Genomic DNA, 115,343 nt, shown 5'->3' on the forward strand with positions numbered 1-115,343 from the left:
TTTGACTTGCTCAAACTTGTTTTATCGCTTTTCCGTTATAAATAACGGGGCAGTTTCGCTCGTTGTTCAGTTTTCAAAGAACAATTTTTTCAACAACGCGGTATATCATATCACGTCATCGTTTTCAGTGTCAAGCTTTATTTTTCATCACTATTCGTTGATGACTTTCAGCTTTTCGTCCCAACCGCTTGTCTCTCTCGGCCGGAATTAGAATATACCATAGATCGAAATATGAATGCAAGCTTTTTTTTGCAAAATAAATAGATTGTTCCTGATACAAGAAAAACCACCTCGAAAGGTGGTTGCTTGCAATACTTGTTTTTTCGCTTATTGCACTCTGCGGTATGGTTTGCGGTATTCCTGCGGCGTCACGCCGTGAACCTTGCGGAACAGCCTGGCGAAATACGAGAAATTGCCGTAGCTTAGTCCGTCTGCGATTTCGCTAATGCTGCGGTCGGTTGTAGCCAACTGTTCCGCCGCTTTGTCCATCCGTTCCTTCAATATATAGTCGGTCAGCACCATGCCGGTCTCCTTGCGGAACAATCTGGAGAGATAAGCCGGATTAACAAAAGCAATTGCCGCCAGCTGTTCACGGGACAATTCTTCGTTCAAATGCTCGGCGATATAAGCCTTCACCCTCAGAACGATTGGACTTACCGCCATTGTTCTCGCAAAGAGACTGCCCGCCGCTTCGGAAATGCAGCGTACCCATGCTTTGAACTGACTGACGGAACGGGTAGCCGTCTCAACGCCCGAGCAGGCGTGATTCTCGTAGAGTTGCTGGGCTTGAAGGCCTTTGCGGTGCATCGCATAATAAATGACCTGAAGCAAAGCGTGGTAGAATGCGGTTAAGGTCTCAACGGTGGCTTTGCTTGAATCGATAGTATTGGTCCATTCCTCCAATCGGAGAGACAATTCCCGCATATCCCCTTGTTCCAGCAAATCCGCCCAGTCCAGCATAAACTCCGTGAAGCTAGCAGCGGGTTTCGCTATAGCGCTCAGCGGATCTTCGCTCCAAATGACGCTGCCAGCCATACTCACGTTGCGGTACTCCTTGTTGAGCAGCGCCAGATAGCTGTGCAGAACATTCGTTACAGCGGTTAACTCCCCAATATAGCAGGATAGACGGCAATAGAAATATCGACTGCAAGCTTCAACATAACTCCGGCATAAACTTTCTATCTGTTCTCTTGTCGCATCGGCTTCGCCGAGGTGCAGCACAACTAATATATTGCCCCTATGATCTTGAATCACGTTGCCCGGCAGCTTCTCGAGCAGCATCTCTTCGGCTGATTTGCGAAGCGCAAATTCCATAATAAGCTCATCGCGCTCGTTAAGCGGACGTTCCCAGCTCTCGACGCTAATGAGGATAAGCCTGACGCGTTCAACCAAACTCATGCTCATGTCATATAACGAGAGCGATTGGCGGATCGCCTCCCGATTGCTCGAAACCCGGCGTTCCAGCAGATCTTGCCAGAACCGTTCGACAAGCATCGGCTTGCGGCTGTTCCACACCTCTACGATTTTGTTATATTGATCATCCGTCTCGCTGATTCTCCGCTTCTCCTTCACCCGGGAGATTGCGGTTGTTAGCGTCTCCTCAAGCTCCGTATAAACAACGGGCTTCAGTAAATATTCAAAGCTGCCCAGGTGAATCGCCCGTTTGGCATATTCGAATTCCGAATGGCAGGTCAGGACGATAGTCTCCGGCTGCATGCCTTGCGACTTCACCCATTCCATCAGTTCTAGACCGCTGATCTCCGGCATTTCAATATCGCAAATGACAATATCAATAGGCTGTTCCCGCAGCACCTGCTGAGCCATCGGAGCATGATAAGCTTCATAAATCTCGTCTACGCCAATCAAATTCCAGCGCACGCCTGAACGGAGTCCTTTTACCGCATAGATCTCATCGTCTACAATAAGTACCCGTATCATAGTCCCGGCTCCCTTTCGCCCGTTTTGTATCTCGGCACCCGCAGTGTGACGACCGCGCCTTGCGGATCCGCGCTGCCAAATGCCATTCTGACTGATCCTTTATAGTAGAGCCTGCATCGCCGGACGACGTTCCACAGTCCCAAACTGCCGTCGCCCGGTTCAAGAGAATGTACTTTGTCTTGCAAATGCTCGATCTGCTCTTCCGTTAGACCTTTCCCGTTATCCTCCACCGTAATTACTAGCTCGGCGTCATCCCCTTCGCCCTCGGTTGTCACCTTCACCCGGATATGAAACGGCGTGCCCGTGCGGATGGAGAAGCCATGAACCATCGCATTTTCAACCATAGGCTGAATGGCCAAAGGCGGAAGACTTACTTTTTCCAGTGCCGGATCCACCTCGAAATTAAAATCAAGCGTCTCGGGAAACCTGTATTTCTGAATCGATAGGTAATGGTTGATATGTTCGATTTCTTCCTTCACGGAAACCGCCGACACCTGCGTCCTTGTTGTAAACCGGAAGTAACGGACTAGATGCAGCGACATGTTCTGAATGACCTCATAATCCTTGATCTGCGCAAGCTGATAGACAATATTAAGCGAGTTCATGAAAAAATGAGGGTGAATCTGCGCCTGCAAATGTTTCAGCTCCGCCTTCTGAGTTCGAAGCTGCTCCTCGTAAATATCGATCTTCAAATGCTCAATCTGCTGCGCCATGCCGTTAAACGTCTCTTTGAGCGTAATAAATTCTTGCAGCTTATAATCGTCCATGCGCACGCTCAGGTCGCCGGAACGGATCTTGCGCATCCCTTTAATGAAATGATGAATCGGCTTAACGATTGAGTTCTGCAGGAAGATGAGATATAAGCCAAGCATAATGGCAGCGAGCATCGGAATGAGATACGTCATCTTCCGGAAGATCGGAAGACCTTCAAGCAGCTTGCGCTCCGGCAAAAGGAAGATTAGATTCATATCCGCCATCCTGGAGCTTTTGGCTACTAGCAGATAAGGGGCTCCCAGCTTTACGATATTGTAAGCCGCGTTCCCGTTATCCATATAGGCGGTCAGGTCAAAAGCTTCCATCTCCTTGCGGATCGAGGAATCTGCTATCGATAATGGTTTGCCTTCACCGGATACGAGAAGCGCTTCCGCTTTGCCATCCTGGCCTAACAAGCGAATCGGCTCCATCAGACGGTTCAGGTCAATCCACGCTCCGATATAGGAATCGTAATTCGTATCGACTACCCGGACAAGCGCATATTCCCCTTTAAGTTCTACTACCTTCCAGCCCGTACGGAGAGCCGGATCATCCGTTCCTAGCAGCTCCTTCAGCTTCGCCTGAATTTCCTGCTTGCGGTTATACGTTACCGACTGCTGCTGGGCAACCAGCAGCTCCTTGTATTTGGAGCTGTACGCGAATAACACGTCTGCCGCGTCGTAGTAGTTAATGTTCAGATCCAGATCATTCGACGTTTGCGTTGTGGCCAAATAATATTCCCAGCTGTCCTTGTCGTATTGGCTGAGCGAAATTAAGCTTTGATCCTGCTCTGCGGCTTTATATAAGTAATTCTCGATCTCGCCAAGTACCTGGTCCATATCGTTCATATACATCGTGAGCATATTCCGGTTCGATTGCGCCACCTGGGAGTGGACAACCTTCGTCGCGTAAAGATTGTTCCACAGGAGCAGGATTACGAGAGGAATTGTCACGAGACCAAAGCCAAGAATCAGTCTGGACCGCATCGTTGCTTGTCTCATTGCTGTACTCATCCTCTCCTCGCATTAGGAAAATCTAGTGGTTGGCAAGCCATAGATCAAGCTGGCGCTGTTTTTCCTGTACAACCTTATCGGCGCCGGCCGCTTTCAGCTTGCTTAAGTACATCGGGATAATCTTCTCCGGGTCCTGCGCCCCGGTGTTAAACGCCGGCATAAATTCTTTCTCCACGAGAAGGGAAGCCGCGATCTCTGCCTTCACCCGCTCCGGGTTAAAGACGAACCCGAGCGCTTTCGATTTATCCGCCTGCTCGTTAAAACTGCGGTATTCCTCCCATAAATTCGGGTTCTCATTCTCCCACAGGTACGAGTTCAACTGATTGCCGAACATCCACGGCTGATTGAGGTTATAACCAACCGTCTTGGCATCTACGCCAGCCGGGTATTCAATAACGTTGTCGGATTTCTTGACATAATGAATGCCCTCCACGCCCCAATCCAGCAGGTTCAGCAAATAAGGGTCGGTATACAGTAAATTAAGCAGCATCATTGCCTTCTCCGGATGTTTGGCATTGCGGCTAATGGCAAACATCGCGCTGGTTGTATCTGCCGTCGTTGTGTAGGGCTTGGTCAGTTCGACGCTCACCATCGGATAGCCGGTATCCCGGGAAGCCTGAATCTCGAAGCCGGGCTTGAGCGACTCGGCGTAAGCGAAGGCATTGCCGGCTTTTACCGCGTCATATTCGTTATCCTTCGACGTGGTTGCGTCCGCGTTCAGATAGCCTTTCCGGTTCCATTCATACAGCAGCTTGGCATACGTCATAAACTCCGGCGTTTCCGCCATGTTAAGCACCTTTGTCGATTGCCCTTCTCTGCGCAAGACCCCCGGACCTTCGCCAAGCATGTCAAAAATACCGTATTGCATCATAAACGTAAGCGGGCTGCGGTCCGCGCGGGCTTGCAGCGGCGCAACTCCGGGCTCATCTTGCTTGATCATATCGAAAATCGGGCCAAAGTCGGCCAACGTCTTGATCTTGGACAAATCGATGTCGTATTTGTCGACCAAATCCTGACGGAGGACAAGTCCTTTGCTCGAGGCAAATTCCTTATTCGTGACGATGCCGTACAACTTGCCATTTACTTTGCTTGCTTCCAGAATGGACGGGTCCAATATTTTGCGGATGCCGGAACCGTATTTGTCGAGCAGCTCATCGAGCGGAAGGTAACGGCCCTTTGCAATCTCGTCGCCAAAACGCATCCAGCCCGCCGTAAAAAGAATATCCATCTGCTCGCCGGATGCGAACATGAGCCCCGTCTTATCCCACCAGGAGCCCATGTCGATCGTGCGTATATCCAGCGTGGCATTGATCTTCTTCATGAGATAATCATTCATTTTGTCTTCGACAAGGTTAAGATCCTTGGGCACATTCCCGGCGGGGAAAACCATGACCAGCTTGTCGGTATTATCATCGGCTGCCGGCTTGGCAGCTTTGTTCTCTGCGGAATCGGCCGTTGAACGGGCCGGCTTTGGCGTTTGACTGTACATCGTCGAAAATACGATTAGAGCAGCGACGACAAGTAGCGATCCGATTATTATTGGAAGCGCTTTCTTATTAGCTCTATTAAACATGTCACTCGTCTCCTCGGCACATGGTAGATACCTCATCATACAACGGCTTGGTTTCTTCCGACTACTCTAATTGTAACTTTTAATAATAAGATTGTGACTTCCGTTGGATGGCAAATAGCCGGCAGGGAAATCCCTGCCGGCTTGCCGTTTAAACGATGGAATTAGAGATTCATTAAGCCTGATGCCTGAAGCAGACGCTTCAGGGTAACCGCGGCTTCAGCGCGCGTGGCTTGGTCTAGCGGCGCGAACTTGCCTGCCGATTTGCCTTGCATTATGCCCGCGGCTACCAGCTCGTTGACGGCTTCATGTGCCCAAGCCGCGATTTGGCTGCCATCTTGAGCAAACGTTGCTTCCGGAGCTTGTGCGGACGAAGGTTGCCGCTTCGCCAATGCCAGCGCCCGTCCAAGCATAACCGCCATCTCTTGGCGGGTAATCTCCTGATTCGGACGGAAAGTTCCGTCGCTCATTCCTTTGACGATGCCGTATTGTACGGCTGTCTTCACATAGGAAGCATACCAAGAGGATGGTAATACATCCGAGAAAGAGCTTGTTGTTTCATTTGTTGTTGCAAAACCAAGCGCTTTCACGATTAGTGCGGCAAACTCCGCTCTTGTAATATCGCGGTTTGGCGCAAACAAGTCAGCCGATACGCCGTTTACGATTCGTTTGTTCGCGAGCAGCAGGATATCTTCTTTTGCCCAGTGGGAGGCAATATCCTTGAAGGTAACGTCCGTGATTGCAACGGCGTACAGACTATTCGTTGTGCTAAGAACCGTGACGGCCGTTTGGCCGCCTACGCTCTTGAACAAGGCGGGAACGGTTCTGAACTGGCCGGTTGCCGGATCATAAACAACGACGGAGCTATGTGGATTGTCCAGTTGGCTGTCCACCGTAAAACTTCTGGCAATGAATTGATTGCCGAATTGATGTACCGCGATCGACTTGCCGCCCGATTGAAGCGTCAACTCGAAGGAGACCGGATTGCCTGCAAGAGCAAACCCTGCGGACGAAGCCTTGCTCTTCATCTCGTCTGCTGCCGCACTGGATACAGGCGAAAGCGTTAGGGTCAGATTGGCATCTGCTCCTGCTAGTGCGTCTCCGTAACCCGCTTCCGCAAGAATGCTCCAAATGGTTGACGGGAGCGTATAGGTCATGCCGCCATAACGAATGACGATAGTCGCCTCCCGCGGTGAAGATAAAGCTGCTTTCAAAGCCGCTGCCGAGAACTGAACCGTCCCGGTCGCACCGCCCGCCGGGAGGTTGATCACGATCTCTTGTTGCCCGGACGACAAACCTGCCTTCAACTGCGCATCATAATTGGCCGTTGGCTCAATCGGCGCGGAACCGCCGCCCGTATCGCCGGAGCCAGACTGATCTTCATGGGTAACGTTACGAAGCTCAAAGCCAGTGCCTTTACCATTAAAGACAGGGCCAATCTTCGTATTTCTTACAATAACATTATCCAGATTAATCGAGCCGCTGACGTCATTATTCACTTGAATGCCCCATGTTCCGGCGCCGTCAATGACATAGTTCTCAATCGTAATGCTGCGGGTACCGTTTGTTATCGCATTTGGCCCGTTAACGTACAAGCCTTGGTACGTGCTGCCGAGAGCCGTGTTATTGCGAATGTGGATGTCGGCATCAATCGGCTTGTCGCCCGTGAACAGCCAGATCGCGCCGAAGTTTTGCCCCCAGCTAGGTTCACGGCCGCCTGTACGGATCAGCGTATTGCGTTCGATCAGCGTTGTGCCGTCAAAGGCAACCGGGTTAAAACGCGTCGATACCGCAATGCCCGCGCCAAATCCTACCGTATCCGAGAGAAGGTTATCCTGCACTTTATTATCTCGTCCGCCGAAGATTGCCACATTGTCCGCCAGCCATGGCAGCTGGACCGTATTGAAACGCACCGTATTGCCGCTTACCCGGCTGTCGTCATCGGATACGCCGTCCGGCTTTTGCGACCAAAGCGCAATGCTGTCGTCTCCGGAGTTGCGGATGTGCGTCTGCTCGATCATCGAATTTTTGGTGCCGGTCGTAAAGTTGATGCCGTCCGCGTAAGTATCGCGAATGCGCGCCCCGCCGACGTACAAGCCGTCCGTCGATACGCCTTCGTCGCTTCGCATCGACCAGATGCCTGCTTTGGCATGCTCAATCCAAACGTTCTGAATGATGGAGCCTTGACCAAACGTTCCGTCAAAGCCCGCTTCGCGCAGCTCGTCATGGCGGCCCGTTACGCCAAGATCCATATACAAGTCGTATACGCGAACCTTGCTGCCTTCAACGAGGAAACCTGCTCCATGCAGCTCGGTATGCCACATCCCCGCACCGCGGATGGTGACATTGTCGACATGAAGAGGTCCTTGAAGGAGCGTAAACACGCCAGCAGGGATCCAAACTCCTGCGTGTTGCTCTTTCGCAGCCGCAATCGCCGCTTCAAATGCAGCCGAGTCGTCAGAGTTGTCATCGGCCGTTGCGCCGTAATCCGTCACGGACAAGAAGCCTTCCGGTTTCGCATAAGCCTCAGGAGCCTGCTCGAGATCTACCAAGTCTACTACGTAATAGTCGGCTGTATCATCGGCTTCTTTCACGAGCTTGATCGTGGAACCGGCTGGTACATCTCCGATTAATAGACGGGATTCATCATAGAAACGGTGAGCATCGCCGTCCGCCGGATTATTCGTCCAAGGGTATTTGCCGTACACCCAGCTGTATTTGCTGGACAAGTTGAGCTTGCCTTGCTTCTGGCCATTGATATAAAGCGTCAGCGTGTGGTCTTCGCCGTCGCCATTAACGGAGTCAGGGATGATATACCGCATCGTAAGAGCATTCGCTTGTTCCGTTGTTGTGAACTCGACATATTGCCCCGTTTCGTCCAGCTGGACGGCTTCTCTTCCTGATGCTTCGGAAGCAAAGGTCTTAAACGTACGGTCCTCTTCAATAAGGGTACCGTTCGTTACGCCATGCTCCGCCTCATAGGTGATGAACGGAACCGTTGCTCCGCGATATTCCTTGCTCACCGCGTTGTGCACCAGGAGATAATCGATGTCGATACCGCCAGTGCTGCCGCTATCATACTGCAAGGAAACCGTGTTCATGCCGGCGCGAAGCGGAAGAGCAAGTTCCAAATCCGCCCAGTTGTTGCCGGTGCCCGCAAACTCTATTGGCGCTGTTTGCTTCAGGCCGTTGATATAAATATTCAAAGTCTTCGCATTGCTGTCTGTATTGCGGTAGCGAAGTTGTGCATCATAACTGCCTTCTCCGTCCGTGTTCACGGCGAAGAGCAACGCCGCAGCCTCTTTGGTAAATCCGGATACGGAAGTTCCGCTTGCCGTAACGCCGCCTGTCTTAAAAGCGTCTTCCGCTTCATAGCGCACATCGCTCTTCAACGGTTGCAACAACCAATGCGCCGAATCAGCCGACGTTTCTACCGCTTGAACGGAGACAGCTCCGCTACCGCCATGCGTCATGTATTGATCCGCAATAGAAGCGTTGCTGAACACTTGATAACCCGCATAAGCTTCCAGCTTCCATTGCGAAGCCAAACTTGCTCCGTCTGCTGTAATGGTTGCCATGCCGCTCGCCTTCACCGCCAGCTTATGGCCGGTTTCTTGATTCACATATTGCTTGTGACCATTGTAATCTTGCGGCAGCCATTCGGCCGCTTGGCCGTCTGAGGCAGCAGGGGTATCTACCACAATCGTTCCATTACGTTCTATGAGTGCCTTGCCTGTTGCCGCGTCAATTACTTGGACCGCATTAAGCTCTTTGATTACCGGCGTTACCGCATTGGAAGGGCCGTCAACCGGCGGTACCGTTACCGCTTCGGCCGGTGCCGTCTCGAATCTCCACTGAACGGCGCGGCTTTCAATCGACCGCAGCTCATATTGCGCATAACCTTGCAAATCTTCGGTATGGATGTAGTTGTCTTCGTAACCTGTCGCGGCACTGCGCAGCAGATATAGACCGGAGGACGGACCGTTCTCAACCACCCAATTCGCTTTGGAATCGTCCGCGGCCGGCGATGCTGCCGTCTCCAGGTAGCTTTGCAAATGTTCAATAGAAATCGCGTTGCCGGTAGCGCGGTTTACGATTTGGTCCACGCCATTGGTTGAAGTGATCTTCCAATGCGAAGCCGCATTGTTCGTTGCGGGCGTTCCGTACAACACCACGTTGTTGCCGTTCTCGTACAGGTATTGGCCGGATGCTTCATTCTTGATGCGGATGTAACCTGCCGGAAGTTGAGCCGGCGCCTCTGGCGCAGCTTCCAGTACCCATTGCGCGCTGCCCCAGTCGGCTGGAATCGGGCTCGCTTGGCCAAAGCCGGTCTGATCCTGAATGTGGATCCGTGCCGTAGCCGTCGTGTCGTCGCTGTTCTTCCAGTTCGCATTCCAGCTGTTGCTGAACACCTTCGTATTCGGGGAGCCCGCTACATCCGTTACCGTCCATTGCACGCTGCCCCAGGTTTTGTCGATAACAAGGCTTTCGAGCGGCTTCAGATGAGGGTCGGTTTCCCCTTGCTGCTTATTAATGTTCTCATTCGAGATCATATGTCCGGTTGCTTTGTTCACTATATAGACCCCTTGCGGTGAGGTCTCAATAGACCATTGGGAGGCCGGATCATCCGCAGTTGGCTGACCGTAAGCAACTTTGCCTTCTAGATCTTCATAAAGATACTCGCCAAAATAGCTGTTCTTCAGCCGCACATAAGCAGGAGCCGTCTCGAGGACTGTAATAAACTCCCATTTCGGGCTGCCCCAATCCTTCGGCACAACGCTGAACTGCGCATACTTCAGCTTGTTCTCCGCGTTAACGTATTTGCCGCTGTCGTCACCAGGCTTGCCAATCAGCTTGTAGCCTTGATAGGTTTCAATGGTCCAGTCGCCCGCCGTGGAACCATCGGCCAAAGCGGTGGATTTTATAGCATCGCGATCGCCCGTTACGCCATCATTGTTCAGATAATGGCCGGTGCCGCGGTTCTTGATCCGCTTCACGCCGTCATGATCCTCAACCAGCCACTCTGCGTTCTGGTTAGACGGAAGCACGTTGCCATATTGAACAATGCCGCTGGCATCTTCATACAAATACAACTGCAACCAGTTATTCTTGATCCGGATATATGGCTGAACTGGAGCCGTTGGCGGTGCCGGATCCTCCAGCGCCCATTGCGCGCTGCCCCAGGTTGCTTGCGCCCAGTTATTGCCCTGCGCAAAGCCGTCTTGATTCTGCACATTAATGTAACTGTTTACGCTTGTTGCGCTTCTCATCGTGACGAAGCCGTCCACTTCGTTGGCATTGGCGTCTTTGGCAGCCGCGATGAGCCAAGCAGAATCCGCAGTTGGCGTACTCTCGGCAGACAGCGGCGTTGCGCCGACATAGTCGACACTAGTTGCGTAATGGCCGGTTGCCACGTTCCGCAGCAAGGTGCCTTGCGCCGTATCAATCAGCGTCCACTGCGAGGTTGTGTCCGTATAGTCTGGCTCGCCGTATTTGATCTGGCCGTTGTCTTCATATAAATAGGTGCCTTTCCAATTGTTCTTAATCCGTTGCGGCGCCCGGACAGGTTCAATCGCTTGTGACTCAAATGTCCATGTCGCGCTTCCCCAGTCCTTTTGCGCCCAATTGTTCGATTGCACCGTACCGGCATCAATCTGGAAGTTCACAATCCAGGCCGAGTTGCGCGTGCTTATTATATTGAATTCGCCGGATTTGCCAGGAGCAGCCGCAATATCCCAAGTGTCGGATACCCAATTCTCCCCAATATCCGAGCTAGTAACGGGTTCGGTAATTTCGTTATCCGTTACATTTTGCGAGTTCATGTAATGGCCGGTCGCACGGTTCTTAATCCGTTTGTGTCCGCCCTGTTCTTCAATCGTCCACTCTGCATACGGGTCGTTGGCTTCCGGGAAGCCATAACGCACCTTGCCCTGCGCATCCTCATAAAGCGAATAACCTTTCCATGGATTATAAATTTGAATGAAAGCGCCTTCATCATTAACCCCGGAAACGCCGTCCGCACTAGCGGACAGCGGGGGGATCGCAACAAGGAGCGCCATGCAAAGAATCATTAGTTTCTTCATTAATGATGGCATGAATCCCATTCCTCCTGAAATGAAATACGTCTTGAACGTTAACCTTTGGTCGCCCCGTCGGCAAGACCGGAGATAAGGAACCGCTGCAGCAACAAGAAGACGATCGAGATTGGAATCGCAATCAGAATCGTGCCCGCGGCAAACATCGTAAAGTTATTAGCGAATTTATCGTTGATGAAATTGTATAAGCCTAGCGCCAGCGTAAACTTCTCCGGACTGCGGATAATGATCTGAGGCGTTAGAAAATCGAAAAACGGCGCCATAAAGGTGAACAAAGCAACAACCGCTATAATAGGGCTGGCAAGCGGCACGAGAATCTTGAAGAAAATCGTCAGGTAGCCGGCTCCGTCGATTTTGGCCGATTCGTCAAGGTCGCGCGGAATCGTATCGAGGTAACCTTTTACAAGGAATAGGTTCATCGGAAGCCCGCCAAACACATAGATCAGGATCAGTCCCGTAAACGTATCGAGCAGATTGACGGTATTAAGCAGCAAGTAGATGGCCACCATCCCCATTAACACCGGAAACATCTGGAGGAGCAGGAACGTGTAAATGCTGTTCTTGCGTCCGACAAACCGGAAACGGGAGAACACATAAGCAACGATCGATACGAGACATACGGATGCAAGGCCGTTCGCAAAGGCGATGATCAGCGTATTTTTGTACCATAACGTGTAGTTGCTGCTTGGATTGTTGAACAGCCACCGGTAATGCTCGAGCGACCAGTTGTCCGGAATCATCTTGAGCGAGAACAAGCTGGTGCCCGGGTTGAGCGACATGCTGAACGCCCAGAGCAGCGGGTATAAGATGACGGCAAACATAATTAGAACGACTAGATAAATGCCGGACACTTCCAGAGCGGATTTGAGCGAACGTTTCATCTTAGTACATATCCTCCTCTCTGAAGGAACGGGTTCTGCTGAATTGATAGAGAGCAAACGCGGCTACGACAATACCCATGATGATGGACACGGCTGCAGCCATTTTGTAGTTATTCTCCTTGAACGTCAGGCTGTACACCCATGAGATCAGAATGTCGGTTGCGCCCGAATTCTGGCCTGGCACCGGCGGACCGCCTTTGTTGAACAGGTAAATAATATTGAAGTTATTGAAATTGTACGAGTATTGCATGATGAGCAGCGGAGCCGTTGCGAACAGCACATGCGGCAACGTGATGAAGCGGAATTTCTTCCAACGGGAACCTCCGTCCACGTCGGCCGCTTCGTACCAGTCTTTCGAGATCCCTTGCAGCACACCCGTGATCAGAGTAAATACGTAAGGGAAGCCGAGCCAGATCTGAATCCCGATAATCGCTACGCGTGCCCAAACCGGATCCGACAGCCAAGGAATCGTCACGCCAAAGTGGGAGAAAATGTCCCGGTTGATCGCGCCAAACGTATCGTTGAACATCGCCGTAAACACGAGCACGGTCATAAACGATGGAACCGCCCAAGGCAGGATCATAACGGTTCGTATCAAACGCTTGAACCTGACGCGGCTGTCATTAATCATTACGGCCAGGAAAAAGGCCAGGACGATCTGAAGAGTGGTTGCGACCAGCGTCCATACCACCGTCCAGGAAAGAACGGTAAACAAGCTTTTGCTCCACACCGCTTCCGTGAACAGCGCTTTGAAGTTCGCAAAGCCGACCCAATCCAGTAAATGAGCAGGCGGAGAATTGTACAGGTTGTAGTTGGTAAAAGCGAGTGAGATCATAAACAGCAGCGGGAAAATGACGATCAATGCCATCATGATGAAGTTCGGCACGACAACGAAATAAGGGAAGCCATGCTCCCAGCTGTCCTGGAAAGCTTGGCGGACCGACGGCGTGCGGGCGCCCGCCTGCCGCTTCTTCGCATCCTTGCGGGCATCAAGCAAATTCAGCGCGTAAAGGCCAAGCAGGATGATGCCAATGATGGAGGATAACAAGCCTTGAACGAGTAGATTCCGGGAATCGTCAGTCTCCGGATTATCCCCAAGCGTAATCATTCCCGCGATGCTGCTAGCGATAGGCACGGACAACGCAATGATCAAGCTTAAGCCAATTACAAGAAATACAATTCCTTTGATCCACCGTCGGTTATACAGCTGACCTAGTCCCGGCACAATCGAGAGGAGTGTTGCCAGCTGCGGATTATGATTGGTTGGGATGGGACTGGCCTGCGGCGCCGGCCGCGTAGCGTTGATGTTCATGTTTGGTTCACCTTCCATATTTCCGAATGCAATTTAATGGAAAAGGGGCTGCAAGGAGCCCCTTTAGAAACGTTTTACTTCGCGCCTGCCATTTTCATCTTATCGTTAATGAGTTTAACCGCATCATCGAGCGAAGCTTGAACGTCTTTGCCTTCTGTGATGAATTTCAGAGCGTTCGCCATTGGATCCCATACATGGTCAAGTTCGGGAACGGTAGGGAACGGTTGGCCGTATTGGATTTGTTGCGAGAAGCCCGCTACAAGCGGATCTTGAGTAAGGATTGGATTGTTCAGCACGTTGATGACCGGCGGAACTTCGCCTGTTTTTTGGAAGTAATCAAGCGCATTCTCTTCGTTAGTCAGGAAGGCTGCGAAATCCGCTGCCCACTCTGGGCTTTTCGTGAACTTGGAGAGCATCCAGCCTTTTACGCCAATGAAGGAAGTAGGATGCGCGCCGCCGTCAAGCGTAGGGATTGGAGCAACGGCCAGATCGTCGCCGAGCGCTTTTTTGTAATCGTTGATTGCCCATGGTCCGTTTATAACCGCGCCAACTTTGCCTTGCGTGAACAAGCCGCCAACGATGTCGCCGTTTACGCCTTTAGGCAGGTAGCCGTTGTTGAACCAGCTTTGAATGAGGGAAGCGCCTTTGACCGTACCTTCTTTGTTCAGGCCGATGTCGTTGATATCGTATTTGCCCGCGTTGTCCTTGAAGATGTAGCCGCCTTCGCCGCCGAGGAAACCCCAAGCAAAGTAGAAGTTTGCCGCTTCAAAAAGGAAGCCGTAGTTTTGTTTCTTCGCGTCGGTCTGGTCTTTCATGATTTGCTCCAGGTCCGCAATCGTTGCCGGTGCCGTTGGAACAAGCTTCTTATTATAGAAGAGAGCATACGTTTCCGTTACAAGCGGCAGACCGTAAAGGACGCCGTCTTGGCTTAGAGCGGCAAGCGCTTCCGGCGTGTAAGTGCCTTTCACTTCATCGGAAGCTTTCACTTCTTGCACGAGACCTTTCACAACCAAGCTGCCGATGCCCGGCTGGTAGAACAAGTCCGGACCTTTGCCCGCGGGACCGTCGAGCGCCAGCACATCCGGCTGGTCGTTCATCGCTACCGGCTTGATGTTGATTTTGATCCCCGTTGCGGCGGTGTATTTATCTGCTGCCGCTTGGATTACGGCCAGTTTGTCTTCTGCCGTATCCGGCCAGATCGTAAGTTCCGCAGGCTTCGCTTCCGTAGGCCCGCTTACTTCCGCTGTTGCCGCTGCATCCGCGCTTGGCGATTCCGAAGCAGGCGCGTTAGCGTTGGTGCCAGTGTTCGTGCTTGCGGAGGCCTTTGCGTTGTTTGCGGTATTGCCGTTGTTGTTGCCGCCGCAAGCCGCGAGCGACATCGATACAGCCAGCAAACTAAGCGTAATCAGCATCTTTTTGCTCTTTAACATAGTTGAGAGCTCCCTTCCCTTTATCAACTCTTTGTCGTTTGTTAACCCCGGTTTGCCGTGGTTCATGAGTTAATTGTAGGATTTCGAGGGGCATCCCCACTACCAATCCGGTGACCTGAAAGGATAAGATTGTGACTTGTCGATGAGATGGGATGGATAGAGAGAAATAGCTGGTGCCATCGGGCAACAAAAAAAAGGCCGTCTACCAAGCTTACGGCATGCTTGGTAGACGGCCTTTCTATTATGCTTGCGGTGCGGACAGCACCGTGCGGAAGCCGCAATTGCCGGTGGAGCTGTCAGGGGTATTCTTGCTGCGCGCCGCTACCCTGTAGCGGTTGCAATAAGAGCTGTGACAAAGGTACGATCCGCCGCGCATGACGCGTCCTTCGCCGGTGCGCGGGCCTTGCGGGTTGTCGCTCTCCCCGCTCTGGTAATAGGCCGGGCTGAACCAGTCCGAGCACCACTCCCATACATTGCCCGCCATATTGTATAGGCCATAGCCATTCGGCCGGAAGCTCTTGGCCGGAGCGGTTCCTTCGTAACCGTCGCTGGCGTGATTTTTGACCGGGAATTTGCCTTGCCAGATATTGCAATTATGCTCGCCGCCTTGCTTCAGCTCATCGCCCCAAGGGTACCGCTTCTGCGCAAGCCCGCCGCGTCCCGCGTATTCCCATTCCGCTTCCGTCGGCAGACGCCGCCCCGCCCATTCGCAATAGGCCATCGCATCATGCCAGCTGACATGAATAACCGGATGATCCTCGCGACCTTCTATTGTGGAATCCGGGCCTTCCGGATGGCTCCAGTCGGCGCCTTCTACCGGGAACCATCAAGGGGCCGTCTGCGGCACCGTCTTCACCTTCGCCGCTTCGGCTTCCGAGACGAACAGATGAAATACGTAAGACCAGCCGAACTTCTGGGCTTCGGTGACGTAACCCGTTGCGGCAACAAAACGTCCAAACTGCCCATTCGTTACCGCCGTTTCATCCATATAGAAACGATCTACCGTTACGCTATGCACCGGGCCTTCCCCGTCAGCGGGAAACCCTTCCTTATCGTTGGTTCCCATTAAGAAAGTTCCGCCAGGAATAAGCACCATTCCCGTTGTATCGGGATCCAGTTCAGCGGCCGGCTTGGAGTCCGCCGGTTTGACCGCGGCTTTCAGCTTCAGGTTCTTAGGCGCAATAACAACCGATGAACGATCGGTTGAACAGCAGGATTTTACCGCGTTGTTCTCTGATTCTTGTGCCATCTTCAACTTCCTCTCCGTATAAGAAGTGTCTATGATCAATCTAGCTATTCTATAAAATGTCTTCCTTCAACACTACCATAATAAGAAATGGCAGTACAATGCTTTCCGCTCGTCATCTAACGGAAGGCTTTGTACTGCCATCGACTCTATTATTGTTCTATTAGTCCAAGCCGGACATACTGTTCTTCCGGTGCTCCCGCCTGCTTCATGCCCGCAACGAGCAGCTCTATCATCCGTGCCTCGGCGACCTCATCCTGAAGGTGATGCTCCTGATGCTCATCGACCGCCAGATCATATAACTTCGTCTCCATGACGAATTGATTCCTGGCATAGGTTACGCCTTGCGCGCTCTCCGGAATCCGGAACACCGGAAACTCCGTATAAGGCAGGAACCTCCCCGTTTCAATCCGCTCAGGAGCTGCACGCCCGATATAAGAACGGAAGGTGGTCGGCATAGCGGTATACGTGTAGCAAGGATAATTATCATCGGAGACCGGTGCCCGCATATACGTATAACGGCCATCCGTTACGTTGACGCACATCCCGTGGTAGCCGTACAAAGCCGCTTCCCTCACCTTCTCCTTCGTTCCTTCAAGCAAGCCGCGGAGCGAAGCCCCTTGCACCGTTTCCGGAATTAAAGCTCCCATATAGTCCAGGATCGTAGGCATAAGGTCGATATTTTGCGTAAGCGCCTGGATGCGAGTGCCTGCGGCCCGGCCTTCAGGCAGACGGATCATGAGCGGGATATGGGCCAGCTCGTTATAGACATGCATGACGTTTTTGCCGGTCTGTTCATGCTCGCCTAGCAATAAACCGTGGTCGGTTGTAAAAATAACAAGCGTATCGTCCAATATATCCAGCCGTTCCATCGTATCCAGCAGCTTGCCAAGCCAATGGTCGATCATCGTAAGCGTTGCCGCATAACGCTTCTGAATATGGGCAAGCGCCTCCGGCGGTACGTCAACAGTGCCGTATTTCGGCCAGCTGTAGGCCGGACCATCATAGCTGTCCTGGTACATTTGCAAATAATGATCGGGCGTATCAAACGGCTCATGCGGGTCAAAAGCTTCCACGGTGAGGAAATACCGGTCCTCGCGCCCGTTTCTCTCCAGCCAGTCGCATGCCGCTTGAATCGTCCTTGGCCCCGGATAATCCTCTTCGCGATGAAACCGCGTACGGTTCTTCTCGCATTGCGCGCGTACCTGTCCGTAATAACGCTCCGGGGCGGGCAACTCTTTAATAGAAGAAACCCATGGATCATCCTCCTGCCCCCGGTGGAAATCCCAAGTGGAGAAGGACTGGCAGTAGTTCTCGCCGCCCGTGGCAAAATAATGATAGTGGTCGGTCACGATATGGCTGAACACGCCGGACTCCCGCAGCGCCGCCGGCAATGTGCGGTCAAACGGTTCAATGCCGCCCCAGCCCTTCTCTAGAAAAGCAGCCCGTCCCGTCAGCATATCGCGCCGCGCCGGCATGCAAGGCAGCGAACCGGACCAATGCTGGTCGAAGACGACGGACTGCTCCGCTAACCGGTCGATATTAGGCGTCTGAACGCCCTCCCCGCCATAGGCCGATAAAGCTCTGCGGTTCAAGGTATCGAGCATAATCATAATCGTTCGCATGAAAGCACCCCTTATTTCAGACCTGTTGTTACAATCCCCTGCACGAAGTATTTCTGCGCTGCCAAGAATAATAATACAAGAGGCAATACGACTAGTGTAGTTGCCGCCATAAGCAAATTCCATTCTACGTTCGTCTCGCTGCGGAAAATGGTAAGGCCAAGCTGCACGGTCCGCATATGCTCCGTGTTAGTCATAATAAGCGGCCACATGTAATCGTTCCATGTTGCCGTCGTCTTAAAGATTGCCAGCGTTGCCAGAATCGGCTTGCTAAGCGGCAGATAAATCTGGAAGAATACGCGGAAGACGTTCGCTCCGTCAATCTGCGCCGCCTCGTCAAGCGCACGAGGGAAATTCAAGAAATATTGCCGGCACAGGAAGATGCCGAAGGAGCCCGCAATAAACGGCAGCACTAGACCCGTATAGCTGTTAATGAAACCAAAGCCGCCTTGCCCCTGCCAGTCATTGCCTCCAAAGAACGGGAACATCTTCATCATCAGGAAGGTTGGAATCATCGTCGCCTGCGGCGGCACCATAATGCCGATCAGCACGGAGAAGAAGAGTATATCCCGGCCCGGGAAACGAAGCCTTGCAAAAGCAAAGCCCGCCATGGAGTTAAACACCAGGCTGAATACAACGGTAACGCCGGTTACAATAAACGAGTTATAGAAATATCGAAGCCAATCGCCTCGTCCCATGGCGACCGAGTAATTGTCGAATAGCCAATGTTTCGGAATAAACGTAAACGTCGGGGATTGAATCTCGCCCATCGTTTTTAGCGAAGTAACTACCATCAATAAGAACGGGAACAGCATAAGCAAGGCAATAATAAACATAACAATTGAAAAAAGTACAGTAGGCCATTTTCTAGTCATTGCGGGTCCGCCTCCTAATCCACATCTGTGTCATTCCCTTTATTTCCGAGACGGAAGTTCAGCAAAGTAATAAGCAGCGTAATTACGAACAGGACCATCGCCATCGCCGATGCGTAGCCCATCTGGAAATCCTGGAAGCCGCGCAGGTAAATCTGATGTACGATGGTTGTCGTTTTGTTCAGCGGTCCGCCGTTAGTCAGAATGTTGACCTGCTCAAACACCATAAACGAGTTGATGCAGGACATAACCAGAATAAAGAACGTTGTTGGCTTAAGCATTGGAATCGTGATGGCAAAAAACTGCCGGACCTTTGTTGCGCCATCCATATGCGCGGCTTCATAAAGGCTTGTCGGGATAGACTGCAGACCGGACAAATATACGATCATCGTGTAGCCGATCGATTTCCAGATCCCCATCATAATAATTGCGGCCATCGCCGTGCTTGGATCGTACAGCCATTGCACCGGGGCAAGGCCAACCGTCTTCAGCACGCGGTTCAAAATCCCGAGGGACGGATCGTAAATCCACAGCCAGATCATCGATACCGCAACCATGGAGGTAACGTTCGGAACGTATACGCTGACACGGGCGAACAAGCGGCCTCTCAGCTTTCCGTTCAGCAGTACCGCGAGCAAGAGGCCCAGTGCCATCTGAGGGAAAATCGAAAACAAGGAATAAATAAACGTGTTGTACACCGCAGTGCCAAACAGCTTATCGTGGAAAAGCCTTACATAGTTATCAAATCCAACAAACGCCGGCGTCGAGTAAAAGTTGTAGTTCGTAAAGCTGTAATACAACCCCACCAGCAGCGGGATAAAAATAAATGCGAAATAAACGAGATAGCCCGGGGCAATAAACAGATAACCGGCCTTATCGATTGGGGCGCGCCGCCGGCTCTTCGAAGTTGTCGCCTTGCTTGCTGCAGCCGCCGAATTCACGGAATTCATAACGCCTCACCTCTCTTCCTTCAATGAGAAAAATCCTTTAAAAAAGGCGCCTGCCCTTCTTGCGGCAGCAGGCGCCTATCACAAGCTAAATGGATGCCAGTTAGTTGGTAATCAGGTTAGGAAGCTCTTTTTTCAGCTCCGCGGCCGCATCCTTCATCGCTTGCTCCGCCGACTTCGTATTGTAGAAGGCCGCTTCAAGATGCTGGCTGATAATTTCGTACATTTTGCTGGAGTAAGTCACTTTGGCTGCGCCTTCCCCGTAGGATACCGCGTCGAATACCGCCTGGTTCATTTCCGGCTTGTCCTTGATGTAATCGTCCTTAAGCGAGTTCAGGACAACCGGCGTGCCTAGCTCCTTGTATCGGTTCCAAGTCTCTTCCTTGGACATAACCGTCTGCATGAATTCAAACGCCAGATCCTTCTGTTTGCTTTGCGAGCTCATGAAGAGCAAGCGCATACCGGCGAACGTTGCTTTTGTTTTGCGCTCGATTGGACCGGATACGCCAATCTTGCCGGCCAGCTCCGGATGATCCTTTTGCGTATTCACGTAAGCAGCCGGGCTGTCGTACGCGATTGCGGCTTTGCCGTTCGGGAACAAGTTCTCGTTGGATTTCGCCGAGTCATTGGGAATCGTTACGCCTTTCTTCACCAAATCCACGATATACTGCGTGGCTTCGATCGATTCCGGAGAATCGAAGAGCGGCTCGTTCTTGTCCGCATCGATGATTTTGCCGCCGTTCTGGAGGACAAACGACTGCCAGAACGTCCAAGCGTTAGCCGTTGGAATAGCAAGACCCGCCATCACCGTTGTGTCGCCGTCTTTCTTCGTCAGAAGCTCCGCGTCCTTCGCAAGCTCTTCCCAGCTTGCCGGCGGCTTCTCGGGATCAAGTCCCGCTGCTTCGAACAGATCTTTGCGCCATAACAGTACGCGAGGGTCGGGAATAAAACCAAGGCCGTAAACCTTGCCTTTGTAGGTGCCGGTGTTCAGCACGCTTTCCATCATGTCGCTTTTGCCGTCCCACTTATCCGTATAAGAGTCTAGCGGTTCATATTGGCCAAGGTTTGCCCGCTGGGCAACCGATGCCAGCGTATAGGACAGCACATCCGGCGCGGTACCGCTGGCATAAGCGGCATTCAGCTTGGTCTCCATATCGTTGCCGAACGGAACCTCGCTGTAGTTCACCTTCACGCCCGGATGGCTGGCTTCGAATTCCTGAATAACGCGCGTCCAATACGCTTTCTCCGGGGCGTCCGTGCCAGCCCGCCAGAATGTCAGCGTCTTGCTGCCGCCGGAAGAACCGTTGTCCTTCGGGTTCAGCTGCTCGGTGGAGTTGCTGCCGCATGCGGTTAGCGCAACGCTGGCCAGTACGGTCACGCAAAGCGCCGTCATAATGCTTTTTCTTTTTTTCATATCTCCTATGACCTCCCTTTGTTGAATCTACTGTGAAGTATAAAGAATGGAAGCACCCGCCAGTGACGCCATATTCCGCTCTTTCAGCACAAAAGCACAGGAATAAAGAACAGTCCTGCTCGGCAAACGGAAGGGACTAGCAAAATATTCGGATTCCATACTCCGATATTCGGTTAATTGCTTCATTCGCAAAAAAACACCGCAATCGCGATGTTTAAGGTGGTACCGGTATAAAATTTAAATGTTCCGCTGACGCTCCATATATTCGGACGGGGACAAGCCCGTATAGTTCTTAAACAGCTTGATGAAATAGCTCGTATTCGAATAACCGACAAGCGCCGCGGCATCGGCAACCTTCAGCGTCTGCCGTTTCAGAAGCTCCTTCGCTTTCTCCATCCGCACCTGCATCAGGTACTCGTTATAATTCATGCCCGTTTCTTTCTTGAACAATTCGCTGATATACGTCCGGCTCAGATGAACATGGTCCGCGATATCCTGCAGCATCAAGTCCTCCGCATAGCGCTGCGCAATGTATTCGCATGCCCGCTCCACGGCTTCGACGTATTGCGGACGCTGAGCGCTGATCCGGTCCATGATCTGATGGAACGTGCTGCTTGCCCAGCCGGACAGTTCCTTAAACGTTGCATACCGCTGAACCTCTACATGGGCGTCAATATAGAGTGTCTCGAGCTGTTCCATTGGAACGCCTACCGCCCGCCCCCGGTTCACCGCAATATAAATTAGCTCCAGAACCAGCGATCTTGCTTGCTTGGCGGACAGCAGCTTGCCCGTCCCCAGCTCGTCCATGATTGTCGCAAGAAGCGAGCCGGCTTTGGCCGTCAGACCATTATCCATATAGCCTTGGAACATAGACGTCCAGCCGGAGCTGACGTTGTTGTAGGCTGAGCTGCCCGTGCTGCTCTTTTCTTCATACCAGGCGATTCCGGGATCCCCATAAAATAAATGACGGTCCGCAGCCGCAAGCGCCTCCGACAGCTGCTCCGGCAGATAAGACAGCTTGCTGTACATATGGCTAATGCCGATAACCGCGTCTGCGCAGACAAACCGCTTAAGGTGCTCGCTTGCCCGGCTTGCCAGCACAAGCAGCGACTCCCGCTGCGACTTCAATCCCGTATGAACCGAATTGCAAAGCATTATATACAGACCCGGCTTGTATAGAAAGGAGCAGCCGTTGCCCAGTTCATGCTGCATTGTCTCGTCCAGAATGTTAATGACGGCGTTTTGCAGAAGCCCTTCCTCTTGAATCCGGAGGGGCTTCTCGCCTTGTACAATTCCCACGGCAAGCAGGGTGAGATGTTTCTCGGACAACCCGATATGCAGACGCTCCATCTTGTCCGCGAAACCAATCGCCGCCTCTCGGCCGCCCTCCAAGAGTTCTCGGAAATAAGCATTGCGCAGCGTAACCTGGCTTTCGTTCAAGCTGTATCTCAGCGCGTTTATCTCGCTAGCCGCCCGTTGATCCAGCTCAATATCCTTCTTGATTTTCCGCAAAATCTCTTCCAGTCCGGACAGCGTAATTTCCGCCTTCAAAATATATTCGCTTGCTCCAAACTTCAGCGCTTCCGCCGCGAACTGGAACTCGCTATAAGAACTGAACACAACCGAGCGGATACGCGGCAATTCCTCTTTGAGCGCTTTAATCAGGTCAATCCCGTTCATTCCCGGCATCTTAATGTCCGTAACGACAAGGTCAACCGGATGGGTACGGCAAAAAGCTAAAGCGTCCTCGCCGTTTGAAGCTTCGCCCGCAATACGGTAGTCGCCGCCCGTCCGCTCCACCGTCATCTGGAACCATTCCCGGATCATCGGTTCGTCATCCACAATTAGAATATTCATCTTGTCCGCACCTCCTCCCATTTGTGTATAGCGGGTATCCTAATGAGGACCGTTGTTCCTACTCCCGCTTGCGATTGCACCGTGATTCCGTAATTCTCGCCAAAATTAAGCTGAAGCCGTTCGTGGACGTTCCGGTAACCGCCGCGGTGAACCAGCTTCCCGTCCTGATCCGCCGGTACTGAGGCGTCCATGATGTTGCGATCCATGCCGACCCCATTGTCTTCGATCTCAAAACATATATCGTTTCTTTCCATATATCCTCTCACGACCAGTTGCCGCATGCCCGATCCCTTGCGTTCCAGGCCATGGAAAATCGCATTTTCAATTAACGGCTGCAAAATAAGCTTGATGGTCTTGTATTCATAAAGCTCCTCTTCAAGCTCATAGCGAATCTCCATCCGGTCTCCTTGCCTTATTTGCTGGATGTATAAATAATTGCGGACCATCTCGAGCTCTTCCCCAATCGGAATAAGCTCGTCCTGCTTCGAAATCGATTGCTTCAGCAGCTTCACCAGCGCTACGATAACCGAATCAATCGTCTCCGGCTTATGCTTCACGAGCATAAACCGGATTGAAGCAAGCGTATTGTACAGAAAATGCGGATTGATCTGCGATTGCAGCGCCTGGAGCTCCGCATGTCTTTTGCGTTCCTGCTCGAGCCGGATATTTGCCAGCAGCTCCTGGATCCGTTCGATCATGCGATTGAACTTTCTCGTCAAATGCCCGATTTCATCTTCCGAGTTAACGGGAAGACGGACGGACAAATCGCCAAGCTCCACCCTTCCAAAATGGTTATACAATCTTTTGATCGGGACGGCAAGACGCCTTGCCATGAAATAGGAGGCTGCGTAGGCAAGCAGAACGACACCGGCAAACACTAGGATCACAATCTTCTGAAGCTGGTTGATACTAGACAATACCGTCGCGGTTGGCGTGTATGAAATAAGCTTCCAATTCGTCTTGCCAATCGTCTGGAACGAAATCAGCTGCTCCTTCCCGCCTTCCTCCGCCCGGAAATAACCGGAGTCGTAATCCCGAATTTTATAATAGTACGGCCGGTCCGCCAGTGACTGACGGATCTGGTCTTTATGGCCGGAGGAGATAATCCTTCCGCTGGCATCCACGATCTCAATCTCCTGCGCTTTATCAAGCGCGCTGCTGTATAAATCGTTAAGCGAGCCTTCATTTACGCTGACCGCCACAATGCCAGTGGGTGAACCGCTTTCAAACCGCTTGCTGATCCGCACGCCATAGAAGGCGGCCCCCCGGTCTACTCCCGTCAGCTCCGGCATCGGCTCGGTTACCCAAATGATCTTGCCTTCACCGTAGACGGCAGCACGGTACCATTCCTTGCCCGAATACGAGCTGACCGGCTGAGACAACGTCTCTTCCATGCCGTTGCCCGGAAATTCAAAGCCGTTAAGTCCTCTCAGCAGCACTTGAAAGCTGATCCGGTTAAACGAATAAATGGAATTAGACAGCATTTGGTCGAAGGAGGCGCGTTGCATGGCATATTCGTAGCTGCTTGGATCAAAGGTTTGCGTAAACGCGTGGTTTACCTCGGTACTGAGGAAGAATTGGTTCGACACCGCGATAATGTCATCCAGCATCCGGTCGGTTTTATCCGCAATCTGCCCCAACATCTTCAGATTCGACTGACTGACCTGCGAGGTGATGGAATCCTTCGATATTTGCAGCGAAATGGTTCCGAACAGTCCCAGCGGTATAATAATGAGCACCAGCGAAGCGATCAGAAACTTATTTTGCACGCTGCTTTTTCGAATAAACCAGTTCCATACCATGTGGAGCTCCCCCGTTACTTGGCGTATGACTTTTTAAATAACCATTACTATAACATAAAAAGTATGAAGAGCGGGGGGCGAAAAAAAACCGCCCCTAGTATTTAGAGGCGGTTTGGAAACTTATTATTATTTTGTTCCGCCGCTGACGGATTGGTACCACTCGTTTACTTCCTGAGTGATTTTGTCGCCGCCGGAGGATTTCCACTTGTCCACGAATTTGTCGAAGGAATCAACCGGCGCTTTGCCGTAGATGATTTGCGAGAAGGTATCCTTCTCCATCTTCGCGAGAATATCGTTGCTCGTCTGCATCGTTGCCGTCGGAGCACCCGTGAACATTTGAGGCAGAACCGAATCCTTCTGCTCCAATACGATCTTCGCCGCTTCAAGCAAAGGTTGACTCGAGCTCAGCTTGAGCTTTTTCTCGAATGGCGTTGTTGCTTCTTCTCCGCTTGCGAGCTTCGAGAGCACTTGCATGTTCAGGCTTGGAATACGCGCGCCGTCAAACGTAATCGTATACTTCTCCGGTGCGTAACCGCCGGTGCTTGCCGCGTCCGTCTTCACTTGGCCGTCTGCCATTACCCAGTCATAACCTTCGGCAAGTCCGTTCTCGAACTCTCCGCCAACTTGCGGATTCGCGTATTGCTCGAACAGGTAGTTCTGGTAAGCGAAGAACGCTTCCGGATGTTCCATCTCGGCATTGATCAAGACAACCCCGTTGGAGTTAGACGTTCCGTGACGGCCGACTTTGCCATCCGGTCCAGCAGGCAGAGGATATGCTTTGTATTGAGCGTCTTTATTGTTTTTCTTCACGTCTTCAAGCGGCCATGCCGGCATCCAGTGAGGACCAACCACGATGCCTGCTTTGCCGGCCGTGAAATCTTCTGCTGCTTTGGTCTCGTCGTACAGACCCGCTTCCGTTGGAAGATAACCTTTGCTCATCCAGCTTTGAAGAGTGGCAAGAGCCTGCTTGGAGCCTTCCGTAACGGAGCCGTATTCCAGCTTGCCGTCCGCGGTTTTGTTCCATTGGTTCGGCATCGTGCCGTATGCGCCAAAGATCCAGCCCGCATCCGACATCCAAGTGTTGATCCAGTTCTTGAAGCCAATCGCCAGACCGTAAGTATCTTTCTTGCCGTTGCCGTCCGGATCCTGGTTCGTGAAGGCATCCATCACTTTTTCAAGATCGTCCAGTGTTTTTGGAGCGGCTAATCCAAGCTTCTGCATCCAGTCTTCGCGAATCCACATCACCGGGTCGCCATTGTAAGCGTAATCGAGAATCGGAATGCCGACGCGTTTGCCGTCCTCCATGTACGGATACCATACCGTTGGATCTTCGTTCATTGCGTCCTTCCATACTTGGCTGGCATACTTATCGAATAGCTCGCCCGCATCAATAAATCTTCCGGAATCGATTAGCTCTCTTACAAGGTTAAAGTCGCCGCGGTAAGAGATAATGTCCGGCATCTTCTCGTTTGTTGCGAGAGACAACCGAAGCTTCGTTTCGAAAGCGTTGTTGGTGGAAGGCGCAATCCACTGGTTTTTGAGCTGAATGCCGAATTTATCAAGCGCCCATTTCGTATGGACGTTGTTGTCCTGATCTTCGCCCTCTTTGAACTTCACGTCCGGCCCCCAAGGACGCAAATAGCTAATCGTAATCGGAGGATCGAATTTCACGTCTTTTGCTTCCGCGCCCGCGTTTGCATTACCTTCGGCAGCGGTGTTGCTAGGCTCTTGGCTTGCGTTGGAATTGGCATTGCCTGCTGCATTGTTATTGTTGCCGCATGCGCTTGTAATCGCCGTGAGGGAGATCACTCCCGCAAGTACCATGGTAGGCAGCAACTTTCTTTTATGTTCTTTCAACTGCATTTCCCCCAGTGCAATGTAATAGCTTACAGGACTTATATTAAGGAACCCGCTAGCCCCGTTCTATACTAAGATTGCAACATCGATTGCACTTCTTTAGGATGTTCGAAATTGAATATGTATCTTAAAATTTTACTGTACCCGGCCGCTTGTGTCAGTTGGAATTTCCTGTACAAAAAAATAACGGTACAGGATCCCCCTGCACCGTTACCTCTATTAATTGCTCGTATATTTCGTCCAATCGTACTCCGCGTAGAGTGGATTGGCGCCGTTGTAGGCGCCGAGCCAGCCGTCTACGCCGGTGCCGTTCCAGATGTTCATCATGATTTTGCCCGGATTGCTTGGGATGTTGGAGGTCGCCGTATGCTTCAGCACACCGTCCACATACCATTGAATCGAGCCGGCTTGCCAGTTAAACGCGTAAGTATGGAAACCTTGCGAGGCATCAAAGCCAAGATCGACAACCTTCTCGTGGCCGCCAACGCCATTCGTGAAGTAGTTGAACTGCACCTTCGTTGTATCCTTGCCGAGGAACTCGATGTCGATCTCATCCCATGGCGTTCCGTCGGCCGGGCCGGTGTACGTGAAGAAGGAGGAGACGATACCGGTATTTTTCGCAGGTTTCATACTAACCTCGTAGAGGCCGTAACCGTATTTGTATACGGACCGGAATTCCGCGCAATCAAACACGTTGTACGCCGAGCTCGTTAATCCCAGCTTCAGATGGCCGTCGCTGGTAAAGCTTACGTTGTTCGCCCGCCAGGTACAGTTGAACATGCCGCCGTTCGAGTAGCCGTCCGCCTTCTGCCAGGTGACCGGATTGTAGTAAGTCAGCGGTTCCCAAAACTCCGTAGCCCCGTAAGAACTTGAGACGAATAACATGGACACGATTGCCGAACCCGCCATCAGAAGAGACGCTTTCTTTTTCATGGAACACCTCCGGTTATAGTCCAAACCTTAAAGCAATCGATCTATTAAATGGCGTTAAACCGGTCCAAGATTGACCAAGCTAACGTCCGAGATCGTGATCATGGCATTGCCGGCATTACCGCCTGGAATATTGCCCATATCGAAGGAAATGCGGGATGTATTATAACCCTCGTCGGTTACGTCAAACGTAAAGGTGAACGTCTGCTCTTCTTCCGTCAAATCTACCTGCTGGCCGTAATAGCCATGCCAGGCATACCCCGCAGGCACATCCACCCAGCCGATTCCAAGCCCAAGCTTTCTGGCCGTGCTTGCTTTTGCTTTGAAGCTAAACGAATATTTATAACCCTGCTGAATAGCGAAACCTTCCTGGATCACCTGGCGGTCCCATGGATTATCGCCAACGGCGCCAATTGAAGACTCGAGCTTACCGTTATTCGCCGCGATCGAGAGTTCGCCCGGGGCTGCGGTATAAGCGAACCATCCTTCAAGACCACTTGCGAAATTGCCGTTCTGCAGCAGATTCACATTGGTCGGTTGTCCGCCGCTTTCCGCCGAACCATTCACCTCGTACAGCCGTACATTGTCGATCCTTACCGTATGCGGGCCTGCGTTGTCTGCCGGGTCACCAAGCCCAAACACAAGTACGGAAGCCGGATCGGAGTTATTCTCCATTGTAAAAGAGTACGTATAATGTTCTTGGTCCTCGGTCAGCCGTGCCGTGTCTTCCAAATACTTGGCGAACTCCCCGCTGCTCTGCGAAACAACAACCTGCATCGATTTCGGGCTTGAAGCCGACGCCTCGAATTCCAGCCTGTAGGTTTTGCCTTTCTCGATAGGAAGCGGAGTCTGCTGCAGCGTATCGTCCCACCAGTTCGCGCTTGTTCCCGGAAGATCCGCTACAACTTCCCCTTCTTCCGCACGGCTAATGGTTGCCCCGGAACCCGCAATAAAACTCCATCCGTTAAGATCGGCATCAAATCCGCCGTTCTGCACGAGATTTGGCGATAGATCGACCCAAAGCGTGTTATAGCCGAAGCCTTGGAATTCCAAGTAATAATCATGACCGGCTTCCAACGCGGCAGGCTTCAAATAGATCGTCTTATACGTTTGCCAGCCTCCCGTATTGCCGAGATCATAACTCATCTGCGAGATGACGGCACCCGTCTCGTCTTTGATCCGCAGTCGGATTTGCGATTGATCCTGACCGCTGGCGACTCTTGCCGAGATTTGATAGTTCCCCTCGTGCGTTACGCCAATCTTGTATTTGAGCGTATCCCCTTCATCCATATAAGCGATATTTTTGCCGCCTTCGCTTGCATTCTCCAGCTGCAGCCCTTGCATCTCCCAGGCCCGGGCGGCCGGAATATGCGTATAGCCCGCAACGGCAAGCGGCTCGCCGCGTTTCACAAGCCGCACATTATCCACGTAAATCTTGCCCGTATCGCCGCCGAACAACAGCTTTAACTCCGCATTCGCTTGATCTGCGCCGTCCCCTACAATTGCTTCAAGCGAGTAGGTTTGCATCGTTGTTCCTAGCGTGACGTTGCTTCCTCCCGGGAACGCAACCGAATGATCGCTTGTCAGGTCAACCTTCATACTCCGTTGCATATCGGCTTTGGCATCGAAATAAATCGCGTATTCGCTGTTCTTCTCAAGCACCAGATCCGGCTGGGTAACCGAGACCGCTTCCGCTGCCGTACCGCCATTCTTCACATCAACAACCAGTTGCCGTTCATAGATCGGAAAAGCCAGGAAGTTATTGACGCTAACCGTAGCTTCAGCATCCGAAGCCACCGCCTTGGTCCAGAATGCCAACCGGTCTTTCCCTTGATCAAACGTGCCGTTATAGATCAAGTTGCCGTCAGCTAGCGCCGTCCGCTCCGCCGGTACCTCCGGCTGCAGAGACGCATCGCCAATCTCAACCAGCTTCGCATTGGCGAGATAAACAGCGGTGTCATCTTTGCCAAGATTGAATTCAAATCTCGCGTTATTATCCGTGCCTTCCAGCATGTCGAACGTATATTCATAAGACTTCCAATCGGTTGTCAGATTCGCGTATTGCTCGCCCGAATAGTTCTTCCAGCTCTTCTCGAACTGATTCACCTTGGACATAAGCGTACGCGTTCCGTCCGCCTTCGCGTCGTAAGTGACTTTATACTTCTTGCCCTTCTGCAAAAAGACCGGCATCTGCGTAAGCTGAACGGAATAAACTTCCGTGCCGCTGTTATCGATCGCGATTTTTGCCGCTTTCCCTTGTGCCGCGTCATCCAATACCGTCACTTCGCCGGTACCGCCCGCATTCAAGAGAAACTGCCAATCTTGCGGAACGCCATTTGCATCAGTAGGCTGCGTAAATTTCTCGTTATAGAGCAAATTCCCGTCTGCTTGCGGCTCGCGTTTGGGCGATGGCTCCGGCGGATTGCCCGTTACGTCTTCCCAGCTGGCGAGATTCTTGTATTCATACACGCGGACAAAATCCACATTCATCTGATCCGCCGCAAAATCGCTGTTAGGCGCTCCCGGCCAATCTCCGCCAACGGCCAAATTCAAGATGAGATAAAACGGCCGGTCAAACGGCGCGGGATACGTATAATATTCCGGCTGTCCCGGACCTTTTGTTTTCCAGTCTCTCACTTCATGGTAGAGTTCTCCGTCCACGTAGAACCGGATAACCCCCGGCAGCCATTCCAGTTGAAAATCATGATAATCATCGGCAAACGACTTGCCCTCAGGCAAAACATAGCTACTCTGATCGGAGCCATGCGAACCGTCAGGTTGAACGCTATCGTAATGAAGCGTGCCATAAGCGCGGTTCTTGTTCGCCCCGCCGATCAGCTCCATCAGGTCAATCTCGCCGGATGCGGGCCAGCCCCCGTAATGGGCTTCATCCGTTGGCAGCAGCCAAATCGCCGGCCACATGCCTTGCTGAACCGGAAGTTTCGCGCGAACCACCACTTTGCCGTAAGTCCAGTCGCCCTTTTCTTTGGTAATCAGCTTCGCGGACGTATACTGGCTGCCTTTATGTTCTTCTTTCTTCGCTTTGATGCTTAAGACGCTGCGGTCTCCGTCCTTCTCGATAACTGCATTATCCGGATTGTAATATTCCAGCTCGTTATTGTAGACGACGCCGGTATCCTGTACCGTCCATTTGCTGGAATCAAGCGAAGAAGCATTAAATTCGTCATTCCAGACCAACTTCCATTCATTATCCGCAATGGTTGTTGAAGGCACGGGCTTCTCGCCGGATGTTGCCGGCGGATTTGTTGTACCGCTTCCCGTTGAGCCAGAGCCTCCGGCTACTAGCGATGTTACTGTGCCAGCCGGTACCGATTTGTCATTGACCGTGACGCCGTCCGATTGAACTTGCAGCTTCCGCGCCGCGCTGTCTTCCGACCACTCGAAATCCGTCGGCTGCTGGATCAGCACTTCGCCGGCTGTCGTGCCGTTCGAGAAAACAACCCGTACCGGACTGCCTGGCTTGTTAATAAGCACTTCATTCAGCTGGGCATGATCAAATACAACGGAGTGGCTTCCGCCGCCTTTAATAACGGTCTTGCCTGTCACGGACACGTCCTTTAACGCAACGTCGCCTTCCTTAATTCCTTCGGCAAGCAGCAGGTTCCCGTGCACAGCCGTACCAGTGACCGTCACGCCGGTTGAGCGGATAATGAGGTTGCCTTCCACTTCAGCGGCATCATACGCGGCAGGCTGCGTAACCAAATCACCGATCATGCCGGACAATAGAACGGCTGATTCGGCGCGCGTAATCGGCGATTTCGGCTGAAGTTTGCCGTTGTAGCCTTTTATGTATTTTTCGTCTGCTAAATAGGTAAGCGCTTTCTTGGCATAGCCGGATACATCCGCGTAATCCTTATATTGCCGAAGCGCCGCATCCGATTCGGAGCCCGTCGACAGCTCGAACGCACGGTCGATCATAACTGCCGCGTCTTCTCTTGTAATGCTGGCGTTTGGCGCAAAATGCCGGGCATCCACGCCTTGCACAATTCCCGATCCGCTTGCTTTTGTTACCGCGTCATAATACCAGGCGTTCTGCGCTACATCTTGAAAGCCGTCCTTATTCGATCCGGCAAACCCGAATACCCGGTCCAGCATCGTAATGAACTCGGCTCGGCTGATGGTAGAACCGGGCTTAAACCCGCCATCTTCGTAACCGCTTACAACTCCAAACGAAGCCATGCGCTTCACTGCCGTTTCTGCCCAATGCCCTGTCATATCCAGAAACGACGTAGCACTAACCGGCTCCTCGGCGTGAACGCGATTCCCGCCGGCAAACGGACTTATGCACGAGAGAAGCATGCTCCCAATCATCAATTGCGATAGCCTTTTTTTCACGATTTCCATCCCCAAATAACCTCCTAAAATGAATGATCACCATAATGACCTTTTAAGAGGTCATCGTGATGATTCATACTTCGAAAGCGTAAGCCTAAAAAGAATAATCACACAAACGGCTTGGGAAAAAGCCGTTTGTGATGATTCTTACTTCGAAAGCATAAGCCTAAATTCGTTTATCCTGCTGAGTATGGCGAGGCCGCGCAGGCGGCCTCATCCCAGGTTGCAGTTACTCTTTTACCGCGCCAATAACCATGCCTTTTACGAAAAACCGCTGCAGAAACGGATAAACAAGCAGAATCGGAAGCGCGCCGATAAAGATCTGCGCAGCCCGTACCGTACGCTGCGAAATGTTCTCCAACTGCTTCGGATCGACGTTGATTTTGCTGAAATCCTGCTGGACGATAATCGTCTGGAGAAGCGATGCCAGCGGATAATCCTTGACGTCCCGCATATAGATCATCCCGTCGAACCAGGAGTTCCATTGGTACACCATCGTGAACAGCGACAACGTTGCGATCGAAGGCATCGACAGCGGGATGAACACAAGAACGAGCGTCTTGAGTTGGCCCGCGCCGTCCAGATAGGCCGCTTCTTCCAGCTCCTTCGGAAGACTCCGGAAGAAATTGAGCATCAGAATGATATTCCATACCGATACCGCGCCGGGCAAGATCAGCGCCCAGATCGAATCCATCAGTCCCAGCTTCTGCACCAGAATATAGCTTGGGATGAGGCCCCCGCTGAACAGAATCGTAAAGACAAAGATCCAGATGTACATCGTGCGGCCGCGGAAGTTAAGATCCTCCTTCGACAGCGGATAAGCCGTAATGAGACAAAGCGCCATGCCGATTGCCGTAGCAAGGATCGTTCGCATGACCGAAACGCCAAGCGAGTTCAGAAAGTTGGAGTTGCCGAACGTTTTCTCATAAGCGTCCGTTGTGAAGCCGATCGGCCAGAAGCCTACGAGATTCGACGAGGCAGGAGCCATGCTGCTGAACGAGACCGCGAGAATATGGATAATCGGCAAGATGCATAAGATCGACAGAAGGCCAAGAAACACATAATTGCTGATGCTGAAAATTTTGTAGCCAAACGTTTTGTGGTACAAAGTAGAACCCCCTTAGAAGACGCGGTAATTCGCAAATTTATAAGCCATACGGTACGAGGTCGCAATTAGAATGGTTGCTACGACGGATTTGAACAACCCGACCGTTGTTGCGAAGCTCATTTTCCCGTTCAAAATCCCTAGCCGGTACACGAACGTATCGATAATATCGCCTTTCTCCATGACAAGAGGGTTATACAAGTTAAAGACCTGATCAAAACCCGCGTTCAGAATGTTGCCGATCGATAACGTGCCAAGCACGATTGTAATCGGCATTAGAGCCGGCATCGTAATGTGAATGGTCTGCTTCAGCCTTGAAGCTCCGTCGACCTCCGCCGCTTCATACAGCGCGGGATTAATGCCGGCAAGCGCCGCCAGGAAGACGATGGTGCCAAAGCCAAATTCCTTCCACACGTCGCTGACGATCAAGGTAAACCGGAACCAGTTGTTGTCGCCAAGGAAGAAGATCTCCTTGAAGCCAAACGCCGTCACCGCTTTGTTCACCAGCCCTCCGTCGGGAGCCAGAATGTCGAGCAAGATCCCCCCGAGAATGACCCAGGACAGAAAATGCGGCAAATACACAAGCGTTTGCGTAATCCGTTTGAAGGCCATCAGCCTTATTTCGTTAAGCAGAATGGCGAAGAGGAACGGAACGATTAACCCCGCAGCCATTTTGAAAAAAGCAATGACAAGCGTATTCCAGATGACCTGGCCGATATCCGGATATTTCAGCAGAAACCGGAAGTTGTCGAAGCCTACCCATTCAGACCCCGTCAGTCCTTTAAAAGGCTTGAAATCCTGGAAGGCAATCACGATGCCCGCCATCGGAACGTATTGAAAAATAATGACCAGAATAAGCGCCGGCAGAAGCATCATGTGCAGGGGCCAGTTCCGTTTCATGTTCCAGCTTTTCCTTGCAGCACGGCGTTTTTCTTGTGGTGTGGATAGCTGTACAGCTGTTTCTTTCACCGCGGTAACCTCCATATTCAGACAAATTTTTATACTATGCGAGGTCGCCTTGACCTTGTATGATAACGATTATAGCAACGCCGATTTTGGATCTATATCCTAATATTGCAACAACGATATTGATATTTTAACTATCTTAAGGGGGCATCATCTTGCTGCTGCGCTTTAATGTTTTTACCAAAATTTCGCTTCTGGTGCTGCTCTTGCTCATCCCGGTCTTATCTCTGTACACCTATTCCAACCGGGAAAGCGTGCGCGTGATCGAGAACGAAATCCAAAGCGGCACAACGAATCGTCTATCCTCCTTCGCTGCCCAAGTGGAGTCCAATATTTATCAATTATCACTCTACGGCGTATCGATCGGACAAGACTCCAGCATCCAGGAATTCCAGCGGCCGGACTTCAAAGGGCAGCCTTACGAACGGGTAAAGCTAAGCGTCGCCATCCTGGAGAAAATGAATCTGTACAACGCGGCAAGCAAATGGCATTCTACGATTACGTTGTATTTCCCGCGTACGGGGGACGCCTTGTCCACGGAATATTACAACACGATCACTTATCAAGAAAGCGCTTTTACAAAGCCCTTCCTCAAATCTTGGGAGTATATGGGCGATAACTTTGTCTGGTATGCCACCGAACCTACGACGGCCATGTCCAATCCCCAAAGCGCGAGACTTATTACGAAAATCAGCTTCCCGATCACGCATTTGAAGACGATGCTGAACGAGAACAAGGTGAATAACAGCGGCGATCCTTTCCTGTTCAACGCCAGCCAAGGCACGATTCAGAACAGTTCGGCCCATGAATCAAAGATTGCTATGCTCTCGCAGAAGCTGAAAGATTCCAAGCTTGGCGACAGGGGCGGGTTCCGCACGAAGCTGGACAATACGGAATATTACGTCTCCTACATCAAGTCGAATAGTCTGGATTGGTATTATGTCGACTATGTTCCGATGCAGCAGATTCTAAGTCCGATTACAAGCAGCCGGAATTTGTTCTATACCTCGATTGCGGTTCTGCTCGTCATGAGTTTGGCGGTTATTTTCATCATTTACCGGGGTGTGCAAGTCCCCCTGCTGCAGCTCGTCCGGGGAACCAAACGGCTCTCGTCCGGCGATTTCTCGGTTCGGCTTAACCATTCGGGCAATAACGAATTCAGCCTTTTGTTCGGGCGGTTCAATATTATGGCGCAGCGGATTCAGGAACTTATCGAGAATGTGTACGAGGAGAGGTTGCGGCGGCGCGAAGCCACGCTGAAACATTTGCAGTCCCAGATCAACCCGCATTTTTTGTACAACTGCCTGTTCTATATTAAAAACATGGCGCGGATGAAAAATGAAAAAGCGGTCGTGGCGATGTCGCTTAATCTAGGCGAATATTTCCGTTACATAACGAGGTCCGAGAACGACGAAGCGACTATCCGCGAGGAGCTCAGCATGGTTACGAATTACTTGGAAATCCAGTCGCTTCGTCTCGAGCGGATGCGATTTACGATCGATGTAGCGGATGATATATTGGACAAGACTATTGCCCGGTTAACCCTGCAGCCCATTGTGGAAAATGCCATTGTTCACGGTCTGGAGCCGCAAGCGGAGAATGGCGAAATCCGTATTCGCGGGTACGCCGACGATAACGGCCAGTATCGTTTGATCGTTGAAGACAGCGGAGTTGGCATGTCCGATGAGGATATGCGGGAACTCCAGCTTAAGCTTACCAAACCGCTGGATGACCAAATGGGCTGCGGGACTTGGAATGTGCACCAAAGACTGATGTATCTGTTTGGAGAAGAAGCCGGCTTGTCTTATTCCGCTTCCGAATTAGGGGGAATCCAGACCATGATTGCCTGGAGCGATAAAACAAGCCATAAAACGATCGAGTAGGTGAAGCAGCATGTTACAGCTCTTGTTGGTAGATGATGAACGGTCCGTTGTTGAGACCTTGGCCGAGACGATTCCCTGGGAAACGTGCGGCATTACCGTTGTTCACGAAGCGTTATCCGGACCGATGGCTCTGCAGATTATGGAAGACCATCCGGTTGATATTGTCATAACCGATATCCGCATGCCGGGCATGTCGGGCATCGAACTTATTACGGCGATTAATAACAAGTGGCCGCATGTTAGAACGATTTTGCTGACGGGTTATGCGGATTTCGATTATGCCAAGCAGGCGATTGCCCAAGGCACCTTTGATTATTTGCTGAAACCGGTCAGCGACGAAGATCTAATAGATTCGGTGACTCGCGTCGTCAACCAAATCAAGGCCAAATGGGAGCAAGTCGCCTCTTACCAGAAAACGTTATATACGTTGAATGAACATCTCCCTCTGCTCCGTGCGAATACGCTCAATGAGCTGCTGCGGGGCAGCACTTCTTCTGCTCTGGCGGACAAGCTGAAGCTGCTGGAGCTTCCTTTTGCCGCTGGGGATGACATCTGCATGATGCTAATGCGGATGGAGGAACATTTTGCCGAAATGCCCGGACAGGATTCCGCGCTCATGGAATATGCGATCTGCAACATTACGAGTGAAATTATGCAAAAAGACTACGTCATCTGGCATGCCCGGGACGCCCATGATTACATTGTTCTGGTCGTAAAACCTAAAGACTCGTCTGTGGCCCGAGCCGAGGCCAAAGCTCTGCTAGAACGTTACGCCGCGCAAATTCAAACCAACGTACAGCTCTATCTCAAGGGAGCGATTTCGGTGCTTGTTGGAGGCTGGGGACCGTTCCCGGCGCAAATCAAGGACATTTACGAGAATGCCGTCACCTCCATGCGCCGGAAAATGGGTTACGGAAAAGGGCTGTTTGTAACTACACAGGAAGCAGCGGAGACCGGGTCGGTTAATACGTTATGGTCACTGTATGAGCCGCCTACTCTAATTAGCCTTTTGGATGCCGGCCGATTCGACGATGTGGAGGTTAAAATCCGACATATTTTCCGGGATATGCTGGAGGCTGGCAGCGAGCAGGATGTACCCGAACAGCTGATCGAAGCTTATCATGTGCTAGCCGGAGCTTTTTCGTATATCATCCACAAAAACGGCAAGCAGCTGTCGACGATTTTGTCGGCTGATGCCATGAAGTTCTTCCGTGCTCCGGCTTATACAACCGCGTCGCAGCTAATGGAATGGTCCATCCGCATTCTGCAGGCCATCCGCGAAGATGCGGATCAGGAGCTGAAAGATAATCACAGCATGATTGTCCGGTCGGTCCGGTCGTTTATTGATGCGAATCTGGCCAAGGACGTATCCTTGCCGGCTATAGCCGATCATGTTCATCTGCACCCGGTGTATCTGTCGAAGATTTATAAGGCAGAAACCGGTGAGCCTCTGACGGAATATGTATATCGGCTGCGGATGGAGAAAGCCGCTTTCCTGCTCCGCACGACTCCGGCCAAAGTATTCGAGATTTCCGAGACGGTTGGCTATAATAACACCGCTTATTTCATACGGGTGTTTAAGAAGTTTTTTGACGTGACTCCGCAAGAGTATAGGGGGGACGATGAGGGGAGGTAGTTGTGGCGTGGTATTGCGCTGTGGGGGCGGGCGCTGGGTCGCTGTGGCTGGCACTACGCAAGTAAATGTTCTTCCGATCGCTGTTGTTTTCAAAGTTTCCGATTCCAATTGGTTAAAGGTTAAACTTTGAAAACAAAGGCGAACGCTCCGCTTCTCCAGAACATTTACTTGCTCCGTGCCTGCCTGCTCCTTGCCTCGCGCTACACACCACAAAAACCTTGCTTCATCGTTGGGGATGAAGCCGAAGAGACCCGCGCTCGCTGGGTCTTTTTTGCTCGCGCGAGCGCGACAAATAAGCGGTCGTGGGCTTCGCCACTCCGCGCTGCTAGCGCTGCAACTCCCACAGCGCCTACTTCTGCAGCAGGCTTTTTGCCTGCTGCACCGTTACTCGCACCGTTACTCGCACCGTTCCGTCACCGCGCCTACCTCCTGCAGCAGGCTTTTTGCCTGCTACACTGCTACTCGCACCGTTCCGCCACCGCGCCTACCTCCTACAGCAGGCTTTTTGCCTGCTGCACCGCTACTCGCACCGTTCCGCCATCGCGCCTACCTCCTGCAGCAGGCTTTTTGCCTGCTACACCGCTACTCGCACCGTTCCGCCACAGCGCCTACCTCCTGCAGCAGGCTTTTTGCCTGCTGCACCGTTACTCGCACCGTTCCGCCGCACAACCGAGCAGTAACGCAAAAAAGACCCCGAAGGGTCTTTTTGGTTACTGCTCGGTTTCGGGCTTGGGCTTGAAACGGCCGATAATGTCCATCACGTACTTCACGATCAGGGATAAGCCGCCGATAAAGAACAACGTTATCAGCGTCCATTCCGTCGGGTCCAAGGACACAATGGATATAAGGAAATACATCGGATATACGTAGAATAGGATGTCCTTTAGATAAGGAAGAAATGATGTCTTGAAGCTTCCCTCCCAGAACGACTTGGAAAAGGCAATTACGAAATCGATAATCATGAATCCGAATACGCCCCAGAACGTGTACTTAATCCAGTCGATAAGTGTAAATGTCACTTCATCATCACCACCTTCCTACACCATATGCGATGAAAGGTGACATGTTGATAAAAGCGCCCAAAACTTTTCGACTGGCTTGTGTGATTTTTGACAATTTCCGAAACAAAACGCTTACAACGATTCTACAAATCGCCGTAAGCGTCGAATGGTCACTATTCGATCCAGAACCGCCGGATCACATTCCCGTCTTCCTCTACAAAATGATCATCTTCCACTCCGCCGTTGTTCAGAATGGTCTTGGCCGACCCGACATTCCAATCGTCGCAGCAAACCAAAACCCGCTGTACGCCAAGCTCTCTAATCTTCTCGAGCGATAAATCCAGCATCTGGGTCGCATAACCTTGCCGTCTCGCCGAAGGACGGATTCCGTAGCCGATATGCCCTCCCCGGTCCATCAGCCATGGCGTTAACGCATGCCTGATATTGACTGCGCCAACAACCCTGCCATCGTCAGCCGCAAGCCAATACGTCGAATGAGGCACCCGGTCATCCGCAATGCCGATTCCTCTCTCCTGATCCTCCAGCCACTGAATCATCGCGGCAAAATCCGACGGATCCTGCTCCACCACCCAAGGCACGATATCCTGCCCGCTGTCGATCCATTCCCGGTAGAAATCCAGATACGGCTCCTTCCACTCGAGAGACGGACGAACGAGATAGACATTCTCCATCCTACTTCTTCCCTTTCTCCCGATTCTCCGCAGCGCGGTATTCGGTAATCCGTCTAATCAGCTCGAACGGAATCGGCTTGTTCAGCGGGAACTGTACGGAGCCCTTCGCCCCTTTGTAAGCGGAAAGCTCCTCTTGGAAAGCGCTAATCCCGCCGGCCGTCGGGTAAAATCCGATATGCTTCTTGAACGCCGCATAATAAACCAGATTTCCGTTCAGCTCAAAAGCCGGCATCTGGTAGCTGATCTTTTCTTTCGCATCCGGCGCAGCTTCCTTAATGACTTCTCGGATCTTTTCCAATATAACCTGCAGGTCCGGGGGGAAATTTGCAATATACTCGTCTATGTTTGTAAATTCTGTTTTATTCGCTTCCATAACGGCTCCTTTCGCCCCTACACATCATCGCTTCCCGATATAGGGATACATGTCCGTATTATAAAATCCAACGCTATACACAATCAACTATCAGCAGCCGCCTTGTTCCTCCAGCCAGTGAGTGTGTGCAATGCCCGGCGCGGAGCAGCGTAGCCTTCGAGCGCATTCCGTTTACAATCCCGCCGCCGCTTTATTCAGCAATTCGCCGAGCAGGCTGTAATCCACGGCTTGTCCGTCTTTGAATTTAACGGTCTTCCGCTCGGGCGGCCCGTCGAAACCTTTCGGAAATTCGATGCCTTCGGCATTAAAAATAACAAAACTAACCGCGTCTTTCGCCGTTGAAATGACGGCAGCGTATTTGCCATTTTTCAAGAAATGGGGTTTCTTGTATTGAATCCGTTCTTCCACGCTTGGGACAGTCTCATGCACCAGATCTCGGAGGGCGCTAGACAGTTCCGCCTGCCATGGTTGCGCTAACGCACCGATAAAAGCCGTCACTTCTTCTTGTTTCATGCCCATCTCTCCTTGTTATCGATTCTAGTAACCACTATACCATTTTGACCAAATAATAGAAATCCAGACGGCGCGTACGCAAAAAAGCAGACCCTGCTTCTAAGCAAAGGTCTGCTGTCATCGTGCTTATTTCCATGTCTCGAACTTATAGGTCCAGAACCGTTCGGTGCCGAAGCGCTCCCGGATTTCTTTGTCGGTATGCTGCTTGCTGCCGATAATATCGGCCGCTTGGAATTGGGAACGGTGCGCCCGGAGCGCAGCCAATTTGTTCTTCAGGTAATCCCGCACGTCAAACGAAATATCCGGCTTGCCGATCGCCTGCTCGTGATCCCGGGAGAACGCCATGCAATATACCGGAGGGCGGTCCGCCTCGGGCAGCCTTCCCACCGTCCGGACAACCGCTTCGCCGGTTGCGTCATGATCGGGATGAACGCTGTAGCCCGGGTAAAACGTGAAGATGACGTCGGGTTTTACTTCCTCAATAAGAGCATGAATATGTTCATCGAGAAACACTTTGTCCTCGAACTCAATCGTCTTGTCATGGAAGCCAAGCATCCTCAAATCCTGAATGCCAATAGCGGCGCAAGATTCTTCAAGCTCTCCGCGGCGGATCTGCGGCAGCGTCACGCGGCTTGCGAATGGCGGAAACCCCATGTTGCGGCCCATCTCGCCTAACGTAAGGCAAGCATAAGTAACAATTGCGCCTTGATCGATCAGCTGTGCCAGCGTGCCAGACAACCCAAACACTTCATCATCCGGATGCGGCAATATAACTAGTACTCGTTCCATCTGTTTCTCTCCTTCCTTTAACTCAAGCTGTCCCAAAAGGTTAAAAAGGTTCTCTGCTCAGTTGCAGCGAAACGACAAGCTTGCCTTGCTGGTCATGTCCGGCAAGAATAAGCCGTTCCGGTTCGTTCTCCTCGTAGTGGGTCAACCCTTCCGAATAGATCCAGCCCTGCAGCATTTTCAGGCCGACACGGTAAGGTCCGTTCCCTGAAATCAAACTATGCGAATATTGAATAACGGCGTTGGTTATAAAAGTAGCGGCAGGATGCTTGGAGGCATCATGATGAGCCGCGTAAGCTCCTGTTGTCATCTCAAGATGAATATACACATCTTGATCTTTAAGGCTTTCCAGGCGTCGTTGAACTTCAGCCGGATGGATCGGTTGCATCATCTTGGATTCTCCTTTGACCTTATCGTCATAATGAATTGAGAAGATTGTATAGTAAGTTTATCGGAATAGCAAGAATAAGATTACTTTTCCAATACCTTTTTCTCATACAGATTAAAATCGGCGATCGGGTTTGTTGCCGTGCCTTTGAATTCGTAACCGCAAGTGCTTCCGTAGAAGCCGTTCAGCTTCGGATTGTTGGCAATGCAGTCAAGCCTGATCCGGTCTTTGCCCGGGAAATGAATGCCCTCGCTAGACCAACGGACGATAGCTTCGCCAAGGTTGGTTCCGGCAGCCGCCCGGTTAATATTAAGACGGTGCAGATAAACGGAGCTCTCATGCCCCTCTTCGCCCCATAACTCCCGGTCCCACGGACTGGCGTGCTGCATCAGCATAACCATGCCCATAAGCGTGTCTTCCTGCACGAAAATATATACTTCGCCGCGTTTGATGGCTTCCGGCGTCTGATGGGAATCTTCTCCCTGCAACAACCCGCTCCATTGCGAAGAACCTCTGCTTTTTAGCCAGGTTGCCGTATCCACGAGCAGTTGCAATACCGCTGGCGTATCCTCTTCGGTGGCTTGGAATACTTTTATATGATTCTGGATGATCCCGATTGGTTCTGCTTGCGTAAACATTAGATATCCTCCTGCTAATCCAAAGATATCTCCAGTATACTCCTTTCTGTCAAACCTCTACAAATCCCAGCCGGCGCATTGGTTTAAGATTGAAGCGGCGCACAGCGGACAAGGCAAAAAATCCGCTTCCGTTCTAGAACAATAAGATGTTCCAGAACGATGACGGATTTCAATCGTTGAATGTTATTTACCAATAAACTTCCGTTTCACCGAGCAGTCTTGCAACCGCCTCTGCGAAATAGTAATCCCCGTAAATGAGCGATACATTAATATTGGAATCAGCAGGCTTGTGGCCTGTCGCTTCCTTCAGAAGACCTTCTTGCTTCGGCTCGTCCTTCGTTGAATAGTTCTCATATAGACTCTCAACGATACGTTCGGCTAAGCGGCGGTAATAGGCGCCTTCCTCCTCGGGAAGAAGACTAGCCATCTCCAGGAAACTTGCTGCGGCTATAGCTCCAGCGGAAGTATCGCGAGGTTCTCCCTCTTGGCCGCCGGCAAATGCGAAATCCCACATCGGAACTAAATCATCCTCAAGACGGTCAATATAGACTTGCGCGAGTTCTTTGGCTAGCTGCATATATTCAGGCTTGCGGGTATAACGGTAAGCATGGGCGTAACCTCCGATCGCCCAAGTCTGTCCGCGCGACCAGCAGGAATCGTCCGCATAACCTTGATGCGTCTTGCCGCGAAGCGGTTCTCCGCTCTCCGGATCAAACAGATAGGTATGGAAGGTCGTGCGGTCTGGCCTGACGATGGTCTTGGCGCAAGTATCAGCCTGGGCAATGGCGATTTCGCGGTATTTGTCGTCCCCCGTCTCCTCGCTGGCCCAGAATAGTAGCGGCAGGTTGTACATGCAATCAATGATGATTCGTCCTCTGTTCTCTTCGCTGAACGGATCGCCAGGCGTCCAGACATTCCAGGCTTGAATGTAATTCCCCGGCGGATTAAAGCGCTCCGCCAATGCTTCAGCAGCATCTAGAGCATGCTGGCGTGCCGCTTGGTCTCCTGTCAGCCTATAATCGGCAACCGAGGACAAGCTGAACAAAAATCCAAGATCATGATCCGTTGTCTCGCGTTCTTCATACAGCCGTTTAGTGAATCGGTTACGGGAGCGGCGAGCCGCCTCCGCCCAAGCTGCATCTCCCGTCGCTTCAAAAGCAAGCCACAATAATCCCGTCCAGAAACCGCCAACCCAAAAGCCGTTATCCATAAAATCGTATTGGCCATTAACGGTGGCATGCGGCAGCTTGTCACCGAAACGGTTCGCGTTTTGTCTTGTTTTTTCTAATATAAAAGCTTGTATTTCTCTAAGGCGTTTCTGCTCCATGATCATTAATCCTCCATTATGAATGAATTAAGCAAGCGCATTGGAAGTCATTCGGTTGAATTGCTCAAGCGTCACATTCCCGTCAGGCTCTTCGCCTCTGATGCAGGCAATCAGCTGATCGATGATGTAATCGCCGAAAGCCCGTTTGCATTGCCCCGCAAACCCGCCGATATGCGGCGTGCATAACACATGCTCCATCTCGTGCAGTTCATGATTAACAGGTACTGGCTCTTGATGGAAAACATCCAATGCCGCACTAAATCTGCCTGTCCGCAGCTCGTTCATCAACGACTCTTCATCCACAATTCTGGCGCGGGCCGTATTCACGAATAATGCCCCGTCCTGAATTAGCGACAGCTCCCTGCGGCCAATCATGCCAACGGTAGAAGGCGTAAGCGAGCTGTGCAGGCTGATGATCTCGCTGGTCGTAAGCAATTCGTCCAGCGAACATAACTGGACGCCAAGTTCCCTCGCTTCTTCTTCGGAGCAATAACGCGAAGCCAGCTTGATTTGTACCGGGAAGCCGCGCAGGAGGCCGATCACATTCCGCGAAATTTCGCCGTAGCCGATCAGACCAATCGTACGGCCGGTTAATCCAAGCACCGTTTCCTTGCTGTTGTTTGCCCAGCCGCCCCGCTTCATTCTCATGCTGTACGGCTGCAGGCTCCAAGCCGCACTCATCATGAGAGCTACGGCGGATTCCGCAGTGGATCGGGCTAGTACGTTGTTGGCCGTCACCACGACCATGTCTTTCGCGAAAGCTTGTTCATTAACAATCGCAGTAGCTGAACCTGCGAGGTGACCGATAAACTTCAGCTTGCTAGCTTTCGCAAGCACTTCATCCGTAAAGAAAGGCGAACCCCACGAAGTAAGCACCGCATCGTAATCCTCCACGACAGCCGCCAGTCCTGCACTGCCGGAGAGAGGCGTCATTTCTTTTATCCAATGGTATTCCGACACCGTGCCGAGCTTCTTCAAGACAGCCGGATTCTGAAAAAACATCTGAATCAGGTCCGGATCCGAAATGGCCAATAAGGTTTTCATTCAAACATCGTCTCCCTTGTTAACGCTCTATTTGATTTACTCCGCAAGAATGCCGCTCATAAGCTGGACATAATCGGCAAATACCGAATCCAGTGCCAGGTCAAGCTCCTTCAGCTCCGGGCGCCACTTCGTCTCCCATTCCAGCGAATAATAACCGGCATAACCGCTATCCTTAAGCAATTCCACTATCGCGGCAAGAGGCAGCTGACCGTCTCCCGTCCGCGTATATTTCCACTCATGCATATCCGCCTCTTCGAACGGAACGCCGTCTTTCATATGCACATGGGCAATGAAGGGGCCAAGCAGCCGAATCGTGTCCGCCGGCGCTTCCCCGAATTCGTACGGATGGATAATATCGTAAATAATCCGGCAGTTGGAACGATGGATGGCCTCAAGCATCGGCTTTAATTGCATGCCCGTCGAGAACTCGTTATGCGTCTCGATCCAGATGCCCACTCCCGTTCCCCGCGCGAGCGCTTCATCGCAAGCTTCCTGAATATGACGGATTAATCGTTCCTTGTCATGAGCTTGATTCCGCTCGCTGATCTTTTTGAAGAACGTTCCGGTAAAAATCCGAATGCCTCCTGCCTCAAGCAGCTCGGCAATCCTGATATGGCGGGATAACGACCGCCGCGCTTCCCTTTCTTCACCAAGGCCGTTCAGCAAAATACCGGAGCCGATATTCGTTACCGTAATTCCTGCTTCCCGAAACCTCGCTGCGGCCGCCTTCACTTCTTCTTCCGTTGAATCCGGCGTAATCGCGTAGCCATAATCAATCTTCAATTCAATACCGGAATAACCGTGTTGCTTGCAGCCTTCAATTAATTGCTCCACGCTCCACCCTTCGCAGGGAAGCGTGCTGAAGCTGAGCATCATCTCATCCACTCCCTTTCCGTTCAACAACAACTTACCATGGAGAGCCTTGCTTATGAGGACACTTTCTTACGATGACATTGACGTCTTTAACGAAATGTATCTAGTACGTAAACAAAACAAAAAGACAAAGCCTTTAATCAACGGCTTTGTCTTCTTGTTTTAAGAAATAGAATGGGGCTGCTTACGATAAGCAAGCGGACTGACGCCTACCGACTTGCGGAACATCCGATTGAAATGGCTGGCATTGTTGAAGCCGGTCGCCACGCTAATCTCAATGACGCTAAGCTCGGTTGACCGCAGCAGATCAAGCGCTTTGCGGATCCGAATATCGTTCAGGTATTGCGTAAACGGCTGGCCGATCAGAACCTTGAACATGTAACTGAAGTAGGAAGGAGACATGGCCGCGCGCTGCGCCAGTTCCTCAAGCTTCAGACTATCCGCGTAATGGGCTTCCATGTAGCGGACGGTCTCATAGAATAGCGGGCGGCGATCCTCCAAAGACGTCTCTCCCGGTGGACTCAAGCTGTCGCTCTGCCGAAAAGCCGTTACGAGCAAACGGATAAGATCGGCACGGATTAAATGGCGGTAACCCGGCTCTTGTCTCAGATGCTCATCATTCATGCGGGACAATAACTGTTCCACCTGCACCTGGTAATCGCCTGATAGTCTGATTTTCGGAAAAAAGGGCGGTTCAGCCAGCATGTCTTCCGTATCGAGCACAATCGGCATAAAGTCGACTTGAACGAGGTTTACTTTCTCGCCTTTGTAGAAATCCAGACGGTGCGGAACATACGGCGGAATCGCCAGCAAATCCCCTTTGCTCATCAGATAAGCCTGATCCTCCACATAATGAAGACAAACGCCCCTCTGCAAATAACAAATTTGAAAATGCTCATGGGCATGGGGCACGCGGTTCAGCGTTTCCTCCGTCCGGTACTCCAGCTTGAACGGAAAGCCCGGGTCCATCACATCGCGACAGGCATATACCGCATAGGTACTCATGACGGATCATGCTCCTTCTTCTGTTGGCGCGCCAATTGCTGATAATCGCTTGGCAGCATGCCCGAATAACGGACGAATAAACGCGACAGCATGTCTGCATTGCAGCCGACCATTTCCGCGACTTCCCTTAGCTTCTTCTCCGGATGCCGCTCCAGAATGCCGCAAGCCATCTTATGGCGATATTCGCTTAAATAATCTTTGAAATTGCGGCCCGTCGAATTCTTAAACAACGTGGATACGTAATTCCGCGACAAATTCAAATAATCCGCCAAATCAAACAAGCTGATCTCGTTCTGATAATTCTCATGCACATATGCGAGCATCTTCTCGGACAAGCCGCTGTTTGACTTTTCCTGCTCCCGGGCAAACCAAGAAGCAAGCACTCCAAAGGTGTCCAGCGCTTTGCGTTCCAGCTCATCATAGGACCGGCTTGCCCGGAAGTGAAGCTCGGACACTTTGTCGGAGCCAAACAGCTGCGCCGCGTTAATGTTTGAACCGTCTACGATCCGGTTCACAGTTGCGTCCAGCATGACGGCTAGCTGAGAATGATTCGATCCGCGCTCGCTGTTGTTCGTCCGGATAATTTCCGTAATGGTGGACTGCCATACTGTCGTCTTGCAGTGAATGATTGCGTTAATAAGCGTCTGCTCCTCCTGCAGAGGGAAATACACCGTCCCTTTCCAGACGGGCTTCGCCTCGTCCGCCTCAACAACCTTCGCGTTATAGTTCAAATACTCCCTCGTATCGGCATACTTAACCGTCTGCCGGTAGGAGGCAAACAACTGCTCCATCCGATCGCAGGACGGGCCGATTATCGCATAAATTTCATGACCGTACGCCGGCTCCGCGTTAATGATCGTATTTCGCAGCCGTTCGGGCAGCAGTTCTCCTCCAGCCGATACGATTACAACCTGGGTCTCGGAATTCAGGTCGACGATTCGGTAAAACGGCTGTTGCGCAAACAGCTCATCAAGCGCAGCGTCAAGCCGCAGCTTAACATCATAGGTACCGCTGTTTGACATTGTCCCTTCAAAAGGATCCGTCTCCGCAAACTTCAGCAAAATAACGGTAAACGGCCCTTCCGTCTGCAGATTCGGATAATGGGTCAGCCCTTCGGCTATGGCTTCCGGCGGAATAAGTCCGATCAGCAGATCATGCACAAACTTGTTCTCCAGCGAAACATTATATTTCTCCAGCGATTGCGTCATCGTCTCTACATCGATGTGCAGCGTCTCTATCGTGCTCTTGATATGCGCAAACTCGTCTCCCGCGGTAAACGACTCGCCGGTCGTCTGCAGCACGTTCTCAATTGGCGTATACATACGCTTCGTAATTAGCGACATCAAGCCAATACCAAGCGCCATCGCTGCCAACCCGCTCCCAATCAGCATCATAAGCGCCGGCGTAAAGATCTGCTGGGGTTTCGTCAAATAAACGTAATGAACGCCAGCTACAGTGGACGGTTCTGTATGAAAGACGAGGCCGGAATCGCTGCGGTTTCCAACTGCCTCCAGCACCTGTGTCCGATCGAGCTGCCCAGAGGAAGCAACAAGCTCGTTCTGATAATAGACGGCAAGCGTCCCGTCCTGAAGCGCATCGGCATGAAACATCTGATTTGTATAATAAGAAGTGAAAATATAAATGGGCTTAGGATTGCCAATCCACTCGCATCGGGCGACAACGTACATCTCGTTCCCCTGCTCGTCTTGCACATTAATGACCTGCATGGGAATGCTTCGATTCTCGTTAAATTGTTTGATCACCCGGTCAAGCGTTTCGTCTCCGATATAGAACAGGTTCTGAAAGGCATCTATATTGCCCGTGCTGTTGTTCATAATGACGTAATCATCGTCGTATTTGGTAATCGCAATCGCATGCTTGGAGCCTGGCGTCAGGCCATAAATGCCGGTTATGAAGTTGTAATATTTCAATTTCTCATAGTTCGTCAAATAGCTTCCCAAATATTTTTTCGTATACTCGGATACGTTCAGCATAAGACCAATCTCCTGCAGCGACTGCAAGCGGAAGTCCGTATACTCGCTCACCTGGCTGGCCGTCGCCTCCGCTCTTGTCTCGTACTCGTGCCGGGACGGAATCCAATAGAAAAAAAGAAAAACGATCTCGATGAGCAACGTATAGATAACGGCGATTCCTGTAAAAGTGCGAAACATTTTGCGATAGTAGCGCAATCCAACCCCTCCTGACCGATTCCTCGAAAGCGCATTCATTTGGCTCACCCCATTATAAATAAAACCGCCAGAAAAGCGAACCTCTAAGGAACCCCCAAAATTTACGAAAACGTTTACCGTAATTAATAAGGGTTCGGAAACGGTATTTTTTCGGGTCAGGGAGAAAAAGAAAGGGTTTTCATAACGCTTTGGGCCATGTTACCTTGAGGGAGCAACAGGTTCGGCCGGCGAACCCGGGGTCATACAACCCACATTTAAGGCAAGGAGGGGCACAGCGATGAGAGACGTTCCCCATAAGGCAAGATCGGCAGCAATGCGAAAAGCGCGAGGCTCCGAACTGCTCGTCTCGATTGTAAGAGACAAATATTTGTACTTCATGCTCATCCCGTTTGTCCTGTATTACGCAATCTTCTATTATATGCCGTTTCAAGGGCTGCGGTTGGCTTTTATGGACTATAAACCGTTCCTCGGAATGGCCGGCAGCAAGTGGGTAGGGTTTGACAACTTCGCCGAATTTTTTAATGGACCCTACTTTACTAGAATTATCCGGAATACGCTGCTCATCAGCTTGTACAATATGATTTTCTCGTTTCCGGTACCGATTATTCTAGCCATTCTCTTCAATGAATTGAGGAACCGGAAGTTCCGGGTATTTGTCCAAACGATTTCTTATATGCCCCATTTTATTTCAACCGTCGTTATTGCGGGACTTGTCGTTAACTTCCTGTCCCCTTCCACCGGGATCGTAAACATCCTGCTCGAGAAAATGGGATTCGACAGCGTGTATTTCCTGACCAAACCCGAATACTTCCGTATCATCTTTGTCATCCAAGGCATTTGGGCAACGGCAGGCTTCTCTTCCATTATCTATTTCTCTTCGCTGATGTCGATCGACTCTTCGCAATACGAAGCGGCGATGATTGACGGCGCGGGCCGCTTTAAGCAAATCTTGCACGTGACTTTGCCGGGGCTGTTGCCGACCATCGGAATTATGCTGCTGCTCGGGATTGGAAATATTATGAACATTGGCTACGAAATGATTATTTTGCTCTATCAGCCTATTACTTACGAAACGGCCGACGTCGTCGGAAGTTTTGTATACCGGCTTGGCATTCAGAATGCGGACTACTCCATGTCCACGGCCGTTGGTCTGTTTAACGGGATTATCTCGCTTGTTCTCGTATTAACCGCTAACCGCATTTCCAAAAAAATCAGCGAAGTTTCCATCATGTAGGAAAGGAGGAACGACAATGAATCGGACGAAAGGCGAGAAAATTTTCGGCTGGTTTAATATCATTCTCATGTTGATGATCATGCTGGTTACCCTGTATCCTCTGTACTATGTTGTTATCGCGTCTTTTTCGGATCCGGTAGCGGTATCTACGGGGAAAGTGACCATCCTGCCGAGCGGATTCGCTCTTGATTCCTTCAACAAGGTTGTTCATATGGAGAACCTGTGGAAGTCCTATGGCAACACGGTATTCTATTCTGTCGCGGGTACAATCATCAGCCTTGCTCTCACCATTCTGGGAGCGTATCCGCTGTCCAAAAAACGGTTGAAGGGCCGCAAATTGATTACCTTTTTCGTCTTGGTGACGATGTGGTTCAGCGCCGGGATGATGCCTACGTACCAGAACTTTCAGAATTTAGGGTTGCTTGATACCCGCATTGGCGTATTGTTATGCTTTGCCATCGATTCGTTCAACGTCATCCTCCTTCGGACGTTCTTCGAGAACGTTCCGGATTCCATGGAGGAATCCGCGAAGGTGGACGGCGCCAACGACTGGACGATTCTAACCCGCATTTATTTGCCGCTGTCGGTACCCGCGCTTGCCACGATCACGATGTATTATTTCGTTGGCCGCTGGAATTCCTATTTCTGGTCCATGTTGCTTCTTAAGGATCAAGACCTGGTCCCGCTGCAGGTTCTTCTGAAGAAATTGATTGTCGAAGTTTCCTATAACGTTAACGAAGCGGTAGATATGAGCGCCTCGGTCATGACCGAGCAGACGATCGTATACGCGACCATTGTTATCGCCGTTCTTCCTATGCTTATCTTATATCCTTTTATCCAGAAGTTTTTTGTCAAAGGCATTATGGTTGGAGCGATTAAAGGTTAATTCTAATGCAGGCTACTATAAAGGGAGGTTATTATTCATGAAAAAGAAAACAACGGTACTCGCGTTATCCCTGGCCTTATCCTTAACACTCGTTGCAGGCTGCAGCGGCGGCAACAACAATAATCCAGCGTCCAACAACGCTAACGGCAAGACGGAAGCATCCGGCAATGAGCCGGCAGCTTCGGGCTATAACGGATCCGACAACCTGAAAATTTCGGATAAATCCGCAACGATTACGATGTTCTCCGCTTTTGGCGGCAACGGCGCTCCAAAAGGCGATATGCCCGCTTGGAAAAAAACCGCCGAGATCACAAACGTCTCCATGGAAAACGTAGCGAATGAATCTATTTCCGATGAGCTTCAATCTTTTAATACGATGCTTGCTTCCGGTAAATTGCCGGACCTTATCCATGCCCTTCGTTCCAGTATTAATCCCGTAATTACGCAAGGAGCGTTTATCCCGCTTGACGATTTGATCGAGCAGCATGCTCCTAATATTAAGAAGTTTCTGGAAGATTTCCCTGAAGCCCTCCGCGCAGGCACCGGACCTGACGGCAAGATCTACTCGATTACAGGCACTTTAGGCGGAGAACCGGGCAAAGCATTGCCTTCCATGGGTTTCTTCGTCCGCCAGGATTGGCTGGACAAACTGAGTCTGCAGGCTCCAACTACGCTCGAAGATTACAAAAAAGTACTATATGCATTCCGCGATCAGGATCCGAACGGCAATGGCAAGAAGGATGAAATTCCTTTCTTCTATCGTGACAAAGGCATTGGAAACCTTCTGCAATTATGGGATGCGCATATAGACTATTACATTGGAGCCGATGATAAAGTCCATTACGGCAGAGCCGAGACCGAATACCAAGCAGCTATGAAGGAACTGGCGCAATGGTACAAGGACGGCATCATCGATCCGGAAATATTCACCCGCGGCGCACAAGCGCGCCAATTCCTGCTCGGCAACAATACCGGCGGGGCAACCATTGACTGGTTCGCTTCGACCGCTGCCGTGAACGATGCCGTGAAAGAGCAAGTGCCGGGCATTAACTTTGCCGCTATCGCGCCGCCTGCCGACGTGAAAGGCGCCGTGAAGATGGACCAAAGCCGCGAACCGATTCACGCTTATGCTTGGGGCATCTCGAAGGACGCCAAAGATCCCGTTACCGTCATCGAGTATATGGACTTCTTCTTCAGCGAAGTGGGCAACCGCCTAATGTCTCTTGGCATCGAAGGGCAGGATTACGACTTGAAGGACGGCCAGCCGGTGATCCGCGACAGCGCGCTGAAAAATCCGACCGGCTTCCCGAACTATCTGAGATCGATCGGCTCGGGTTATGATATCGGCCGCCGCGGCAGCCTGGTTGGCGAAATCAATTCCATGAACGCGATTGGCAAAGCCGGCTTTGAATTGTACGAGAAGAGCAATTGGCTGACCAAACCATTCCCTGTTCTGACCTTTACGGAAGAAGAGAAAAAAGCGATTGACGACGCCACCGTTAATCTGAAACCGTACACCGACGAATATGAACAAAAAGTACTCATGGGCGCGCAAGCCATTGATTCTTCCTGGGACAGCCACTTGGATGAAATGAACAAAATGGGCTTCCAGCAAGCGCTTGACGCTTACAACTCTGCTTACGAACGCTTCAAATCGGAAGCGCAATAAATACAACAAGACGCGCAGAACCCCTAACGGTTCTGCGCGTCTTTATCCTATCTACAGCTACTCCACAACCAAAATATCTTCCAGCTTCCCGGCAATCCGCGACCAGTCCTCATGGCCGCTGCCGTATTGCTCAAGCAGCGCGGCCAACTTGCTGTTCATTGCTTCGTTAACAACCTGCTTCTCCTGCAGTTCCATGTCTAGCGCTACGAGCAGGATTTTTGCAAGATCCAGATCGCTGACCCGGAGTTCCTCTACGTCCGCCGGGAAAAACTTAGCCCACATCAATGAAGCGGTATGGCTGTCTTCCTTCGAATACAGGAGATCATATAAGATCTCAAAGTTTGTGGCATGCTCCTCATTCTCTATCGTTCTTAAGAAGATAGGCTGATCTGCCTGCTTGGAATGAGGCGTACCGATAAACAGCGTATTGCCTCCGACATCTGTCAGAACAAAGCGACGGTCATCGGTCAAATCCTTCAGCTTGGACAAGCGGGGAATTCCGCTGCGCGGGATTTTGTTTGTCTTTTCTTTGAGCGCTGTTGTGAAGCTGGCATACAGTTGGTCGACCTGATCCGTCTGTACGTAGCACATATTCGAATTCTCGGCAGGCACCGTCTTTTTGCTTCCGTAGAAATGCAGCTCGAGCTCGCCGTATTTCATCACCGCATACGGATTCGGACGGGTATACAATTGCACGGTTTGAAATCCAAGCATCTCATAAAACGCGACTTGCTCTTTAATGGACGGGCAAGGCAAGATCGGGATAATCCTCTCCAGCTGGTTCAACTCCCCAAGGTTATTAAATCGCAAGAGGTAATACCTTACTCCGCCGCCGAAGGTTTCACTCTGGGACCAAATCGCGTGAAATCAATATCTTGCCAGCCAAGCCGGTAAGCCGGTGATCCGGGCAGCAGCCGGTAATCACCGGCCTCCTCATCAATAAACTCTGCGGGAGCAAGGATAGTTTCTGCATCATATCTTCCTTCTAGGAAGGTTCGCCAGGATTCCCAAGCGTGCAGCTTCCCCCACACCTTGCTCACGCCTACTGCGGGGAACGGCAACTTCTCCCCCGTCACAAGCGGAGCTTCGCCGCTGCGCCAATACAAGTTGCGGTCAGCGTAGGCCAGCCGTTCCTCGCTCCAGTTCACATGGGCATACATATAGCCGGAGTTCGATACGATGTTCGACGATATCGTAATAGCCCGATTAACCTCTCCAACCATCTCCTGCGTGCCAAAGGCGCATTCCGATTCATTATTTGTGATTAAGTTGTTGATAATCCGGTTGCCGATCCCTTTCGAGAAAATCGCCATCCACAACTTGCCTTCCCCCGTCTGGTACAAATGGTCGAGCACATTGCCCGTAACTTCCACATCGTTGGAAGCATCGTCGAGATAGATGCCAAATCCGAAGGAGAAATGGATCCCGCTATGATGGAGCCGGTTGCCATGAATGGCATTTCCCCTGCCGATTCCCCAAGACTCGATCATTCCGCCGTCTTGACTGTCAGTCATGACGTTCGAGATATCGTTATGGCCAATGGAATTGTTGCGGGTGAACAGGAACGAAGAATGATTATCCCAAGTTACGGGAATTCCCCAAAGCTCCTCCGGCATCCGCTGATAACGGAGCCCTTTCATGGAAATCCCGTACCGGGGCATATTCGCGATGCGATTATGGATAATCTCGTTATCCCCGCTTTGGTACAGGACAATGCCGCTGCCATGTCCGACCAGTTGGCCTCCATCTGTAATTGCGTTATCGGAAATAAGATGTCCTTTGTTCCGGTAAGCGGCGGTTTGATTGGGGAAATCGCCTTCTCCCGGCGCATAACCGGAGGCGTAGATTCCTGTATGCCCCAATTGCTCGATCCGGTTGCGAAGCAGCCGAACGCCTTCCGCGCAGCGATCGAGATAGATGCCGCAAGTGCCCGAATTGCGAATAACGCAATCCGAAATCTCAATGCCGCTTACATTCCGCATGTAGATAACGCCGTTTCGGTTCTCGTCCGGTTCGGCGTTGTCCATGCCGGGCTCCTCCCTCATCATCCGGAAGTCCTCCGCAAAATCCGTGCAGGCGAACGTAATACCGGAGAAGGTCAAGCCGGATACCGGCCCATCGTCGTTGTCCCCTTGTATATCGATGATCCGGCCAACCCTTGGCGCAATTACCCGCTCCTCAAGCGGTGACCCGCTTTGAGGACGATAGTACAATACGCCCTCCGCTTCATCCAGATGGAACTGGCCTGGCTCACGCAGGAAGGCTAAAGAGCCTTGCAAATAATAGCGCGAATCTTCTCCGATCTCCCAGCAGCTAGGACGTTTGAATAGAATCCGGCGTTTATTCCCCTCTATCTCCGCGACCGGTATGGTCTCCGCAAACCAATTCGCTTCGCCGCCTCCCGGCCATACATAGATTTGCAGACCTGCCGCATCCTCTTGCAAGCCGTCCGGCAACTCTCCTTCTCTGTAGCGGATGCCGGCCCGCCCGTCTTCCTCCAGCGGCAGCGAGCGGTAATAGCCGGCGGCCGGCATTGCCGCTTTCCGAATTCGCCGTCCATCGGCATATAAGGTCTGGAATCGTACACCTTCCGGCACTTCGGCTTTCCATAACCCGTTACCCGTCTCTTCCCATTCCTTCAAGGCGATGCCACCGATCAGCTCCGGCGTTTCTCCTTCTGCATTGCGGTATAGGACCGGGCATCGCTCCGCATCCGCATCCCCGCGGCCAAAGCGCAAAGGCGCATCAAGCAAATATTCGCCCCCTTCGACTGTAACGGTAATTCCGCCTGTTGCCCCGTTCCGAAGCATGGAGCGAACCGCCTCTTGCGCTTCCTTTATGCTTCGGAAAGGCTTCTCCTTGCTGCCGTCCCCTAACGCCGGTCCCGTTGTGCTTACGTAAATTTCAATCATCCGTTCACCGCCCCCAACCTATCGTTTAGCTCCACACTGCCACAGCGCCGGCCAACCTGTAAACTGCACAAAATGCTAAAAAGCGTACGATATGCGCATCTCCGCTTCCTAAGGTGATTACAGCTAAAATAACCCTTGCGCAACTGTTTGATAGCGTTTACAACTATACATATAGAGATTACATGCAGGATAAAGGGGCGGGACACTTATGAAAGCCTATGGCTACTTTACCTCCAAAAAATATTTCAAACGCGTGTTGTTTTCGATCATGCTGACGATGGCGCTAATCCTCACCGGCCTGTCCGCAACAAATACCTACCTTCTCGAAAGGTCCGTCAAGCATGTCCAGGAAGACGCCAACCTGAAGGTGCTGACCCAGACCCAATATAATCTTTCTTATATGAATGAAATCATCGTTCACTTGTCCTCTTTCGCTTATCGGGACAATGCTTTAATCCCGCTTATGTTCAGCAACAATCTGCCGAAAATGGATTACATCCGCGGCTACCAGCAAATGTACAATATGCTCGAAAGCTCCTCCTTCCTGCATTCCATGGCGGTGTACAACGCCACAACCGGCGAGCTGTACGGCTCCTCAAGCGATTTCCTCGTCGATGGCGGCACGACAAAAAGCAGCATCCTGGAGTGGCTTTTGCATAGCTCCAGCGGTTCCTTGCCAACCTCGAGGCTGATCCCGTTCAGCTTGCATAACTCCAGCAATATTGATTCGTTTGCGTTTATCGTGACGGATACGTACAACTCTTTCACCCCCAGCCAATCTGCCGTTATCTTGTTTATTAAACCCGACTGGGTATTTGAGAGCCTTAACAAGTTGAACGGAGTCAGCAGCGGAAACAGCGGCGAGATCCTCATCCGGACCGCAGACGGCCAGCTGTTCAATAACGGACATTCGGAGCAAACCATGCCCCTCGATCAGGAGGCGATCGGCAGGCTGATCCAGGAGCCGGACGGGAAGACCGGAGGAACAAACGGTTCCGGATTTGTCATTGGCAATTCAGGCGGGAATAAGGTGATGATTACTTACCTGCACGGCATTGGCGACTGGACCATTCTGTACATGCAGCCTTACAAGGAGATCATGCAGGCGGTTTCGGATATGCGGACAAGGAATTATGCCTTAACCGGCGCTTTTATCCTTCTGTCCATCGGGATATCCATATGGCTAAGTTACAAGCTGTATGGCCCAATCGAAGCGATGCTAAAGCGGATTTTGCCGCATATGCGAAACAATGGACCGGACAGTCGTACCCGCAATGAGCTGGATGTGATGAGCGATGTATACGAGCAGCTCTCCGGGCAGCTGCAGGAGATTAGTTCAGAGCAAATCGTCCGCAAATATTACGTCCGCAAATTTCTGACCGATAACCGGAGCTTATCCGAGCTTGATATGCAGCAGCTGATCGGCAAGCATGAACTGAAGCTCATTCCGACTGGGCCTTTTACCGTCTGCACGCTTCGGATCGACCGCTATGACGACTACGACCGCAGAACCTCGCCTGCCATGAAGAAGCTGCATCGGTTCGCGGTTACGAATATCGCAATGGAAGTAATGGCACGGTCATTCCACTGTGAAATCATCGATATGCAGGAAGACCATTTCACTTTGATTTTATCCGGCTCCATGGAAGCGGATGCGATCAAGCGGGCGATTGCCGATGTCCAGCAAGTGCTGGAGCGTTACTATGATCTCTCTCTTACTTGCGGAATTGGCGAAGCCGCGCCTCAGCTAAGCCAGCTGTCCGCAAGCTACTACCAATCCTATCAGCTTAGCCAATACAGCATTCTGATGGGTTACAAAGCGATTATAGAAATGCAGGATATACGTACAAATCTGGAGAACAAACAGAAATCTCTGCCCGATGACGTGGAGAAAAAGCTGTCCGAAGCGCTTAAGAAGGGGAAGTTGACCGATTCGGGCAGCGAGCTGGAACGGGCTTTTGATCTGCTGTCCAAGATGCAGCTGGAGGATATGCAAAGAGCGATCGCAGACATGGCTTGGCTGATTAAGAATGCCGCGGCTGACATTACGAACAACCGCATTACCCATCTATCCGTCGACATCGAGCGAATCCCTCTCCTTCCGCGGGATTACTATACGCTTGACGAGCTGCATCTCGCTTTCCTGTCTCTCTGCACCGCCATCTGCGAAGAAGCGAAACCTTCCAGCATGGAACGAAACGAGATGATTATCGAGACGGTCAAGGAATTGATCTGGCAGAAGTACAGCGACTTCAATCTGAGCCAGCAATCCATCGCTTCAACCGTCAAGTTAAGCTCCGCTTATGTCGGCAAGCTGTTCAAAGACAGCTGCGGGCTCACGATTACGGAGTATTTGAACGATGTCCGTCTGCGCAAGGCGCAGGAGCTGCTGCTGAAGGAAGACAGCACGATTACGGAAATTATGGAGAAGGTCGGTTACGGCAACCAGAGCTACTTCTTCCGCTTATTCAAAAGCAAGTTCGGCAGCACGCCGAAGGAATTCCGCATTAAGAAATCGATCTCTTAACCATTAGCCGCCTGTTAACCCGCGAGGGAGCAGGCGGTTTTTTTTGCGGCAGCAAGCTGTATAAAACAGTAATTCGCAATAAGTACAGCACGCTTCTACAGTTATTCAAACAATGAACTCTATCCGGAAGAATCGCGGCCGTGGCATGCTGGACTCATCAAAGATTGGAGGAGATGCACTTGACGAACATCCCGCCTGCCGGTCTCCCGAGCAACCAGGAACAGCCCGCAGCACCTACATCTAAGAAACGCAAAAGCTGGCTGGCCAAAGAGCTTTGGCATATCCGGCGAAACCGCGAACTGATCCTGCTTGCCCTCCCCGGCGTCTTATTCAAACTGGTCATTGCCTATTTGCCTATGGTCGGGCTGATCCTGGCCTTCAAATATTTTCGGTATGATCAGGGGATATTCGGGAGCAAATGGGTTGGCCTCGACAATTTCGAGTTTCTGTTCAAAGCGCAAGACGCGTTCCGCATTATCCGCAACACGCTGCTCTACAACATCTCGTATATTCTGCTTACGATGGCCGTGTCGCTTCTGCTAGCGCTGCTACTTAACGAGCTGACGAGCAAGCTGATCAAGGTATACCAGACAACTTTGTTCCTTCCTTATTTCATATCAATGGTGCTGGTTGGCTACATCGGCAACGCTTTTCTCGATTTCCAGAACGGGTACCTGAATACGGTCCTTGAATTTTTCGGCGCCAAAGGCCACAACTGGTACCTCGAGACGACACCTTGGATATTTATTCTCCCGCTTGTGGCGTTATGGAAAGGCGTTGGATTCTCCACTCTCGTCTATTTCGCCGGTATTACGGGAATCAGTACGGATTATTATGAAGCCGCCCGTTTGGACGGAGCCTCTCGCGTGCAGATGATGACCCGGATTACGCTGCCGCTCCTGAAGCCGCTTGTCATTATTTTGTTCATCTTGGGTCTCGGCAATATATTCAGAGGGGATTTCGGGCTTCATTACTTCGTTCCGAATAACGTGGGACCTAACTTCCCGACAACGGACATTATCGATACCTACGTCTACCGTGCCCTCACGAAGCTTGGAGATATTAACTCTGCTGCCGCCGTCGGATTCCTGCAATCCGTCGTTGGACTCGTAACCGTCGTCACCGCTAACCTTATTGTCCGCCGAGTGGACAAAGACAGTGCGCTTTTCTGAACGAGGAGGCTTGCCTAATTATGAAAATCAAAGTTGCTGATACCTTTATTAATCTGTATTTCATTATCGTCTGTCTGCTCATTGCGATGCCTTTCGTTCTTGTGATCTCGATCTCGCTTAGTTCAGAGAACAGCCTCCATCAATTCGGCTATCAGTTTTTCCCGAAAGAATGGAGCCTGGAAGCCTACCGCATCGTGTTCGAGAAGCCGGAGCCGCTAATTAGAGGTTACGGGGTTACAATCGCCATTACCGTCATCGGCACCGTGTTATCGCTGTTTATGACCGCCCTTATGGCTTACCCGATTTCCCGGAGCGATTTCCGTTACCAACGTCCGCTGACGTTTTACGTATTTTTCACGATGCTGTTTAACGGCGGTCTCATTCCGTTCTATATTCTGATGACCCAATATCTGCATTTGAAAAACACGCTCGCCGCTCTCATCATTCCGGCCGTCATGAGTCCATTCAACATCATGATCATGAAAGGCTTTCTCGACAAGATTTCGAGGGAAATCATTGAATCCGCGAAGGTAGACGGAGCGAAGGAATACAGGATCTTCTTCACCATTATATTGCCGCTGTCCACGCCTGCCCTTGCAACGCTTGGCTTGTTCATCGCTTTTGGTTACTGGAATGAGTGGTTTAACGCGCTGCTCTTCATCGACAATGACAAATACGTGCCGCTGCAGCTTCTTCTCGTACGGATTCTATCGCAGGCCGAGTTTCTCGCAAACTCGCCGATGGCGGAAGTGGCGGATAAGCTCAAATTCGCGCAATTCCCAACGCTTACCGTGCGAATGGCGATGGCGATTGTCGCGAGCGGACCGATGCTGGTCATCTTCCCGTTCTTCCAGAAGTATTTCGTCAAAGGGTTAACGGTTGGTTCTTTGAAGGGCTGATCTACCATTTCGAAGCAAAAAGAATTCTTTTTAGGAGGTGATCTGCAGCTATTCTCCGGCTTAGCAGGTCTGCTTCACTGAAATGTAGTATTACTAAATCAGGAACAATAATAGGAGGGTTCACGGTGAATATCAAAAAGAACCGATTAATCGCCAAGCTGCTGACTGTCACCTGCGTGTTTGTTATTCTCGCTGCTTGTTCCAGCAATAACGGCAATAATGGCAATAATACATCTCCATCGCCTTCTGCGGATCCAACAACTGCGGCTAGCGAATCGCCTGCCGAATCTACGGAGCCGGCTTTGGATCCGGTGAAGCTTACGTTCCTTTATCCGGTTGCGGCCGATCCTGGTCCGGACCAAAAGCTTGTGAATGACGAGATCAACAAATACTTGCAGGAAAAGATCAACGCGACCGTTGAACTGAAGCCGCTTACTTTCGACGAATACGAGCCTAAGCTGAACGCGATGCTCGCCGCTAACGAGAACTTCGATATTGCCTGGAGCTCCAAAGGCTGGCTCGGCAACTATCAGCCGTATATCGACCGCGGGGCTTATCTAGAAATCACGGATGATATGCTCGCCAAATATGCTCCTGAAGCACGCGCGAACATTCCCGATAAATTCTGGCCGGATATGTTTGCCGCAGACGGCAAAGTATATGGCTTCCCCATCTATCAAGTAGCAGCTAAACAGAAGAGCTTGATTATTCAGAAGCGCTTCATTGATAAATACAATCTGGACGTCTCGACTATCCATTCCTACGCCGACATCGAGCCGTTCCTGCAAACTTTGAAAGAAAACGAACCGGATGTTGTACCGCTTGGTCTGGCGCAAAACTCCCGCGGGATGTATGTTGACAATGCGGTTGCAGGTACGGACGGCTCTCCTGTTTACTACAAGAAGGATGACCCGGCTTATACGCTTTGGACTTATCTGCAATCGGCCAATGACCGTCTGCCTTACTATCAAAAGCTTCATGATTGGTACGAAAAAGGCTATATCAATCAGGATGCTCCCGTCCTCCAGAACATTAACGATTTGAAAGCAAAAGGCAATGTTGCGGTATCGATCGAGTTCACTTCGAAACCGGGCGGCGAGATTGGCGAAAAAGCGATCAACGGCGGCAATGACGTCGTGTACGTTCCGATCTCCGACAGCTACTTCACAGGCATCGCCAGCGCTATGCATGTCATTAACAAAAACTCGAAAAATCCGGAACGCGCACTTATGCTGATCAACCTTCTGAACACGGACAAATACTTGTACAATCTGATCTGTAACGGCATTGAAGGCAAGCATTACGAGAAAGTCGACGACACCACAATCAAGCCAATCGAAGGTTCCGGTTATGCGCCTAACGGCGACTGGGTATTCGGCAACCAGTTTAACGCGTATCTGAAACCGGGCATGGCCGCCGATACATGGCAGAAGACGATTGAACTGAACGACAATGCCGTCGTTCTGGCGAGCAGCGGATTTGGCGTCAACGAAGAAAATATTAAAGCCGAGAATGCCAACATCAACGCAGTGAAAAACGAATACGAAACGGCGCTCGAGACCGGCGCGGTTGATCCAAACAAAGTGCTGCCGGAATACGTGGCGAAGCTGAAAGCGTCCGGCCAGGAGAAGGTAGACGCGGAAGTTCAGAAGCAATGGGACGCGTTCCTTGCGCAAAAAGGCTTGAAATAACAAATAAGCAGTCCCTCGGCTGATGCCGGGGGACTGCTTTTTGCGTAAGGGCTCTATTCCGCGTATCTTGCAATGGCCTGCTGATAAACATCTTTCGGACGGAGACCGATAAATTTATCCACCGGCTCGCCGTTATGGAACACAATGACGGTTGGCATCGACATAACGCCATATTCGGAAGCAAGCTCCGGCGACTCGTCGCAGTCTACCTGAAGGATCGTAACGCGCTCGCCTTCTTCCTGCTGCAGCTCATCCAGAATCGGCAACAGAACCTTGCATGGGGGACACCATTTCGCCCCGAATTCAACCAGAGTTGTTGCTCCTGCGCCAAGAGCGGCCTGACGGAACGATTGGCCGTCTATTGTGGTAACGCTCATCTTTATTCCTCCGTTTCCTTCTGCTCTTCTAGAATCGACTGGATGCGGTCCTCAAGATTGCGTTTAATGTTGCTGAGCAGCTGAATTTGCGTCTCGATCTCCCCCAGCTTCTCGCGGTAGATCGGGAGCACCTCCTTGCAGAACGCCTCTTTGTTCTTCAAGACGCAATGCAGGAAGCCGGCGATTTGGTCCGTCGTTAAGCCAAGCTGAAGATACAGCTGAATCGTTTGCACCTGCTCTTCGGCAAGCGGCGAATATTCCCGGTATCCGTTCTCCAGCCGGATTGGTGTAAGCAATCCCTGCTCCTCATAATAACGAAGCGACCTTAAACTGACTCCCGTACGGGCCGCAAGCTCTCCGATTTTCATCCGTATACGCCTCCTGCATGGTCGATTCGAACTGATTATATACCCTCACATTAATGTGAAGGTCAAGTAGACAAAAACCCTTCCTTAATCGGAAGGGTGGCATGCTATTATTGCTGGCGGTAGATTTGCGGGGTTACGCCGGTTATTTTCGAGAAGCTGCGATGGAACTGGCTGGCGCTAGAGAAACCCAGACTTTCGCTAATTTGCGCGATTGTCGCGTCCGAACGCTTCAGTCTGTTCATCGCTTCCGTGATCCGTAATTTCAGCAAATATTGATAAGGCGTCGTTCCGGTCGCTTCGCGGAAGGACCGGATGAAATGATACCGGCTTTGCAGCGCGATCCCGGCAAGCTCGTCGATATTTATCGTATCGGCATAGCAATCATGAAGATAGGCTAAAGCTCTTACCAGATGCGGATCGCAAATGCCCGGCGGCATGGATGACTTCCGGTCTTCAAGCTTCAGCATGCCGCCTAAATAAGCGACTACGTCCTGCTCCACTTCTTGCACCGCAAGCGGATCGGCCAACGCCTGGCCTTGAATAAGCGCCAGCATCCAACCGCGGAAACGGCCAACCATATCCTCCGCATGGAAATGCTGCCGGATATCGTGCTCCGATCCTGCCGTAAATTGCGGGTTAATAGACGCCATTCCTCCCGCTCCCTGCTCGCGGACTTTCATAATAATAACGGATGACTGCTCGCCTAGATAAAAATGATGCTCCGTCCCCGGCGGCTGCAAAAGTCCGTTTCCTTGCCGCAAGCCGTAGCTGCGATCTTCCTGCGTAAAATGAACGATGCCTTTGATCGGCAGCGTCACTTGCATCCAGTCATCATGCTTATGCGGGACATTCCTGAAACCATGGCTGCCTTGCCATAACTCGATCCAATCCGTCTCTACCTTCATCTCCATATGTTCTCACCTGCCATCATTATAGCAAAAGTTGCTCGTTTTGCAGCACTTTTCGCTGATGACCGCTCCCCGCTCCCCCCATTATACTGAAGCAAATGATAAAGGGGGCTTTCGTTCCATGAATTCTACCGCAGCTCTACAGGTTCAGCGCAATTCTGCGATTTGGATGCTGTTTGGCGTCAGCTTCGCGCATTTGCTTAATGATGCGATGCAGACTGCCGTACCGTCCGCTTTTCCGTTGTTTCAATCCGAAATGCATCTGAGCTTCACCAAAATCGGTTGGGTTGCCTTTATGCTCAACATTACCGCATCCCTGCTCCAGCCGTTTATCGGGTATGTCTCGGATAAAAAGCCCATGCCGTTCCTGCTTCCGCTTGGCATGGTCTTCTCGCTCGCCGGCGTATTCGGCTTTGCTTATGCGGACAACTTCTGGATGCTGCTTGTGTCGGCCGCTTTGATTGGGGTAGGCTCATCCGTCCTACATCCGGAATCTTCCCGGGTAGCGCGGATGGCCGCTTCCGGAAGCAAAGGCATGGCCCAATCTATCTTTCAGGTTGGCGGCAATACCGGACAGGCGCTGGCACCTCTGCTTGTTGCTTTTCTGCTGATGCCGCAAGGCCAGCGGGGCTTCTTGTGGTTTACGATTTTTGCCGTAATCGGAATCGCGTTGCAGCTCGTCATTAGCCGCTGGTATGCGGGTCAGCTCGTTACTGCCGCCTCAGTCAAAAAAGCCGCTAACCGGTTGCTGGACCAGCAATCAGCTCATTCCACCTGGTTTGTGGCAGGAACGATGGGACTGTTAATCATCCTATTGTTCTCCAAGTTTGTTTACATTGCAGGCATGACCGGTTACTACTCGTTCTATTTCATTGATCATTACGGGTTGTCGTTCTCTCGCGCCCAAATCTGCTTGTTCGCTTTGCAATTCGCCGGCATGGTAGGCACTTTGCTTGGAGGGCCGCTTGCAGACAAATTCGGCCGCAAGACGATGATCTGGATTTCCATCGCCGGAACCGCGCCGTTCTCGCTGCTGCTGCCATATGTGAATCCGGGCGTCGCCCTCGCCTTGTGTTGCGCGATTGGTCTCATTCTGATGTCCGGCTTCTCGGTCATCATCGTGTATGCCCAGGAGCTTATGCCACGGCATATCGGCACCGTATCCGGTTTGTTCTTCGGCCTCGCCTTTGGCATGGGCGGCCTTGGCTCCGTTCTGCTCGGCTGGCTGACCGACGTGAAGGACGTCGCATTTACGATCGAGCTTTGCTCCTTCCTCCCGCTGCTTGGTCTATGCGCATTCCTGCTGCCGAAGGATTCGAAGCTGATGGGGAAAGCGTAGGGCAAGCGTTAAGAGTTCCTCGGGGGGATTAAGGTCCCTGAGGGACCTTAATTCCCCGCACACAGCCGACTTCATGTTCCCCATAAGAAAAATGTGGAAAATTAATTCAAAAGGTTATCCGCCACCCTGTTACGAATTATTGATGAGCGAATCTCGTTACATCTGGAGGATACGACATCATGGGAACTAAATTCGGAAACCTGCACGTAAAAACAACTAATCAAGCTGAGGTCATTGCCGCTCTGAAAGGACTTTCCGGCGCGAACAAGCCAACTGCCTCAGCTGACGGAAAAGCCAAAGCAAATCTTCACTTGGAAGATTTACTACAAAATATTTTCCACGTTGGTAGTCTCCAATCCGATTGGGTCAGCGTTCTCAATGACTTGTTTGGCTGGGGCGTGGTAGAACAAGTTGGCGAAGCATTATCGCGCCATATCGCCTCGCCTGTCTTGACCTGTTCTTATTTCGATGAGGATTTATTCGAGATTAATCTCTATTACAATGGCGAATGCCTGACAGGGCATCTGTGGAGTTCGCCGGAGGTAATCGAAGATTATGAGCTGGAGCCTAAAAAAGCCGATATCGCGATCCTGTCAGCGCATTTGGGACTTAACCATACCGAGCAGCTTATGCAAGCCCTGGAACTGGAGAATCCGGAAGAAGCCGTTCAAGCTCTGGAATCCACCCTGCAGCTGCCTCTATGGATTCACTCCGAATGGTTCTATGATCTAGACGATGAAGATGACAAAGCGTTCATTAGCAACTACATCAAATATGACTTCAATCTTTAAAAAATAGGTTTGTTCAAATTGAATAACTGGAAGGGTTTTACCAAAAACTGCCGAATACTACATATTAAAAGCAGGAACCACTCGAGGAGGAGACTTAGATGGCCACCAGCACATCTCGCATATTTATTAATGCACCCGCGGAACGAGTGTGGGATACGGTGTCAAAACCAGAGCAAGTTAAGCAGTGGCAGTACGGCAGTGATCTTATTACCAATTGGCAGATCGGCAGTGAGATTCGGTTCCGCAGTGAGTGGGAGGGCAATATTTATGAACAGTGGGGAACGGTATTGGAATATTCACCCTGCCAGTCTCTCAGTTACTCTCTCTTCGCCCCGCGGCCAGGCCTAGAGGACAAGCCCGACAATTACTTCAAGATGAGTTATACCTTGGTTAATGAAAAGGAAGGCACTTTGCTCACCATCGAACAGAGCGACAATCGACCGGGTACTGACAATGATAACAGCGAAAGCTCGGAAGAAGGGGAGGACGGTCAATCCGTACTTTCGGTGCTTAAGCGATTAGCAGAATCCGCGAATTGATGAAGGAACTTTACTTCTAAAAGCTGCATCAGATCCTCCGAATCTGATGCAGCTTTTATTGTCGAGCTATTGTTCTGCTTTAGCTTAAGAACTTACCGAGACAAATACACTCTTCCCGGTTTATATATTTACCATAATTGTCTATACGGCTGTATCCTTTATTTTCATAAAACGAAACCGCTTTCTGATTCACTGCACGTGTTTCTAGCCATATTTGAGAGTAGCCGAAATTCATCGACTGTTCCTCTAGATAGGACAAAATAGCAGAGCCAACTCCATTAGCTTTCGATTTGGCATACATTCTTTTTAATTCTGCTATATTGGAGTCGATTGGACGAATCGCTCCGCAACCAATAGGCTCTCCTTGTTGATTGCGTGCAAGAACAAATAACGAACGGGGAACAGTAACATCCGATATGTCGAAAGAATTCTTTCCACTATCACCCGTTATGGACTGCAAGGTATCTGATAATAACTCTATTAGCTCTTTAGCATCGCGTGAATTCGGGTCCTCTGCCTGGACAATAACATCACTCTGCACCCTCTTCACTCCTTCTCTCCATTTGATTCTAATCTCCCGATTCAAAGTAATGGATCGGCCGAATCTCAATCCCCCATCCAAACTGCTCGCCCGATGCCACTTGTACAGTTGGATGCAAAGAAGCAATTCGGATTGCTTCTTCCATATCCCGTGCTTCTATTAGAAAAGCACTACCGATCATCTCCTTCGTTTCGATAAAAGGACCGTCCATAACTTTCACTTTCCCATTTGCCTGCCGCAAGCATTTCGTTTCGGATGAGAGACCGGCGTCGATTATCACTTGGCCGCTCTTGTAGAAATTGTCTAGGTGAGGCGTACATTCGCTCATAATAGCATCAATCTCATCTTTGGGGCGGGCATCCATTTTAGCTGACTCCAAATAACCCAAGCATAGAAATTTCATATCATTTCTCCTTTAACGTGAGTTTGAAGCATTCATTCCAGCCTCTATTTAATCGACGAACGGCAAACAAATTAATCGACATACCTTAGAAAATATTTAAGGTCCGGTACCGCTTGATTTAATATACCATCCGATGGCGTTTTTTTTGACCCATATAGACGATAGCTCGATTGATGGAACCGCATAATAGCCATACATGGGCCCCTTTTGGACAGGCGACAATAAGTGAGCGGGATTCGTGAAAAGCAAATGTCTTCTTATCGCTAGCTCTGGCGACACTGCAGGGCAAAATAAGAGGTATATGGCGGCAAGCGATAAAAAACCATATACAAGTATTTTCTGCGGTTTATTCAACTGCCATCTTATCATTATCAACCACCGACTCCTTTTACAAAATCACCCTAAAGATATTCGCCTAAATATTGTAAGTATCCTTCCTATCGCTTAATTGCAAAATCAACAACGAAGCATAACAAAGCCTAAAAACAATAAAGAGGAGCAGCCTAAGCCGCCCCTCTCCGTCACTCTTATTTATGGATCGTAACCTTTGTCCCCGTCGGTACCGTGCCGTACAGCCATTCTACATCCTCGTTCATCATTCGGATGCAGCCGGCGCTTGCTTTCGTTCCGATCGAGGAAGGAGCATTTGTGCCGTGAATGCCGTATTTGGTCCCTTGGGTGTTCGGAACGCTTAGGCCAAGCCAACGGCTGCCAAGCGGATTCTTCGGATCGCCGCCCGGAATGCCTTTGGCGGAATACCAGGGATTCTCGATTTTCGTAATAATCTCGAAGCTGCCGGTTGGCGTTAGTCCGGCTGTTTTGCCGCTTGCGATATTAAACGTCTTCTTGACCGTTGTACCGGACTTCACATACAGCTTGTTCTTCGTAATGTCGATATCGATAGACAGCTTGGCTGGCACCGCGGTTGCTGTTGTCGCTGTCGCCATCTTCACCATGTAATACGGGTTGGGGATTTGCAGCTCTTGCCCCGCCTGAATCCGGCTCAAGTCCGTGCCTAGTCCATTCGCCTCGGCAATTGCCTGTTGATAATCCTGCGATTTGTAATAACGGACGGACAAGCTGTATAAGGTATCCCCTTTAACTACCGTATGTTTGCCTTCACCCGAGCGAAGCGGAACGCGAAGCGCCATCCCAATCTTCAGCTCCGTATTCGGATCCTCGATCCCGTTGTAAGCCATCAAGGCATTCATATAATTATTGCGGTTAAAGTACTGTTTCGTAATGGAATAAAGCGTGTCCCCGGGCTCAACCGTATAGTATTCCAGAACGAGAGGATTTTTCAAAGACAGGACCACCCCCGCCTTTAAACCTGCTGTTGGATCAAGACCGTTTGCCTTAGCGACCTGCTCGTAATTGCCGGTCAAATAATATTTCTTCGAGATGCCAAACAACGTATCCCCCGGCTGGACGGTATAAGGAACGTTAATGGTAAAACCCGTGTTCGACTGTGCGTGAGATCCCCCCGGATAACTCACCAAAGCCATCATCACCATAATCATACAAAAGACCCACTTGGACTGCCTACTCAACGATGATCACACCTTCTGATGGAATAATAGCGGCTCATCAGATTCGCTGACCTTCGTCATAATTCCTTCTTATTCGGCACGAACAGACCATAAATGAATCTAACGTAGGAAATAGACGCAACAAGAACCCGCGCAAGCGGGTCCTACCAGAACTACTCTTACCCTAAATACCTAACCGCAACCGATCTAAAAGCCCTAAATAAACCACTGTGACAATTGTTACTCAAAACTCCATCCGATCATTCCCTGTAGCAATTGCCTCAACGGCTCGAGCCCAAAGTTAACAATCGTAACGCTCGTCCAGAAGGACGCAGCCGACCAATCTACCGCAAGCCCTACCGCGATAAATGTACTCCAAGTCAAAAGTCCGATGTATACGGCAAGATCCATCCGCCAACCTTTGCCAGCAAGCGGTTTCCCTCCTACAATCAGCAGGACAACGTAAGCCAGCAAAATAAGTATCACGATGTAGCGCATGCTTACTTCTCCTTCTTATCCAGCAGGTATTGGAACGATTTGTTGCTTAATCCCATCCGGGCCATGCGGAATTTGACTTTCGCCTCTAGCGGCGACTTCGCGAACACCTCGTCCCAACTGTTGCTCCACTCTTTCCACTGCTTCGGGTATTTGCGATGCGTTTTCTCCGCCGCTCCGAACAAATCGACTTGAAGCTCCTGCCCTTTCTTCCATGCTTCCTGCATCATGGCGATAATCTGTACTTCTCCCTCTTTCTCAAGCGACTGAATCACGCCGGGTTTAAATAAATCCTGCGCGCAATTCGACTCCATTAATGTACCGGTTACATCAACATCAGCCTTGAAGCTGAGCTGCCCGCCTTGAAGTTTGGGTATGATCTTAGTCTTCGACTTCAAAATCTGCACCGTATCGAAGCCCTTTTTCCCTTCCTGATCCTCGCATGGAACTACAACAAAGGATTGCTGCACGCTATCCCGCAAATAAGCGGCACCAAGAGATTCCTTCCTGCTCATCCAGCCAATCATTTGGTCATTCTTCAGAATAGCGAGGCGCCCTAGCTTCAGCTTCGACGGAATAGAAGTGCTACTAAACGAATCCAAAGAAGAGGTATCCTCTGATCCAGATACAAAAATTTCGGGCACCACCGCGCTTTTCGCGTCTCCCGTAATTTCCATCGCCAGCTGGTAGACCGGTACATTGGGCAAAATGGACGTATTTTTCATTTCGGATAAAATAATTTCTTTCATCCCCGCGCCGGAAATCGCCTGCAGCTGCATGAACTGCTCCAGCACCCGCCTTGAGGTTCCGGGAGTGGCCAGCACGCTTACGGTTTCACGGGACCCCGAATTGCGGAAGTACACGTCAATAAGCTCGTTTACCCCTTTCCGCATTGCTTTTTCCCCTATCACAACGACGCGGTTATGGGCAAAAAACAGCTTGCGCGGGCTTTCGGAAAAGCTGTGCATAATAGCATCGCGAATTGTCTTGCCCTTTGTGGAGTACACAATAATTGGCGACTTCGGACCGGTACCTCCCGATCCGCCCGTAACCGAGGAGATCGCGGCAGGTATAACGACTTGGTAGGACACAATCCAGTTCTCGCCATCCCAGTCGATACCCGTTGCGGACGTTATGGCTATCTCGTTCAACTCAATTCGGTTCCAGCATCCGGTTGTTACTAGCGCGGCAAACAGCAGTACTACCACGCTCAGAAAAGATTTTATTCGGATCCTCATGAGCTTTGCGAGCCTCCTTTATTCCGTTTGCCTCTCGTAATAAGGAGTCCCAAAGCAATCAATAAGGGCAACACGATATTTCCGATAAAGAGTAAAGGAATATTAACGACGGCAAAAATAAAACCTCCTCCCATGTTGCGGGGCCATTCGGTCAACGAGGTCACAATGGCCAGCACGCTTAAGCCGAAGACCATATGCCGTTCGCTCCGCAGACGAAGCGAATGAACGAGACAATGCACCGAAGCAAAGAGGAACACGGACATTTTGATATACATCGTCAGAAACCAGACCGAAACGGTAAAAACCTCAATTCGTTCAAGAAACTCTCCAACCTCAACAATGGCCATGATGTTAACGAACGTGTAAGACATCATCGGCACAAGCTGCTGGCCAAAAATAGTCAGTCCCAGCAATAACACGAGCAGCAGCTGCAAAGCTCCAAGCACCGTACCGACTAGGCCTGCCTGCAAGCCGGCTGCCGGCTTTTTCATATAGGGGGTGAGCAGAAGCAGGACCGACACTTCCGACAACAACGCCACCGGAGGAAGCGAAGCGATCATCATCCTTGCCGCGCTCTCGTCAAAGAGCGGAAGCAGCCTCTTGAAATCGATATCCGTATACAAAACGAAGACGGACAGCGGAACAACAACCAGAATAAGGATCAATACGACAAAAGCCGAACGGGCCAACGCTTCAATTCCCTGCATAACCGTAAACGCGGTTACCGCCACCATAATGCCCGCAAGCATGTACAGCGGCGTTTGATCCAGCACGATATCCGATACAAAGTTGGTGAAAGACCTCACGATGATGCAGAAGGAGTTGAAATAATAAATGCCAAGCAGCAGCCCAATCGCAATGCCGACAGGCTTGCCGAAGCTGCTCTCCATCCAGCTTACAAACAACTGTCCCTTATTCGCCTTGCAAATAAAGGCGGTCCCCAGAGCCATCGCCATACCGGCCACAAGCGCTATAACTCCGGATATCCAAGCGTCTTGTTTAGCGATGCTGATCATAATGCTTGGCACCGCCAATACCATTGTTGGCGTAATGGCGCTTTGAACTAATGCTGCAGTCTGCATGGTCGATATAGCGGGCTTCATGGCTCTAGGCTCCTTCCTGATCAGGGCGGGGTTTCTGCCCGGCACCTTCCCTAAATTTATTACTGTCGCTTGCGATGTTCGTCGGACGTTTGCGCATGGCCCACCACGGCACGCGGATCAGTACGTCTTTCATGTTGGATGCGACAAATGGCGAGAATGGCATCATATATGGCTTGCCGAATGAACGTAATCCGCACAAATGGGCAAGCAGAAGCATCAATCCCGACATAATGCCAAACAAACCAAACGTCCCTGCCAGAATCATGAGAACGAACCGGATCAGCCGGGCCGCAATTCCCATATTAACTGCCGGAATAACGAAACTCGCGATCGCCGTAAAGGATACGACTATAACCATCGCAGCCGATATAATACCGGCCTGAACGGCAGCTTGACCAAGCACGAGTGCCCCAACAATGGAAATCGCGGGTCCAATGATGCGCGGCATTCGAACGCCGGCTTCCCTTAAGATCTCGAACGTAATTTCCATCAGGAACGCTTCCAGCAAAGCCGGAAACGGAATTCCTTCCCGCTGGGCGGCCAAGCTGATGAGCAGCGAGGTCGGCAACATTTCCTGATGGAAAGTCGTAATCGCGATATAGAGCGACGGCAGCAACATTGATATAAAAAACGAAGTCATCCGAATAATCCGCAGAAAAGTCGCGATATCGTAACGCTGGTAATAATCTTCGCTGGATTGAAAAAACTTCGCAAAGGTTACCGGAGCAATAAGCGAAAACGGGGTTCCGGATACCATAATGACAACCTGGCCTTCCAACAATGCGCCGCAAGCAGCATCCGGCCGTTCCGTATTTTGGAGAAGCGGAAAAGGCGTAAACGCCCGGTCCTGGATAAACTCCTCGATATATCCGCTTTCCAGCACGCCGTCTATATCAATCTTATCCAAACGCCGGTGAACCTCATTGATGACCTCCCTCTCCGCTATTCCCTCCAAATAAACAACCGCGACATTCGTTCTCGTCTGGCGGCCGATCATTTTGTATTCGAATCTTAGATCCGGCGATTTAATGATTCTGCGAATAAGAGAGGTATTGGTCCGCAAGTTTTCGGTAAACCCTTCCTTGGGTCCCCGAATAACGGTCTGGCTGCTTGGTTCCTCTACCGCCCGGGTTTCGCCGCCGGTTGTATCCATGACAATCGCCCGCAGGCAGCCATCTACAAGAAGAACGGAACATCCTTCGAGCATGGCATACCCCGCTTGTTCGATCGTATTGACATCACTTAGCTTGCCAATTGCAATAGAGCGCTCCGTCAGATGACGGTACAGGTTAGGCTCGCCCGCGCCTTCCGTTTCCGTATAAGAAGCATTAGCATCTTCCAATAAACCAAGCAGCATGGTGCTAATGGCCACTCCATCAACAATCCCGTCAATATAGAGAAGCGCGTACCGCGTACGGTTAAAAGAACGATGCTCAAGCGTCCGGCACACGATATCCTCTCCCCCGCCCAGGAATCGGTGCAGACGCTCCAAATTGCTATCCAAATCCGGGAGCAATACTTGCTCGGCTTGTATCGTCTGTCCGGAACCGGGACTCCCTTCCTTACCGGAGTGGCCTGCATGCTTATCAGTTGGCATGGTGACTGTCCTCGCTTACTGGCTGGCTTTGTTGTCCTTGCTTGCTGCTTGATCGCACGCCTGACCGCAACAGCATGACAATCAACAGCAAGACCGGAATGACCATTTGAAAGATTGGAAACTGGTATTTAATATTTTGCTCGAATCCGACATTGACCTGATGCATGTAGCTTTTAAACCAGAACGATCCCGCATAGATGCCAATTCCGACCGGGATGGCAGCAATACGGAGGGAAATCCCTAGCAAATAAGCAAGCGCAAGCGATGCGCCGAGGTAATAAGCCGTCAGCTTTATATATACCGCCGTGAAAAAAAGCAAAGCGATAAATGGATCAAACCGCTCAAATACATCCCCCAACGCCACAAAAGTTGTCGCTTGCAGCAGCGGAACCGTGCTCCATCCGGCTAATGGGCCCAAACTCGCGATAATGACGACATTCATAACCGTAATAAAAGCTCCCGCAAACAAATAACCTTTCAACGTCATCTGTATGACCTCGTTGAAGTTGCTGGATTGCACATATCGCCAGAACATCAGGAACAACACCATTTCGCCAAACGGAAACGAAATAATTTCCGGAATGGCGGCGTCCCATACCGGTTTGAAGCCTTTCTCCAGCAAGGGCAGCAATCTGCCCAGATCAACCGTTCCCGTCCCGATCAGCAGAATATAAATCAAGAAATAAATAAGGAGTAAAATCGGCAACAGCACTTCGGCCATCCGGAAAAAAACAGCCGGTCCCCCCATTACCGCATAACATCCTATTAAACAGATGAGGAGCATAAGGACCGAAAGCGGAGTATCCGAGAGTAGAAACATGATCGACAAGTCCGCGAACTCGCGCACGTTGCGCGTGCATTTGTACATGAAATAAAGAACATAAATAAAACCAATGACAAAGCCAATTATTTTACCGAAATAAAGCTTGAATATTTCCATCAGATTGAGGCTCGGCTCAAGCCTTTGAATCTGCAACGTTACTAAGCTAATGACCGCAAATCCAGCGACGACGCCAAGCGCTACCGCCATCCACGCATCCCGCTCCGCCTTGCCGGCAAGCAGAAACAAAGAGGAGCTGCCCATTAGAAACACAATGACCATCGACGCCATCTGCCTAAGCGTCACCATATTTGTCTTCCCTCCCCGTCAAATGTTCGTGATGTGCCCCATTTTGCATTTCTTATCATGCTCAGCGGGATGGAAAAAAATTCAGGATGAGGCAAGAGAATGAAAAAAGCCGCCCGGGTTTCGGACGGCTTTTTGGCCTTGTTTTTTCTATGGACGTTTGGTCCCTCCAACTATGGGATCCTTCGGAGGAATATGGTTGTTTTTACGGAACTCGTACACGCGTGTCGCAATAATCTTGATAATCGCATAGACGGGCACAACGATAATCATCCCAAACGCGCCGATTATCGAACTTGCGCCGATGACAAGCAGCATGACGGTGAACGGATGAACGTTCATTTGCTTGCCGATAATGCGCGGCCCGATCAGGTTGGCTTCAATCTGGTTCGAGACGACTAATATGACGCCAATCAGCAATACCGTCATCGGAGAGACGGTGAGCCCTACGACAGCCGTTGGGATAAACGCAATCAACGGACCGATATAGGGAATGAAGTTCGTAATCGCGGCGATTAAGCCTAGCAACAGCGGATAAGGCAAATCTATCAACAAGTAGCCGATAAACGTCAGTAAACCGATCAAAAGCGAAGTCAGCACTTTGCTCAAAATAAAAGAGCCGATCGAGGCGTCAATCTCCTTAAGCGCGCCGCTAGCTTCACGGTGATAACGTTCCGGCAGCATCCGCAGGATGAGACCGGGGAACTTGTCTCCTTCGCTCAGCAAGTAATAGATCATGAACGGAACGAGACCCAGAAGGAAGAAGAAGTTCATAATCAGATTAAAGATGCCGCGCACGCTGCCAACGACGGAATTAAGCAAGGTATCCAGCGAGCCGGTCAGCTTATTCGTCAGATTCTCGGTAGATAGCGCATCCTTCTGGCCAATTTCCTGCAGCCATTCATGCTTCTGCAAAGACTCGAGCCAGCTCTGAACGGAGGCGACGATTTGCGGGAAGTTATTCACCAGCGTAATAGATTGGTCCCGGATCGGAGGCCAAATCATCCAGAAGAATAAGTAACAAATGCCAAGCGCGCCGATATACACGAGCAGAATAGCCAGCACCTTCGGCAGCTTGAGCGAGAGTATTCTAACAAACGGCCTAAACAAGTAATAGAACATACCCGAAATGAGCAGCGGCACAAACAACGCGGCCAGCACCTTGCCAATCGGATCAAATACGAAATCGACCTTGGATGCCAAGAAGGCAATCAATAAGACGATAATAACGCCATAACCAATACGAAACCACTTGCCTTGCGGCATACGGACAGGTCCCCTTTATAACCATATATTTTGCCTATTAATAGAATTAACGCAAAACCAGTGAAACTAAACATAGGAATCACAATTATTTCTACCATATTCGCTGAACGATAGGTTTATGATTGGATGGGAAGGTAATCTGGTAGACATCGGGATTGGACATGGCTTCCCACTCTTCAAATCCGATGTTATTGTCAAAATGCTTAAGCAACAAAGAGATAAGATTGCCGTGCGACACAATAACGATGTTATTCTTGTCGCTGTTCAGAGCTTCCGTAACGACATTTACCGCTCGGTTCATTGCCGCATGGCTGGACTCCCCGCCCTCATAACGCAAATTCAGATCCCCGTAAGTTAATCGCAGCATGTTCCGCCAATCCGCATGATTGGACCCGGACAGGACTCTTTCTGCCAAGCGATCATCCACGGCAATGTCTAACTCAAGTCTGCCCGCCAAAGGCGAGATCGTGCGATACGCCCTTTCGTACGGACTTGATAGAATCATCTCCACTTCCTTGCCAGAGAAAAATTCCGCAAGCTGCTCAGCCTGTTGAACACCTTCCTCCGTTAGCGGAGCATCCGGCTCCTGTCCTGCAGCTTTGCAATGACGCACGATATAGAACTGCTTCAATAGATCCCCCCCTATCTCCGTCTCTCATTTACATTACCATATTTGCCCACGCACACCTAGCTACAGTGGATTTCATTCAACAAAATAGCTGCACAAAAGGCGGTCCCCTAAGGAACCGCCTTTCTACTATCGATCAATCTATTAGCCCTTGGCCGCAAGGAACGCCGAGGCTTGTTTCTCAATCTCCGTTTTCACTTTGTCCACGCCTGCTGCCTTCATCTTGGAAGCTAGCGAGTCAAACGACTTGTCGACATCCTTCACGGCGCCGATCGCAAGCGGCATGAAATATTGCGTGGAGACGTTTTTCAAATTCGCGATTTCGGTCTTCACATTGTCCGTATTAGGCGTGAAGCCAAGATAAGGGATTGGCTGCAGATAGTCTTTGATCTTGTTGTTCAAGTCAATGTAGGAGTCGGTCCAGCTGGCGCTTGGCTTGAAGAAGTCCTTGTCGACGAACCAGAAGCCTGCCGCATCAGGCGGATACGTATTGTCCGCAGCGGTTACCCCATCCGGCAAAGCCAGCTTATCGTCGGCCGTCACCGTGTAGTTTTTGCCTTCGATGCCATAGTACGCATTAAAGACGTAAGACTCGTCTTCCATAATCAGATCGAGTGCTTCCATGGCGCGTTCCGGATGTTTGGAGTTGGCGGCAATCGCAACGCCGTTGTTCAGCCAGCTGTTGGAAGGCGCATGGCCTGTCGGCGACAGTACCGGCATAATGTACGTGTCGATGTTTTTGTCTTGGCAAGACGACAGGGTAGCTTGAATATCAATCGAGTTGCCAAACGCTACGCCGGATTTGCCGTCGCAGAAGTTATCCTTCGAACGGATTTTGTTGGAATACGGATTTTTGTTCACGTAACCCGCATCATACCATTGCTTCATGACACCGGCCGCATATTTGAACGCGCCTTGAACGGGTTCGTCGGTCATGCTCAGAATTTTGCCGCTGGCATCTTCCTGATCCGTGTAGTTGCCTACGCCGGACGGGTCGCCGGAATCAATCGGTGCGCCGGCATAAGCGAATTTCTCCTGGACCAAAGCTCCGAACGGTGCCGGCAGGTCATATTGCGAATCCAGGTTCAGCGGAATCATATTCGGATAATCCTTCTTGATCTCAGCAAAATAAGGCTCCAGCTCGGAGATTTTCGTCGGATTCGTCAAACCCGCTTTCTCCATGACGTCCTTGCGGAGGACGATAACGCCAACTTTGCGGTCCGGCGTTGTTGTCGGGATCATGAATTGCTTGCCATTTACCTGCGCGGCTTTGTAGGCGGCAGGATCCTGCTTCGCCGTATACTTCGGCATGTACTTCTGGAACATATCCTGCGTTAGTTCTTGGAAGGAGCCTTTATTGGCTTCGGGCACATAGAAGTTCCAGTCGGCCGTGAACACGAAGTCGACATCTTCGCCGGACGCCAGAATCAGTGGGTATTTGGAAGCAATATCTCCCCAGCCGATATAGTTGATTTCAAGCTTTGCGTTAATATCCTTCTTCAGCTTCTCGTTAAGGGCCGCCATCACGTCAGGCATCCCTTTTGGCGCTTCGCCCAGCAAATAACCAACCAGCTTTACTTCTTCGGAATGATCGTTACCGGTATCCGCGGCAGCCGTTTCCTTGGCGGTGTCGGCAGACGGTGAAGCGGATGGCTCTTCCGAGGCCTTGGAGGATGCCGGCGTATTGCCGTTATTATTGCCGTTGCTGCTGCAGGCGGCTAGCAAGAGCGCAATCATGGCGATCAAGGCCAGCATCGTAAACAGGCTTTTTGTTTGTTTCAAAATAAATCCCTCCCCTTATATTGGCCAAGCAATTCATGCATCTATATAAATTCCGGGCTAAGCCGGGAATCTATATCAACCCTTGACGGCGCCAATCGTAACGCCGCTTACGAAATACTTCTGCGCGAACGGGAAAACAAGCAGAATAGGTCCCGTTGCAATAACGGTCATCGCAAGCTTGAACGTCTCCTTTGGCGCATCCAGACTAGTCACATGCTGCGCCATCGCCGACGAGAGATTGATCGAAGATAACATTTTGTACAAGAGATATTGCAGCGGAATAAGCGAGTCCTTGGTCGTAAACATCATCGCGGTCCACCAGTCATTCCAATAAGCGAGAGCGGTGAACACGCCGATCGAAGCAAGCGCGGGCTTGCTGAGCGGCAGAACCATCTGCAGGAAAATCCTCATCTCGCCCGCTCCGTCAATCCTCGCCGATTCAATAAGCGGTTCGGGAACGGAGCTTTTGATAAAGCTGCGAAGAATGAGAATGTACATCACATTGAACATCGGGCCCAGAATCAGAACCGCATACGTATTCGTCAGATGCAGGTTACGGCTCAGCCAAATATAATAAGGAGCAAGTCCGCCGTTAAACAACGTCGTGAAGAAGAGGAAAAACGCCAGCTTATTGCGGTGCTTCAGTTCTTTTCTGCCTAGCACGTAGGCCGCCATCGTTGAGATGAACAGCGATAATACCGTCCCCACCACCGTTACGATAATCGATACTTTGTAAGCGGATAACACATCGTTCGGATAGCGGAAAATATACTTAAACGCTTCAAGCGATACATCGCGCGGCCAGAACCAATAACCGTCCGCAAGCACCGAACTCTCCGAGGAGAAAGCGCCTGCCAGAAGTACGATAAAGGGCAGCAGACATATTAAAGCGATAATCGATACGACCGTATAAGAGATTGTTGTAAATACCGGAGCGGAATTCAGCTTCCGGCCCGAAGTTTGACTGCTCATTCGAACACCTGCTTTCTCGCATATGTTGAGTAGGAATACCGATTAGAACAAAGCCTGTTCTCTGTCGTACCGGCGCACCAGCCAATTGGCGGCTAGAATAATAATGAGCGTGAGCACGGATTGATAAAGTCCAACCGAAGAGGCCATTCCGAAATCCGCCGAACCCATTAAGGAACGGAATGCCAGCGTATCGATAATATCCGTCGCGTCCATGAGCAGGCCGTTATTGCCGATCAACTGGTAGAACATATCGAACTCGCCTCTCATGATTCGTCCAAGTCCGAGCAGCAGAAGAAAAATCATCGTTGGCTTGAGCAGAGGCAATGTGATTCTTGCAATCCGCTGGATGCGAGTTGCCCCGTCAATGGTAGCTGCCTCGTAAATCTCCTGATCGATGCCCACGATCGCGGCCAGATACAAGATGCTGCCGTACCCTACCCATTTCCACACATACAGGAACGGAAGCAGGAAGTACCAATAGCTGGTGTTCGAATAAATATCAAGCGCCTGCGCGTCGACATAATGAAGAATTTTGTTCACGATGCCGTACTCGTAATTGAGGAAGTTATAGACAAAGGCCGACACCGTTACCCAGGAAATAAAATAAGGGAGGAACATAAGCGTCTGACTTAGCTTCTTAAACGATTTGCGGCGGATCTCGGACAAGAAGACGGCAGCCACAATCGAGAACACCGTATAACAGCCTAGGAACATAATGTTGTACACAAACGTATTGCGGGTAACGAGCCACGCTTTGCCCGAGGCAAAGAAATAATGGAAGTTGTCAAAACCCACCCATTCGCTCAGAAACATCCCGCCTTGCCTGGAATAGGATTCAAAAGCCATCACTACGCCGCCCATCGGAATGTAAGCGAATACAACAAAATAAACAGCAACCGGTAAAAACATCAGATACAACAGCCAATTTCTACGAATATCCTTCATGCGGTCCCTCCGTAACGTTTCTCTCCAGCTCTACTCTATCTGCTTCTATGTTATCGAATGGGAAGACGGCCTCACACCGGGTAAACTTACGATCATCTTTGAAAACCAATGGTTCCGCGCCTCGCACAAAAAAAAAGCAAAAAAGCCCGCCCGGCTCTAACGCCGGACAGGCTTTCAACTTATTCGTTATCGGCTGGCGATATATTCGGTCGCCTGCTGTTGTACTTCTGTTTTCACCCGATCGATTCCAGCCTTCTTCAAATGCTGTACCAACGTATCAAAGGCTACATCCACGTCTTCAACGGCACCGATATAAATCGGCTGCGCATATTGCGTAGAGACATTTTTAAGGGTGGCAATCTCGGATTTCACTTGATCCGAATTGAACAGAAATCCAACCAAAGGCGTGGGTTCCAAGAGCGGCTGAATCCGCTCCTGCAGCTCTTTGTAAGACTCCGTCCAATTCGCAACGGGCTTGAACAGATTCTTGTTCACAAACCAGAAGCCTGCCGCATCGGGAGGATACGTGTTGGATTCGGACGTTACTCCTTCCGGCAACCCAACCGTGCCTTCGGGCGTTATCGTATAATGAACCCCTTCGATTCCGTAGTAGGCCAGATAGGCATAGGAAGGTTCCTCCATAATCAGATCAAGAGCCTCCAGCGTCCTTTCCGGGTTCTTAGAAGAAGCGGCGACCGCAACCCCGTTGTTCAACCAGCTGGATTCCGCGGATTTGCCTGACGGATATAACATCGGGAACGGGTAGACGTCGATTCCCTGCTCCTCGCATGACATAAATACGTTCATCATGTCGATGGAATTGCCAAACGCGATGCCCGATTTCCCGCTGCAGAATTGATCTTTCGAACGAATATTGTTCGCGTAAGGATTTTTGTTCACGTATCCTTTATCGTACCAATCCTTCATCCTGTAAGCGGCTTCCTTCTGCCAGCCCAGTATCGGCTCCTCTGTCATGCTAAGCATACGCGCCTCGGGGTCCTCCATATCCGCCGTTATTCCTTGAGCAAGAGGATCGCCCGAATCAAACGGCGCGGTAAACCAAGCAAACTTCTCTAGCATCAGATAAGCAAACGGTATAGGAAGATCATATTGGGAATCCAAATTAAGCGGAATCATCCCCGGATAATCGCGTTTAATCTCGGCCAGATACGGCTCAATCTCCGAGAACTTCGTAATCTCCTTCATGCCCGCCTTCTCCATCACGTCCTTGCGGAACAACGCGACATTGACCTTTCGGTCGGGAGAAGAGGTCGGAACCATATACGGCGTCCCGTTAACATCGGCTGCGCGAAGCGCATCCGGTGCCATGGCCGCCATATGGCGCGGCATATATTGCTCAAGCAAAGCCTGGCTCAGCGGATAAAAGGCTCCCTTCGTCGCTTCCGAGACATAGAAATTCCAGTCCGCGGCGAATATAAAATCCACATCCTGACCGCTTGCCATCACAAGCGGATATTTCGAAGCGACATCATTCCAACCGATATAATTCAGCTCGATCGTGGCATTAATATCTTTCTTCAGCTTCTCGTTGATCGCCTGCAGCACTTGCGGCATCCCCTTTGGCGCTTCCCCAATCAGATAACCGACAAGCTTCACTTCTTTCTCATGGCCGGGACCCGATGCGGCCGTTTGCTGTTGCCCTTCATTCTTGGAGCATGCCGTTAATCCGAGCACGATCAGCATAGAGAGAAGAGCCGTTACCATCCATAGCCATCTCCTTATTCTCATTGCGCTCTCCCCCATTCCTCCGGCCTTCGCTCGGGCAGCCGCAGCAAGACGCGTGTCCCTTCGCCTTCGGCGCTGTCGAACTTCAGTCCATATTGAAGACCATAGGACAGCTGCAGACGTTCCTCGATGTTGCGCACTCCATAACCTCCGCGCCCGTTAACCTCGGAAGGGGCATTCAACATAGCGCTTAGCCGTTCTTCGCTCATCCCTACTCCGTCATCGGTTACTTCAATCACCAAATCTCCCTTATCCGTCCAGGCGCAAATCCGGATCTCGCCTTCCTCGCTATCCTTCTCCATAATGCCATGCAGAATCGCGTTTTCAACAAGCGGCTGCAGCAGTATTTTGGGCAGCCGGCAATTGTACAGATCACGCGGCACCTCAAACTCCAGACGGACGCTGTCGCCAAAACGCATGTTTTGGATTCGCACGTACGCTTCAATATGCTTAAGCTCGCTCTCCAGCGTCACGTATTCATTGCCATTGGACAAGCTGAGCTTATAAAAGACAGCCAATTCGTCAACCACGCGCCTAATATCATCCGCACCCGATTCAATCGCCATGGCATTAATCAGATCCAGCGTATTGTACAAGAAATGCGGATTGATCTGCGCCTGCAGCGCCTTCAGCTCCTTGTTCTTCACCTCTCTGCCAAGCGAGGACTTCTCTTCGATTAAGCCCGAAATATTCTGAACCATCGTATTGAAGTTATGCGTCAACTCGCCAATCTCGTCATCTTCCGCCGGCAAGGGCGCAAGCTGGAAATGGCCATGCTTCACCTTGCGGACATGGATAATCAGCCTGCGAATCCGTTTCGTTGCGGTTGCAGCAACAAAGAAGGAGAACGGCAGCATAAACGGGACAATGATCAGGAAGATCGATACGATTCGGTTTCTCGCTTTTACGCTGGATTGCAAGATATCGGCATAAGGCACAACAAGCGCTACCTTCATATCGGTATGGGGGATAGCCTGCACGCCAAGCAGATGCCGGCTGCCGTTAATCGGATAATGATTATTGTAATAGTTGTCGACCTCGTCGGAATCTCGATAAAGGGCGCTTACCTCCTGCACAAGCTCATCCGAATAGGTAAAACGGTCGGATTTGCCAAGCAGCTCGCCTTCGTCGTTGAACAGAAAAGCCGCCGCATGCGGCGTTAGAATCGCATGATTCAGCACCGAATCCATGGCGGCCGGCTTAATGCGCGCCCGTACAATACCGTCAAACCGCTGGATATCATGTTCGTTTGGTATTTTCCGCAAGACGGTTAGTTCCCGGCTATCGGCATTCGGATCTACCTCATCGGAAGGAAGCCAGGCCACAAATGCTTTGGCCGAGGCAAAACGGGTATACCAGGGTTCCGCTTCAGCCTTCTTCATATCGAGGAAGTCGGTATTTTCCGTCGCTCCGGCCAATCCTTGCCTCATATAGATCTGAATCGAATCAATGTCGTCGTTGTAACGAAATTGATTAATGAGCCTCGACAGCTGCAGCGAAGCCATATGCCACACGTCAATGTCCTCATACGGCTTCGAATCCGCATTAACCGCCGTCTGCACAAGTTCGTTAAAAGCGATAAAGTTCAGAACTTCCGTAATGGCTTCGGATTTGTATTCCAGATAAGCTTTCGTCTCATCGAGCATTTTGCGGGAAGCGTACACCGCGGCTTCTTTGTTCTCCTGCTGCGTCATGCTGATATGAATAACGAGCAGAAGCAGGAACGGGATCATAATGACCAGCACGTACGTCGCGAACAGCTTATAGCGGATACTGAAGAAGAACGGCCTTTTTATTCCTCTTCTCATCGGACGGCACGCTCCCTGTATTCGGAAGGGGTACAACCCGCATTCCGTTTGAAGAAAGTCGTGAAGTAATTGGCGTCGGTCATGCCGATGAGCAGCGCTACCTCGATCATTTTGACATTCGGGTCGCAGAGCAGCTCTTTCGCTTTATGCATCCTTGTATCCGTGATGTATTCCTTGATCGTCTGACGGCCATGCTTCTTGAAATACGCGCATAGATACGTCTCGCTTAGCTGCACATGATCGGCTATATCGCGGATTGTAAAACCTTTCTCCTGGAAATGGGCATGGATATAACGGATAATTTCCCTCATCTTGCCGCTTCCGGCAACTGTCTCTTCATCGCTTGGCTCAGCCATCGCTTCCAGGAACGATAACACGTATTGCTCCAGTTCGTTCAGCCCCGGAATGCGGTCGATCTCTTTCCACATGTACCGCCTTTCGGTATCCTTCGAAATTTCCGCTAACCCCAACTGTATCGCCGTTTCCATGATTGCAATCAGAAATTGAAAATACGTATCCTTCAGCCGCATAATATCAAGATCCTTCTGCTTCCTGACATACGCGGTCCATTCACGGACGATACGTTTCGCTTCCTCTACATTCCCTTTCCGGAGCTGGTCGCGCATTAACCGCACTTCCTCCCAGTTCGTCGCGACAGGGGCATGCTTCTCAAGCGCGTCGGAGAAAACGGGCTTTGATCCGCTGCCATAATACTGATAGGCACAAGCAAGGGAAGCCAGACGGTAGGCTTCGGGAATTTCCCGATAGGAGGCCGCAGGCTGCCCGATCCCGATCCTAAGGTCGATAGCCGGTCCCGCAATCTCGCGGAGTCCGGAGAATATCTCCTCGATCCTTTCTCTGCCTTCGCGGTAAGAGCTCCTATATTCACCCGGTAGAATCAGCACCAGATGATGGCCGGAATCGAATCCGGCAAGCGCTTTCATTTCGTGGAAACCATTCCGGCTTGTGATTGCTTCCAGAATCCTTAGCTGCGTGACCCCCGGATCTTCCGGCAAGTCGAACGGACTCCAATACAGGCTGGAGACGGTTACCGTATAGGAGCCCTCCATCGGCAGCAGGAACGTGTCTTTGCTGCGAAGCGCCGGAAGAACATGGGGCGACTCTGGATTCGTAACTAGCCGGCGGACCATCTCTTGCCTCAGATAGGGAAGACTATGGTCAAATCCCTCCTGCAGCTTGCGCTCTTCCTCCTTGCGCTTCTGCTCTTCCTTGCGAAGCCGGATGGCCGCCTCTACGACGTCGCGCACTTCATTCAGATTGACGGGCTTCTCAATATACGTAAATACCTTAAGCTGGATCGCCGATTTGAGATACTCCTTGTCGGAGAATCCGCTAAGGAAAATTATCGGGCAATCCGGGTCCGTATTCCTGTATTCCGTTGCGAACTCAATGCCGCTCATCTTCGGCATCCGTATGTCGCATAAAATAATATCCGGCTTCCGTTCTGTCGCCAGTTCAAGAGCATGCAGACCGTTGCGCGCCGTCTCTACTTCGTCGATTCCCACGGTGTCCCATGGAATATAGTTTTTCAATAATTCTCTTGTCCGGGTCTCGTCATCTATAATTAACAGTTTCAAGAGAATCCCCCCTGCATGCATGCTAAGATAGCTGTTCATGTGGACACGGCTTTCGTCTCCTCAATTATAGAAGTAACCGCCGACTCTGCATACGGGGAAAACTTAAGATTACCTTTGATTCTTGAAGCTGTCCTTGGCAGCGGGGCACGCGCAAAAACAAGCCGGGAAGTTAAAGCCTCCCGGCTTGCCGCTGCAATTATTTCTATTAGTTTTTAACTAGCGACCAATCGTCCACTCTCACCCAGTTACCCGCATTCGCAACGGAATACAGACCAATCTGGGCTTTGCCGTTAGTCACCTGAATATTGGGTATCGTAATTTGCGTCCAGCTGCTGATCGAGGCGTTAATCGAGGCATCCAGTTCGGAGCCTCCGTAATTTTTCACGTAGATCTGCGCCGTCGATTGTCCGCCGCTGCTCTTCACCCATACCTTCAAGGTGTACGTGCCATTCGCTAGACCCGTTATATTCTGATAGCGGCTTGCGCTGTAGGCCGCGGTTGCATATTGGTTGCCGGACCATCTTCCGGAATGCGCGCCTCCCTCGACATTGGAGTTGGGATCAGCGGCTGTATTAAACCAGGTGCTCCAGCCTGCCAATGCGATCTGCGACACCCGGTCGGCTTCATAGCTTGGATTCATGGCATAGTTGTTGCCGCTGCCTACGCTCCAAGTCCCCGTCGCCGCATCCAGGTTGAACTGGCTGAGCGAGTTGAGCGTTGGCGTAGTCCCGCTGAACGAGATAGGCATCCATTGATTGTAGCCAATGCCGTTGCCCGCGAAGTCGCTCCATCTGTCGCCGCCAAAGAGGATGGTCGTCTGCGAACTGCCTTGTACCGGGATAAACATAGACGTCTGGGAGACATGCGAGAAGTCGGCATCCGTTCCGTTCATCACAAACTCGCTTGAATAAGTACCGGTAATGCTGGATGAAGTCACACAATAAGTATGGGATGCGTTCCAGCCGTGCAAGTCGGATGAACATAAATAATAGAGTCCGTTATACTTGAACATCGCATTGCCTTCGCGTCCGCCCGAACTGCTGTTAAATACGTTCACGGCCGGTTCCACGTTCAAGTAATCGGATGACCGGAGCTCGGATACATACAGATGGGATCTGCCGCTCGCGTTGCTGAACACGAGATAGGCTTTACCATTGTCGTCGATGAAGGTGGACTGGTCGCCGGACATATTGTTCACGACGTTGGTAATGGTCGTCTGAACATGATCGAAGGCAAATGTTCCCGTAGGCGTACTGCTTGTCGCAAAAGCAATGCCGCCTCCGGCAGGTCCCTGATACTGGGTAATCAGAACGTATTTCTGCGTATTGGCGTTGTATACGACTCCAAGCCGCCCCAGCCAATCGGCATCCCAGGTGGAGCCGTCCGTTGCCCCGGTAATCACATTGCCGCGGAAGGTCCAATTGACCAGGTCCGTTGACGAGTAACAGGTGACTGCCGCAAAGCTGGTGTCGCTGTTCTTCGCCGTCGGACTATTATAGTAAGTTACAGCTCCGTTATATTTGACGCCATACCAGTAATACGTGCTGCCAACCTTCAATATATTGCCGCCTTGCGAGTAGATCGGATTGCCCGAGGTGTCCTTCCAGAATACATCATTGTTAATCGTCTGGCTTGCTGCGTGCGCCGCCTGGGGCCCCATAAAGACTAGCAGCGCGGTTGCGAGAAGAACGAGGCTTTGCATGGCCGACAGCCATTTTAACTGCATTCTCATTTCCAGCATCCTCTCTTTATTTAATGAATAAACTCGTTTTTTCCTCCTTTCTCTTCTGGTCGTTGAATATTGTATAGCGCTTACATAAGCAAAAACAGCTGAAGAAGTTACGATTATCTTGGTTAATTTAAGGTAAGGAAGCAAAACCTATTTCATGGAGCACAACCATGGAAATAAGTACTATAAACCTCGATTTTGCACGTAAACACACTAGTTATTTGTCAATAGAATTTTCTCTTGTAAAACTAAAAAATTCCGCTTGATTTCCAGGAAAACGTGTTATAATCACCATAGTCTAAAAGAGGTAATTAGCCGTCTCTAATCCATTGGATGCTCCTGTCCAGGAAGAGGGACGGCTGTTCTCTCTGACTTCAAACTTATGAAAACTCACAAAAGTTGGTGATCAGATTGTTTCAGTTCAAGTGGCTTTGGCTTAACTTGAAGGGAGACCGGGCGCGGTACATCATCGCGTTATGCCTCTCAGTCGTAGGCTCCTCGCTTACGATTATTAACCCGTACATCGGTCAGCGCATCGTCGATACCTTTATCGCAGGCGACAATGCCGCGCAGAATCTGACGGATGAACGAGCGCTGCTGATTGGCTTATGCCTTGGCATGATCGGCTTCTCTCTGCTGCGTACGGGGCTGGCTTATTTCACGACCATGCTGTATGAACGCGCTTCACAGAACATGTTGTTCCGCGTTCGGATTTTCCTGTACAACAAAATCCAGGGGCAAGACATGCAGTATTATGACCGCAACCGCACCGGCGATCTGATGACCAAGATGACGGGCGATCTAGAGATGGTGCGCCACTCGCTTGCGTGGATCATCAAGACGATTATCGAGTCGCTCACGATCTTCCTGGCTGCCGTCGTCTATTTCTTCTTCATTGACGTTAGTCTCACGCTGTGGCTGCTCGTGCTGTCGCCGCCTATCCTCATTGTGGCCTTTATCTTCGCCAGACGCGTACGTCCGATGTATATCGATCTTCGGGAACGCCTGTCGCAGTTAAATACAACAACTCAGGAAAATATCGCGGGCAACCGTGTCGTTAAGGCATTTGCGCGCGAGGAATTCGAAGTTCGGAAGTTTACCGAGAAGAACGTGAACTACTCGACCGCCAACAAAAAAGCCGCTTTGGTCTGGCTGGACTATTTCCCTTATTTGGAGACGTTGTCCCAAGGCTTTAACGTGATTCTTATGCTGGCAGGCGGTTTGCTTGTTATGGACGGACGCATTACGTTCGGCGAATTTTCCGCGTTCTCCGCGCTCATCTGGGGTTTATCCAACCCGATGCGCAACATCGGCATCATTATTAATGATATCCAGCGGTTCTTCGCCAGCCTTAGCAAAATTATCGATGTGTACTATGCGACGCCGAAGATCGTCAACGAACATAATCCGATCGTGAAGCATCGCTATAAAGGCAGCATCGAGTTCGACAAGGTCAGCTTCAAGTACGACAACGTGACGGTTCTGGACAATATCAGCTTTACGGTTGCTCCGGGCGAAACCATTGCGATCATGGGCTCGACGGGCTCAGGCAAAACAACGCTGATCAATCTTATTCCGCGTTTCTACGACATCTCGAAAGGGCGCGTGCTCGTGGACGGCAAGGACGTCCGCAAGCTTGAGCTTGATGAGCTTCGGAGCAATATCGGAATCGCGACGCAAGACGTCCTGCTCTTCTCCGACACGATTGACGGCAATATCTCCTATGGCAGTCCGGATATGCCGGAGGATGAAGTAACGAAATTCGCCAAGCTCGCGGCTGCCGATGATTTCATTCGCAAAATGCCGCAAGGTTACAATACGGTCGTTGGCGAACGCGGCGTTGGTCTGTCCGGCGGACAAAAACAGCGTATTGCTTTGGCCCGCGCAATGGCGGTACAACCGCCTATCCTTATCCTTGACGATACAACCTCTGCCGTGGACAACGAGACGGAAGAGCATATTCAGCAGAGTCTGAGAGAATTGGACTTCTCCTGCACCAAGATCATTATCGCGCAACGCGTCTCCACCACTTCGCAAGCCGACCGGATTCTTATCTTGGAGAACGGCCGCGTTATTGAAGAAGGCACGCATGCGGAGCTCCTTGCTAAGCGCGGCTATTACTACGGCGTATTTATGCTGCAAAACGAAGGCATCGAAAGAGAGGTGACTGCACATGGCAAGGAATAAGTTCGACATCGACGAGGATTTGGAGTCACCGTTTAATATCAAGCACTTCAGGCGCGCTTTGGTCTATATTAAACGCCAGAAGACGCCAATGATCATCGCGTTTGTCCTAAGTGCTATTTCCGCCGGCGTCGCGCTCTCCGCACCGCTCATTATGCAGCATGTCGTTGACGTGACCATTCCGGATAAGGATAAAAGCGGGCTTGTCTTCTGGTCGGCAGTCACGCTCGCAACCATCGTTGTCAGCGTTATTCTGGCAACGATCCGATCGCGCATTATGACCCGCGTCGGCCAAGATATTATTTTCGATATTCGCTCGGATCTGTTCAAGCATTTGCAGGAACTGCCGTTCCAATATTACGATGACCGTCCGCAAGGCAAGATCCTGATCCGCGTGGTCAACTACGTCAACTCGGTATCGGATGTGTTGTCTAACGGGATCATCAACTTGATTCTGGAAATACTTAACCTGGTCTTCATCGCAGCCTTTATGTTTGCCGTAGATGTCAGACTGTCGCTTATTATTCTTGGCGGCCTGCCGATCTTCATCGGCATTATGCTTCTGATCAAAACCAAGCAGCGCCGGGCATGGCAAGCGGTATCGAACAAAAGCTCCAATATGAACGCTTACCTGCAGGAGAGCATCAGCGGCATTCGGGTTACCCAGATCTTCACCCGGGAAAAACATAACGAAGGTATCTTCACCCGTCTGTCGGTCAACTACCGCAAGTCTTGGATGAGAGCGATGTATTTCAACTTCCTCGTCCCGTTCTCGGTTGATAACTTGACGACACTCGTGACGACGGCCATCTATTTCGTTGGCCTGCTCGCGCTTAGCCCTGCAGAAGTTACATTTGGCGTCATCCTGGCGATGAGCAGCTATGCGGCCCGCTTCTGGCAGCCAATCCTTAACATTTCCAACTTGTATAACAGCTTTATCAACGCGGTTGCTTACCTGGAGCGGATCTTCGAGACGCTTGACGAGCCGGTAACGGTAAGCGACGTTCCAAACGCCCGCGAGTTGCCTGCCATTAAAGGCCGCGTAACTTTTGACAACGTAACCTTTGCTTACGACCCGGGCGTTAATGTGCTTCAGAACCTGAACTTCGATGTGAAAGCGGGCGAAAGCATCGCGCTAGTTGGTCCAACGGGCGCCGGCAAAACAACCGTCGTCAATCTGATCTCCCGCTTCTACAATGTGACCGAAGGCGGTATTCTGATCGACGGTCATAATATTGCGGACGTTAAGCTGAAGTCGCTGCGCAGCCAAATGGGCATTATGCTTCAGGACAGCTTTATCTTCTCCGGAACCATTATGGACAATATCCGTTACGGTAAGCTGGATGCTACGGAAGAAGAAGTAATCGCTGCGGCCAAAACCGTATGCGCCCATGACTTCATCAGCGAATTTGAGCATGGCTATATGACGGAAGTCAATGAACGCGGCTCGAAGCTTTCTCAAGGACAACGCCAGCTGATCTCGTTCGCCCGTACGCTACTCGCAGATCCGCGCATCCTTATTCTCGACGAAGCTACTTCGTCCATTGATGCCCAGACGGAGCGCTTGCTGCAGAAAGGCCTGAACGAACTGCTCAAAGGACGTACTTCCTTCATTATCGCGCACCGTTTGTCCACGGTTAAAAACTGCGACCGCATTATGTACGTCGCTGACAAAGGTATCGCCGAAGCCGGCTCGCATGATCAGCTCATTGCGCACCGCGGCCGATATTACAAGCTGTACACGGCTCAAAAGATGGAAGCGATCTAGAATAGAGAAAAGAGGCTGTGCTGGTCTTGGACCATGCATAGCCTCTTTTTTTACGCCCCCAAGCGCCTCCGATTACATACTTTTTCCTTCAAACGGTGAAATTAGGAAATGAATAATTGAAGGAGGCGAAGTGAATGGATTCATCCGTAGCGGTAACTGAAAAAGCTCTAAAAGAGATATTTGCCGAACAAAGCGACTTTCAGACGCAGCGGCTCATCCTTGATGGCGCGGAATTTGGCCTGTTTTATTTCGATACGCTTATCGACCCTTACCAAGTTCAAGAGTTTATTCTGAAGCCGCTGCAGTCGCGGCCGCATGAAGCGATCCGGGATAGTATTACAATCATTGATCTCACGGAAAGTACGGATTTGGCGGCTGCCGCTCAAGCGGCGGTCGACGGTAAAACTTTGCTGCAGCGCAATGGAGAAAGTCTGCTCTATTTGCTTAGTGCCGATTTGAAGAAAGAACGGGCCGTTAATATTCCGACGAACGAACGGGTCCTCCGCGGTGGAAACGAAGCGTTTATTGAGAATATCGATACAAATCTAAACTTGATGCGCAAGCTGATCACATCCACTGAATTTATCATCAAAACCTATACGATCGGCAAGCTTTCCAGAACCAAAGTAGCGGTTATGTATATTAAGTCCGTTGCACAACCTTCATTTGTCGAAGAATTGGACCGCAGGTTGAACGACATCGATATTGATTACGTAGAAGCACCCGGTTTTCTATCCGAGCTAATTCATGATAATAAATTCAGTCTATTTCCTCAGCTGCTCGTTACCGAACGGCCAGATCGCGCCCGAGCATATTTAATGGAGGGCAAAATCGTTATCGCAACGTCCGGATCGCCCGATGCCCTCATTCTGCCTGTATCCTTCTGGGCCTTTCTGCAAAGCCCGGAAGATTATCAGAACGGGTGGTTGCTTGGTACGATGTATCGACTCCTGCGCCTCGCATGTCTCATCCTAGCGATAGGACTACCTGCCTTTTATGTATCCGTATGCTCCTTCAATCCGCAATTGCTTCCAATTAATTTCGTCAATACGCTGCAAAGCTCGCTCAAGTACGTCACTTTGCCTCCACTGGCGGAGGCCTTATCGATGATGCTCCTCCTTGAGCTCTTGAAAGAGGCAACTATCCGGCTGCCAAGTCCAATCGGACAAACCGTTGGCGTCGTTGGCGGTATTGTCATTGGAACCGTGGTCGTACAATCCAATCTCGTATCCAATACGATGGTCATCATTGTAGCGCTCACCGCCGTGGCTTCCTTTACGCTGCCCAGCTACGAGATGAACAGCAGCATCCGGATCTTGAGCTACCCCGCCGTCGTAATCTCCGCTTACTTCGGTTTGTATGGACTAGCTATCTACTTCATGATGATTATTATCTATTTGTGCCGGATGAGCTCAATGGGCATTCCTTATTTCACGCCGCCGTTTTCCTTCAGCGAGACGAAGGATACCTTATTCCGCGCACCGATTGAGAACCATCGCAAAAGGCCGGCAGAAACGGCCGCGGGCAATCCAACCCGGCTGCGATCCCCTAGGAGTTGGAAGAAATGAAGAAGGAAGAACAGATTACCGGCAGGCAATTATTGACGATGGCCATCATGGCACAGCTTGGCATTGAAGTGTTATCTCTTCCTCACCAATTGGCCGAGAATGCCGGACGGGATACCTGGTTATCCGTTCTGTTAAGCGGGCTAACGGCACAGGTTGGAATCGTGCTGCTCTGGTGGCTTGGCAGCCGTTATCCGACCCGTCCGTTTTATGCTTATTCCAGCCAAATTGTCGGCCGCCCGTTAGGTGCCTTTGTTAATCTGGCATACGGTTGTTACTATGCCTTCTCCGGGTTTGTCGTGACAGCCCTTTATTGCAATACCTTAAAGCGCTGGATGTTCGTGATTACGCCAGACTGGATGATTCTCATGATGCTTCTGCTTATTTGCGGGTATGCGGCGACATCATCGCTCAAACGGCTAGCTTTTATCTCACAATCCTTTATGCTGTTCCCCGTGATTTGTTTCCTGTTGATCGCATTCAGCTGCCTGTACGGGATGGAAACCCGCAATCTTCTGCCCGTATTATCCGAAGGGTGGACTCCGGTGATGAAAGGCATCTACTTCGCATTCAGCGCTTATGTCGGCTACGATCTGCTCCTATACGCTTTCCCTTATGTGAAAGGGGGCAAGCGTAAAGTGCTTGGCATCATGTCGCTTGCCAATACCTGCACCATGTTGTTCTATATCGTCGTTAGCCTGATCTGCACCACGATGTTTGGGCAGAAGCAGCTTCTCCTTATTCCGGAACCTATCGTGTTTATATTGAAAAATTATAAAGTCGAAATGCTGCAAAGTCTCGATATCTTGTTCCTTATCTTCTACGTCTGCATTGTATCGGCTACGATCTATGTTTATTTCTATCTGTCGGCCAAATCCTTTCAGAATTTGAGCAAAAAAGGGGTTGGCAAGCAGTCTGTTTGGGTTTGGGTGATTGTTGCTCTCTGTCTCCTTGGAAGCTTCTTTATAGACGAACAGCATGACCTTACGCAAACTTCCTCCTTCCAGGACAAGTTATCCATTCTGTTTGTGGTAGGCCTGCCCCTTCTGCTTCTTATCATATCGGGGATTCGGGGAACCGGGAGGCGGAGCGCATGAAAAAAATGATAGCGGCGGTTATGTCCATTTGCGTACTTCTGACCGGATGTACCGATCAAATCAAGCTCAAAAATTTGCTGTTTGTCGATATTATGGGGCTGGATTATGTGGATCAAGACAAAGATAAGACGCTCCAATTCAGCTTTGTCACCTCTTCGCTTAATGATGCTTACCAAGGCGGGGGAAAACCGGCCAACCAGTATCATGAACAAACGGGGAAAAACATATACGAAGCCGTCATTCGCTCCAATAAAGAAATGCCGGGCATTTTGTCCGTATTGGAGACTAGGCTTTATATCATTAGTTCCAGCATTGCCAAGGATGATCCGCTGAGCCATCTGCATATCGCCAGCCAGTTTCAATCGAATCCGTTATACGCCTATCTGGCCGTCTATGACGGAGATTTGTCGAAGCTATTGTCCAAACCAAAAATCAAGGACAACACTGTCTCAAATTACCTGTTTGAATTATTGGAGGATGAGATCGAGAGAGGACGAATTCCTTCCAATAAATTGCTCAACTATATTCTTGGCGGAGACCAGTTCATGAACGACTTTATTCTGAACCGCTTTGAACCTTATAAGGACGAAGTACGGCTAGGAGGAACGGCTCTATTCAGCAACGGCAAATATACCGGCTACAACTTGAGCAACGAAGACACCTTGCTTGCCCTACTGATGAATGGAGAGCCGGGTAAGCTTCAATTCATCTTCGGCAAATCGCAAGGATTGGATTATTCCATTCATGTCCAAGATACGAAGCAGGCCATTCATATTCAGCACAGCGGAAATAACCTAAGCGAGATCGCCCTCTCTTTGCGGATGAAAGTAAGGTTGGTCGACGATGGCAAGATGTTAGAGATGCATACCAAGCAAGAGTTAGACGAGAAGCAGCAAATTATCGCGGAACATCTGACCGCTAGGGCAGAGAAGATCGTAGAGATCCTGCAGCAGGCGAATTGCGACTACTTCCAGCTCGGTCAACAAGTGGCAGCCTATCACCCGAATCTATACCAGAGCCTCAACTGGCGCGAGCAATACCCTAGCCTAACTGTTAAGCCTACCGTAAAGGTAGCTATTATTAACAGCGGAAACCTTGAATAGTCTATACAAGCAACAAGCGCTTGCCGTCTAGGCATAGCGCTTGTTGGCTTCGCTTATTATTTTGCCGATACCGTACCGTCCTTGCTAATCTTCACGTTGAACGAGATCTTGTTCAGCTTCGAATAAGTCGTTTCATTATAGGCCTGATCTCTCAGAATGGGCCTTGTATTATCTAGTTTTACAGGCGTAATCCGACTGCTTACTTGATCCCCTTTGAAGGTCAACGTAGCAATCATCGAATCCGTCGCTTTGTTCGAACGTTGAGTGGGAGTGAATACAAAATTGCCAAGCGAATAGAAGATGGGTTTGCCTTTATAAGTCTCGATACCTTGCAGGCAGTGGCTATGGCTTCCGATCACGGCATCTACGCCGGCATCGATGAACGCTTTCGCATACGTTCGCGCATAATCTTCCGGGTAATCCTGATATTCGTTATTCCAGTGAATATAGATGACCGTAATATCGGAATATTTAACCGCATTGTTGACGTAACGCATCATCGTCTCGAAGTTATATCCCGATGCAATACCCGCTTTGTTGTCTCCCGCATACCAGCTTGGTCCAGACAGAACCCGGCTTATTCCCACAATGGCAACCCGTTTGCCGTTAACCGTCTTGGAATAAGCGGTGAATGCTTCATCAATATTGTTGCCAGCTCCGGTGTGGCCAATCTTGTACTCGTCGAGATTGCTAATGGTATCTTTGAGCGCATCCACCCCGTAATCAAGCGTATGGTTGTTAGCGACGGATACGCCGTCGATCCCGGCATTTAGAATCGTCTGCAGCGTTTTGGGTGCGGAACGGAACGTATAAGTTTTGTTTGCCTTTTGCCCGCGCGTGGAGATTGGCGTCTCCAGATTGGCGAAGCTGATATCCGAATTTGATAGAATAGGGCGCACTTTCTCAAATGGATAGTTCACGCCATATTTCTCTATGTTGGCCGCCACCTTCCCATCCAGCAAAATATCTCCCGCGAAGCTGATCTCAATAGGCTTGTCCTCTTTGGCCTTTGCCGTGGCAGCTGCAGCTGGCTGCATGGCGCCGCTGCTTATGGTCGCCGATTCCAAATTAAATCCGACAAAAATAAGAATCGCTGCAAGGTACTTGAGAATAATCATCCGTATCCACCTTCCATGGCATCTCGCAATCTATTGATCTAGTAATAGGTATGCCGATCCATAGAAAGAGATTACTAGAAAGAAAGGAAGGCAGAAAAAAACTCCCGTCACCGGAGTGATGGGAGCCTAGTTGTTTATGTTTAGCACTTAGCACCTGACGTGCTTGCGTTTGAAGCCAATTTTCCCGCGTTCGATTTCCTTGCGGATATTGTCCATAGAGTTCAGGTACTTGCTCTTATTATTGTCTTGCTTCACTTCTACCGGTCCTACGGCCTCTGCAATTTCAAGCGCTTTTTCATGAAGCGGTATATAGGAGATGCCAACCGTATAAATAAACATATTCATCGCAATCTTTGCGCGTTTGGGAGCGTCGTGAATCCGGCTTTTCGCTAGCTCAAGCAATTCTGCCATTTTGCCTTCGTAGAACTCGTTGTCCTTCCGGTTGCCAAGCATCCAGCAATAGCTGCTCCAGCCCGCGGACATCTTAAGTTCATCGCCGCTAGCAATCCATTTATCCGCTACTTGCTGGCCAATCGGCGCTTCAGCGAGCGTTACTGAAACGATAAAATCCGAAATCATATAGAAGTAAGCGGCATCGATCCAGCGCTCGAAGTCCTCTTCCGTCATCGCTTTCGGATCGGCAATAATGCCCGCAAAGTACATCGCATCATAATTACCCGTCGCATACAGCTGCTCGGCGAGAGCCTGATTAATTTTCGTCTTCCGGAAAATTGGCTTCATCTCGGTCGTAGCTACGCCAAACAGCGGCTCATGCGCGCCATTAGACATATACATCTTCTTCAGCCGTTCTTTGCCAAGCGATTCCAGCTCCTGCATAACCGTCTCGAAATCCATGAATGAACACTCCTCCGGGATAAGGGATACTCTTACATCTAATCCGCTCTCTTCATCCACACAACGCTCTCCACATGGCTTGTCCAAGGGAACATATCGACTGGCGTAACTTCCACCGTCCTATAGCCTCCGTCTTCGAGCGTGCGCAGATCGCGCGCAAGCGTGGAAGGGTTGCAGCTGACGTATACAACCCGCTCCGGCTGCATCTTCAGAATCGTATCGAGCAGCGCGGGGTCGCAGCCTTTGCGCGGCGGATCGACGACGATCACGTCGGGGATAATCCCTTCTTCGCGCCAGCGCGGAATAACAACCTCTGCCGGTCCTGCCTCGAAGGAGGCATTAGTGATACCGTTCAGCTCCGCATTCCGCTTCGCGTCTTCGATCGCTTCCGGCACAATCTCCACGCCATAGACGCGGCCGGCTTTCCTGGCGAGGAACAAAGAGATCGTACCTATCCCGCAATACGCATCAATAACCGACTCGGTTCCCGCCAGCTGCGCATAATCTACCGCTTTGCGGTACAACTCTACCGTCTGCGCGGGATTAACCTGGTAGAACGAACGGGCCGAGATCGCAAACCGGATTCCGTCAAGTTCGTCATAAATCACTTCGCTGCCCCAGAGCACTTTCGTCTCGTCGCCAAAGATGACATTCGTTTCGCGCGTGTTGACGTTTTGTACGATGCTTTTCACTTCGGGCAACGCCTCGCGGATCCGTTCCACCCAACGTTCCGCTTGCGGAAGCTTGCGGCCGTTCGTCACGAGCACAATCATAATCTCCCCGCTCACAAAACCCGTCCGCGTCATGACGTGGCGGAGCAATCCTTGCCCCGTTTCTTCGTTGTAGGCGGATACGCCAAGCTCGCGGCCAATCGCCTTCACGATGCGCACAACCTCGTCGTTCCGGTCATGCTGAATATGGCACTCATCCGTATCGATAATCCGGTGGCTTCCTTTGGCATAAAAGCCTGCGATCAACTCGCCTTCGCCAGCCGAGATGCCAACCGGTACTTGCGCTTTATTGCGGTAACGCCAAGGCTCGCTCATCCCTACAGTCGGATGAACCACAACACCGGCACCTGCAGCTTCTCCGCCTGCAATCTGCAGCTTGCCGATCCGCTCGAGCGCGTCAACGACATGCTGACGTTTCCAGTTCAGCTGGGCGGCATAGTCCATATGCTGCAGCTGGCAACCGCCGCATTTGTCATAGATGCCGCATACCGGCACAACGCGATCAACGCTTGCATCCAGCAGCTCTTCAAGGCGGGCGTAGCCGTAAGCTTTTTTCACCTTCATGACTTTCGCCCGTACGCGCTCGCCCGGGAGCGCTCCCTGGATGAACAGCGTATAACCGTCCGTGCGTCCTACTCCTTCGCCATCATGGGTCAGGCCAACGATGTCGACTACAACTTCATCGTTTTTTTGCACTGGCGCGTCAACAACGGCTTGCACCGCTCTGTCTCTGCTTCCTGCCCGGCCTTTTTTATTGGAATGACGCGATTGATTTCGATTATTCATTATTGCTCTCCGCTTCCTCTAGCTATTATCCCTCTAGTGTAATGCATCTGCATAAAGAAATAAACCTCCGACAGCAAGCTCATAGCTTACCATTAGAGGTTTATGGAAACATCCGCCAGCTCTACCGGTGGCGATAACTTGCTTCTCCATGTTCATCGGCAAATATCCGCAAATGCGATGGCAGAACCGAGAACGTAAACGGCAACGTTCCGCCGTATTCGCCGTCGAGGTTAATCTGAACGTAACTTGGAGAAGTTACCTTCATTTTATTCGTACGGAAGTGAATGACATGCGAATCATTCAAATGCTCGCCGCGAAGCGCCAATGTGGCAATCCGGATAAATTCCGCAAGGTTGCATTTCTTGAGCAGTACAACGTCAAACAGGCCATCATCCAGCTTCGACTCCGGAGCCAGCTTCTCAAAGCCGCCAACCGAGTTGCTGTTGCAAATGAGGAACAGCATAAATTCCTCGTGGAATTTGCCGACGCCTTCCGCTTCGATGACAAGTTCCGTCGGGCTAAGCCGGGTCATCTTCTCAAGCCCTTTCAAATAATACGCCAGCTGTCCGATCATCGTCTTGAGCTTAATCGGCACGTCATAGGTCAACTCGGTAAGGGAGCCGCCTCCGGCAATATTAATGAAGTAACGCTCATTCGCTTGACCGACGTCAATCTGCCGCGTGTAATTCTGAATAATGAGATCGCAGGCATATTCCCAATGCTTCGGAATCCCCATTGCCCGGGCGAAATCGTTCGTTGTCCCCAGCGGCAAAATGCCAAGAGGAGGTCGGTTCGGCTTATTCGCAAGCCCGTTAATCACTTCATAGATCGTTCCGTCGCCGCCTGCCGCGATGATCAGATCATAATCCCGGTCTGCCGCATCCGCCGCGGCAAGCGTTGCGTCTCCTCCGCCAATCGTTGCATGGCAGCTCGTTTCAATGCCGGCTTGATCCAGCTTCTGCAAAATATCCGGGAGACGGCGCTTCATCTCTTCTCTGCCCGATGTCGGGTTGTAAATCAATCTGGCACGCTTCATATCATAACCCACCATTTCTTTCAAAAGACGGTCATCTCAATTGTTCGGAAATCCAATCCGCCATACGCCGCTCCAGCCATCGCTCGATTGCCGGATGAGGCAGCATCGCTTGCCCGTTGTACCGGTAATCAAGTCCTTTTAACCGCGATGGAATGACCGTATTCGTAAAATAACCTTTGCTCAAAAACAGAGGTACCACGATAACCGTTTCATCCGGCCGTTCAGCTTGCAGGGCTCTCAAATGATTAGCCGCTTGGTCAGGAAGCAGCATCGCCGTAGCCGAATGCGCAAATCCGCCAAGCTTCCTCAGCCGCTCCGCAAGCTCATTCAGACCATGCTGCCACCGTTCATGGAATACCTTTTCCTTGCTTCCATGAGCAATGAGCATAATTGTCTCCGCTTCAGGCTGAACAGAAAGCGGCTTAATATTCGACAGCAGCAGCTCCGCGATATCGGGATCATCATCTATCGGCTTGCCGTAATGTACGCGGGCATTTACCCGAAAGGTTCCTAGATCCCCTTCAAGTTCCGCAACCGGCGGCAGGCCAAACGCTTGCCCGATCTCATCCACATGCGTGCTGCCCGACGAAATGAAAAGCGGAAGCACGAATAAATCCGTTACTCCCTGCTCCTCAAGCGCATCGATTCCATCCTGTATTAATCGGCCTTCTACAATTTCGAGAAAGGAGGAATAAACCGGCACGCTATGCACAAGCGGAGATGCTGCTGCAGCCTCTACCGCCCGGTCAACGAGCCGCACCCATTCCGCTTCTCTCGAACCATGGCTGATGACGAGAATGCCTGGTTTCATGGCACTATCTGCCTAAACGTTCTAAAGTCATTTTATACCCATCGTTGCCATAATTCAAACAGCGCTTAACGCGGGAGATCGTGGCCGTGCTGGCGCCGGTTTCCGCCTCGATCTGGTTATAGGTGCTGCCTTTGCCAAGCATGCGCGCAACTTCAAGACGTTGGGACAAAGACTGGATTTCGTTCACCGTGCACAAATCGTCAAAAAAGATATAACACTCCTCGACCGACTTTAGGGTCAGGACCGCTTCGAATAATTGGTCAATCGCTTTATCATTCAGCTTCTTAAGCTGCATTATCATCCACTCCTCAGGGGCGTGATCGCACACGCATTTACGGCATATTATGAAATGTCTATTATTCCAATTGTAAAGGTTTCAGGGTGTTTTTTCAAGCATTACCGTATTCACGCTTTACAGGACGGAAGAGAAATTTATAGGTAAATATCCGCATTATTTATATAAAATCGGGCATTCGTCCAATCGCCACGTTTGCCTATGCCATAGACTAATATCAAGAATACTTCCCTATACGGCATACGGGAGTCGGACCTGCATGCAGGCTGATCACCCGGTGGAAGCGGACGTAAGCGGGGAAGCGATTGTTCCATAAACTTTGAAAAAGGTTGTGATCCGCGTGAATTACCGGAACTACCCTGGTGCCGGCGGTCATCCGAACCCTCACCAGTATCCGCCGCATTCGCCGCATAGCGGCCATCACCGGCGCGGCTATGTCCGGAGCCCAGGAAGTCAAGGCATGAACAGCTTCCAGAACCCTCTTGGCTTCGGTACGGACGGCCCGCCAATTCCGCCTGCGCCTCCTGTCTTTTCGATGGAAGAGACTATTATACAACAAGAGGAAAGTCTACCTGTCGTTGTACCGGCAACAGCGGCGGAAATGGTGGAGTCGACCACATCAACAAAAACCGGCGGATTTAACATGCCAAGCTTAACCGAAATCAAAGGTTTCGTCGACCGGATCGGTGGCCTTGACGGCATCCTGACTACCGTCGGCAAAGTTCAAAAGGTCGTATCGAGCGTATCGCAAATGGCCCCTCTCGTGAAGGTCATCTTTGGCTCCTTCAAGAAAGATTCGGGAGACGATGCCTCAGACGATATCGAAGTGGTGCCTAAGAAACGGAAACGCCGCAAAAAACCTACAGGTTCCGCGGGCCGCCGCCGCAAGCGGAAACGCCAGCGCTAAACAAGGAAAAAGTGCCGGGAGCTATTCCCGGCACTTTTGTATGCTTAAAAGAAAATTTGATCGATAACCCAGTAGATCCCTGCCGCAAGAAGCGCCGTAATAGGAATCGTAATGACCCACGCAATAACGATCTTGCCGGCAAGCGACCAACGGACGCTCGAGAAACGCTTCGCGGAACCAACGCCAAGAATCGACGAAGTAATAACATGCGTCGTGCTGACAGGCAGTTCCATAACGGTAGCCGACAGGATTACGCCCGCGGAACCGATATCGGCAGCGAAGCCGTTAATCGGTTCGATCTTGAAGATTTTCGTACCCATCGTCTTGATGATCTTCCATCCGCCAATGGATGTGCCAAGCGCCATCGACAATGCCGCCGACATCTTAACCCACAGCGGAACCTCAAGGTGGTCCTGAATACCTCCGGCTACGAGAGCGAACGTAATAATACCCATCGCCTTCTGAGCATCGTTTGTACCATGGGAGAACGATTGGAATGCCGCGGTCAGAATCTGACCAAACCGGAAGCCTTTGTTCACCTGATGGGGACTTGACCTCGCGAATATTCTCTTCAGAATCCACATGATGATAAATCCGATCGTAAACGCAATAAGCGGCGAGAAAATAAGCGCTTTAATGATATCGACAAAACCATGCGAGTTGATTGCATCAAATCCTGCTCCGGATGCTACGGCACCGGCAAGCGAACCGATCAAAGCATGCGACGAGGAGGACGGAATACCGAACCACCAGGTAAGGAGATTCCATATGATCGCCGAGATCAGCGCGGCGATTACAATCTCAACGCCGTTGGGCAAATCCGCCGGATTGGCAACGCCGCTGCCGATCTTTTTCGCTACGCCCGTAAACGTAATGGCACCAATAAAGTTCATGCAGGCTGCCATAATAATGGCTACCCTTGGTTTCAAAGCACGGGTAGATACCGTCGTTGCAATCGCGTTCGCCGTATCGTGGAAACCGTTAATAAAATCAAAACCAAGAGCGAATATGACAACCATCCATATAGTGATTGAATCCATGTGTATTGATTCCTACTCTCCGTGTAAGCTTAGCTGTTGCGCATAATGATCGATTCCAGCGTGTTCGCTACGTCTTCGCAGTAGTCGGTCGTTTGCTCCAACATTTCATAGATTTCTTTGCGCTTCATCAGTTCAATCGGATCCGTCACGTTAGTGAACAGGCTCTTGATACTTACACGGAGCAAGTCGTCTGCTTGGTTCTCAAGTTCGTTAAGCGCGATATTTGGCTCGCGGATGGCGAGCAGCTTCTTGTCCGTCAGCAGATAGATCGCTTTCTTGATCTGGTGTCCGGAACGAAGCAAAATATCGCCAAACAACGTGATATACTCGTCTTTTTCTTTAATATTGTACATCTCAAAGCGCGATGCGCAAGCCTCAATGCCGTCAAGCACATCGTCCAGAGACGAAGTTAGTTCCATAATGTCTTCCCGCTCAATTGGGGTAATAAACGTTTTGTTCAGTTCTTTCAGAATCGTATGTACGTATTGGTCGCCTTTGCTTTCATGTTCTTTCATGGTCTTAGCGAACTGAGTAACATCCGAAAGGTCCGAAACGCCGTTTGCAAAATATTCAATTGCGTCGACGAGCGTATCCGCCATTTCTTCAAACGTTTTAAAGAAAATATCCTTTTTCTTAAACATCTTAATCCCCTTTACCCAACTGGATGGTTAGGCGTCATTTCATCAATGAGCCCACAATATCTTAACACAGTTTACTTTATAATTGTTAAGGCAATGTAAAGGATTTATGAAAAGTTTGCGCTTTTTCAAAAAAAATATAAAAAGATGCGCCCCGTACAGGAGCGCATCGCCAGTTATATCCTTTTTGGCTATCCGCGAACACCCTCTACACTTAATTAGAGTGTGTCCGACTTGTTTTCTTTTTACCCATAAATGACGTGTTCTGCAAAAGTCGGCGTATTCGGAACGACATGGAAGAACGTTTGGCCGGGAACAAACGGCAGCTCTGCCCCATCCTTCATTAACCGGACCATATTGTCTTTGCTTCGCACCCATTCGCATGCAACCGCTTTGCCCTTTTGGAACAGCAGCGCCGAGCCGCCTGCATGCAGATCGACCGATAACCGTCCATAGTCGTCAAGCGTCTTGTGATTCGCGCCAAGCACGACCACATTCGCCGCAGATAATTGTTCGTTATTATTGAGATCCGTATGAGGCTCATCATTAATGGAACGTTTGTACAGCCCACTTGCAGGATCATAGTCATAGGAAACTTTGTAATCCTTGAGCAGAAATTTGATTTGAATCGAAGCTGCCGCTTCACCCGCCGCCGTCGCCCCTTCTTCGGCGAATGTGTAGGTCGGCACCGTCACGTCGCTGCGATAACCTTTCTTCTCGGCCCCTGCCCGAAGCTTGTCCAGTTCGGAATACAGATTATGCGGCGCTTTGCGGTCTTTGCTCCGCCAGAAGTACGGTCCCGCATTCGAAATCTCGTCGAGATAAGGCTTGTCCTGATGCTGCAAAATATCGTAGCCGTCATTGCTAGCCCCCGAATGTGCCAGAATAGCGCCATAGCTCTCCCCGATATCAATCAGGTAAGGCCGGATGCTTCGAATCGGGCCAATAGGATCGGTTCCCGCATCCGTGCTTTGGAAGATCGCAACAAGCCGCGTAATGCCGCCCTCAGCGAGCACTTCCCACACCACATCGGCGTTGGTTAGCCCCGATTGCGGACGCGCCGGCTTCAAATTGTTGACCATAACCGCAATGGGCCGCGCCGTTGCTTCCGTATCGCGCTTCAGACCGGTAAGGGGCGCCGCAAACGCAAGCTCCGGCGTGGGCTCGGGCGTTGCGGTAATCTCCGGTTCGGCTGATTCCGTAGGGGCCGGTGTTGTCTCCCCGGTATTACTCTTGGCACCGCCGCTGCAAGCGGATACGAAAACCAGAATGATCAAGCTCATGAGCCAAATAAAACGTACCTGTCCCTTCATGCGTTCCCCGCCTTCTAGTAGAGAATGATAGAGTTCAAAGTTCAAATTCGAATACTACCATTTAAACATAAAAGGCGGGTTGTTGTCTTCCTAAATACTCCAGTTATGCCACTCCTGCTGCTTCTTGTCGAGCCCTTCCAGCCATCCCGACGTTAAGCGGATCGCTTCCTCCTGATGCTGGCGGTTCGAATACGTATGGTTCGCCTGGAAAATGATCTCCTTGTCGCATAGCCCGTCGCTCCGCGTCCAGAACACCTTTTGATACAGGAAGCTGTAATCTACCGGAATCAGATCATCGCTTGTTCCGTGGACCATCAACACTTCCCCGCCAAACCGCGTCGCCGCTTGGAAAGGCTGATGCTGAAGCAGCGAGTCGAAGAAGACCGGCTGCAGCGTAAAGCCCGCATAATCGGTGCTGCCCTGTTGCACGGCTTCGTCATAACCCGCCCGACCAACAATCCGCACGATATCGTTGAACGGATAAGCCACCGGCGACCATAATACAAGACGTTTGACGCGTTTGTCGCGGACTGCCGTCATAATGGCAACCGCTCCGCCAAGACTGTGGCCCAGCAGAACAATTCGTCTAGGATCAACGCAATCCATTTCAGATACGTAATCGATCACGGTACGAGTCTGATCAATCATGCTGTCAAAGCCAAGAGCTCCGTAATCCCCATTGCTCTCGCCGCAGCCGCCATAATCAAATCGGATTACATACGAGCCTTGCGCCGCAAGCGCTCTTGCCGCCTTGACGAACAATCGGTCAACGCCTACCCGGCTGCCGACAAATCCATGGCATATAATAATGGCCTGCTTTTTCGATTGGTCCGTTGTATGATCGCTAGGGTAATGCAAGGTTGCGGTAAGCTCGAGTCCTTCATGACGCAGCAGCAATTGCTTTTCCATATGATTAATCCTCCTGCAATTAAATTAAATATAATTCCTACCCGAATACTATGAATTAGTTGAGTTCATAGTATCATCCGCCAAAGGATGCTGTCAACTACTTGCGGCGAATAGGCCGAACCTATATTGCTCATTCTATAACCTGAATACAAATGCCAAAACCAAGGAGATGATTCCTGTGCCGACATGGATCGTCTGGCTGACCGAGCATTGGCTGACGGTGTTATTGCTCGCCGGCATCTTTGTTGCCGTGTTATATATCATCCTTGACCGCAGCCTGCTGTTCTACAAGGAGTAGCCAGCCCAATAGCAATTGCCGAGCGGACCTTTGCGATAGCAATAGGTCTGTTCGAATTGTTTACTATTACTGAACCTACCCCAAATAAACGTCGCTAATGCTCCCGAACACACCTATTCTTATTTCATGTTATTATTTCTTGCTCTTATTTCTTGCTTCCTATTTCTTGCTCTTATTTCTTGCTCTTATTTCTTACTTTTATTTCTTACTCTTATTTCTTACTCTTATTTCTTACTCTTATTTCTTACTCTTATTTCTTTCTTCCTTTTCTGATGCTTTCTGCTTTCTGCTTTCTGCTTTCTGCTTTCTGCTTTCTGCTTTCTGGTTTCTTGTTCTTGCTTCTTGTTCTTGCTTCTCGTTCATTCATTTAATTCTCTAATACGGAAATCATTTTCCTTATCAGCCGGTATTTAAGGAAAATCCGCTTTCTTATTTACTTTTTGCAGGATTAGCGGAAATGGATTTCCGTATAAAGAAAAAAAGGACTTAAAAACCGAATTTATCGAACAAATACATGTCCTTCACTAACCATAAAGAAAAAATGACAGGACCGACGGAAATAAATTTCCTTAACTGCTGTGTTTGGATTCGAAATCTAATTTGAGTTTAATTTGGCTCTAATTCGGATTAATTGGATCTGCTTCGGATCTCATTCCGATCGTATCTAATTCGGCAGCGAACTCATCGCTAGCAAACACAAAAAAGCGGTCAAACAGGTGGAAACCTGTTGACCGCTGCCGCTGGCTATCATTTATTTCTCTAATACGGAAATCATTTTCCTTATCAGCCGTGCATTTAAGGAAAATCCGCTTTTTTATTTACTTTTTGCAGGATTAGCGGAAAGGGATTTCCCTATAAAGAAAAAAAGGACTTAAAAACCGAATTTATCAAACAAATCGCTGTCCTGCACTAACAATAAAGTAAAAAGGACAGGATGGACGGAAATAAATTTCCTTAATGGTGTGCTTGGATTTGGATCTAATTTGGATGTAATTTGGATGTAATTTGGATCTTGTTTGGATCTTGTTTGGATCTTGTCTGGATTTCAATTGGATCTCAATTGTCTCATTCAGATCTAATTTGGCTCATTCGGCAGCGAACTCATCGCCAGCACAAACAAAAAAGCGATCAATCAGGTGGAAACCTGTTGACCGCTTTCTATCATTCAAAGCTATGAAGTTTAACCCTTCAGCGCTTTCGCCGCAATATCGGTACGGCTGTGCATGCCGTCGAAATGAATAACGCTAACCGCTTCGTAAGCGCGGGCACGCGCTTCCGCGATGTCGCGGCCACGGCCAACTACGCCAAGCACGCGTCCGCCGCTCGTTACGATCTTGCCGTCTTTCTCGGCCGTTCCGGCGTGGAATACAAGAGCGCCTTGCGCTTCCGCTGCGTCTAGACCTGTAATCTCAATACCCTTCGGATACACTCCAGGGTAACCTGCGGATGCAACGATAACGCAAACGGCTGCTTCGTCGCTCCACTCAAGCTCAAGCTGATCGAGTCGTCCGTTCAGGGAAGCAAGCACGACATCAACCAACTCCGTCTTCAGACGCGGCAGAACGACTTGCGTCTCCGGATCGCCCATACGCGCGTTAAACTCGATCGTTTTGGGACCGTCTTTCGTAATCATCAGACCTGCGAACAATACGCCGCGGAACGGACGACCTTCGCTGACCATCGCTTTAGCCGTTGGTTTGATGATGTTCTCAATCGATTCTTCAATAATCGCTGGGTCGATATGCGGCAGCGGCGTGTATGTCCCCATGCCGCCCGTGTTCGGGCCTTTATCGTTATCGAATACTGGCTTATGGTCTTGCGCCGGTACCATTGCTTTTACCGTTTCGCCGTCCACAAAAGCAAGGATCGACATTTCTTGGCCTTCCAGGAATTCCTCGATCACGATTTGGTTGCCGGCGTCGCCAAACACCTTGTCGACCATCGCTTCTTTCAGCGCTTGTTCCGCTTCTTCCATCGAATAAGCAACCGTTACGCCTTTGCCCGCCGCAAGACCGTCCGCTTTGATCACGATCGGCACGGATTGCTCGCGAAGATAAGTAAGCGCCGACTCATAATTCGTAAACGTCTCGTATTTGGCCGTAGGAATATTGTACTTGCGGAGCAAATCCTTCATGAAGATTTTGCTGCCTTCGATTTCGGCTGCCGCTTTATTCGGTCCGTATACCGGAATGTTATGCGCCTCGAAAGCATCTACGATGCCTGCAGCAAGCGGATCGTCAGGACCGATAAAGACGAGGTCAATCGCCGCGTCCTTCGCAAACTTTACAAGCTCGTCGAACTGGTTAACCGCGATTGGCACGCAATCCGCGATTTGCGCAATGCCCGCATTCCCCGGCGCGCAAAACACCTCTTTGACCTTCTCGCTTTTCTTAAGAGCCCAAACAATCGCGTGCTCGCGTCCGCCGCCGCCAACAACTAAAATTCTCATCGCTTCCCGTACCCCCTGATTAAATATGAAACTATCGTCAAAAGCGAAGCCGATCTTGCCACGCTCCATAAGAGCCGCGGCAAGAAGCTTCGCTAATTAAAAGTTCTAGTGCTTGAAGTGGCGAACGCCAGTCATAACCATCGCAATGTTATGCTTGTTCGCTGCGGCGATCGACTCTTCGTCTTTGATCGAACCGCCTGTTTGGATAATGGCCGTAATGCCGTGTTTCGCAGCCAATTCAACCGTGTCGCCCATTGGGAAGAACGCATCGGAAGCGAGTACCGAACCCGCCGCTTGCTCGGCTGCTTGCTCGATGGCAATGCGAGCCGCGCCAACGCGGTTCATTTGGCCAGCGCCAACGCCAATCGTCATGTTGTTTTTCGCCAGCAAAATCGCGTTTGATTTCACGTGCTTCACAACTTTCCATCCGAACAGCAATTGCTTCAGCTCTTCTTCGGTTGGTTTGCGGTCCGTAACGAACTGCAGGTCGGCTTCCGCCAAGCTGCGAACGTCGCTCTCTTGAACGAGCATGCCGCCGTCAACGGTAGTCGACAGCCAGTCGGATTGGCGCTCAGCCGCGGAACCCGCCAGCTCGCCCAGCTTCAGAAGGCGGATGTTTTTCTTCTTCGTCAGCACTTCCAGCGCTTCCGGCGTGAAGTCGGGAGCGATAATGATTTCAAGGAAAATTTGGCTCAGCAGCTCAGCCGTGTCCGCGCCAATCGTACGGTTCGCCGCAACGATGCCGCCGAAGATCGAGGTAGGGTCTGCCGCGTACGCTTTTTGATACGCTTCATGGATGTCAGTACCGATACCGACGCCGCATGGATTCATATGCTTCACCGCTACGCAAGCCGGCTCGTCGAATTCTTTGACGATCGCAAGCGCCGCGTTCGCGTCGTTAATGTTATTGTAGGACAATTCTTTGCCGTGCAGTTGCTCAGCCGTTGTGATGTTGCCCACAGCCGCAAGCGGTTTGCTGTAGAACGCTGCTTTCTGATGCGGGTTCTCGCCGTAACGCAGATCCTGCACTTTCTCGTAAGTCACGGTGTAAGACTCAGGCAGCTCTTCGCCAACTTGCTTCGTCAGGTAGTCCGCGATCAACGCATCGTAAGCAGCTGTATGGCGGAATACTTTTGCCGTCAGGCGTTTGCGCGTTTCAAGCGTAGTGTCGCCGCCGGCTTTGATCTCTTCGATAACAGCCGCGTAGTCGTTAGCGTCTACCACAACCGTAACGAACGCATGGTTTTTCGCAGCCGAACGAAGCATCGTAGGACCGCCGATATCGATGTTCTCGATTGCGTCTTCGTATTCCACGTTAGGGTTTGCGATCGTTTGCTTGAACGGATACAGGTTAACAACAACAAGATCGATGTAATCCAGACCAAGCTCTTGCATAACCTTTTGATGCTCTTCGTTATCGCGAATAGCCAGAAGTCCGCTATGAACCGCCGGGTGAAGCGTTTTTACGCGGCCATCGAGAATTTCAGGGAAACCCGTTACATCGGAAATGCCGATAACCGGAATGCCTTCCTTCTCCAGAAGGTTAAACGTACCGCCCGTCGAGATGATTTGCACGCCTTGAGCTGCCAGTTCACGAGAAAATTCCACAATGCCAGTCTTGTCCGATACACTAATTAACGCTCTACGAATTGCCACGCCAAATTGCCTCCTCTAAAATAGGTACTTACTCTTAATATGAAAAATAATAAAAAGCTACGCTTTCACCGTAACGAAACGTCCTTCAAGCGTTATGCGGCCTGCCGCGATCCATTGCACGACCTTCGGCAAGAGCTGCTGCTCGGCTGCGTGAATCCGCCCGCCAAGCGTGTCTTCCGTATCGCCGACAAGCACTTCAACCGCGCTTTGCGCGATAATCGGTCCGCTATCCATGCCGCCGTCCACGTAATGAACCGTAACGCCGGTTATTTTCACGCCGTAAGCCAGCGCTTGTCCAATCCCGTTCACGCCAGGGAACGATGGCAAGAGAGCCGGATGAATATTGATCATTCGTCCGTAAAACGGTTCAACAAGCACGGAAGTAATAATGCGCATATAACCGCCCAAAACGACCAGCTCGATGCCGCGTCGCTGAAGCTCCGCCAGAATTTCCGTTTCGTAAACTTCGCGGGACTCATATTCTTTTGGCACAAACACGAAGGTGTCCACGCCCGCCTTGCGTGCCCGTTCTACAACGGGCGCCGCAGGCTTATCACAAACAAGAAGCTCGATGGTTGCATCGAGCTCTCCTTGCTGCACCGAATCGACCAGGGCCTGGAAGTTGGTTCCTTGCCCTGATGCAAAAACGGCTATTCGCAGTGCTCCCATTAAACGTCCGCTCCCGTGAACGTAACTACGCGGCTGCCTTCCGTTACGGTACCGATTCGGTAGGCTTGTTCGCCAAGCTCGGAAGCGACTTGAAGAGCTTTCTCCGCTTGGTCCGCTGGAACCACTACAACTAACCCGATGCCCATATTAAAAGTTGTGAACATATCGCGGTTTGTAACTGCGCCTTTGTCCTGCATAAGCTGGAACACAGGCAGAATCGGCCAAGAGCCGTATTCGATATTTACGTTTACGCCTTCCGGAAGAACGCGCGGGATATTCTCGATAAAGCCGCCGCCCGTAATGTGCGCCATGCCTTTTACGTTTACTTCTTCAATCAGCTTAAGAGCCGATTTCACATAGATGCGAGTTGGTTCGATCAATACGTCGCCAAGTACTTCGTCGTTCAGCTCAGGCAGACGCTGATCAAGCGCATAACCGCATTCTTCAAGGAGAAGACGGCGTACCAGCGAGTAGCCGTTGCTGTGAATGCCGCTCGAAGCAAATCCAAGAACAACGTCGCCAGGAGCGATTGTTGTGCCGTCGATGATTTTCTTCTTATCCACAACGCCAACCGTAAAGCCGGCAATATCGTATTCGTCGCCTTGGTACATGCCAGGCATTTCGGCCGTTTCGCCGCCAATCAGGGCGCAGCCCGCTTGGACGCAACCGTCGGAGATGCCTTTTACAACCGCTTCGATTTTCTCGGGAACAACTTTGCCGCATGCCAGATAATCGAGGAAGAAGAGCGGCTCGGCGCCTTGTACGATAATATCGTTCACGCACATTGCTACCGCGTCAACGCCAATCGTGTCATGCTTATCCATCATGAACGCCAGCTTCAGCTTAGTACCAACGCCGTCCGTTCCCGATACGAGCACAGGCTCCTCGTATTTGTCCTTGTTAAGGCCAAACAAACCGCCAAACCCGCCGAGATCAGTCAGCACCTCTGGACGGAACGTTTTCTTAACATGCTTCTTCATCCGTTCGACTGCTTCATTGCCGGCCGCAATATCGACACCGGCTTTTTTGTACGCTTCTGACACACCAGTCAACCCCTTTATATACTATTAACAGCTGCAGCTCTTATCCGATTCCTCGTCAACCGGCGTTGGATAATCATTATCGAAGCAAGCCAGACACATGCCGCGGTTATACGCGCCGTCATTGCCTCCTACCGAATCAATGAAACCTTCATGGCTAAGGAAGTATAAAGAGTCCGCATTAATCATTTCGCACATTTCCTGCACCGTTCTCGAAGAAGCAACCAGCTCCTTGCGGTCCGGCGTATCAATACCGTAGTAACAAGGGTTCTTGAATGGCGGCGATGTAATTCGCACATGTACTTCCGTCGCGCCAGCCTCGCGAAGCATGTTCACGATCCGGCGGGAAGTCGTACCGCGGACGATCGAGTCATCGATCATTACAACGCGTTTGCCTTCAACGACTTTGCGCACGGCGGACAACTTCATCTTCACGCCTTGTTCCCGAAGCTCTTGGGAAGGCTGAATAAACGTACGCCCCGTGTACTTGTTCTTGATAAGTCCAAGCTCGTAAGGAATGCCCGTTTGCTCAGCATAACCAATAGACGCCGAAATACTCGAATCCGGTACGCCGATGACGATATCCGCATCCACAAACGATTCCATCGCAAGCTGTTTCCCCATCCGCTTACGCGCGGAATGGATGTTGATTGTATTAATATCACTGTCCGGACGGGCAAAATAGATGTATTCCATCGCGCAAGTTGCCCGGCGCTCCACTTCCGCATAACGGTCTTCGCGCATGCCGTCCGCATCGAGATAGAGCAGTTCGCCCGGTTGCACGTCACGTACATACTCAGCGCCAATGGATTCAAAGGCACATGATTCGGAAGAGAACACAAAACCGTCGCCAATGCGGCCCATAACGAGCGGACGCAGACCGTTAGGATCAGAAGCTACGAGCAGCTTGTCGTTCGTCATGATCAGGAACGCAAAACCGCCGATAATACGCTGAAGCGCATCCTTAGCCGCTTCTTCAAAGCTCTTCGGAGAACGAGCGATTAAGTGAGCAATAACTTCGGTATCGCTGGAAGTCTGGAAGATTGAACCTTGGCTCTCCAGCTCCTTGCGGATCTCCGGCGCGTTCACGATGTTGCCGTTTGTCGCAACGGCCAGATCGCCGTCCCGGTAACGGAAAATAAGCGGCTGCGCATTTGCCAGCTTGCTCTCTCCAGCCGTTGAATAACGGACATGGCCGATCGCACGGTCGCCGGCAAGCGACTGAATCCGCTCTTTATCAAATACTTCCTTCACAAGCCCCATGCCGCGGTGATAGGTGAAGCGGTTGCCCGCCTCCGTATCCACCGTGCAGATTCCCGCGCTTTCCTCGCCGCGATGCTGGAGGGCATGAAGGCCGTAATAGCTGAGGGAGGACGCGTTCGGGACATTAAAGACCCCGAACACGCCGCACTCCTCGCGCAATTTATCAAACATATCGTCACGGCCAATGCCTTCGTTGTAATGATTTCCCGTCCACAGCTTATGCTGTTTTATTTCATCAGACATGGAATCGCATCCTTCCAAACCTTCTCCAGTTGTTGTACCGGTGCGTTAACGCCGGATTTGCCGTTTACGTTGATGGTCAGGCTGTTGCCTTTAACCGTGCCGATTGCCGCGTTCGCTACGCCTTGCTCGTTCAGGTGAGCTTGCAAAGCCGCTGCTTTCTCAGGCGTTGCCGAGAGCAGGATACGCGATTGCGATTCGCTGAAGAGTACGTGATCCGCACGAAGATCCGTTGCCACGTTCACTTCCGCGCCGATTCCGCCGCTAATTGCGGATTCAGCCAGCGCTACGGCCAGACCGCCTTCGGACAGGTCATGCGCCGAAGCAACAAGACCGCCTTGGATTGCAGTCAGAACCGCGCCCAATGTTTTCTTCTCTGTCGCAAGGTCGATTTGCGGAGGACGGCCTGCTGCCGAGCCATTCAGCACGTAGAGCAGCTCGCTGCCTCCAAACTCTGCTTGCGTCTCGCCGACGAGGATAATAACGTCGCCTTCTTTTTTGAAGCCTTGCGTAGTAATGTGATCCACGTCATGCACGAGACCAACCATGCCGATTACCGGCGTCGGGTAGATCGCGCCTTTTGCGTTCTCGTTGTACAAGCTGACGTTGCCGCCGATTACCGGTGTATCAAGCACGCGGCAAGCTTCGGACATGCCGTCCGCGGATTTCTCGATCTGCCAGAATACTTCCGGCTTCTCAGGGCTGCCGAAGTTCAGGTTGTCCGTAATCGCGAGCGGTTCCGCGCCGGAACATACGATGTTTCGCGCCGCTTCCGCTACTGCGATCTGGCCGCCAACTTCAGGGTCAAGATATACGTAACGTCCGTTGCAGTCCGTTGTCATCGCAAGACCTTTGCGGGTACCGCGAATGGTTACGACTGCCGCGTCGGAGCCTGGTTGAACAGCCGTCGACGTACGAACCATGTAGTCATATTGGTTATATACCCATTCTTTGCTTGCCACAGTCGGCGAAGCGAGAACTTTCTCAAGAGCTCCGGTCAGATCCGTGATTTCCGCGAATGCCGCTGTATCAACGGTTGCGTTCTCACGGTAGTAAGCAGGCTCGGAGGAAGGTTTGTTGTATACCGGGCACTCGTCAACAAGTGCTTTAACCGGCATGTCGGCAACTTGCTCGCCTTGGTGGAACAGGCGGAGACGGCCGTCGTCGGTAACTTTGCCGACTTTCTTGCAAATAACGCCCCAACGGTCGAAAATCTCTTGCGCTTGCGCTTCATGCTGCGGCTCAACAACGAACAACATCCGTTCTTGCGACTCCGACAGCATCATTTCGTAAGGCGTCATACCTGTCTCGCGTTGCGGAACTTCATCAAGGTACAGCTCCAGGCCGTTGCCGGCTTTGGAAGCCATCTCCGCGCTCGAGCAAGTGAGGCCCGCTGCGCCCATATCTTGAATGCCAAGCACGATGCCGGAGTTGATCAGTTCAAGCGTGGACTCCATAACGAGCTTCTCCATGAACGGATCGCCGACTTGTACCGCCGTACGTTTTTCTTCGGATTCTTCGGACAGCTCGACGGATGCGAATGTCGCGCCGTGAATGCCGTCGCGGCCCGTTGCTGGACCTACGTAGAATACCGGGTTGCCAACGCCTTTTGCTACGCCACGCTGGATTTTGTCATGATCGATAAGACCAACGCACATCGCGTTAACCAGCGGGTTGCCCTCGTAGCTCTCGTCGAACATCACTTCGCCCGCAACGGTAGGAATACCGATACAGTTGCCGTAGCCCGCGATGCCGCTAACTACGTTCTCGAACAAATATTTCACGCGGTCGTTTTCCAGCTTGCCGAAACGAAGCGAGTTCAGCAAAGCGACTGGACGTGCGCCCATCGAGAAAATGTCGCGGATAATGCCGCCAACGCCCGTTGCCGCGCCTTGGTAAGGCTCAACCGCGGATGGATGGTTATGCGATTCGATCTTGAATACAACCGCTTGGTTGTCGCCGATATCTACGATACCCGCGCCTTCGCCTGGTCCCATCAGGACGCGAGGACCCGTGATCGGGAATTTTTTCAGGATTGGCTTGGAGTTCTTGTACGCGCAATGCTCGGACCACATAACGCTGAATACGCCGATTTCCGTATAGTTGGGTGTACGGCCGAGAAAACCGCAGATAAGCTCAAATTCATAATCCGATACACCAAATTGTTGATAAATCTTTTGCTCGACGATTTGTTCAGGTGTCGGTTCCTTAGCCGTTAATTGCTGCGCCATGTTGTTCCCTCCATGCATTCAAAATCGATGTAAACATCCGTTTGCCGTCTTCCGAGCCGAGAATTTGGTCAATCGCGCGCTCAGGGTGAGGCATCATGCCCACGACATTGCCCTTTTTGTTGCTAATGCCCGCAATGTTCTCGACCGAACCGTTCGGGTTCGTGTCGCCTGCATAACGGAATACGATCTGGTTGTTTGCTTTCAGCTCGGCAAGCGTAGCTTCGTCGCAGAAGTAGTTGCCTTCGCCGTGCGCGATCGGAATATCGATAATCTCGCCTTGCGAGTATTGGTTCGTAAAGGCCGTGCCGTTGTTCACGACTTCAAGCAGCTGTTGCTGACAACGGAATTTAAGACCATTGTTGCGGATCAGAGCGCCTGGCAGAAGGTTTGCTTCGGTCAAGATCTGGAATCCGTTGCAGATGCCAAGGATAAACTTGCCTTCTTCTGCAGCTTTCACAACTTCATTCATTACCGGGGCAAAGCTAGCCATTGCGCCGCAGCGCAGGTAGTCACCATAGGAGAAGCCGCCTGGCACAAGAATCGCATCATAAGCGGATAGGTCAGTCGCTGTATGCCATACATAATCGACCTCTTGGCCGATTGCATCTTCTACCGCTTTGTAGCAGTCGATGTCACAGTTGGAGCCAGGGAATACGAGAACGGCGAACTTCATCGATTATCCCTCCAATTCAAAACGGAAATCTTCGACTACCGTGTTTGCCAGCAGCTTTTCGCACATTACTTTTACGCGTGCTTCCGCTTCAGCGCGGTCATTCGTGTCCAGCTCAAGCTCCAGGTATTTACCGATGCGGACTTTCTCAACTTCTGCGAAGCCCATAGTGTGAAGCGAGCCTTGAACGGCTTGACCTTGCGGGTCGAGTACATTTTGTTTGATAGTGACGTAGACTTTTGCTTTCATGGTTGGCCTCCTGAAAATGGTTTTTCCGGTTGTGTGGTGTAAAAACCTCTCTAGGTCGTCGGCAGCTTGGGTCGTTCAGGAGCAAGGGTATCTGTCTACGTCGCGGTTGAAATCGGAAAATTTCATCGAATCCGCTTAGCGGATATTTTCCGAATTTCAAAAGCGAGCGCTGTCGCTCTCCGACAGACACCCTTACCCCCTCACTCCCAGCTGCCGGTTTTTACAACACCCTCCCGGGTAGTCGTGTGTACCGTTACGGGGGCGTTAGCGCACTATCGTGCTCAACGCCA

At 50.8% G+C, this 115,343-nt stretch carries 90 protein-coding genes and 1 pseudogene; 19 read left to right on the forward strand and 72 right to left on the reverse strand.

Going from position 1 to position 115,343, the window contains the following annotated elements:
- Nucleotides 1-327: 327 nt before the first annotated feature.
- From QQK89_RS10535 to QQK89_RS10625, 19 genes and pseudogenes are all read right to left on the reverse strand, one after another.
- Nucleotides 328-1,938, reverse strand: a complete 1,611-nt coding sequence (locus QQK89_RS10535; RefSeq protein ID WP_284238517.1) for a helix-turn-helix domain-containing protein — start codon at nt 1,936-1,938, stop codon at nt 328-330.
- Nucleotides 1,935-3,692: a sensor histidine kinase gene (locus tag QQK89_RS10540; protein ID WP_284238518.1), complete on the reverse strand. Its 1,758-nt coding sequence runs from the start codon at nt 3,690-3,692 to the stop codon at nt 1,935-1,937. Before QQK89_RS10540 ends, QQK89_RS10535 begins: the two co-directional genes overlap by 4 nt.
- A 34-nt stretch (nt 3,693-3,726) precedes the next feature.
- Complete coding sequence (locus QQK89_RS10545) at nt 3,727-5,277, reverse strand: ABC transporter substrate-binding protein (protein WP_284238519.1); 1,551 nt, start codon at nt 5,275-5,277, stop codon at nt 3,727-3,729.
- A 161-nt stretch (nt 5,278-5,438) separates the two neighbouring features.
- A complete protein-coding gene (locus tag QQK89_RS10550) occupies nt 5,439-11,369 on the reverse strand; it encodes an S-layer homology domain-containing protein (protein ID WP_284238520.1) in 5,931 nt (1,976 codons plus the stop codon).
- Between the two features lie 38 nt (nt 11,370-11,407).
- Nucleotides 11,408-12,250, reverse strand: coding sequence for a sugar ABC transporter permease (locus tag QQK89_RS10555; RefSeq protein WP_284238521.1), 843 nt, complete (start codon nt 12,248-12,250; stop codon nt 11,408-11,410).
- Nucleotide 12,251: 1 nt separating this feature from the next.
- Nucleotides 12,252-13,562: a carbohydrate ABC transporter permease gene (locus QQK89_RS10560; RefSeq protein WP_284238522.1), complete on the reverse strand. Its 1,311-nt coding sequence runs from the start codon at nt 13,560-13,562 to the stop codon at nt 12,252-12,254.
- Nucleotides 13,563-13,636: 74 nt separating this feature from the next.
- Entirely contained in the window at nt 13,637-14,992 is a 1,356-nt protein-coding gene (locus QQK89_RS10565; RefSeq protein WP_284238523.1) for an extracellular solute-binding protein, read from the reverse strand.
- Nucleotides 14,993-15,233: 241 nt separating this feature from the next.
- Nucleotides 15,234-16,241: pseudogene (locus tag QQK89_RS10570) on the reverse strand (formylglycine-generating enzyme family protein).
- Between the two features lie 149 nt (nt 16,242-16,390).
- The gene (locus QQK89_RS10575) at nt 16,391-17,863 is read right to left on the reverse strand and encodes a sulfatase (RefSeq protein ID WP_284238524.1); all 1,473 of its coding nucleotides are present in this window, start codon (nt 17,861-17,863) and stop codon (nt 16,391-16,393) included.
- Between the two features lie 11 nt (nt 17,864-17,874).
- The gene (locus QQK89_RS10580) at nt 17,875-18,735 is read right to left on the reverse strand and encodes a carbohydrate ABC transporter permease (RefSeq protein ID WP_284238525.1); all 861 of its coding nucleotides are present in this window, start codon (nt 18,733-18,735) and stop codon (nt 17,875-17,877) included.
- Between the two features lie 14 nt (nt 18,736-18,749).
- Complete coding sequence (locus QQK89_RS10585; protein ID WP_284238526.1) at nt 18,750-19,682, reverse strand: carbohydrate ABC transporter permease; 933 nt, start codon at nt 19,680-19,682, stop codon at nt 18,750-18,752.
- A 100-nt stretch (nt 19,683-19,782) separates the two neighbouring features.
- A complete protein-coding gene (locus QQK89_RS10590) occupies nt 19,783-21,093 on the reverse strand; it encodes an ABC transporter substrate-binding protein (protein ID WP_284238527.1) in 1,311 nt (436 codons plus the stop codon).
- A gap of 237 nt (nt 21,094-21,330) precedes the next feature.
- Complete coding sequence (locus QQK89_RS10595) at nt 21,331-22,950, reverse strand: helix-turn-helix domain-containing protein (protein WP_284238529.1); 1,620 nt, start codon at nt 22,948-22,950, stop codon at nt 21,331-21,333.
- Nucleotides 22,947-24,752: a cache domain-containing sensor histidine kinase gene (locus tag QQK89_RS10600; protein WP_284238530.1), complete on the reverse strand. Its 1,806-nt coding sequence runs from the start codon at nt 24,750-24,752 to the stop codon at nt 22,947-22,949. Before QQK89_RS10600 ends, QQK89_RS10595 begins: the two co-directional genes overlap by 4 nt.
- A 126-nt stretch (nt 24,753-24,878) precedes the next feature.
- Nucleotides 24,879-26,615 (reverse strand): extracellular solute-binding protein, encoded by a 1,737-nt coding sequence (locus QQK89_RS10605; protein WP_434481650.1) that lies wholly within the window; start codon nt 26,613-26,615, stop codon nt 24,879-24,881.
- Nucleotides 26,616-26,828: 213 nt separating this feature from the next.
- Complete coding sequence (gene bglS, locus QQK89_RS10610) at nt 26,829-27,494, reverse strand: beta-glucanase (protein WP_434481654.1); 666 nt, start codon at nt 27,492-27,494, stop codon at nt 26,829-26,831.
- A 102-nt stretch (nt 27,495-27,596) separates the two neighbouring features.
- Nucleotides 27,597-31,904, reverse strand: coding sequence for a carbohydrate binding domain-containing protein (locus tag QQK89_RS10615; RefSeq protein WP_284238532.1), 4,308 nt, complete (start codon nt 31,902-31,904; stop codon nt 27,597-27,599).
- A gap of 220 nt (nt 31,905-32,124) precedes the next feature.
- A complete protein-coding gene (locus tag QQK89_RS10620) occupies nt 32,125-33,003 on the reverse strand; it encodes a carbohydrate ABC transporter permease (protein WP_284238533.1) in 879 nt (292 codons plus the stop codon).
- Nucleotides 33,004-33,015: 12 nt separating this feature from the next.
- A complete protein-coding gene (locus QQK89_RS10625) occupies nt 33,016-33,900 on the reverse strand; it encodes an ABC transporter permease (RefSeq protein WP_284238616.1) in 885 nt (294 codons plus the stop codon).
- Nucleotides 33,901-34,121: 221 nt separating this feature from the next.
- On the opposite strand from QQK89_RS10625, the gene QQK89_RS10630 reads away from it, so the two are divergent.
- A complete protein-coding gene (locus tag QQK89_RS10630; protein WP_284238534.1) occupies nt 34,122-35,849 on the forward strand; it encodes a sensor histidine kinase in 1,728 nt (575 codons plus the stop codon).
- A gap of 10 nt (nt 35,850-35,859) precedes the next feature.
- Nucleotides 35,860-37,485 (forward strand): response regulator, encoded by a 1,626-nt coding sequence (locus QQK89_RS10635; protein ID WP_284238535.1) that lies wholly within the window; start codon nt 35,860-35,862, stop codon nt 37,483-37,485.
- A gap of 710 nt (nt 37,486-38,195) precedes the next feature.
- Here the strand turns inward: QQK89_RS10635 and QQK89_RS10640 are convergent.
- The 12 genes from QQK89_RS10640 to QQK89_RS10695 all read right to left on the reverse strand — a co-directional run bounded on the left by QQK89_RS10640 (nt 38,196) and on the right by QQK89_RS10695 (nt 48,314).
- Complete coding sequence (locus QQK89_RS10640; RefSeq protein WP_284238536.1) at nt 38,196-38,504, reverse strand: hypothetical protein; 309 nt, start codon at nt 38,502-38,504, stop codon at nt 38,196-38,198.
- A gap of 155 nt (nt 38,505-38,659) precedes the next feature.
- Complete coding sequence (locus tag QQK89_RS10645) at nt 38,660-39,178, reverse strand: GNAT family N-acetyltransferase (protein WP_284238537.1); 519 nt, start codon at nt 39,176-39,178, stop codon at nt 38,660-38,662.
- 1 nt (nt 39,179) lies between these two features.
- Entirely contained in the window at nt 39,180-39,551 is a 372-nt protein-coding gene (locus tag QQK89_RS10650) for an iron chaperone (protein ID WP_284238538.1), read from the reverse strand.
- Between the two features lie 171 nt (nt 39,552-39,722).
- Entirely contained in the window at nt 39,723-40,064 is a 342-nt protein-coding gene (locus QQK89_RS10655) for a DUF1801 domain-containing protein (RefSeq protein ID WP_284238539.1), read from the reverse strand.
- A 126-nt stretch (nt 40,065-40,190) separates the two neighbouring features.
- Complete coding sequence (gene bshB2, locus QQK89_RS10660; RefSeq protein WP_284238541.1) at nt 40,191-40,853, reverse strand: bacillithiol biosynthesis deacetylase BshB2; 663 nt, start codon at nt 40,851-40,853, stop codon at nt 40,191-40,193.
- Between the two features lie 40 nt (nt 40,854-40,893).
- Nucleotides 40,894-41,238 carry a YojF family protein gene (locus QQK89_RS10665; RefSeq protein WP_284238617.1) on the reverse strand — a complete coding sequence of 115 codons (345 nt, stop codon included), beginning with the start codon at nt 41,236-41,238 and terminating at the stop codon, nt 40,894-40,896.
- Nucleotides 41,239-41,321: 83 nt separating this feature from the next.
- Complete coding sequence (locus QQK89_RS10670; protein ID WP_284238542.1) at nt 41,322-41,876, reverse strand: GNAT family N-acetyltransferase; 555 nt, start codon at nt 41,874-41,876, stop codon at nt 41,322-41,324.
- 187 nt (nt 41,877-42,063) lie between these two features.
- Nucleotides 42,064-43,203 (reverse strand): glycoside hydrolase family 88 protein, encoded by a 1,140-nt coding sequence (locus QQK89_RS10675; RefSeq protein ID WP_284238543.1) that lies wholly within the window; start codon nt 43,201-43,203, stop codon nt 42,064-42,066.
- Nucleotides 43,204-43,230: 27 nt separating this feature from the next.
- Nucleotides 43,231-44,247: a hydroxyacid dehydrogenase gene (locus tag QQK89_RS10680; protein WP_284238544.1), complete on the reverse strand. Its 1,017-nt coding sequence runs from the start codon at nt 44,245-44,247 to the stop codon at nt 43,231-43,233.
- 36 nt (nt 44,248-44,283) lie between these two features.
- On the reverse strand, nt 44,284-45,123 hold the full coding sequence (locus tag QQK89_RS10685; RefSeq protein WP_284238545.1) for a sugar phosphate isomerase/epimerase family protein: 840 nt from the start codon (nt 45,121-45,123) through the stop codon (nt 44,284-44,286).
- A 159-nt stretch (nt 45,124-45,282) separates the two neighbouring features.
- Nucleotides 45,283-46,125, reverse strand: coding sequence for a helix-turn-helix domain-containing protein (locus QQK89_RS10690; protein WP_284238546.1), 843 nt, complete (start codon nt 46,123-46,125; stop codon nt 45,283-45,285).
- The gene (locus QQK89_RS10695; RefSeq protein WP_284238547.1) at nt 46,122-48,314 is read right to left on the reverse strand and encodes a helix-turn-helix domain-containing protein; all 2,193 of its coding nucleotides are present in this window, start codon (nt 48,312-48,314) and stop codon (nt 46,122-46,124) included. The genes QQK89_RS10690 and QQK89_RS10695 overlap by 4 nt, the downstream gene beginning before the upstream one ends.
- A gap of 277 nt (nt 48,315-48,591) precedes the next feature.
- Here QQK89_RS10695 and QQK89_RS10700 point away from each other — a divergent pair, with 277 nt between their 5' ends.
- From QQK89_RS10700 to QQK89_RS10710, 3 genes are read left to right on the forward strand one after another with little or no spacing between them, the layout of a single operon-like run.
- Nucleotides 48,592-49,548: an ABC transporter permease gene (locus QQK89_RS10700; protein ID WP_284238548.1), complete on the forward strand. Its 957-nt coding sequence runs from the start codon at nt 48,592-48,594 to the stop codon at nt 49,546-49,548.
- Nucleotides 49,549-49,564: 16 nt separating this feature from the next.
- Nucleotides 49,565-50,434 (forward strand): carbohydrate ABC transporter permease, encoded by an 870-nt coding sequence (locus QQK89_RS10705; RefSeq protein ID WP_284238549.1) that lies wholly within the window; start codon nt 49,565-49,567, stop codon nt 50,432-50,434.
- A 37-nt stretch (nt 50,435-50,471) separates the two neighbouring features.
- Entirely contained in the window at nt 50,472-52,103 is a 1,632-nt protein-coding gene (locus QQK89_RS10710) for an extracellular solute-binding protein (protein WP_284238550.1), read from the forward strand.
- Nucleotides 52,104-52,160: 57 nt separating this feature from the next.
- Here QQK89_RS10710 and QQK89_RS10715 read toward each other — a convergent pair whose 3' ends face one another.
- Both QQK89_RS10715 and QQK89_RS10720 read right to left on the reverse strand, forming a co-directional pair.
- A complete protein-coding gene (locus tag QQK89_RS10715; protein WP_284238551.1) occupies nt 52,161-52,913 on the reverse strand; it encodes a hypothetical protein in 753 nt (250 codons plus the stop codon).
- A gap of 11 nt (nt 52,914-52,924) precedes the next feature.
- Nucleotides 52,925-55,015, reverse strand: a complete 2,091-nt coding sequence (locus QQK89_RS10720; RefSeq protein ID WP_284238552.1) for a right-handed parallel beta-helix repeat-containing protein — start codon at nt 55,013-55,015, stop codon at nt 52,925-52,927.
- A gap of 208 nt (nt 55,016-55,223) precedes the next feature.
- On the opposite strand from QQK89_RS10720, the gene QQK89_RS10725 reads away from it, so the two are divergent.
- The 4 genes from QQK89_RS10725 (at nt 55,224) to QQK89_RS10740 (ending at nt 61,304) form a co-directional block, all read left to right on the forward strand.
- Entirely contained in the window at nt 55,224-57,542 is a 2,319-nt protein-coding gene (locus QQK89_RS10725) for a helix-turn-helix domain-containing protein (RefSeq protein WP_284238553.1), read from the forward strand.
- A 173-nt stretch (nt 57,543-57,715) separates the two neighbouring features.
- A complete protein-coding gene (locus tag QQK89_RS10730; RefSeq protein WP_284238618.1) occupies nt 57,716-58,714 on the forward strand; it encodes an ABC transporter permease in 999 nt (332 codons plus the stop codon).
- 20 nt (nt 58,715-58,734) lie between these two features.
- Nucleotides 58,735-59,613 carry a carbohydrate ABC transporter permease gene (locus QQK89_RS10735; protein ID WP_284238554.1) on the forward strand — a complete coding sequence of 293 codons (879 nt, stop codon included), beginning with the start codon at nt 58,735-58,737 and terminating at the stop codon, nt 59,611-59,613.
- A 125-nt stretch (nt 59,614-59,738) separates the two neighbouring features.
- A complete protein-coding gene (locus tag QQK89_RS10740) occupies nt 59,739-61,304 on the forward strand; it encodes an ABC transporter substrate-binding protein (protein WP_284238555.1) in 1,566 nt (521 codons plus the stop codon).
- Nucleotides 61,305-61,357: 53 nt separating this feature from the next.
- Here the strand turns inward: QQK89_RS10740 and QQK89_RS10745 are convergent, their stop codons facing one another.
- From QQK89_RS10745 to QQK89_RS10755, 3 genes are all read right to left on the reverse strand, one after another.
- The gene (locus QQK89_RS10745; RefSeq protein WP_284238556.1) at nt 61,358-61,681 is read right to left on the reverse strand and encodes a thioredoxin family protein; all 324 of its coding nucleotides are present in this window, start codon (nt 61,679-61,681) and stop codon (nt 61,358-61,360) included.
- A gap of 2 nt (nt 61,682-61,683) precedes the next feature.
- Complete coding sequence (locus tag QQK89_RS10750) at nt 61,684-62,049, reverse strand: MerR family transcriptional regulator (protein ID WP_284238557.1); 366 nt, start codon at nt 62,047-62,049, stop codon at nt 61,684-61,686.
- 107 nt (nt 62,050-62,156) lie between these two features.
- Nucleotides 62,157-62,960 carry an AraC family transcriptional regulator gene (locus QQK89_RS10755; RefSeq protein ID WP_284238558.1) on the reverse strand — a complete coding sequence of 268 codons (804 nt, stop codon included), beginning with the start codon at nt 62,958-62,960 and terminating at the stop codon, nt 62,157-62,159.
- 118 nt (nt 62,961-63,078) lie between these two features.
- On the opposite strand from QQK89_RS10755, the gene QQK89_RS10760 reads away from it, so the two are divergent.
- From QQK89_RS10760 to QQK89_RS10770, 3 genes are all read left to right on the forward strand, one after another.
- A complete protein-coding gene (locus tag QQK89_RS10760) occupies nt 63,079-64,296 on the forward strand; it encodes an MFS transporter (RefSeq protein WP_284238559.1) in 1,218 nt (405 codons plus the stop codon).
- A 179-nt stretch (nt 64,297-64,475) separates the two neighbouring features.
- Entirely contained in the window at nt 64,476-65,087 is a 612-nt protein-coding gene (locus QQK89_RS10765) for a hypothetical protein (RefSeq protein ID WP_284238560.1), read from the forward strand.
- Nucleotides 65,088-65,185: 98 nt separating this feature from the next.
- Complete coding sequence (locus QQK89_RS10770; RefSeq protein WP_284238561.1) at nt 65,186-65,626, forward strand: SRPBCC family protein; 441 nt, start codon at nt 65,186-65,188, stop codon at nt 65,624-65,626.
- Nucleotides 65,627-65,705: 79 nt separating this feature from the next.
- Here QQK89_RS10770 and QQK89_RS10775 read toward each other — a convergent pair whose 3' ends face one another.
- The 16 genes from QQK89_RS10775 to QQK89_RS10850 all read right to left on the reverse strand — a co-directional run bounded on the left by QQK89_RS10775 (nt 65,706) and on the right by QQK89_RS10850 (nt 84,403).
- Nucleotides 65,706-66,167: a GNAT family N-acetyltransferase gene (locus tag QQK89_RS10775; protein WP_284238562.1), complete on the reverse strand. Its 462-nt coding sequence runs from the start codon at nt 66,165-66,167 to the stop codon at nt 65,706-65,708.
- Nucleotides 66,168-66,195: 28 nt separating this feature from the next.
- Nucleotides 66,196-66,570, reverse strand: coding sequence for a YciI family protein (locus QQK89_RS10780; protein WP_284238563.1), 375 nt, complete (start codon nt 66,568-66,570; stop codon nt 66,196-66,198).
- 527 nt (nt 66,571-67,097) lie between these two features.
- Nucleotides 67,098-68,090 carry a LysM peptidoglycan-binding domain-containing protein gene (locus QQK89_RS10785; protein ID WP_284238564.1) on the reverse strand — a complete coding sequence of 331 codons (993 nt, stop codon included), beginning with the start codon at nt 68,088-68,090 and terminating at the stop codon, nt 67,098-67,100.
- A gap of 249 nt (nt 68,091-68,339) precedes the next feature.
- Complete coding sequence (locus QQK89_RS10790) at nt 68,340-68,597, reverse strand: hypothetical protein (protein WP_284238565.1); 258 nt, start codon at nt 68,595-68,597, stop codon at nt 68,340-68,342.
- 2 nt (nt 68,598-68,599) lie between these two features.
- Nucleotides 68,600-69,832, reverse strand: a complete 1,233-nt coding sequence (locus QQK89_RS10795; RefSeq protein WP_284238566.1) for a Ger(x)C family spore germination protein — start codon at nt 69,830-69,832, stop codon at nt 68,600-68,602.
- Nucleotides 69,829-70,935 carry a GerAB/ArcD/ProY family transporter gene (locus QQK89_RS10800; protein WP_284238567.1) on the reverse strand — a complete coding sequence of 369 codons (1,107 nt, stop codon included), beginning with the start codon at nt 70,933-70,935 and terminating at the stop codon, nt 69,829-69,831. Before QQK89_RS10800 ends, QQK89_RS10795 begins: the two co-directional genes overlap by 4 nt.
- A 4-nt stretch (nt 70,936-70,939) precedes the next feature.
- Nucleotides 70,940-72,532, reverse strand: coding sequence for a spore germination protein (locus QQK89_RS10805; RefSeq protein WP_284238568.1), 1,593 nt, complete (start codon nt 72,530-72,532; stop codon nt 70,940-70,942).
- Entirely contained in the window at nt 72,522-73,661 is a 1,140-nt protein-coding gene (locus tag QQK89_RS10810) for a GerAB/ArcD/ProY family transporter (protein ID WP_284238569.1), read from the reverse strand. Before QQK89_RS10810 ends, QQK89_RS10805 begins: the two co-directional genes overlap by 11 nt.
- A 147-nt stretch (nt 73,662-73,808) precedes the next feature.
- Nucleotides 73,809-74,924, reverse strand: a complete 1,116-nt coding sequence (locus QQK89_RS10815; RefSeq protein ID WP_284238570.1) for an AI-2E family transporter — start codon at nt 74,922-74,924, stop codon at nt 73,809-73,811.
- Nucleotides 74,925-75,015: 91 nt separating this feature from the next.
- The gene (locus QQK89_RS10820; RefSeq protein ID WP_284238571.1) at nt 75,016-75,555 is read right to left on the reverse strand and encodes a histidine phosphatase family protein; all 540 of its coding nucleotides are present in this window, start codon (nt 75,553-75,555) and stop codon (nt 75,016-75,018) included.
- Nucleotides 75,556-75,696: 141 nt separating this feature from the next.
- Entirely contained in the window at nt 75,697-77,334 is a 1,638-nt protein-coding gene (locus QQK89_RS10825; RefSeq protein WP_284238572.1) for a DUF3502 domain-containing protein, read from the reverse strand.
- A gap of 75 nt (nt 77,335-77,409) precedes the next feature.
- A complete protein-coding gene (locus QQK89_RS10830) occupies nt 77,410-78,306 on the reverse strand; it encodes a carbohydrate ABC transporter permease (RefSeq protein WP_284238573.1) in 897 nt (298 codons plus the stop codon).
- Between the two features lie 42 nt (nt 78,307-78,348).
- Entirely contained in the window at nt 78,349-79,251 is a 903-nt protein-coding gene (locus tag QQK89_RS10835) for an ABC transporter permease (RefSeq protein ID WP_284238574.1), read from the reverse strand.
- 186 nt (nt 79,252-79,437) lie between these two features.
- Complete coding sequence (locus tag QQK89_RS10840) at nt 79,438-81,000, reverse strand: extracellular solute-binding protein (protein ID WP_284238575.1); 1,563 nt, start codon at nt 80,998-81,000, stop codon at nt 79,438-79,440.
- The gene (locus tag QQK89_RS10845) at nt 80,997-82,805 is read right to left on the reverse strand and encodes a cache domain-containing sensor histidine kinase (protein ID WP_284238576.1); all 1,809 of its coding nucleotides are present in this window, start codon (nt 82,803-82,805) and stop codon (nt 80,997-80,999) included. Before QQK89_RS10845 ends, QQK89_RS10840 begins: the two co-directional genes overlap by 4 nt.
- The gene (locus QQK89_RS10850; protein ID WP_284238577.1) at nt 82,802-84,403 is read right to left on the reverse strand and encodes a response regulator; all 1,602 of its coding nucleotides are present in this window, start codon (nt 84,401-84,403) and stop codon (nt 82,802-82,804) included. Before QQK89_RS10850 ends, QQK89_RS10845 begins: the two co-directional genes overlap by 4 nt.
- 15 nt (nt 84,404-84,418) lie before the next feature.
- Between QQK89_RS10850 and QQK89_RS10855 the strand changes: the two genes are divergently transcribed.
- Entirely contained in the window at nt 84,419-84,619 is a 201-nt protein-coding gene (locus tag QQK89_RS10855; protein WP_284238578.1) for a hypothetical protein, read from the forward strand.
- Here the strand turns inward: QQK89_RS10855 and QQK89_RS10860 are convergent.
- A complete protein-coding gene (locus QQK89_RS10860; protein ID WP_284238579.1) occupies nt 84,609-86,135 on the reverse strand; it encodes a family 43 glycosylhydrolase in 1,527 nt (508 codons plus the stop codon). The genes QQK89_RS10855 and QQK89_RS10860 overlap by 11 nt on opposite strands.
- A 399-nt stretch (nt 86,136-86,534) precedes the next feature.
- On the opposite strand from QQK89_RS10860, the gene QQK89_RS10865 reads away from it, so the two are divergent.
- From QQK89_RS10865 to QQK89_RS10885, 5 genes are all read left to right on the forward strand, one after another.
- Nucleotides 86,535-88,319: an ABC transporter ATP-binding protein gene (locus QQK89_RS10865; protein WP_284238619.1), complete on the forward strand. Its 1,785-nt coding sequence runs from the start codon at nt 86,535-86,537 to the stop codon at nt 88,317-88,319.
- Complete coding sequence (locus tag QQK89_RS10870; RefSeq protein WP_284238580.1) at nt 88,306-90,084, forward strand: ABC transporter ATP-binding protein; 1,779 nt, start codon at nt 88,306-88,308, stop codon at nt 90,082-90,084. The genes QQK89_RS10865 and QQK89_RS10870 overlap by 14 nt, the downstream gene beginning before the upstream one ends.
- A gap of 134 nt (nt 90,085-90,218) precedes the next feature.
- Nucleotides 90,219-91,652, forward strand: coding sequence for a spore germination protein (locus QQK89_RS10875; protein WP_284238581.1), 1,434 nt, complete (start codon nt 90,219-90,221; stop codon nt 91,650-91,652).
- The gene (locus QQK89_RS10880; protein WP_284238583.1) at nt 91,649-92,746 is read left to right on the forward strand and encodes a GerAB/ArcD/ProY family transporter; all 1,098 of its coding nucleotides are present in this window, start codon (nt 91,649-91,651) and stop codon (nt 92,744-92,746) included. Before QQK89_RS10875 ends, QQK89_RS10880 begins: the two co-directional genes overlap by 4 nt.
- Nucleotides 92,743-93,849 carry a Ger(x)C family spore germination protein gene (locus QQK89_RS10885; protein WP_284238584.1) on the forward strand — a complete coding sequence of 369 codons (1,107 nt, stop codon included), beginning with the start codon at nt 92,743-92,745 and terminating at the stop codon, nt 93,847-93,849. Before QQK89_RS10880 ends, QQK89_RS10885 begins: the two co-directional genes overlap by 4 nt.
- Before the next feature lie 56 nt (nt 93,850-93,905).
- Here QQK89_RS10885 and QQK89_RS10890 read toward each other — a convergent pair whose 3' ends face one another.
- The 6 genes from QQK89_RS10890 to QQK89_RS10915 form a co-directional block, all read right to left on the reverse strand.
- Nucleotides 93,906-94,967, reverse strand: coding sequence for a CapA family protein (locus tag QQK89_RS10890; protein WP_284238585.1), 1,062 nt, complete (start codon nt 94,965-94,967; stop codon nt 93,906-93,908).
- Between the two features lie 147 nt (nt 94,968-95,114).
- A complete protein-coding gene (locus QQK89_RS10895) occupies nt 95,115-95,822 on the reverse strand; it encodes a DNA alkylation repair protein (protein ID WP_284238586.1) in 708 nt (235 codons plus the stop codon).
- A 38-nt stretch (nt 95,823-95,860) separates the two neighbouring features.
- The gene (gene rlmD, locus QQK89_RS10900; protein WP_284238587.1) at nt 95,861-97,339 is read right to left on the reverse strand and encodes a 23S rRNA (uracil(1939)-C(5))-methyltransferase RlmD; all 1,479 of its coding nucleotides are present in this window, start codon (nt 97,337-97,339) and stop codon (nt 95,861-95,863) included.
- 121 nt (nt 97,340-97,460) lie between these two features.
- The gene (locus QQK89_RS10905; RefSeq protein WP_284238588.1) at nt 97,461-98,375 is read right to left on the reverse strand and encodes a diacylglycerol kinase; all 915 of its coding nucleotides are present in this window, start codon (nt 98,373-98,375) and stop codon (nt 97,461-97,463) included.
- 31 nt (nt 98,376-98,406) lie between these two features.
- A complete protein-coding gene (locus tag QQK89_RS10910) occupies nt 98,407-99,186 on the reverse strand; it encodes a sirohydrochlorin chelatase (RefSeq protein WP_284238590.1) in 780 nt (259 codons plus the stop codon).
- 4 nt (nt 99,187-99,190) lie between these two features.
- Entirely contained in the window at nt 99,191-99,481 is a 291-nt protein-coding gene (locus QQK89_RS10915; protein ID WP_284238591.1) for a YerC/YecD family TrpR-related protein, read from the reverse strand.
- Between the two features lie 340 nt (nt 99,482-99,821).
- Between QQK89_RS10915 and QQK89_RS10920 the strand changes: the two genes are divergently transcribed.
- Entirely contained in the window at nt 99,822-100,388 is a 567-nt protein-coding gene (locus QQK89_RS10920) for a hypothetical protein (protein WP_284238592.1), read from the forward strand.
- 44 nt (nt 100,389-100,432) lie between these two features.
- Here the strand turns inward: QQK89_RS10920 and QQK89_RS10925 are convergent, their stop codons facing one another.
- From QQK89_RS10925 to purS, 13 genes are all read right to left on the reverse strand, one after another.
- Nucleotides 100,433-101,428, reverse strand: coding sequence for an inorganic phosphate transporter (locus tag QQK89_RS10925; protein WP_284238593.1), 996 nt, complete (start codon nt 101,426-101,428; stop codon nt 100,433-100,435).
- A 29-nt stretch (nt 101,429-101,457) separates the two neighbouring features.
- On the reverse strand, nt 101,458-102,069 hold the full coding sequence (locus QQK89_RS10930; protein WP_284238594.1) for a DUF47 domain-containing protein: 612 nt from the start codon (nt 102,067-102,069) through the stop codon (nt 101,458-101,460).
- A 242-nt stretch (nt 102,070-102,311) separates the two neighbouring features.
- Nucleotides 102,312-103,379: a DUF3048 domain-containing protein gene (locus tag QQK89_RS10935; protein ID WP_284238596.1), complete on the reverse strand. Its 1,068-nt coding sequence runs from the start codon at nt 103,377-103,379 to the stop codon at nt 102,312-102,314.
- 90 nt (nt 103,380-103,469) lie between these two features.
- Entirely contained in the window at nt 103,470-104,288 is an 819-nt protein-coding gene (locus tag QQK89_RS10940) for an alpha/beta hydrolase (RefSeq protein ID WP_284238597.1), read from the reverse strand.
- Between the two features lie 535 nt (nt 104,289-104,823).
- A complete protein-coding gene (locus QQK89_RS10945; protein ID WP_284238598.1) occupies nt 104,824-104,949 on the reverse strand; it encodes a hypothetical protein in 126 nt (41 codons plus the stop codon).
- Nucleotides 104,950-105,766: 817 nt separating this feature from the next.
- Nucleotides 105,767-107,035, reverse strand: a complete 1,269-nt coding sequence (gene purD, locus QQK89_RS10950; RefSeq protein ID WP_284238599.1) for a phosphoribosylamine--glycine ligase — start codon at nt 107,033-107,035, stop codon at nt 105,767-105,769.
- 105 nt (nt 107,036-107,140) lie between these two features.
- Nucleotides 107,141-108,691 carry a bifunctional phosphoribosylaminoimidazolecarboxamide formyltransferase/IMP cyclohydrolase gene (purH, locus tag QQK89_RS10955; RefSeq protein ID WP_284238600.1) on the reverse strand — a complete coding sequence of 517 codons (1,551 nt, stop codon included), beginning with the start codon at nt 108,689-108,691 and terminating at the stop codon, nt 107,141-107,143.
- Between the two features lie 57 nt (nt 108,692-108,748).
- Complete coding sequence (gene purN, locus QQK89_RS10960; protein WP_284238601.1) at nt 108,749-109,360, reverse strand: phosphoribosylglycinamide formyltransferase; 612 nt, start codon at nt 109,358-109,360, stop codon at nt 108,749-108,751.
- A complete protein-coding gene (purM, locus tag QQK89_RS10965) occupies nt 109,360-110,403 on the reverse strand; it encodes a phosphoribosylformylglycinamidine cyclo-ligase (RefSeq protein WP_284238602.1) in 1,044 nt (347 codons plus the stop codon). The genes purN and purM overlap by 1 nt, the downstream gene beginning before the upstream one ends.
- A 24-nt stretch (nt 110,404-110,427) precedes the next feature.
- Nucleotides 110,428-111,906, reverse strand: a complete 1,479-nt coding sequence (gene purF, locus QQK89_RS10970) for an amidophosphoribosyltransferase (RefSeq protein ID WP_284238603.1) — start codon at nt 111,904-111,906, stop codon at nt 110,428-110,430.
- Nucleotides 111,891-114,134, reverse strand: coding sequence for a phosphoribosylformylglycinamidine synthase subunit PurL (purL, locus tag QQK89_RS10975; protein ID WP_284238604.1), 2,244 nt, complete (start codon nt 114,132-114,134; stop codon nt 111,891-111,893). The genes purF and purL overlap by 16 nt, the downstream gene beginning before the upstream one ends.
- On the reverse strand, nt 114,112-114,807 hold the full coding sequence (gene purQ, locus QQK89_RS10980) for a phosphoribosylformylglycinamidine synthase subunit PurQ (RefSeq protein ID WP_284238605.1): 696 nt from the start codon (nt 114,805-114,807) through the stop codon (nt 114,112-114,114). The genes purL and purQ overlap by 23 nt, the downstream gene beginning before the upstream one ends.
- Nucleotides 114,808-114,810: 3 nt before the next feature.
- On the reverse strand, nt 114,811-115,053 hold the full coding sequence (gene purS, locus QQK89_RS10985) for a phosphoribosylformylglycinamidine synthase subunit PurS (protein ID WP_091188103.1): 243 nt from the start codon (nt 115,051-115,053) through the stop codon (nt 114,811-114,813).
- Nucleotides 115,054-115,343 lie beyond the last annotated feature (290 nt).

This window comes from Paenibacillus glycanilyticus (assembly GCF_030161375.1).
In the GTDB taxonomy this organism is placed as follows: domain Bacteria; phylum Bacillota; class Bacilli; order Paenibacillales; family Paenibacillaceae; genus Pristimantibacillus; species Pristimantibacillus glycanilyticus_B.

Bases quoted from the DNA above. Each gene is read 5' to 3' on its own strand.
- QQK89_RS10875 (WP_284238581.1), top strand. From the start codon at position 90,219: ATGGATTCATCCGTAGCGGTAACTGAAAAAGCTCTAAAAGAGATATTT.
- QQK89_RS10700 (WP_284238548.1), top strand. From the start codon at position 48,592: ATGAGAGACGTTCCCCATAAGGCAAGATCGGCAGCAATGCGAAAAGCG.
- QQK89_RS10585 (WP_284238526.1), bottom strand. From the start codon at position 19,682: ATGAATTCCGTGAATTCGGCGGCTGCAGCAAGCAAGGCGACAACTTCG.
- purF (WP_284238603.1), bottom strand. From the start codon at position 111,906: ATGTCTGATGAAATAAAACAGCATAAGCTGTGGACGGGAAATCATTAC.
- QQK89_RS10885 (WP_284238584.1), top strand. From the start codon at position 92,743: ATGAAAAAAATGATAGCGGCGGTTATGTCCATTTGCGTACTTCTGACC.
- QQK89_RS10805 (WP_284238568.1), bottom strand. From the start codon at position 72,532: ATGCCAACTGATAAGCATGCAGGCCACTCCGGTAAGGAAGGGAGTCCC.
- purD (WP_284238599.1), bottom strand. From the start codon at position 107,035: ATGAGAATTTTAGTTGTTGGCGGCGGCGGACGCGAGCACGCGATTGTT.
- QQK89_RS10845 (WP_284238576.1), bottom strand. From the start codon at position 82,805: ATGAGAAGAGGAATAAAAAGGCCGTTCTTCTTCAGTATCCGCTATAAG.
- QQK89_RS10945 (WP_284238598.1), bottom strand. From the start codon at position 104,949: ATGAACGAGAAGCAAGAACAAGAAGCAAGAACAAGAAACCAGAAAGCA.
- QQK89_RS10745 (WP_284238556.1), bottom strand. From the start codon at position 61,681: ATGAGCGTTACCACAATAGACGGCCAATCGTTCCGTCAGGCCGCTCTT.
- QQK89_RS10855 (WP_284238578.1), top strand. From the start codon at position 84,419: ATGCATGCTAAGATAGCTGTTCATGTGGACACGGCTTTCGTCTCCTCA.
- QQK89_RS10535 (WP_284238517.1), bottom strand. From the start codon at position 1,938: ATGATACGGGTACTTATTGTAGACGATGAGATCTATGCGGTAAAAGGA.
- QQK89_RS10675 (WP_284238543.1), bottom strand. From the start codon at position 43,203: ATGGAGCAGAAACGCCTTAGAGAAATACAAGCTTTTATATTAGAAAAA.
- QQK89_RS10735 (WP_284238554.1), top strand. From the start codon at position 58,735: ATGAAAATCAAAGTTGCTGATACCTTTATTAATCTGTATTTCATTATC.
- QQK89_RS10915 (WP_284238591.1), bottom strand. From the start codon at position 99,481: ATGCAGCTTAAGAAGCTGAATGATAAAGCGATTGACCAATTATTCGAA.
- QQK89_RS10705 (WP_284238549.1), top strand. From the start codon at position 49,565: ATGAATCGGACGAAAGGCGAGAAAATTTTCGGCTGGTTTAATATCATT.
- QQK89_RS10625 (WP_284238616.1), bottom strand. From the start codon at position 33,900: ATGAAACGGAACTGGCCCCTGCACATGATGCTTCTGCCGGCGCTTATT.
- QQK89_RS10730 (WP_284238618.1), top strand. From the start codon at position 57,716: ATGCACTTGACGAACATCCCGCCTGCCGGTCTCCCGAGCAACCAGGAA.
- QQK89_RS10925 (WP_284238593.1), bottom strand. From the start codon at position 101,428: ATGGATTCAATCACTATATGGATGGTTGTCATATTCGCTCTTGGTTTT.
- QQK89_RS10580 (WP_284238525.1), bottom strand. From the start codon at position 18,735: ATGACTAGAAAATGGCCTACTGTACTTTTTTCAATTGTTATGTTTATT.
- purN (WP_284238601.1), bottom strand. From the start codon at position 109,360: ATGGGAGCACTGCGAATAGCCGTTTTTGCATCAGGGCAAGGAACCAAC.
- QQK89_RS10785 (WP_284238564.1), bottom strand. From the start codon at position 68,090: ATGATTATGGTGATGATGGCTTTGGTGAGTTATCCGGGGGGATCTCAC.
- QQK89_RS10830 (WP_284238573.1), bottom strand. From the start codon at position 78,306: ATGAGCAGTCAAACTTCGGGCCGGAAGCTGAATTCCGCTCCGGTATTT.
- QQK89_RS10680 (WP_284238544.1), bottom strand. From the start codon at position 44,247: ATGAAAACCTTATTGGCCATTTCGGATCCGGACCTGATTCAGATGTTT.
- QQK89_RS10555 (WP_284238521.1), bottom strand. From the start codon at position 12,250: ATGAAACGTTCGCTCAAATCCGCTCTGGAAGTGTCCGGCATTTATCTA.
- QQK89_RS10835 (WP_284238574.1), bottom strand. From the start codon at position 79,251: ATGAAGGATATTCGTAGAAATTGGCTGTTGTATCTGATGTTTTTACCG.
- QQK89_RS10755 (WP_284238558.1), bottom strand. From the start codon at position 62,960: ATGGAGATGAAGGTAGAGACGGATTGGATCGAGTTATGGCAAGGCAGC.
- QQK89_RS10860 (WP_284238579.1), bottom strand. From the start codon at position 86,135: ATGAGAATGCAGTTAAAATGGCTGTCGGCCATGCAAAGCCTCGTTCTT.
- QQK89_RS10800 (WP_284238567.1), bottom strand. From the start codon at position 70,935: ATGAAGCCCGCTATATCGACCATGCAGACTGCAGCATTAGTTCAAAGC.
- QQK89_RS10930 (WP_284238594.1), bottom strand. From the start codon at position 102,069: ATGTTTAAGAAAAAGGATATTTTCTTTAAAACGTTTGAAGAAATGGCG.
- QQK89_RS10690 (WP_284238546.1), bottom strand. From the start codon at position 46,125: ATGAGTACCTATGCGGTATATGCCTGTCGCGATGTGATGGACCCGGGC.
- QQK89_RS10870 (WP_284238580.1), top strand. From the start codon at position 88,306: ATGGCAAGGAATAAGTTCGACATCGACGAGGATTTGGAGTCACCGTTT.
- bshB2 (WP_284238541.1), bottom strand. From the start codon at position 40,853: ATGGAACGAGTACTAGTTATATTGCCGCATCCGGATGATGAAGTGTTT.
- QQK89_RS10635 (WP_284238535.1), top strand. From the start codon at position 35,860: ATGTTACAGCTCTTGTTGGTAGATGATGAACGGTCCGTTGTTGAGACC.
- QQK89_RS10765 (WP_284238560.1), top strand. From the start codon at position 64,476: ATGGGAACTAAATTCGGAAACCTGCACGTAAAAACAACTAATCAAGCT.
- QQK89_RS10795 (WP_284238566.1), bottom strand. From the start codon at position 69,832: ATGAGGATCCGAATAAAATCTTTTCTGAGCGTGGTAGTACTGCTGTTT.
- QQK89_RS10760 (WP_284238559.1), top strand. From the start codon at position 63,079: ATGAATTCTACCGCAGCTCTACAGGTTCAGCGCAATTCTGCGATTTGG.
- QQK89_RS10750 (WP_284238557.1), bottom strand. From the start codon at position 62,049: ATGAAAATCGGAGAGCTTGCGGCCCGTACGGGAGTCAGTTTAAGGTCG.
- QQK89_RS10895 (WP_284238586.1), bottom strand. From the start codon at position 95,822: ATGGATTTCGAGACGGTTATGCAGGAGCTGGAATCGCTTGGCAAAGAA.
- QQK89_RS10710 (WP_284238550.1), top strand. From the start codon at position 50,472: ATGAAAAAGAAAACAACGGTACTCGCGTTATCCCTGGCCTTATCCTTA.
- QQK89_RS10720 (WP_284238552.1), bottom strand. From the start codon at position 55,015: ATGATTGAAATTTACGTAAGCACAACGGGACCGGCGTTAGGGGACGGC.
- QQK89_RS10880 (WP_284238583.1), top strand. From the start codon at position 91,649: ATGAAGAAGGAAGAACAGATTACCGGCAGGCAATTATTGACGATGGCC.
- QQK89_RS10565 (WP_284238523.1), bottom strand. From the start codon at position 14,992: ATGTTAAAGAGCAAAAAGATGCTGATTACGCTTAGTTTGCTGGCTGTA.
- QQK89_RS10600 (WP_284238530.1), bottom strand. From the start codon at position 24,752: ATGGTATGGAACTGGTTTATTCGAAAAAGCAGCGTGCAAAATAAGTTT.
- purS (WP_091188103.1), bottom strand. From the start codon at position 115,053: ATGAAAGCAAAAGTCTACGTCACTATCAAACAAAATGTACTCGACCCG.
- QQK89_RS10770 (WP_284238561.1), top strand. From the start codon at position 65,186: ATGGCCACCAGCACATCTCGCATATTTATTAATGCACCCGCGGAACGA.
- QQK89_RS10605 (WP_434481650.1), bottom strand. From the start codon at position 26,615: ATGCAGTTGAAAGAACATAAAAGAAAGTTGCTGCCTACCATGGTACTT.
- QQK89_RS10905 (WP_284238588.1), bottom strand. From the start codon at position 98,375: ATGAAGCGTGCCAGATTGATTTACAACCCGACATCGGGCAGAGAAGAG.
- QQK89_RS10670 (WP_284238542.1), bottom strand. From the start codon at position 41,876: ATGTTTACGCAAGCAGAACCAATCGGGATCATCCAGAATCATATAAAA.
- QQK89_RS10890 (WP_284238585.1), bottom strand. From the start codon at position 94,967: ATGATTATTCTCAAGTACCTTGCAGCGATTCTTATTTTTGTCGGATTT.
- QQK89_RS10650 (WP_284238538.1), bottom strand. From the start codon at position 39,551: ATGGAAGCGAATAAAACAGAATTTACAAACATAGACGAGTATATTGCA.
- QQK89_RS10665 (WP_284238617.1), bottom strand. From the start codon at position 41,238: ATGCAACCGATCCATCCGGCTGAAGTTCAACGACGCCTGGAAAGCCTT.
- QQK89_RS10590 (WP_284238527.1), bottom strand. From the start codon at position 21,093: ATGAAAAAAAGAAAAAGCATTATGACGGCGCTTTGCGTGACCGTACTG.
- QQK89_RS10725 (WP_284238553.1), top strand. From the start codon at position 55,224: ATGAAAGCCTATGGCTACTTTACCTCCAAAAAATATTTCAAACGCGTG.
- QQK89_RS10780 (WP_284238563.1), bottom strand. From the start codon at position 66,570: ATGAAATTTCTATGCTTGGGTTATTTGGAGTCAGCTAAAATGGATGCC.
- QQK89_RS10790 (WP_284238565.1), bottom strand. From the start codon at position 68,597: ATGCGCTACATCGTGATACTTATTTTGCTGGCTTACGTTGTCCTGCTG.
- QQK89_RS10560 (WP_284238522.1), bottom strand. From the start codon at position 13,562: ATGAACATCAACGCTACGCGGCCGGCGCCGCAGGCCAGTCCCATCCCA.
- QQK89_RS10840 (WP_284238575.1), bottom strand. From the start codon at position 81,000: ATGAGAATAAGGAGATGGCTATGGATGGTAACGGCTCTTCTCTCTATG.
- purQ (WP_284238605.1), bottom strand. From the start codon at position 114,807: ATGAAGTTCGCCGTTCTCGTATTCCCTGGCTCCAACTGTGACATCGAC.
- QQK89_RS10815 (WP_284238570.1), bottom strand. From the start codon at position 74,924: ATGCCGCAAGGCAAGTGGTTTCGTATTGGTTATGGCGTTATTATCGTC.
- QQK89_RS10910 (WP_284238590.1), bottom strand. From the start codon at position 99,186: ATGAAACCAGGCATTCTCGTCATCAGCCATGGTTCGAGAGAAGCGGAA.
- QQK89_RS10575 (WP_284238524.1), bottom strand. From the start codon at position 17,863: ATGCGAACGATTATGATTATGCTCGATACCTTGAACCGCAGAGCTTTA.
- QQK89_RS10595 (WP_284238529.1), bottom strand. From the start codon at position 22,950: ATGAATATTCTAATTGTGGATGACGAACCGATGATCCGGGAATGGTTC.
- QQK89_RS10615 (WP_284238532.1), bottom strand. From the start codon at position 31,904: ATGGAAATCGTGAAAAAAAGGCTATCGCAATTGATGATTGGGAGCATG.
- rlmD (WP_284238587.1), bottom strand. From the start codon at position 97,339: ATGAATAATCGAAATCAATCGCGTCATTCCAATAAAAAAGGCCGGGCA.
- QQK89_RS10940 (WP_284238597.1), bottom strand. From the start codon at position 104,288: ATGGAAAAGCAATTGCTGCTGCGTCATGAAGGACTCGAGCTTACCGCA.
- QQK89_RS10545 (WP_284238519.1), bottom strand. From the start codon at position 5,277: ATGTTTAATAGAGCTAATAAGAAAGCGCTTCCAATAATAATCGGATCG.
- bglS (WP_434481654.1), bottom strand. From the start codon at position 27,494: ATGTTATTCGTCTCAAGTTCTTACGGGGCTACGGAGTTTTGGGAACCG.
- QQK89_RS10550 (WP_284238520.1), bottom strand. From the start codon at position 11,369: ATGCCATCATTAATGAAGAAACTAATGATTCTTTGCATGGCGCTCCTT.
- QQK89_RS10810 (WP_284238569.1), bottom strand. From the start codon at position 73,661: ATGGTGACGCTTAGGCAGATGGCGTCGATGGTCATTGTGTTTCTAATG.
- QQK89_RS10645 (WP_284238537.1), bottom strand. From the start codon at position 39,178: ATGGAGAATGTCTATCTCGTTCGTCCGTCTCTCGAGTGGAAGGAGCCG.
- QQK89_RS10540 (WP_284238518.1), bottom strand. From the start codon at position 3,692: ATGAGACAAGCAACGATGCGGTCCAGACTGATTCTTGGCTTTGGTCTC.
- QQK89_RS10655 (WP_284238539.1), bottom strand. From the start codon at position 40,064: ATGAAACAAGAAGAAGTGACGGCTTTTATCGGTGCGTTAGCGCAACCA.
- QQK89_RS10935 (WP_284238596.1), bottom strand. From the start codon at position 103,379: ATGAAGGGACAGGTACGTTTTATTTGGCTCATGAGCTTGATCATTCTG.
- purL (WP_284238604.1), bottom strand. From the start codon at position 114,134: ATGGCGCAGCAATTAACGGCTAAGGAACCGACACCTGAACAAATCGTC.
- QQK89_RS10685 (WP_284238545.1), bottom strand. From the start codon at position 45,123: ATGATGCTCAGCTTCAGCACGCTTCCCTGCGAAGGGTGGAGCGTGGAG.